We start from the raw sequence: 105,233 nt of genomic DNA on the forward strand, positions 1-105,233 counted from the left end.
GCTTTGCTCCCAACCTCGGAAGCAACGAAGAAGCGCTGCAGGTGATCATGGAAGCCATCGAAGCGGCTGGTTATAAAGCTGGCGAAGAGATCCTCCTCGCGCTGGACGTCGCCGCATCTGAAATCTACAGCGATGGCAAGTACAACTTCGCCAACGAAGAGCAGGCGCTGAAAACCGCCGAAGAGACCGTGGCATTTTATGCAGACCTCGTTGACCGCTATCCGATCATCTCCATTGAAGACGGCTTGGCTGAAAACGACTGGGACGGCTGGAAGATCATGACCGACAAACTGGGCGACAAGATCCAGATCGTCGGCGACGACCTGTTCGTCACCAACAGCAAGATCCTCAAGGAAGGCATTGACAAAGGGATTGCCAACTCTATCCTGATCAAAGTCAACCAGATCGGCACCCTGACCGAGACCCTGGAAGCCATCGAGATGGCCAAGCGCGCCGGTTACACCTGCGTGATTTCTCACCGCAGCGGTGAGACCGAAGACTCCACCATTGCCGACCTGGCTGTGGCCACCAACGCCGGTCAGATCAAAACCGGTTCGCTGTGCCGAACCGACCGCATCTGCAAATATAACCAGTTGCTGCGTATTGAGGATGAGCTGGAAGGTGTGTCCATCTTCAATGGCAAGGACGTGTTCTACAACCTGTAATTCGCGTCATCTGATTTAGATTGGAAAAGCCCTGCTGCATTTTTTGCGGCAGGGCTTTTTTGTTTTGTGGTACTTGATGCGGAGTCTATTGATCTGGCGAACTTCATCCGTTCTCATGGTTGGTGTCCACGTGACGCGGGCTGCCGCGCCCGCACGTCATTGCACCCTTCGGGTTCCCTCTCTCCATTCTCTTACACCGCAATATCGGCAAAACTCGCTGACGTTCATTGCGTTCGGTGCTGCTGAATAACACACGAATGCAGGGCGGGCACCGTCCCGCCCGGTTAATTGGTGCCACGAAAAAAATAGAGAACGGCGTCAAACTGTTGTCAACATTTTACGCCAGAGATGATGCGTTGCACGATTCGCCGACCTAAAGGGCGGCGAGCCGAATCTGTGAAGCACAACGGAAACAGACTCAGTGTCGGTTAATCTGAGGGTCAGGAGGTGTTCAGCCGGTTTTTGCATCTGTAGTGGTCAACTATTTTTGGACACAGATATAAGTTCTTTTTCCGCTACAGCCGGAGCCATTCCTTTATTTCTTTGATGAGGTCTGCTCCAGTTGTAATAGTTCATAAAATAGTGCTCTATGTCGAGCTGTGCTTCTGCAAACGTTTGATAGCCACCTTTTGGCATCCATTCGCTTTTGTAACTGCGAAACAAACGCTCCATTGGTGCATTATCCCAGCAATTTCCTCGCCGACTCATGCTCTGTTTCATCTGATAGCATCGAAGCTGGAGACAGAACAAATCACTGCCATATTGTTGTCCCTGGTCTGTGTGAACCAAAACCCCAGTTGGCTTTTTCCTTGTCCGATAAGCGCTTTTGATAGCGTTAACTGCAAGTTGTGCGTCACAGTTTTCTGATAAGCTCAACCCAACAACACGCCGAGTGTAAAGATCTAATACCGCAGCGACATAAATCCACCGTTTTCCAACTCGAACATAGGTAATATCACTACACCATGTCTGGTTTTTCCTCTTCGCATCAAAATCCCGATTCAACAGGTTCGGAATCTTTGGATGTTCTACTTTGGCAATTCTGTACAAACGTGGTTTAGGTTGTTTACTGAATAAGCTCGCCTCACGCATCAGACGACGTACTCTGAAACGTCCTATGGTGATACCTTCACTGCGTAACATGTTGGTAAGACTGCGGCTTCCAGCTGAATAACGACTTTTATTGAACAACTCCTTGATCCGAATACGTAACTTGATGCGTTCAGTATCTGGATGAGCTCGACGATTCAAATAGGCATAGTAGCTAGAACGCGAAACATCAAAAAGACGGCAAAGGACACAAACGCAGTCATGCTCTCTCAATGTACTGATCAACTCAAACGAAGCTTGTCTTCCGACATTAAGAGAGCGGTAGCCTTTTTTAGGATTTGCTTCTCTTTCTCCAGACGACGAATATGGGCTTCGAGTTCCTGGATACGCTTTTTGTCCTCTGTAAGGGCTGGAGTTTCCGGTGTCGTCCCAGCTCGTTCCTGTTTGAGCTGCTTTACCCAACGACGCATGGCCGTTTCTCCAACATCCATAACTCGGGCAGCATCTGGGACACTGTATCCCTGATCCAAAACAAGGCTGGCACATTCTACCTTGAATTCATTTGTGAATATTTTTCTTCCCATAGTCCTTAGACCCCTTTCTCGTTTAGGTGGATGTTACCACCTTTGTGGGTGTCCAAGTTTAGTAGACCACTACAATCCTTTTGAGCGGCCAGTCAAAAGGATGTCGGCTGCCGGGACGAAACCCGGCGACCTTGACTTTGACATTCAGTGGTTCGTCATCCGAAACTGATCGCTCTGGCGAACTTCATCCGTTCGCAAAGGTGGTACCCACGTGACGCGGGCTGCCGCGCCCGCACGTCGGGGCACTTTTGCGTCGACAAAAGTACCGCAAAATCGACTCCCGTCATTGCGCCCTTACGGGTTCCCTCTCTGCGTTCACTTACACCACGATGTCGGCAAAACTCGCTGACGCTCAGACAGGTTGCCGACGACCATCGCGGTGACCGTTCTCTTCGTTCGGCGCTGCTGAACGGGAGGGCTTGGCTGCTCAATGACAGACGAACAAAGGGCGGGCACCGTCCCGCCCGTTTGATCGGTGCCACACCAGAGATAGAGCGCGACATCATATTGTTATCAACGTTTTACGCCAAAGATGATGAGTTGCACGATTTGCCGAGCTAAAGGGAGGCAAGCCGAATCCGTGAAGCATCACGGAAACAGACACAGTGCCGGTTGATCAAGGTTCAGGAGGTGTTCAAGCCGGCTTTTGCATCCTTTTGAGCGGCCAGTCAAAAGTATGTCGGCTGCCGGGACGAAACCCGGCGACCTTGACTTTGACATTCAGTGGTTCGTCATCCGAAGCTGATCGCTCTGGCGAACTTCATCCGTTCGCGAAGGTGGTACCCACGTGACGCGGGCTGCCGCGCCCGCACGTCGGGGCACTTTTGCGTCGACAAAAGTACCGCAAAATCGACTCCCGTCATTGCGCCCTTACGGGTTCCCTCTCTGCGTTCACTTACACCGCGATGTCGGCAAAACTCGCTGACGCTCAAACAGGTTGCCGACGACCATCGCGATGACCGTTCTCTTCGTTCGGCGCTGCTGAACGGGAGGGCTCAGGTGCTAAATTACACACGACCGTAGGGCGGGCTCCGTCCCGCCCGTTTGATCGGTGCCACACTGGAGATAGAGTAAGACGAAAGAGCGTTATCAAGGTTTTACACCAAAGATGATGAATTGCACAATTTGCCGAGCTAAAGGGAGGCAAGCCGAATCCGTGAAGCATCACGGAAACAGACACAGTGCCGGTTGATCAAGGTTCAGGAGGTGTTCAAGCCGGCTTTTGCATCCTTTTGAGCGGCCAGTCAAAAGTATGTCGGCTGCCGGGACGAAACCCGGCGACCTTGACTTTGATCTTAAATTTCTGTGGTTCGTACAAGGAAGGAACGCAACCTTGCACGAACCACAGCCATTTCTATTTCCGTGCCGGTGGCGCCATAAACTCCGGCCCAACCGGGTCGGTAATCGTCGCATTAACAATCGCGGCGATCTCATCGCGATCCGCCTCCGACAACGACCAACCAAATACCTGCTGCACCCGATCCAACTGCTGCGGATGCCGCGCCCCCCACAGGGCAATGGCACCCTGATCAATCACCCAGCGCACCGCCAGTTCCAACACGCCGCGCTGAAAACGCTCCTGGGCAAACGCATCCAGCTTGGCCACCGCATCAAGATAAGCCGTATAGCGCGGCGCTTTAAACTTCGGATCGTATTGGCGAATATCATCGCCCTCAAACGTTGGCTCAGCCGTCATCTTGCCGGACAACAAACCGCGGCAAATAGCACCATAGGCAAGGATCGCCAAACCATGTTGCTGGGCATAAGGCCGCACATCCGCATCAATCTGCCGCTCAAACAGATTGTAGGGCGGTTGCACACTGTGCAATGGCGCCACCGAGCGGAAGCGGTCCATCTGCTCCGGGTTGTAGTTACTCACGCCAATGGCCCGAATCTTACCGCTGGCGAGCAGCCCGGCCATCACCTCGGCGGTCTCCTCAATGGGTACCAGCGGATCAGGCCAGTGAATCTGGTAAAGATCGATATAATCGGTCTGCAAGCGCTGCAACGAATCATCAATCTCCTGCAACAACCGCTCGCGGGTACAATTGCGTGTTACCTTGCCATCATCACTCCATTGCAATCCGGCCTTGGTGGCCAGCACCACTTTATCCCGCGCCACATGCCCTTTCCATGCCTGCCCAACCAGAGATTCAGAATGGCCAAAACCATACACCGCAGCCGTATCGATAAAAGTAATCCCCTGATCCAGAGCCGCTCGAATGGTGGCAATGCACTGGCTGTCGTCACTGCCACCCCACAGCCAGCCACCAATGGCCCAGGTCCCCAGGCACACCTGGCTGACATCAATATCCGTGGCCCCAAGTTTCGTGGTTTCAATCCTCAAAGAAGACATCTCAAACACACCTTTCTGCACATCATGAAGTAACATGCGATGGGAGTTTCACGTTATATTCAATTCAGCGTGACCGATCGGTCACTCATCAATAAATTTTGCGCCGCGAAAACGTTGAACCAATCACGTTAAAGGTATTTTCAACGATAAACAAACTGTGCGGATCAATGGTAAACGCAACCTGTTCAAGTCGTTTAAGCTGAATATTGTTGGTCACCACCATCAAAACGCGGCGGGTTTCATTTTTGTAGGCGCCAACTCCTTCAAGAAAGGTCGCCCCGATCTTCATGCTATGCATCACCTTCTGGGCGATCTCTTCGTTGTGTTTGGAAATAATCAGACACAGCTTGCGCTGACTGAACATGGACAGGCTGTAATCCATGCACACCGAGGCGACAAACGCCGCGATCAGTGAAGCAATGACCAAATCGTTATCCAAACTGAGAAAACTGACCGAATACAGGGCCAGATTGAACATAAAGTACGTTTTACCAATACCGACGTTGAAACGCTGATTGGCAATCACCGCCACCACATCGAGTCCACCGTTGGATCCTAATGTGCGCAACACCAGACCGGCGCCACCACCGCTGATCACGCCAAAACACACGGCGGCGTAAAGTTGGTTCTGTATATGAACAACCAGATCAAGGCTGCTGTAAGCCAGAGAAACCGTGACCATGGAGACAAAACTGTACGCCAGAAAACGGCGACTGATAAACAGATAGCCGAGGACAAACATCGGCACGTTGAGCATCAGATACCAGACACCGGCATCAAGAATCGATGTTTTATACTCTATCAGTGTTGCCAGGCCGAATAATCCGCTGGGAACAAAGCCATGGACCGTGGCAATGCCCTTGAAACCAACCGCCTGAATCACCGACCCTAAGACAATCAACATCAGATTCCAGGGAACGGAATAACTGTAATCCCGCATTTGAGACAAAGGCTCCTCCTTTCGCAATCAGGTGTACAAAAACAATTTTTGGGCAGCCTAACATCACCATTGTCAAGAGACAATGGGCTCGTCATTTAATCCAATCGGTAAAAATACGCGCAAAGCCGAGGCAGCACCAGTGAAACCAGCAACACAACGAAAAAAAAATCCCCTTTCCAGAACGCCAGCACCTGAATCAAATCATCCCACGACCGGCCGAGACCCCAATGACCAAAGCCAACCTCAAACGCAAAGGTCAGCAACATCCATCCCCAACCAACCGCCCAGTAGCGCCCGGGTTGACGTTGCGACACCCAGGGGAAAAGGATAAAACATAACAGCGCAATCCAACAACACAACAGCAGCCCGCTAACCGGTAACACCACAGACACCGGCAACCATATTTCCAACCACTGCTGACGCAGCAGACCATTGCCAAAGGCAACAACCACAAACAGCAACCAGATTAACGTACTGCGTAAAATAAGCATGAAATCACCCCATTCAAGAACGATTAAAACAGCACCATAATTTGCCAGTCGCCAGTTCATACGTCATGCTTAAACAAAACCCCTTCCCCCCCACCACAAAACGCGATAAGTTATTTTATACCAAGGGAGGTTTATCATGGATGTTTCCACCTGCATGCGTAAAACCGTAGTTCTGGCCGAGCCGGACTGTGATTTTGTCTGCCTGCTGCATAAGATTGCCGCACCAACGCCTCGCCTGGCCTACATTGTTGATGAAAACCGCACCCTGATTGGCGTGGTTTCGGCCCGCGACCTGCTCAAAGAGGTGATGCCGTCTTACATGAATGCCCACCTCGCCCGCTCGATCAGTGATGGTGCCGACTACCTCAAACGGCAGGCTGAGAAAGCCCGCCATCGTTGCGCCCGCGACATCATGGTGAAAAAGGTGATCTCCCTGCACCCTCATCATCAACTGCTACAGGCGGATGCGATTTTTGCCGAGCGCGGGTTCAATACTCTGCCCGTTGTCGATGAACACAACAAAATTGTTGGTGAGATCACCCGGGTCGATATTCTGGTTCATCTCATCGGCGACCCGTTTACCTATGATTTCGACGGTGTTGTCGAGCTGACTGAATAACCTGATCACGGCCCCATTTCCGGGGCCATTTTTCGGAGTTTTTTTATGTATTGGTTTGCCACCGGCATTTTTATTCTTGCTTACGCCCTGATCATCTCTGAAAAAATCCATAAAACCAAGGTGGCCCTGTTCGGTGCCGCCATCACCCTGATTGGCAAAATTCTCGACCAGAACGAAGCGTTTCACAATTTGGAACTCGGCGTTGACTGGAATGTTGTCTTCCTGCTGATCTCCATGATGGTGATGATCAACATCATGACCAAGACCGGTGTCTTTCAATATGTCGCCATTAAATGCGCCAAAATTGCCAAAGGTGAGCCGTTTCGTATCATGACCCTGTTTGCCGTCATTACAGCCATGGGCTCCGCCTTTCTCGACAATGTCACCACAGTACTGCTGCTAGCTCCGGTGACACTGTTGATTGCTGAACAATTGGAGATCAACCCGATCCCCTACCTGATCACCGAAGCGTTGGCCTCCAACATCGGCGGCACCGCCACCCTGATCGGTGATCCGCCCAATATCATGATCGCCTCAAAGGCTGGACTCAACTTCATGGACTTCATCGTCCACCTGACTCCGGCGATCATCATCATTTTTCTGTTCTGGATGCTTGCGTGGAAAATCGTCTTCGGTAAAAGCCTGACGGTTAAGGAAGAGCTGAAGCGGCGCATTATGACCATGAATGAACGCGAACAGATTCGAGATCCGGCGCTACTGAAAAAATCCTTGCTCATCCTCGGCCTGACCATCCTCGGCTTTATGCTGCACGGTTTTTTCCATTATGAACCAGCCACCGTCGCCCTGATGGGTGCTGCGACTCTGTTTATGCTCTCTGACGAAGAACCGACGGAGATCCTCGCCGAAGTGGAGTGGCCAACCATCTTCTTTTTTATTGGTTTGTTTATCATTATCGGCGGCATCGTCAAAGTGGGACTGGTGGAAGATCTATCCCGCGCCATGATTGCCGTCACTCATCCCAAACCGGATGATATGGCCGTTTTGGCCATGGTGATGTTGTGGTTTTCGGCGGTCAGCTCAGCCATTGTCGACAACATTCCGTTCGTCGCTACCATGAACCCAATTCTCATCGACCTGTCCAATCAAGTGTTCGGCTCCGCACCAACCACCGTTGCACACGCAAGAACCATTGATCCGGTGTGGTGGGCTCTGGCTCTCGGCGCCTGTCTCGGCGGCAACGGGTCACCCATCGGCGCTTCGGCCAATGTCATTGTCATCGGTCTGAGCGAAAAAGCCGGCTACAGAATCAGCTTTGGTCAATTTCTTAAATACGGTATCCCAACCACCTTTTTAACCATCTTTCTGGCGATGATATATCTCTATCTGCGCTACTACGTCCTACAGTGGTTTTAACCCGGCCGTTATTCCACATCGGGCAAGCGACGCGCCATGAACATGCCGGCACCGCCCATCAGTGACAGCAGCAGGATCAGGCTACTCAAACCGACAAAAGAGGTCAGTGCACCACTGAAGCCAAGCAGTAGCAGAACAACACCAATTAACGTATTGCTGACCGCCACATAATCGGTGCGTTGATTGCCTTTGCCCAGATTCACGACATAGGTTTTGCGACCGATGCGCACTCCCTGGTGAGCAATGCTGAGCAGAAAATAGCAGCCGGGCAAGAGCCACAAACTTGCCAGCCACTGCGGAGCAACCCGATCAACGAAAAACACCACCATTCCCAGCACCAGGGTCATGCCCGCACCCGCCATCATCACCCGCCGGCTGGAATGATCTGAAAAACGTCCCCAGATCGGCGAGGACACCAAGCTGGCTGACCCGCTGGCCAGGATGAATAGCCCAAGCAGTTGCGGTTGGGTGCCATACGCCTTCTGGGCGAGAATCACATAATAAGGCGCGGTCAGGGCCGAACACAGCAACAACGCCCGGGTGATGACAAAATGGCGAAACGGGCGATCACGTCCCAAGAGGGCTAAACGCTGCCACGACTCTTTGATCGGGTGGATTTCAGCGGTTTCTGCCTCACCGGGAAACTCATGCAGCCGCGAAAAGGCCAGTGCGGCCAACGACCATAAAATAACGGCTGCACCAAGCAAGATGGCGACAGAAGCCGCCGTCAACTCCTCTCCTCCGACAGCCACAAAGCCGCCTCCCAACACCAGAGTGACCAGACCGGCGCTGCTCGCCGACCAGCCATTGGTTTGGCCTCGTGCGCTTTTGGCAATGGTTTTTCCGGTGACATCTTTGGAAGCCACCGAGCAAAACCCCCGCGCCAAGCTAAAAACAACCAGCAACAGCAGGATGCTCCATCCGGCCACCGCGCCCTGCCCCAGCCAAGCCACCAGAGCGACGCCTGTCATGGCAAGCACTTCCACCAGCTTTCCTACAACCCACACCCATTTACGGATGGTCAATCGACGCACATAACCGGCAATCACCACCTGGGGAATCAATGATCCCGACTCGCGAATCGGCACCAGAAAACCCAACAGATACAACGGTGCATGGACCGTTTCCATCACCCACGGCAGGACAATCTTGGGATTGGACAAGGCATCGGCCAATTTGGAAAAAAAACGGCTGACCAGCATAAGAACAAAATTATCTGCCACATAGCGGCGGGCATTTTCTGACAGCTCGGGACACTGCTGACTGGATGTCACAATGAGACGACGATAGAGACGTTGTACCCATGAGAGTGTCGGCATATGATCTCCCCATGATGAGAGCAATTTTTGACAAGAATTACTGGCATAAGGGTAGCAAACTGACACCCGGTTGGCCAGCACGCGGCCAGAAGATACATCGTTGAACAAAAAAAGCCGAACGGTCAAAGACAGTCCGGCTTTCAGGAGGTTACCCGTGGATAAATCGCGGATAACTACATCTTTTCAGCATCTATCTGTTGGCTCAAATGCTCTTGCCAGCGTTCGCGAAACGGCTGAATAAAAGCATCGAACTCCTGTTGTTGCGCCGGGCTCAGGTCGGTCCGAATCTCCTCAACGGTCTGCCGTATCAAAACTTGAACTTCAGGGCGAATTTGACGGCGAAGCTGTGCCAGTTGTTGCTGGGTACTGTTGAGAATTTCCGTCACCTGCTGCTCCTGATCAGACGATAAGTCCAAACGCCCACTAAGTCGTTGTACGAGAAGTTGAGAGATGGCCGGTGCCCCTTGCTCTACCACAGTCGTCACCTTATGGCGCAGGAACAACCCTGTCCCACCGACACCGACACAGATCCCGGCCACAAAGACCACGACCATGACGATCCACAATTTCCATCTTGTCATCATGACTCACACCCTTCCCACAGTTATAAAGTCAGCAACGCCAGCGTTTCAAACACCGGATCTTCGACAATCATGGCGAACATGTCGTAATCCATGCCGGCAGAGGAATAAAACGCCACAGCACCCACAACAACCGCACACAGTGTGCACACGGTCGCGAATCCCCACACCTGCTGCGGTGACACATCGAACAGGTTGCCGGCTCCGCTGAACAGAGCCGGCAGCGAAAAAGGTTCCGGCTTCTCTATCGTCTCTACGGCAATTTTTTTCATCACCTGCTGCTGCCAGCCGTCACCAGGATGAACCGGTGAATCGGACTGAAGGTAGGCACGCCGCAAACCGTCCTCAAGTTTTTCCAGATTTTTATCCGTCATTTCTTCCCTCCCCACGAACTAAAGGGGCCAGTTTCTGCCGCATTTTTTCTCTTGAACGATGAGTGCGCACCCGCACATTGATTGCACTCCAACCAAGAACTTTTGCAGCCTCCTTCACCGTCAGCCCCTCCAGATGAACCAGAGTCAAGGCAATCCGATCCTTTTCCGATAATTCGGCCAGAGCATACTTAAGTAATTCACGGGCTTCATCTCTGGCCTCACCACGGTTAAACTGTTCCGTGGCATGATGTGAAATCACCCCGTCGATCCAGTCCTGGTGGTCCGGTGTCAAAGAACTCAGCGGGACCTCTTTTGAACGATAATAGCGTCGCCAATAATCATAGCTGCGATGGACGGCAATCCCGGCCAACCATTTTTTAAACGGCATCTGGTCATTGTATTTGGCCAGCGAGCGAAATACTTCGATAAACACATCCTGAGCCGTCTCCTCCACCACGTCGTTGGGCAGAATCCCCGAGACAATTTTGAAGACATAGTTTTGATAGCGGGTCATCAACGATTCAAACATGTCAGTCTGGCCATTAAGGACCTGACGGATAATCTGTCGATCATCCTCTTGTTCCCGACAGGCCTGTACACTGTTTGATTTCATGTTCATGTCCCTTGCAACCGGCGCTGATTCATACAACACAGCATCCATGGTGGTTGTCCGGCTCAACGAGCCCCTCCGGATTGACGCATCGCCCGGAAGCGCTGTTTTGCCGTCTCACGACTGGCGGCCATCTCTTCCAGTGACACCTGACTGTCGTTATTGGTATCAATCTCTTCAAAGCGCTTCTGCATCACCGTATGCCATTCAGTTTCACTGATCAAGCCGTTACCGTCACTGTCTGCAGCGTTGTAGAGCATGTCCATGGGACGCTGCCTTGAAGAGAGCGCATGCGCCTTGGTGAACAGGATACACGACAGAAGTAGCGCTAGCAGAACAATCACCAGGTAACTGCGTTCGATAGGGCAAAAGCGCCGTAGCGTGTTAAGAGAATCATTCATCATCAATTCCCTCCACCGCTGACTGTTTTTGTCCAGGTGTTGGTTTCAGGATCCCAGGACCCTTCAACGGTTTTCGTCGCACTGTTGCCCTCTGGGCCGGTAACGGTTTTCGAACGGCTGTAACCGCTGTCCGTCCGGGTCAGAGATTGTGAAGCTGTGGCACTTTGACCGTTGGCATTGGTCGCGGTTGTTTGCCGACTCCATGTGCCGCTGTCGGCATCCCATTGCCCTTGTGTTGATTTTGAGGTGCTGTACCCCTGCGGCCCCTGGCGCACAATATCCCGCTGATAGCCCTGATCGGTTCGATTCACGGTATTGGTACGTGTGGCCGAGTTGCCACTGGCACCACTACGAGTCACCTGACGTTGAAAAGCCGTCGCCTGATCGACCCAACCAACCATCACCAGCAGTACAACGGCCAGCAGCCCCAAAGAAGCACGGCGGGAACCATCTCCGAATTGACCTTGTTGATAGCGTTGCATAAGTCACTCCTGTCTGTTACATCCTTGTCCAGGAAAAAGCGTTCAAGGCACACCGTATGCCTCAAGCCCCGTCCCTATGTGTCATAGCTCAAGGTTCGCAGGGAGATCATCAGGAGTTACACAACGGATAAATTTTTTCTGGTGGGTACCAGCAAAGCCGGCAATCTTGATCTTTTTAGCGTTAGCCATAGCATTCTGTCTACTTTTGGCCTAAACTTTATTCTTTTGTGGTCCTCTGCCTGGAACTGATTGCTCCGACAAACACCATCTGTTCTCACAGTTGGTGCCCACATAACGCGGGCTGCCGCGGCGGAACGGGAGAGCATGGTGCGCGGCTAGGCTATTGCGCGCTATTCAATCTTAATGTCCTGAGGCTCAAGCAAGAACAACAGACAACGCTCCGACATCTACATCCGGCAAAGTGGCCACCTGGGCCAGCGCCTCACAAAACGCCTGATGATCAGGATGTTCCGACAGATGAACCGCCCGGCGTTGATATTCGGCCCGGCTCCAGGTACCCCAATTGATCAGAGGGCTGAAATAGCTGCGTGCACCGAATCGACGGGCCAAATGAACAAAATCGCTCATCTGGTGGTAATTGTTGAGTTGCACGACGCAGCTCAGCAACAGGTCGATGGACAAGGACTGGATAAAGGCCAGATTCTCCAAGAGCAGATTGAAATCCCCGCCGCGGTTCTCAGCATAAACCGTCACATCAGCAGCATCGATGGAGATCTCGGCGGAGGTCAAATAGGAATGAAGGTGGGCCAGTTCAACCCAGCGTTGCGGCGTCCATAACAGGCCGTTGGAATGGAGATGCAACCGCTGCAAACGGGGAAATGTCGTTGCACTGACCTGATTGAGAATCTGCCGGTAACCGGCGGCAGCAAACGGATCGCCGTGGCCACTCAGACGCAACTCCTCGACGTCCGGTGCCAGCTCGTCACCCACCAGCCGCACCAGACAATCAATCCTCGCCAGAGCCGAATCATCCAGAACAGGGGGCTGATGACGACAACTGGGGCAGGTCAAATTGCAGCGCGGATCAAAACTCAGATTCAACGTGTTCGGACCATGTTTCAGGCAGGTATTTTTCTGACGAATGTCCTCCAGCAGGTGCGCATCATCACACTGATCAGCAACAGCCACGGGAGACGTGATCGCAGCGAGAAACGGACACCGTCGGGCGCTGCAGTTATGTAAGGTGCCATTGATAACGGTTTTGCGTAATTCAACAGCCACGGCACCGTTCCACACCTGACGCCACGGGGTGGTCAGCAAATTACCAACAGGACGCCGTAACCAGGCCGGACAGCAGACAAAGGCTGAGCCGTCATCGTGAATCTCCAGCCAGTCAAACGGCCGACTGCACACGTACGCAATCTTCATAAACGCCCGTGGGAGGAGTCCTCCACGCCATCATCCAACAGTTGCACGGCATAGTGCCGTCCATGGCGATCACAATATCCGCCCCCTTCTTGACGAAACAACTCCAGGTCCGGCGTGGTTTTCGTCCGCTCGCGACGTGCACTGATTTTGGCCATAATCGGAATCAACAGAGTTTCCAGAGCAGCAAGAATCGACAGAACGGCAATTAGCTTGAAGACCGCATCGTCATCATAACCGGTGACAATCATGGTGGTAAACACCAGGGCATTGGCACTAATGGTCACAACGGTAGAGACACGCAACCACTGAAAATGGGGCTCCAACCGCACCATTAACAGGGCCAGCGCATGAGCAAAGCCAATCGCCCACACCGTAAAGATGCCGACGCTACGCCAGTAGGTGTCGACATCAACATCTCCCCAGGCACCATAAATACCAAGAACGGCAGCGATCATAGCCAGGACAATCCCGCTGACAGCGGGCCAGCGCCTTTGCGTGGCAACCAGATAGGCACTGCAGCACAACGAACAGATGCTGGCTCCGGCAATCACCGTGGTTGTCACCAGCACGCGAATTTCAAACGCGCCAAAGGACCCGCTGATCACGGTAATAATGGCAAACAGGGCACTGATCGCCAGAAACAGGCCGACAGAATAGAGGGAGATACGACGTAAACGGTCATTGTCCATCATGTTTTATATCGTCTCTTTCATCCGGTGTGTTACAGGTTCAGCTCAATGTCGTACACCGACGCCAGATAACGTAAATATCCGGCATCTTCGCACATGCTCTTGCCCGGTTCATCGGAGATTTTTGCCACCGGCTTGCCGTTAGCCGCCACCATTTTGATCACCATGTTCAGAGCCGGTTGACCGATATCGTTGGTCAGCATGGTACCAATCCCGAACGAGACCTGCACGCGGCCATTGAAATACTGGTAAATTTCCAGCATCCGTTCAAAGGTCAGGCTGTCACTAAACACCAGGGTCTTCGACAGCGGGTCGATCCCCATAGCCTGATACATGGCAATGGCTTTTTCACCCCATTCGATGGGTGGGCCACTGTCATGGCGCAGACCATCATACAATTTGCCAAAATAGGGATCGGAAAAATCGCGCATGAACGCATCCATGTTGTAACAATCGGTCAGAGCAATGCCGAGACGCCCGCGGTATTCCCGCACCCAGCTTTCCAGCGCCGCCTTCTGGGCATCGGCCAAACGGGTCACAGCCTGCCAGGCCTGAAACCATTCGTGGGCCATGGTGCCGATCGGCATCAGGTTATAACGGCGCGCCAGATCCAGGTTACTGGTACCGGTAAAATAGTCGGGTAATGCTTCATGCAGGCGGCAAACCACTTCCTCCTGCCAGGCGCGGCTGGCACGACGCCGGGTGCCGAAATCGGCAAAGTGAAATCCCGGCATCGGTCCGGGTGCCTTGAGCTGGTCGATCTTCTCTTCGAGGCGCCGGCGGGCCACATCCAGATCAACGCCGCCGTAATGCGCCAGCGTATGCAGTTCACTGATAATTGCCAAGGTGCAAATCTCGAACAGGGTCACATGCAGCAGCGGGCCACGGAAACGGATATCCAACTGCCCCTCAACAACGGCCAGAGACACAAAGCGCATATCGAGATGGAAAATGCGCAGAAATTCGATGAAATCGTGGGTAAAAAAAGGGAATTGATCGAGATAATCCAGTTCCTCGTCAGTAAACTGAAGCGAACACACCTGTTGTAACTGCCACTGCACATCCTCGCGCAACGTGGTCAGATCAAAGCCGTGATCATTACGGCAGGCGAACTTCCACTCCACGGATACGGTGCGAAATTCCGGGGCATGAAAAAACGCCTGCAACATGCTTATTTTATACAGGTCGGTATCGAGAAGACTGTGAATCAGAGGCTGGTCAGTGATGCGTGGACTCATGCCGCCTCCAGTTCACGGCTGGCGGCAATCAGCACGACTCCGGCCTGGCGCATCTCTTCCAACGCAGCGGCGGAACTCTCTTCAGCCACACCACGGCAGGCTGCCAGGTTGACCACCACAGTGAAGCCATTGCGTGCCAATTGCAGTGCTGTGGTTTTGACGCAGAAATCAGTTGCCAGACCGCCGACCACCACACAGTGGATGCCGTGGTCACGCAGCCACTCAATGACTCCGGTGCTGGTCTGTTCGCTCAAGTCATGATAGCAGGCCCCGTAAGGATGCTTGACAGGGTCCATCCCTTTCTCCACCACCAGATCATAATCCTGTTCCGCAGGCAGACCGGGGATCAACTGGTTACCCCGCGTACCAACCACACAATGGGCCGGCCATTTAACATCAAGATCAGGATAATCTACGCCAACGGGTTGAAGAATCTCTTGCGGTGTTGTCGCAATCCATGGGGCTTGGGCAGGATGACAGTCTTTACTGACCAGCCGCAGCCGGGCATAGCCGGCCTGGGCATTCAGCTCGTTAACAATGGCATCGCCGTCAGCAACGGGCAATTCATCGGGACACAGCGGCGTAAAGCCACATTGCGGATCGACATCGAAACTGGCGGTGTCTTGTGAATAAATCACCATAAACGTGGTTCCTTTGAAGTGTGTTGTTCTCAACCATGTCGAATCCCAGAGTAGAAAATCAAATAATTATATGTGTCTGTCATACCATAAAAAAAAGGCCGGGTTCAAAAAAACCCGGCCTGAATCAGATCTGCATATGGAGTGAAACTATTCGAGTACAACCAGCAGGTCGTCCTGCTGCACCTGATCGCCCTCTTTATAAAGCACCTCTTTGACTAAACCGTCAATCTTGGCCTTGATGTTAGTTTCCATCTTCATCGCTTCAGTGACGATCAGGGTGTCGCCCTCTTTCACTTCATCGCCAACGCCAACATTGAGCTTGAAAATTTTGCCCGGCATCGGGGCACCGACCTCACGATCATTGCCTTTTTCCGCCTTGACGTGCTCGCTCTCGTCGGTCTCGGCAGACAGGTCTTTGACCTTGATCTGGCGCGGCTCACCGTTGAGTTCAAAGTAGATATTACGAGTACCGTCTTCATGCACTTTGCTAATGGCCGTCAGGGTGACAATCAGCGTTTTACCCGGTTGGATTTCGATGCTCACTTCATCACCAACATCGAGACCGTAGAAGTACACCGGGGTCGGCAATACCGAGGTATCGCTGTAATCCTGGCGATGACGGTCAAACTCCTCGAACACACCGGGGTACAACACAGCGGAAGACACATCGCGGTCGAGCACCGGATGACCGACCTTCTTCTCCAGTTCCTCTTTCTTGGCGGCAAAATCCACCGGCTCGAGGAACTCACCAGGACGGTGGGTAAACGGCTGCTCGTCCTTGAGGATAATCTTCTGCAGCTCCTCAGGGAAACCGCCGTACGGCTGGCCGAGCATCCCTTTGAAGAAGTCGACCACACCCTGCGGGAAGGTCAGCTCATGGCCGCGCTCCATAACATCCTGCGGTGTCAGATTATTCTGCACCATGAACATGGCCATGTCGCCAACGATCTTAGAGGACGGGGTTACTTTGACCAGGTCGCCGAACATATCGTTGACCTCACGGTACATGCGCTTACACTCTTCCCAGCGATGGCCGAGACCAAGGCCCTCAACCTGCGGCTTGTAGTTGGAATACTGACCACCGGGAATCTCGTGGTAGTACACCTGGGCGGTACTGGAACGCAACTCCGATTCAAACGGCTCGTAGTAGGTGCGTACTGTCTCCCAATAGTTGGCCAGAGTCTGCATGCCTTCGTTATCGACCGCCGGGTCCCAGATGGTGCCTTCGAGGGTCGACAGCAAACCGTTCATACTCGGCTGTGACGTCAACCCGGAGATGGAAGACAATGCCGTATCGACAATATCCACACCAGCTTGAGCCGCCTGCAACAACATGGTGCCGCCGTTACCGGAGGTGTCGTGGGTATGCAGATGCACCGGAATACCAATCTCGTTTTTCAACGCCTTGATCAGTTTCTCAGCAGCAAACGGCTTAAGCAGGCCGGCCATATCCTTGATACCAAGGATATGAGCGCCCATCTTCTCCAGCTCTTTGGCCATCTTAACGTAGTATTCGAGCGGATACTTGTCGCGCTTGGGATCGGTAATATCACCGGTGTAGCACATGGCGGCTTCACAGATGGCGTTGTTCTTCTGCACCGCCTCCATGGCAACACGCATCCCTTTGGTCCAGTTCAGCGAATCGAAAATACGGAACACATCAATACCGCCAGCAGCGGCTTTTTCAACAAAGTCTTCAACCACATTGTCGGGATAGTTCGTGTAACCCACCGCATTGGAGCCACGCAGCAACATCTGAAACAACAGGTTGGGAATCTTGGTGCGCAGACGATCAAGACGCTCCCAGGGATCCTCGGTCAAAAAGCGCATCGACACGTCAAAGGTCGCTCCACCCCACATCTCCAAGGAGAACAGACCACCGGCCAGATGGCTGGTCGCCTCGGCAATTTTATCGATGTCATAGGTCCGCACGCGGGTCGCCAACAGCGACTGATGGGCATCGCGCATGGTGGTGTCAGTCAGGAGCAGACGCTTCTCATTCAGCGCCCAATCCGCCAGACCTTGTGGCCCCTTGGCCATCAGGATGTCACGGGTGCCGCGCGGGCGAATCGCTTCCGGCTGAATGTGCGGCAGCTCCGCCTCATGCAGATCCCTGAAATGCAAACGCTTCTTGATATTGGGATAACCGTTCACCGACACATGGCCGATATAATGAAGCAGCTTGTTAGCGCGGTCTTTTTTCTCCTGAATATCGAACAGTTCCGGATGGTTATCCAAGTAGGAGGTGTTGCACTCCCCTTTGAGGAACGGCTCGTGGGTGACGACGTTCTCCAAAAAGCCGATATTGGTCTTCACACCACGCACGCGAAATTCCTGCAACGCACGGTTCATGGTGCGGCAGGCATCGACAAACGACAGTCCCCAGGTGGAGACCTTAACCAACAGCGAATCGTAATGCGGGGTGATGCGTGAGCCGGAGTAGCCGTTGGCCGCGTCAAGACGCACACCAAAACCAACGGCGGTACGATAAGCCTTGATGGTGCCAAAATCCGGCGCAAAGTTATTGGCCGGATCCTCGGTGGTGACACGGCACTGAATAGCATAGCCGCGCAGCTCAATATCTTCCTGCTTTTCGACACCGATTTCAGGATCAGACAGTTTGTAGCCTTCAGCGACGCGAATTTGGGTCTGCACCAGGTTGCGCATGGTTACCAACTCGGTGACGGTATGCTCAACCTGAATACGCGGGTTGGTTTCGATAAAGTAAAACTTGCCCTCGTTGTCCATGAGAAACTCAACGGTTCCGGCATTGAGATAACCGACTTCGTTGGCAATCTTCATGGCATGGGAGCACACTTCTTCGCGTTTTTCCTGTGACAGAGAGGGGGATGGTGCCAGCTCAATCACCTTTTGGTGGCGACGTTGAATCGAGCAATCCCGCTCAAAATAATGAACGATGTTGCCGTGGCTATCGCCCATGATCTGCACTTCAATGTGCTTGGGATTTTCAATAAATTTTTCGAGGAAAACGGTACCGTCACCAAAGGCTGCTTGTGCCTCTGAAGCCGCCGACTTCAGCCCTTCAAGCAGCTCATCTTTGTTGCGTGCCACCCGCATGCCGCGCCCACCACCACCGGAAGCGGCCTTGACCATAATCGGATAACCGCACCCCTTGGCAAACAGCAGAGCTTCCTCTTCGGTTTTTACCGGATCTTCAGTGCCGGGCACCACCGGCACACCGGCTTCAAGGGCCACATGACGCGCAGCCACCTTGTTCCCAAGCCGACGTTGAATCTCCGCCGTGGGACCGATAAAGGTAATACCGGCGCGCTCACACGCCTCGGCAAATTCAGGATTTTCGGACAAAAAGCCATAACCGGGGTGAATAGCATCGACCCCTTTCTGGCGCGCCAACTCGACAATTTCTTCAATGCCGAGATAAGCGTCAATCGGCCCTTTCCCTTTACCAATCTGATACGCTTCATCAGCTTTGTAGCGATGCAGCGACAGTTTGTCCTCTTCGGAATAGATGGCGACGGTGCTGATACCCAGCTCGGTACACGCGCGAAAAATCCGGATCGCAATCTCGCCGCGGTTGGCGGCCATAATTTTCTTGAACTGTTTTACTGCCATACTCTCCTCCTGATAGAATTCGGAGTTCCATCCCATTTTTATTCACGAAGAAAAATTCGTGATATTTTTTAGTCTTACTTAAAAAGTGCTGTTATTTCGAATACTTACAAGGTCCGATCAGCGCACATCTAAACAGAACCCCTGGTGTTTTGTCAAGGCATAATATTGTTCTATTTTTAACACACATGGTGAAATGGTACCTGAAAACACCGAAGATACCAGATATCACAACAGTTATTCGAACCGAGCAAAAAATCATTTTTAGAAAAAATCAACGTTTGTCTGAAAACGTTTTTTTCTTCTGAGCAACCACAGTTTTTAAGTGTACTAAAGTTTGCCGATCATGCATCTGCCCACAAAAAACGTCGCACAAATAAACAACGACAGTGACTTGCCTGTTTTTTTCAAATCGTGGTATTCTGCCAGTCAAAAAAATGACGCTTCGTCATGAACCAACCGGAAACAAAGGGTGACCAAGCAGCATCGGACTGTTATGGTGGAGGAACTATGGATAAGAGATGTTCAATCCTGTTGATTGACGATGACGAACAAAGTTGTGCAACACTCGGCTTATTGCTGAAAAAATCCGGCTACTCCGTCGAAACCGCTCTTTCCGGAGAACAGGGGTTAGAGCTTCTGCCCAAAACTCCATTTGAAATTGTCATCACAGATCTGCGCCTGCCAGGCATGGATGGACTGGAAATTCTCAAACGGGTCAAGGAGCACAATGCCGAGATCAATGTCATCCTCGTCACGGGCAACTCATCAGCTGAGTCGGCGGTCACAGCCATGAAATACGGTGCATTCGACTACATCACCAAGCCACTCAATTTCGATAAACTCAAAGTCATTCTCGACAAAGCTCAGGAAAAGCTGCAACTGGTCGCCGAGAACCGCTTTCTGCGTCAACAGTTGCGTGGCCGTTATACCTTTGACAACATCATTGGCACCAGCATGACCATGCAGCAGGTTTTCTCGCGCATGCAGAAAGTGTTGCACACGGATTCCTCATTGCTGATTCTCGGGGAATCCGGGACCGGCAAGGAGCTGGTGGCCAAGGCGATCCACTTTAACGGGCCACGTAAAGATCAACCGTTTGTCCCCATCAACTGTGGTGCCATCCCCGCCGACCTGCTCGAAAGTGAACTGTTCGGCCATCTCCGTGGCTCTTTCACCGGTGCAATCGCCAACAAATGCGGTAAATTCGAGCAAGCCAATGGCGGCACTATTTTTCTTGATGAGATCGGCACCATGCCGGTTCACCTGCAGTTAAAGCTATTACGTGTTCTTCAGGAACAGGAAGTCCAACCGGTGGGCAGCAACCGTAACATCAAGCTGGACGTACGGGTGATCTCGGCAACAAACGCGGACCTGGAACAGATGGTTCGTGACGGCCATTTCCGGGAAGATTTATTTTACCGACTCAATGTCATTCCCATTACACTGCCCCCCTTGCGCCAGCGCAGTGAGGATATTGCGTTACTGGTCCGTCACTTTCTGCAGAAAAGCTGCCGCTATATGAATCGGTCGTTGATGCCCATGGAAAGTGCGGCTCTTCAGGTTCTGGAAAACTACGACTGGCCGGGCAATGTCCGTGAGCTGGAGAATGTCATTGAACGCACTGTGGCTTTGAGCGATGGCCCGCAGATCACCTTGCAGGACCTGCCCCCCCATATCACCGGCAAACATACGCCGACCATGTCCGAGCAGAACCTCTACACGCTACCGGCGGATGGCGTCGATATGCCGAAACAGATTCAGGAGATTGAACGACACTGGATCAGTCAGGCCTTAGAGATGAGTCAGGGCATCAAAGCGCGTGCAGCCGCCATGCTCGGCATCAACCGCACCACGCTGGTAGAGAAGATCAAACGACTCGGGCTGCCGCAATAAATACGACAGCCCGAAAGAGAAGTACCCCGCTGTTGAGCACAGCCCTTGACGGGATCAGCGACTCAACAATGTTCTTTAAGGTGATTGTAAAACGCTGTGGCCAGCGGACTGAGCTGACGGTTACGCCGCTGAACCAGGTAAAAGGAGCGTGGCATGCTGACGCCCTCAATCGGAACCGTCACCAGACTGCCCCGTTCGACATCTTCAGCCACCGACAACGATGACAGGATCGCTACGCCAATACGTGAGCGAACGCCCTGGCGCACCGCCTCATTGCTGCCCACCTCGGCAACAACCTGAAAATGAGGCACTTCAACGCCGGCTTTTTTCAGCCCTTGCGTCATCTCAATACGGGTGCCCGATCCGGGCTCACGGAGAATAAACGGCATCTCAAGCAATTCACCGGGATACACCGACGACTTTTTTGCCCAGGGATGATCAGGATAAACGGTCAGGACCAATTCATCGGAAAACATCTCTTCACACTCAACGCGCTGATCTTTCCACAAAGTACCGATCAATCCCAGTTCAAGCGTCCCCTTGAGAATATCTTCAACCACCGCCGTCGTGCCGGAGATCTTCAGCATCAGCTCGATACTGGAATACGATGATTTAAAGCTGTCAATCATCGTCGGCAGCAGATAGGCGCCGGGAATGGTACTGGCACCAACAGCCAGTTTTCCGGACAGGTTGCCCTGAAACTGCTTGATCGCCTGATCCGCTTCATCTTTAAGCTGAATAATCCGACGGGCATATTGATAGAGAATTTTTCCGGCATGGGTTGGCTGGGCACGACGTCCGAGGCGATCAATCAATTTCTCGTTGTAGTGCTCTTCCAACGTCCGGATATGCTCACTGACCGACGGCTGCGACAGCAGTGCCGCTTCGGCAGCCCGGGTAAAGCTTCCAAGATCAACAACTTTGCAAAAAACTTCGAGTCGGCGAATATCCACACGCATCTCCTGACAGCAATGTTTTAATAGGAATTGCCGATATTATCAGAAGTGGCAAGGGGACGCAATCCTGGAAATCAAAGAACATTCATTCTTTTATTATTTATGAATAAAATCGATATTAATCAGTTTTTCCCGATATCTAGCGTTTCGCCCCCGAAAAGAACCCTGGAGAATTCCCGTGAAAAAACAGGGCAAAAATGGATAGGTCACATTAATAATGAAGAGCTTTTTGCCCACGCTATTCCCATGCAGCCGTTTTTGGTCAGGGCGTACCATCAAGAATATCACGTACCTTTTCGTCACTCAGAGTGAGGCCAAAAAACAATTGGTAGAAATGGCGTGTTGTTTCAACCATATCCAAGTGGACCGCCTGCGGGTAAAGGCTCTGAGCCAACCATTGCAGGCCGAGAAATCGCATCATGGAGGGAGGCCGATCAAACCAGTTCAGTGGATGGTCGGGAATAATCAACACCTGATCACTCTGAATGGCTTGAACCTGTTGCCACGTTGGCATGTCAACAGCGTGCTCATAAAAATCTCGCTGCGCTGTAATAACCACCTCGGGGTTATACATCAGCACCTGTTCCTGGGTGATTTTGTCTCGACCACGTCGCTGTTTCAGGACGCCTTTATGGACATTGCAACCACCGGCGAGCCCAATCAACTCAGCATGAAAGGAGTACTCAGGTTCTGTCTCCAACCCGTCATTGCCCTGGGCATAATACACTCGACGTCGCTGGGATACCGGGATGGTCGCCACAGTCGTGGCGACCTGTTCCAGAACACAACGCCCATAGCGTGCCAGTTTAAGTCCACGCTGCGGCTCCCCCAACAAGTGGCCCAAAAATTCCAATGTGGCCGGATAGTCTTGAAGACGATCCATGGCGACAAAAACCACCGGAATGTGCCATTGGTCGAGCTGACGCAACCAACGCTGAACGACCGGTGACCGACCATCTCCCCAGAAAATCACGACATCGGGATCAATGGCCAGCAAGGTCTCACGATTGACGCCCTGACCACCGAGAAAACTGCCAATCACCGGGCGCTGTTTAAGCCGCGGATCAAGAATCTGCCAGTCCGTATCTGAAGGACGTGAGGTAAAGGCAGCCAGCTTCATCGGGGCAACCGCGTAGATCATCCAATTGACTGGGGCCACACAGCCGACCACGCGATCGATATGGTCGGGAACCGTGACGCTGCGCCCCGCCATATCAACGACGTCACGCGCCGAAGCCGGCACAACCATCACCAGAACGATCAACAGGCCCAACAGCAACCGCGCTGGCACGACTAAAACACCCACTTCACCCCCAGGTAATAACCCCGCGGCGATAAAGTGAAATCATCGTGCTCTTCATCAAATAGATTATCAATCCCACCATACAAAGTCAGGCTTGCGGTCAGATCTTTTTCGACATGAAGATGGGTAAGCTGATACGCATCCTGTTCATTGCTCTCGCCATCTTCAGACGTCCCGAAATAGAGCCAGCGCACTTGAGTCATCACGCCCCAATAAGGGTCTAACCAGGCAAGCGTCACCCCGCTTTTCCAACGCGGCTCATCGGCAAGTTCGTCATGGGTCTGGCGGTCTTCGGTATCAACATAACTGAACTGTCCGGACAGTTGCACATCACCGGGCAATGCTACGGAGCTTTCAAACTCCACCCCTTCGGCGCGTACTTCATCGATATTGACCATGGTGAACGTTTTGTATTTACCACTTGCAGACTGCAACTGTGCGGCAATCAAATCATCCAGATCCGTGCGGAACACCACCAACTGGCTGCGGAAACGCCCCCAGTGGAAACTGGTTCCGGCTTCATAACTCTGAGAGGTCTCTTCATCAAGATCTTCATTATTTTGATAGGTTTCAAAACCTTTTTTCAGGATAGAGGTCACATACAGTTCATTGAGATTCGGTGCCCGAAATCCTTCACCATAACCGATCCACACCCGACCGTGATCATAATGCCAGGTCAGTGTCGCCCGTGGTGTCAGGTGACCACCAAAATCTTCGTGGTGGTCAAAGCGCACGCCAGCGACCAGGTTAAGCTGTTGCGTGATCCGCCAATCCGCCTGGGTAAACAAGGCACTGTTGAGCACCTTCTCTTCATTGTGATCCATGCCGCCGACTTTGAGACTGTCTTCGCGAACTTCCCCGCCACTGGTGAGAATAAACCGATTAGAAGTCGAGTAAGTCACCCGGCCCTCCCCCTGAATCAACCGCCGCCGTTCCTCACTTTTTGACGTAGGCGGATCAAAAGACGAGGTGGCTTTATATTGACTGGCGTAACCTCGCACCATGGCAGAGAGCGGCTCCCCCTGATTCAGGTGATATTCGGCAAATCCTCCCCAGCGGCGGTCATCGGCATCATAACGTCTATTGATATTCTGGTAATAACGACCGCCATCGCGTTCAAAATGGCCATATTCCCCACCGAACAACAACTGCTGCTTCGGGCCGATGTTTACGTTGGCACGTCCCAGCACGCTGTTCAATGAGGTTTCATCGACATCGTCCGGCAACGCACTGTCACCATCCCAATCATCCTTAACACTGCGCGCCACGCCTAAATTGGCCTGGATGTTTTCGCTACCGCCACCGACATAGATTTGACCAAGGTGTTCTGCGGAGGGACCGAAGCCACCACGCACATCGAGACCGGCTTCAGTCTGGGCTGTCGGCTGTCGGGTGATGATGTTGATCACACCGCCAATGGCATCGCTGCCGTACAAAGCCGAGGCCGGACCACGTACCACTTCGATGCGTTCAACCATGGTCACCGGTAACTGTGCCACATCCATTTGCGCTTTAAAGCTTCCCGCCAAGCGGCGGCCATCAAGCATCACCAGGGTGTGATTTCGGCCAATGCCGCGGATGGAGGTGCCGACATTGCGCCCTTCCGCAGTTATCAGCATCACCCCGGTCGCGTACAACAGCGCTTCGGAGACGGTTTCCGCACCGGTTTCAACCAGTTGCTGTTGATCGAGCACTTCCACAGCCCCCGGCACCTGATCTACCGCTTTCTCCGCCAGCGTTGCGGTAACAACCAGTGGCCCCAGTTCGGTTGCAGAGCCCTGACCAACTGCTGACATCGGCCAGAACATACATCCAATAACACCAAGTACTTGTGTCCAGCGTTTCAATACATTCATACGAGCTACTCCTACTCCTCCATAACAATGGACAGCGCCAGCAAAGCAAACGACACGATTCTGTCATCCACCCCAGCAGACGTGACCCAATTTGATGTGGTTCTATTCAGCCACTTTGGACAAATGCGATCTGAGACAACGTAGATAGTCGGATAGTTACGGTCGAGGCTGCCATAGCCTCGGCAGGGATACACAGGCACCATTGGCGAGAAAACCCAGTACGTGACACGATCATGTCACCAAGCCAGCATGATGTCAATACGATTTTTTCGTGCTCTTACCAAAGAGATCACAACAGCAGACAAGGAGAATCAATCAGCGCAAAGCAATTCGGGGCTGTCCTCCCAGAAGAAGAACAGCCCCGAATCATAAACAATCACAGCAGAGGGATGTGGGCATCGTCAATCATCACGTACCGGAGCAAGCTCACCGGTACGACGACTTTCATAGCCGGGCAGCTCCGAAAGAATTTTGCGGTATTGCGGTGAACGGATCACCTCAACCAGAGCCGTAATGCGTGGGTCAGACATGGCCGCGTCGAGAATACAGAATTCATACGCTTCCTGGCGCACGGAAATAAAATCAAGATTCTGTTGGTCACACACCAGACGCAATGAGACACCCGCCTGAGCAAAACCGCTACGGATCGCCAGAGCAACGGCACTGTGGTCATTAACCGTATGGGTGGGAACAAAATTATTTTCGTGCAATTCATCGAGAACCTGCCGGGCACCCGAGCCCTCCTCACGGGCAATCCAGCGCATATCGGCTTTCAGGATCGCGCCAGCACCATTCTGCGCCAACCCCGGAGACAGAGCCAGGCCCTCTTCCCAATCGGCAATTCGCACCAGATGAAAATCAGAGTGAAGGATTTGGGCGGCAGCCTGACGATTGCCCTGCTCCTCATCCGATTTACACAAATGAATACCGGCAACATGGATCAGGCCCTGTTCCAGTAACTCCAGAGCGGTACGACTGGAACGTTGCAACACCACCATACGGAACGGCGTCTGGCGGGCATACTCGGCGGCTAACAGACCCACCGCCGGATCACAACAGGCAATCACCAGCGTCCTGACCGGTTCAGCAAACGGGTGATCGACGCATTTGCCGTCACGACACACACCATCATGAGGCACCATCCCCATCGGACTGTGTTCGACAGGATACAACAGATGGCGCGACCCCACCATGGCGCGCCAGTAGCGCACCGGGTCCTGCGTGGGCGGCCAGGCCCATTGGGCGGTATCCTTACCGGCCAAGACGAAAAGATCTTCGACACGACAGTGAAAGGCTGAAGCCAATGCGAGAGCGGCAGCGGTGGAAGGGATCAGCCGCCCTGCTTCAATGGCACTGATACCGGTTCGCGACAACCCAGCCCGATCGGCCAGATCCTGCTGCGACCATCCCAGGCCCTCCCGTTTTGCGCGAATGGTATTTTGAAGGACAAAGTTTTCTTTTGACATATTTATATCACCATGACATGATTATATCTCACAGACGGAGGGCTCGTTCAAGAGTCTCCCATTCAAGGATCAGCCGATCCACGCTGGCTATATCAGCCATGCCCATGAGTTAAGACAGACTCAACGATAGCATTCCCCTGTTTTTTTTAGAAAGGATAAAGTTGTCATGCGAAGTTTCCTGATTGCCATTATTCTGTCTCTGGTGCTTTCCTCCACATCCATGGCTGGAACGATCAACATCTCGGTTGCCGCCAGCATGACGGATGCCGTCAAAGAGCTCATCACTTTGTTTCAACAACAACACCCCGAAACAACGGTGCTGCCAAACTTCGCTTCATCAGGGGCTCTGGCCAAGCAGATTGCCCAGGGTGCACCAGCGCAGCTTTATATCTCCGCCAACCCCAAATGGATGACTTATCTGGTCGACAACGATCTGATCGATAAAGAACGTGTACACACCCTTGCCTACAACACGTTAGTCTTTACAGGAAGGCCTGACGTCGCGTTGCAAGAGATGAATGACCTTCTGGCGTTGGAGACCCTGGCCATTGGCAGTCCGAAGAGTGTTCCAGCCGGTCAATATGCCGAGCAAGCTCTGCAAGCCGCGGGTCTCTATGAACAACTGCAAACGCGGCTGGTACTTGCCAAGGATGTTCGCCAGGCGTTGCTTTATGCAGACCGCGGGGAAGTTGACGGCGCGTTTGTCTATAAAACCGATGCCCTTCTGGCACAACATGCCAAGATACTTCTTGACGTTCCCCAACACCTTTATAATGAAGTCACCTACCCGTTTGCTCTGACACACAGCGGTGAAAAAAGCGCCGAAGCCTACGCATTTGCAGCGTTTCTCTCAACTGAAAAAGCCTCCGACATTCTGGAACACTACGGCTTTGTAATTCGTTGAGCACCACCACTTGCATCCCCCAGAAAAGTGCTATACTACACATTGAGGTCGTTACAAAAGACTGAGCCAGTAACACATTGAGCTTTACCCCCCTCACGCGATGGAGAAGACCATGAAACTGAGCGCACGCAACACCATGAAAGGCACGATCAAAGACATTATTCTCGGCCAAGTCAACGCGGAAGTGATTCTGGAACTGCCCGGCGGAGAGGTGATCACCTCAATTATTTCAAAAGATGCCGCCGAAGCTCTGGGTCTCACCAAAGGCAAAACAGCGTATGCCATCATTAAAGCGTCTGCCGTTGTTTTAGGCACAGACGATTAAGACAAAGAATATAATTTAAACAACAAAAGGGGGGTGGCACGCCACTCCCCTTTTGTTGTTTCAGTTGTCCTCTGCCAATATCAGCGCAAGCCCAGTCGGGAAAAAATCTCACACGTCGCGGTGGCACTGTTCAATGTATAGAAGTGAATACCACTGACCTGATGGGCAACCAGGTCTTTGACCTGTTCTATGGCCCAGTCGATACCGATTTGTTCAACATCTTCTTCACTGTCTGCTTCAGTGACCCGCCTGAGTAAAGGAGCCGGAAAACGTGCTCCGGCTGCCAGTTCGGCCATGCGCATCATCCCTTTGCGGGTACGTAACGGCATGATACCGGCAATAATTGGCACCTCAATTCCGGCCAGACAGCAGCGATCACAAAAATCGTAAAAATCACGATTATCAAAAAACAGTTGGGTGACAATGTAGTCGGCTCCGGCATCCACTTTTTGTTTAAGATAATCAATTTCCAGCAAACGGTTTGGCATTTCGGGATGTCCTTCCGGGAAACCGGCGACTCCGATACTGAAACCTGGAAAACGCTCACGGATGAATTTCACCAGATCAATAGCATGCGCAAAACCGTTAACGGGCGGGGTCCAATCCGGATCATCCAACGGCGGGTCGCCGCGCAAAGCCAATACATTTTCGATACCGTTTTGCTCATATTCAGCGAGAATCATCGCGACGTCATCACGCGTTGCAGCCACACATGTCTGGTGTGGCACCACGGTAACTCCCGTTTCGTTATGAATCCGTAACACGAGATCATGAGTTTGACTACGGGTGGACCCACCAGCTCCGTAGGTCACACTCACCGATGAAGGGGCCAATGGAGCTAACTCGGCAATATTGTCAAACAACCGTTCCCCACCAACAACTGTTTTTGGTGGGAAAAATTCGAAACTCAATGAGATTCGTCCCTGGTCGAGAATCTCTTTCATCAACATATCACATCACATCCTTTACTGAGGTGCCGCCGGACAACGCCATTGGCAATGATAGCCGGCTTCCTGTAACAAGGCGATCACAGTCGCAAGGTGCGCTCCGACGGAATCAACACCATGAGAATCATCTCCAGGGAGAAGATCGATCCCCAGTTGCAGCGCATGGTGCAACACCGGCACACTGACATAAGGCTCTTGAGCCCCTTTAAACAAAGCCCGTGCATTGTAGTCAAGAATCAACCCTAATTCCGAAATCCGATGCAAGTTTCGTCGTATGCGTTGTTCAACAGCGGGGCACTGCAAACGGGTCGGATAATCGTGATCATGCAGGCGAATCAAGTCAAAATGGCCCACGACTTCGGGTTGCAGCTCGTTGATCATCGCCAACTGGGCATCGAAATAGGCACAATACAGCGGCTCATAGCCACCATGTTGATCAAACGCGTCCTGGTAATCCGCCAGACTGAAATCGAAACAACGACCATCGACATGGTGTACGGAACCAACCAGATAATCGAGGCCAAACTCTGTTCTGAGTTGTTTGGCAAAATCGAGAGAGCCGGGATAATATTCCGTCTCCATACCGACAAACAATGTCAGACGATCACGATACTCCTGCTGAAGTTGACGGGCGGTATCAACATAGCGGGAAAACTGATCCTGCAAATACCGAGCTGTCAAGCCAGCTTCACGTTCATCCGGATAAAGAAAGGCATCTTCGGTGGGAGGCATATGCTCGGTCAGCCCAACCCAGGAGAATCCCTGCCGCGCATACTCTTCAACCATCTCAGCCAGGGTATCTCGGGCATGCAGGCAGAATTGGCCACTGTGCCCACCATGAGCGGATACGAACCGGGGTTGTTGCTGTGACATCGCTTTCACCTCCTGTTCCGATGTTAAACGTCCAGACAAGACACTTTACAAGGATACCTAGCTCAAGGTATATCAGATTCACAGATGTCAACAACACCCCTGCCTTCGTTCACAGGAGTCCTGATGAAAAAGATTATCGCCACCGAAGCGGCCCCGGCAGCCATCGGCCCTTATTCGCAAGCCGTCCAGATCGACCATATGACTTATTTTTCCGGCCAGATCCCTTTGGATCCACACTCGGGCGAATTGATCACTGAGTCCATTCACGCGGAAACCGAGCAGGTGATGAAAAACATGCAGGCCGCATTAGCCGGAGCAGACCTGGAGTTCCGTCATGTGGTTAAAACCACCATTTATCTGACGGATATGTCTGACTTCGCTGTGGTCAACGATATTTACGGCCGTTTTTTCCCGGAAAAACCTCCGGCACGGGCCTGTGTGGCGGTTGCAGCCCTTCCCAAAGGATGCCACATTGAGATCGAATGGATCGCCAGCAGCCAGGCTTAATCCTGCGGCAAAGCCAGGTTACTCCGCCTGGTTTTTGCGGATGTAATACTCGAGGCCGGACTTTTTTATGGTCTTTCCGGCTAATTCCGCCTCGGCATAATCATCAAACTGACCGACAATCACCTCGTAACGCCGGTGCTCAGCGCTACCGCGTGTCTGCAAATAGCTTTTCATACCCAGCTTAAGCAGACGCGCCACCCTTTGGTCTGCGTAGTCGTGATTGCGAAACACGCCACTGAGCAGCACATAGCGTTTGGGTTGTTGTTGGTCCTGGGTGGCATGGCGGTCCATCTGGGCACGCCGTTGCGACTTTTGCTTTTCAGCGTTTTTTTGCCACCCATCGCCATTAAACGGTGCAATGCGCTGAACGATGTGGTAGCCGTCACTAGACTCCAGCAAAATCGCCGGTGAATAACAGGGGCGGCCGGCCAGTTCCCGGGAAAAATTTTCCGGCATACTGGTCAGAGAAATTCCACCGACATAACCACCGGACTGGGCTTCGCTGCCCGTTGAAAACTCTCGCGCCAGCTCTTCGAATAATTCACCATCCTCCAAGCGCTGCATCACTTGACGCGCCTGGGTCAATGTTGGCAGCGTAATGCGCCGCAAATGATAAATATGCGGTTCACAATGCCACGGTTTTTCCGGCAATACCCAGCCGAGATCCGTCAATTTGCGCTCAAGATCAAATCCCGGCAAACCGAGTTTTTCGGCAATCACCAGCGCCATACTCGAAAGGTTATACTCCCCCAGGCGGAACAACACTTCGCCAAGATAATAATACCCATAGGAAAAACCGGGATTGAGTTCAAGCACGCGGGTGAATTCCTGGTGTGCCAAAGGTAAGCGTCCGGCTGCCAGATAGAAAACCCCCATCTCCATGTGGAGAAAATCCTCCTCTGGAGCTTTGTCGATCGCCAGTTGCAACTCTTCAATAGCTTGGTCGACAAAGCCCAAATCATAGAGAACCTGGGACAGATTACGGTGAATATTCGGATCATCGGAACCGGATTCCAAAGCCAGGCGGTAAGAGCGCACCGCCCAGAAGGGGTGACCGGCCTCAAGGTGGCGCTCAGCCAGTTGGCGATGAACATCACTGACCCGAATCGGTTCCTCGGCAAACGCCGACGTCAGGCAGGTTAAAACAAAACAGCAACAGAGGCACTGTTTGAATAAATTCACGGGGAATCCTCCTGTGCCAGGCGTGACATCACGGCCTTCATATCTTCCCAGACATCCCGCTTGCCTGCGGGATTGCGCAGCAGATAGGCCGGATGGTAGGTCGGCATCAACGCAATGCCCTGATACGCGGCCCAGTTGCCGCGCAACCGACTGATCGGCGTCTGTTGTTGAAGCAGGGTCTGGGCGGCAAATTTACCTAAGGCAACAATGACCCGCGGTTTCAGGCTGGCCAGCTGTTGTTTGAGAAACGGCTCACACGCAGCAATTTCATCCGGTTGCGGATTGCGATTTTGCGGTGGACGGCATTTTACCACATTGCAGATATAGACCTGTTCGCGGTCAAGCCCCATGGCAAACAGGATGCGTTCGAGCAGTCGCCCCGCCTCACCGACAAACGGCACGCCCTGCTCATCCTCGTCACGTCCCGGCCCCTCACCGACAAACACCAGTTCGGCATGGGGGTTGCCACTGCCAAAGACAATCGACTTGCGGCCCTGTGCCAGGCCGCAGCGCTGACAGTCACCCAACTCCTGGCGAATCTCTTCCAACGAGGGCGGGCGGCAATCACATCGGCCCGTCTGGCATTGCGGTTGTTCATGGCACAACGGCAACACATCACCATGGTCTTCCAGATACAATTCGTTAACGCCAAGACTGTGCAGTTCCGTCAACACAGCCCGTGTCTGGCTCAACATCTCATGCATGGTTTGCTCGAAGCTCTGTGGCATACAGCTTTACATCCTTTAACGGTGGCATTACTCTTAACCTATGAGGACTTCTCGTTACGTACCCATTCCCGGAGGGGCGACCATGACTGCGTTCCTCACCATCACCACCGGTCTTTTCATCCTTTTGCTGCCCGATAGTGCCTGGGCATGGGGCTTTGGTGTTCATCTGCAGCTGGGCAACCGTCTGCTGGAGAACCTGTCGCTGCTGTCGCCAGCACTGCAACACCTGCTAACCTACTATTCAGCGGACTTTCTTTACGGCAGTATCAGCGCCGATATCACCCTGGGGAAAAAATACACTCACTACCTCAAGCACTGCCACAGTTGGAACATGGGCTTCAAGGTTCTCGACGCTGCCGAAAATGATGCCCAGCGGGCTTGTGCCTACGGCTACCTTGCGCATCTGGCCGCCGATACGGTTGCCCATTCCTATATGGTGCCGTTCAAGATGATTCGCAGTTACAATACGGTGCTGCTCAATCACGCTTATTGGGAGCTGCGATTTGAATCGCAGATCCCCGCCCAAATCTGGCAGGAAGCACGCCTTCTCGCCTGGCTCGATTTCAAACAACACGACCAACTGTTACGCCGGGTTCTGGTGAATACGTTGTTTTCGTTCGGCACCAACAAGCGGTTGTTCAACTCCATGCTACTCATCAGTCGCATTCAGCGCTGGCAAAAATTGTTGCAAACCGTTGATCGACACTCCAGCTGGGTCGTCGGTGAAGAGGAACGCAAGGAATATCTGGAGCTGGCCTTTCAAGCTGTTGTCAGTATCCTCAGCGACGAAGACAGTCCCTATCTGCAGGCCGACCCTACCGGTGAGCGCGCCATCAACAGTGCCAAGCAGATTCGCACCAACCTCAATGCTCTGTGGCTTGACGGTAAACTGCCCCGTTCGCACAGTGATCAGCTAATCCAGGAGCTCAAGCTGGAATTCTGCCAGGCGATCACCGATCCCAAACGCCTGCTCAAGCTGCTGGCGAATCAAACCTGATCGGTCTTAGCCTCTCTTTGTTTGAGCAGTTCAACCACCCGGTCGAGCAACTGGTGGGCCACTTCATCCTTGCTCAACTGCGGCAGCGCCTCAACGTGACCATCGGCATGCAACAGTTTAACAATATTGGTATCCACATCAAATCCGGCTCCCGCTTGCGTCACGTCGTTGGCAACAATCAGATCGAGGTTCTTACGTTTCAATTTGTCGGCAGCATGCTTGAGAAGATCCTGGGTCTCTGCAGCAAACCCCACCAGGACCCGTCCCTCTTTACCGGCCCCAACCTCGGCAAGGATATCGGGATTTTTTTCCAGCACCAGGGTCATATCTTCGTCAGACTTTTTGAGTTTCTGCGTTGACAGACTGGCAGGTCGGTAATCAGCAACGGCCGCTGACTTGACCACGGCAGTGGCCTTCGGCAATGCGTCAAGCACGGTTTTGCGCATCTGTTCAGCACTGACCACCGGAATCAGGGTCACGCCTTGCGGCGGCGTCAAAAAAGTCGGACCACTGACCAGCACCACGTCGGCACCACGCATCCGCGCCGCCCGCGCAATGGCATAGCCCATTTTCCCCGACGAATAGTTGCTCAGATAACGCACCGGATCAAGCTCTTCGCGGGTCGGTCCGGCGGTGACCAGCAGGTGTTGCCCGGCGAGATCCTGAGGCGCCAGAACCGCCTGGGCGGCGGAAAAGATCGCTTCGGGTTCTGGGAGCTTGCCCTGCCCTTCATACCCACAGGCCAACGCTCCGACGGCAGGATTGATAAAATGATAACCCAGCTCACGCAGACAGGCCTCATTGCGCTGATAGATGGGATTTTCATACATATGGACATTCATGGCTGGAGCAAACAACACCGGTGCGCGCGTGGCCATCAACGCGGTGGTTAACAGATCATCGGCAATGCCGGCAGCCACCTTGCCGATCACATTGGCAGTGGCTGGAGCCACCAGGAACAGATCAGCCCGGTCCGCCAGCGAGATATGACCGATCTCTTTTTCTTGATAAAGGTTGAAAAGTTCTGTATGAACAGGATTTCCCGACAACGTCTGAAATGTCAGGGGGGTAACAAATTCCTGAGCACTGCGCGTCATGATCACCGAAACATCGGCTCCGGCTTTAACCAACAGACGCAACAACTCAACGGCCTTATACACGGCAATGCCACCACAGACTCCTAAAACCACTTTTTTGTTTTTAAACATGGCGTCCCCGGCACGCGCAAACGCACCAGCTCCTTCTACAGAATAAAGTCTTGTGCAAAAAGGCTCACGGAGCCCATGGATGGGCGGTCAATAGTCGCCGTTAAGAAACGGATTGACGGTCTTTTCACGACCAATGGTGGATTCGGGGCCATGACCGGGATGCACGACAGTGGCATCGGGCAGTACCATCAATTGCGAGCGGATGTGGCTGAGCAGTTGATTCATATCACCACCGGGCAGATCCGTACGCCCAATGGAGCTGGCGAACAGGGTATCGCCGGAGAACAGATGCCCTTCACCATAAAGGCAGATTCCACCGGGAGAGTGGCCCGGGGTGTGGATCACTTCAAAACTCAAATCACCCACTTCAACCAGGTCACCGTTTTCCAGAAAACGCTTCGGATCCGGCGACTGCACTGCAGGCAGACCGTAGCCTTCAGCCTGTTTGGCGGCAACTTTGAGCAACGGCAGATCATCACGATGCATGCACAGTTCCACGCCTGTCACCGCCAGAATTTGATGGTTGGCACCAACATGATCAAAATGGCCATGGGTATTCACCACCATCTTGACTTTCAGGCCCAGTTTATCAATCACCTCGAGAATACGATCCCCTTCATCACCGGGATCGATCACCAGAGCCTGTTTCGTGCGTGGACACGCCACCAGATAACAATTGACCTGCAGTGGCCCAACGGCCAGAGTTTCGACGAGCATAAAACTATTCCTCTCTGGATCCAAACAGATCCATATTCAATCCGCCCAGTTGCTCTCCCAAGCTGGCACTGAGCGTTTTTTCTTCACGCCGCTTACGTGGTGCGTTTTTCTCCGTGGCAATAGGCTTCGTCACCGGTGGTGCAGCAACCGGTGCAGGTACGTCGACTTCATCGCCACACAACGCTTGTTCAGCAACGGGTAGCTTCTCCCCTTTAAAGAAATAGCGATCGTATAAACGGTGATAACCTGTCCAGCGACTGTCGTTATGAGCTTCCTTGTCGATATGTGCCTGAACACCATTGATCTTTGAATCCATATCGTCAACGAAATTCAGGATCACGGCTTCGAGTGTTTTCGGCCGCTTGGGTGAACCATAATCGTACTGCCCATGATGAGACAACAGCAGATGTTTCAGCAGGGTCGCCTTTATACGTGGAAACGCGCCTAGAGTGCGAATCCTCTCTTCGACCATTTCTACGCCAATGACAATATGACCGAGCAGCTTTCCTTCATCACTGTAATCGAAACTGCGGTCAAAAAGCAATTCCGCGACTTTGCCGACATCGTGCAACAAGGCGCCGCTGATCAGTAGATCGCGATCAACACTCGGATAGCGTCGGCACACATCATCGGCCAGATGGGCCACGGCCAATGAATGTTCGAGCAGTCCGCCAAGATAGACATGATGCATGGCTTTAGCGGCCGGGGCCTTCTGGTATTGGGCGACAAACGCGGCATCGTTAAAAAATGACTCCATGAGCCCACGGTAGTCAACATCCGTCATCGAAGCGATCAGCGCGCGGACCTGAGCCATCATAGTGGCCGGATCATGATTGGAAACAGGGAGGAAATCTCCTAGGGAAATTTCGGATTCGTCAACCCGTACCAGATCCTGAATCACCAACTGCATTTTACCCATATAGACACTGGCTTTGGCACGCACCCGGATAAAATCGTCCTTGTTGAACAGACGGGAGAAATGATCTACCTGATCCCAGATCCGGCCTTCCACTTCACCGCTGCGATCCATCAGTTTCAGGGTCATGTACGGTTTGCCGTTTTTGGCCATGGCCATAATTTTATCCCGCACCAAAAACGGGCTGTCAATTTGGTCGCGTTCTTTGAGATCCGCGATAAAAACTTTACTCAAAACAAGTGTCTCCTGTTGATGAATGATCGTCACAATGATGGATCGCCAGTGCCTGCTGGATGCCGTCCAACGCTGCACTCATAATCCCACCCGCATAACCGGCGCCTTCACCACACGGATACAATCCGGCCCAAGTGGCTGACTGACCATCCTGGCGGCGTACAATCCGCACCGGTGCTGAGGTTCGGGTTTCAATACCGACCAGAGTCGCTTCTGACGTGATGAAACCACGCATTTTTCGATTAAAATGGGGCAAAGCCCGCTGTAAACCTTGGCTGACAAAATCGGGTAATGTCTGTTCCAGGGGTGCGTCAACCACACCGGGACGACAACTGGAAACCACGGAACCACCCTTTTGACCAAGAAAGTTCAGCAGATTCTGTGCTGGAGCACGATAGTCGCGGCCAGCCAATTCAAAAGCACGCCGCTCCCAGTGTTGCTGAAACCGCACTCCAGCCAGCGGTGAGTCATCGGCAAAATCCTCCCGGCGCACGGAAACAACCAGAGCACTGTTGGACAACGTTCCAGCACGGCGATAATGGCTCATGCCGTTGACAACTACGCTGTCCGGCTCACTGGAGCTCTGCACCACCTCCCCGCCGGGGCACATACAAAAGGAATAGACCCCGCGTCCGGTCTCCCGGTCATTGTAAGTCAATGCATAATCGGCTGTCGGCAAGTTGCGATGACGCTCAATGCCATACTGAATCCGATTGATCAGAGTAGCCGGATGTTCAACGCGCACGCCAACTGCAAACGGTTTTGGTTCCATGGCCACACCGCGGCGCTCAAGCCAGGCATAGGTATCACGAGCACTGTGGCCTACTGCCAGCACCACAGCATCACACGGAAGCTCCTCCTGGTGGTTGAAGATCACCCCCTGAACATGCTGCGCAGTTCCAAGCAGATCGGTGACACAGCACGTGTAGCGCAGTTCAACACCAAGCCGCTCAAGTTCTTTGCGAAAATTAAGCAACACGCAGCGTAAACGGTCGGTACCGACATGAGGTTTGGCCTCGCTGAGAATCTGCTCAGGCGCGCCAAACGTCACCAGAGTCTCAAGGATTGTCCGGGTCAGCGGATGCTTCAGACGTGTCGTTAGTTTGCCGTCAGAAAACGTTCCAGCGCCACCCTCACCAAATTGCACATTGCTGTGCGGGTTCAGCGGGCCCCCTGCCCAGAAATTCTCGACATCGGCAACCCGTTGCTCAACCGGACGCCCCCGCTCCACCAGACACACCTGATGACCACAACGGGCCAGAGTCAGGGCAGCGAACAGACCGGCCGGCCCCATACCGACGACAACAACCTTTTTGGCTCTCGCGGTTGGCGTGAACACATCAATCGTTGCTGTAGGTTCAACCTCCACGAGACGCTTGTTGAGTTGACCATGCGTGATTTCAAGTGCCGCGTCAACGGTGAATTGCACGGTATAAACCCGCAAGATACGCCCCTTACGGCGCGCATCAATGCCTCGGCGAACGATGTGCCACTGACAAATCTGAGTTCTCTTTATACCCAGAGTTTCAGCAACTCGAGCGCCCAGCCCATTTTCCTCCTCCTCCAGCGATAAGGTGACCTCCCGCAGCTGATAACAGACCGTCGCCATCAGCCAGCCGCCTTTTCAGTGATATCACTATTGTGAACAGGAAATTCCAGATAAAAAGAGGTGCCCTTGCCCAGGATGCTGCTGACACGAATGCTGCCATGATAATTTTTGACAATGCGCAGCACCACAGAGAGGCCAAATCCGGTTCCCTTGCTCTTGGTGGTAAAAAAGGGATCAAACACTTTTGACAGGTTTTCCTGGGCGATACCACTGCCGTTATCGCTAACCTCAACATAGATCCTGTCACCCTGCTGCTCCATCTCAACACTAAGTAAACCGCCATCAGCCATGGCCTGCAAAGCATTGACAAACAGATTGGTGAAGATCTGGACAAATTCGTCCTGATCCCCGACCAGTTTCGGCACTTGTTGCAAGTAAAGATCAAGGTCAACACCCTGCTGGCTGAACTGAGGGCGAAACAGGTCAGCCACATCGTGGATCACCTCGTCAAGTGAGACCGGTTGCGTATCCACTTTATGCTGTTTCGAGGCCGCCAGTAACTTAAGCAAAATGGCATCAATCCGGTCAATCTCCTTGAGGATCTTCTCCGGGTATTCGGCCAACTCATCACCAGGATCAATACCGGTTGCCAAAAGCTGTGCAAACAGACCGATGGAATTAAGGGGATTACGGATTTCGTGCGCCATCCCTGCGGACAGATGGCCAACGGTTGCCAGTTTCTCGGCCTGAACAATTTCGTTGTGCGCCTGCTCCAGTTCACGGGTTTTTTCGGCAACCCGCATCTCCAACTCGCGGTTCCAGGCCTGAATCTCCTGCTGCAGTTGCGCGCGTTCCTGTTCCAGACTGCGATTGATCAGCTCTATGCGCCGGAATTTGAGGACTGAATCAATGCGGTCAAGCAGATCGTGATTGTTGAACGGCTTAAGAACATAGTCGGAAGCTCCGGCTTTCATTACTTCAACGGCAACGGTTTCACTGCCTTTGCCGGTAAACATGATGACATAAACATCGGGGTAGTCCTGGCGAATCTGCTTGAGAACGCTCATACCGTCCATCACCGGCATCATATAGTCCAACAGCACCAGAGAAGGCGGCTGTTCAGCAATCAGGCGCAACCCCTCCATACCGGATGCCGCCGTTCGCACCTCATAACCGCGACTGCTCAGAATCATGCGACAGAGATCGAGAATCGCTTTTTCATCATCAATGACTAGAATATGTTCCGTCGTCATACCTTACCGTTCCATCCAGAATGTGCCCTGCGAATTGAGGACAGCTAAGCTGCGCAGAGCATACCCTGACTGCCACGCCATTGACAAGCCTGCAACAGGGTTTTTCAAACGACAAAAGGCGACTTTACCGTCGCCTTTTGTCAAATCTCTTCTCCATAACTGGTGTGTTAACGATTACTTACCGTCATCACCGGGATTGGTGACTTGCGCACAACCTTTTCAGCTGTGCTGCCGAACAGCATATGATCAAGACCTGAACGCCCCTGAGTTCCCAGAATGATCAAATCGGCGTTCAGATCTTCAGCCTGGGCGATAATCTCGGTATAAGCCACACCTGGAACAACACGGGTCTCATAAGTATCCGCATCGGTCATATGCTCACGGCAAAACTCATCCATCATCCGATTCGCCCCATCTTCAATCTCTTTTTCGAGAACATCAAATGAGATATGCGGCACGTAGAAACCACGCAGATCCACCGGCTCACAAATGACATGCACCAGAACCAGCTTGGAACCAACCGCGCGACTGATTGACTGGGCATACTCGAACGCTTCGCTGGAGCAATCGGAAAAATCCGTTGCAAAGACAATGGTTTTCAGTTCTTTCATGATCCCCTCCCTCCTGCAGTCAGGATAACTGCAACGCATGTGTTATCGACAGTTTTTCCAGTACCAGTTTCAACTCGTTGAAACGAACCGGCTTGTGGACAAAATCACACGCGCCGAGATTTACCGCTTCAAGATAGGTTTCCACTTCGCCATGCGCCGTCACCATGACAACGCGGGTTTCCGGATAGTGCTCGTGAATTTCGTTAAGCAGGGACAACCCATCCATATCCGGCATACGAATATCACTCAAAACAATATTGACCGGATGATGTTCGAGATAGTCGAGCGCTTCATGTCCACCGGAAACACAGGTGGCATCATAGCCTGCCTGCGTCAACAGCTTGCCAAGACAAACGCGGCTGTTTTCTTCATCATCCACCACAAGAATTTTATATTTTGCAAATCCCACTTGTGACTCTCCTTCATCTTTCACCTAAGAAAAGGTTAGCATGGAGAACCTTGCTGTCAAGCTGAAGACGGTCCGATTTATTCCTGTTGTTACAGTAAGTTACCTTTTAGAAACAGACAATTTTTGCCACTGGGAAAAACAGAGGGTTTTAACAAATACAAGCTCTGGGAAACTCATGAGGAATTATCACATAACGTTAATCGATACCAGGGTCCAAATAGGTTGGAACCTTTACACAAAATAACGGGTTATCGGGATAAAACCCGGGAATTTTGATCTAGGTTTGGGGCGTCATAGGCGAGCGGAAACATGCAGCAAGGTATTTGAGGGGCGAGACTAGTGGGCAGCGGTCCAGTACGACAACAATTGGTCTAGCAATAAAGAGGAATGAGCCTGAGCATCCTGTCCGCACTGCAGCACTTCCTGGTGCTGGAGGGGGTCAGTACTGAGCCCTGCCGCAGGATTGGTGACCAGCGAGAGCCCCACCACCTCAAGACCGAGATAACGAGCCATGATCGCTTCGGGCACCATGGACATAGATACCACGTCGGCACCCAACCGTTCCAAGGCACGGATTTCAGCCGGGGTTTCATAACTGGGGCCGACAACCGCGGCGAGCACTCCCCGATGCAGCGCGATCCCCTGCTGGTCGGCCCAAATTTTCAAATCCGGATAAAAATCGGTGCAATAGAGATTGCACAGATCAATAAATGGACTGGGCGAGAGACCTCGTAACGGGTTATCACCCTGGAAATTGAGATGATCTTTAATAATAACAAAACTACCAGCCATCAATTCCGGAGCAATACCGCCAACGGCATTGGTTAAAACCAGACGTTGGGTCCCCATGGCATGGGCCAACTGCGCCGTTTGCGAAACCTGAGCTGCCGTAAGCCCCTGATAAAGATGAAACCGGCCCTGAAACACCAGCAGGCGACACTCACCCCAGGTAGCAACATGCAGCTTACCGGCATGACCGGGCACGTTGGCAATAGAATTCTCCTGAGTTCGAAAAACCTCTGAATAGTCCAGAGAGCATTCAATCACCAGGTTTTCAGCCCAACTACTCCAGCCTGAACCGAGAATAATCGCCGTCTCACAGGGAGCGACCCCGGCCAGGCGCGGATGCCATGCGGCGGGTTTTGCCGACGGTCCAACCATCAGGACGGATCCTGTAACAGCTTCAGATATTCACGCGCTTTGTCACCGCGTTCAGTGCCGTCTTCACGGTTGGCCACCTCACGGAATTGTTCAGCAGCCGCCTCATTATCCTCCAGGTAGAGATAACACTCACCGAGCATCAGACGCGCTGCAGAGAACTCCGGGGCCAACTTCAAGACTTTTTTCAACTGCGTGCGGGCCAAGTCATATTTCGCCATCCGCATATAGGTCTGGGCCTGCAACGCCATGATGCCGGTACTGCCTGGCGCGCTTTCAAGGGCTTCGTTAAACGCCAGAATCGCTTTGATATAATTGCCGCCACGTTGATAGGCCAAGCCTAGGCCTGTCAGAGAGCGCACCCGGAAGGGGAACAGCAGGTTGTCCGACACCTTGCGAAACAGGTGGGCGGCATCATCCCAACGCTGCATATCCAGGTACAGGGCGGCCAGGTTATTCTCAACATTGGGGTTATCGGGATCCAACAAAAGAGATTCTTTGAAATGTTGTTCCGACAGCTCGTAGGCGCGTTTACCATAATACGCTTCTGCCAAGTTAGCCTGAATAGCGGCATCATCCGGTGCCAGTTTTTCTGCCGTCAGCAATTCGTTCAGGGCTTTGCTGTATTCTTTCCTCGCCAGATAGGATTGCCCCATCTTGTGGTGAGCACGCACTTCATCTTTCGGTTTTGTCGTCGGGCCACAACCGCCGACAACAAGGGCAACCATCAGCACACTCCAGACAATCAGACGCATCATTAAGACTCCCGTTCTGGTAGGTCACTATACAAATTTTTCTTGACACAAGAGTAACCCATATCACATGAGAATAAGCCACCCTTATGAAGAAACCAACCACGGTCACAACCCATGCCACCATTGAGTGACATATTCTGTTGTACCGGGTTATTCATCAATTCCGGAAAAACGGGTCAACAACTGGAATTTACGGTAACGGTCCTCAATCTCCGCATATTCCAAACTCTTCATCCGTTCCAGACTGAACATCTCAACATTGAACGATGCCATAACACTACCGAAAATGATTGCCTGACGCATGGCGGCATCAGACATATCCTGCACGCCTGCCAGATAGCCCATAAAACCACCGGCAAAAGTATCACCGGCTCCGGTGGGATCAAAAACATTCTCCAGAGGATACGCCGGAGCCGAGAACACGCCATGCTCGGTAAACATCAGGGCACCATACTCGCCCCGTTTTACCACCAGAGTTTTCGGTCCCATGTCCAGAACCTTCTGTGCTGCTTTCACCACATTGGCCTCAGCGGCCAGTTGGCGTACTTCACCTTCGTTGATCAGCAGCACATCAACATATTTGAGAGTATTTATCAGGGCATCACGCTTGCCCTCAATCCAGAAGTTCATGGTGTCACAGGCCACCAGTTTAGGCCGCACCACCTGCTTGAGAACATCCAGTTGCAGCTCGGGATCAATGTTGGCGAGAAAAACGTAATCCGCATCAAGATAAGCTTCCGGCAACTGCGGGCTGAAACTGGCAAACACATTGAGCTGGGTATCAAGGGTGGTAGCTTCATTGAGGTCATAACCGTAGCTGCCGGCCCAGCGGAAAGTTTTTCCTGGTGCCGTGGTCAGTCCGGTCAGGTCAATATTTCGCGAACGCAGGAAATCAACATGTTCGGAAGGAAAATCCTCACCAACCACAGCCACCAGATTCACATCGGTAAAAAAACTCGCCGACGTCGAAAAATAGGTGCCCGAGCCGCCCAAAACATCATCCGCTTTACCAAACGGGGTCTCAACACTGTCAAAGGCAACGGACCCAACGACCAGAATACTCATGACTTTTCCTCCAGATAATGCCCGAGCAACAGATCAAGACGTTGACGGGTTGCCGCCGGAATTTGACCGGGATCGGTCATCACCGCATATTTCAGTGCCTCGCCACAACCGCAGGCTTTTTTCTCTCCAATCAACGTGGCCGCTTCCGCAACAATTTTTTTTGCCATGGCCACATTTTGATGGATCACTTCGATAACAGCCTCAACAGACACGTCGTCGTGATCCTGATGCCAGCAATCATAATCGGTGGCCAGCGCCACCGTGGCATAGCAGATTTCCGCTTCGCGGGCCAACCGTGCTTCGGGAAGGTTGGTCATACCGATAACGTCAACACCCCAACTGCGAAATACCAGCGATTCGGCGCGGGTCGAAAAGTTCGGCCCTTCGATACAGATGTAGGTTCCCCCGTTATGCACAGTCGCTCCGGCCTTGTGCGCAGCATCGTGAATAATCTCGGACAACGACGGACACACCGGGTCAGCAAACTGAATATGACCGACAACGCCGTCACCAAAAAAGGTCGATGCCCGTTTGGTGGTACGATCGAAAAACTGGTCGGGGATAACAATATGACCGGGAACAATCTCTTCTTTCATACTGCCAACCGCAGACACCGAGATAATCTGTTCCACCCCGAGCATCTTCATCCCATAAATATTAGCCCGATACGGCACTTCCGAGGGCAACAGGCGATGGCCACGCCCATGGCGCGGTAAAAACACCAACTTTACATCACCGAGCATACCGGTAATATAGGCATCCGAAGGTTCTCCAAAAGGGGTCTGCAGGCGAACTTCCTCCACCTGTTGCAGGTTTTCCATTTCATACAGGCCGCTGCCGCCGATCACTCCTATCACCGCTTGCGCCATGTCATTCTCCTTGGTTGGTCGCATATTATTTTTGTTATGACTGTTTTTCCAATTTCCCTTTGAGCTGTCCACACGCCGCCGAAATATCCTGCCCTTTACTGGCTCGCCGGATTGCCACGATATCCCGGTTGAGCAGGTAGGTCTGAAACGCCTCAATGGTTGCTTGGTCCGGGCAACGGTAAGGGCTACCCTCATGCTCGTTAAACGGAATCAGATTAATCTTGCCACGAATGCCGTGCATCAATTTGACCAGCCGTTTAGCATCGGCCAATGAATCATTGAGATCCCGGATAAGGATATATTCGAAGGTGATCCGCCGATGAGACGCCATGGGAAAGCGGCGGCAGGCATCCATCAACTCTTCGAGAGGATAACGGCGATTAATCGGCATCAGCTTGTCACGTACCTCATTGGTGGTTGCATTGAGTGATACCGCCAGGTTGACGACAATCCGTTCGCCCAATTCCTTCATCTGCGGCACCAGACCACAGGTGGATAACGTCACTTTGCGCGAGCTGTAATCAAACCCGGCTGCCGCGTAAAAGATCTTCAGAGCCCGCACCACATTGTCAAGGTTATGCAGCGGTTCCCCCATACCCATCAGAACGATATTATTGATCGAGCCCTCTTTGGCCACAGCACACACCTGATTGACAATCTCAGCAGCGGTGAGGTTGCGGATGAAACCAAAAGAACCGGTCACGCAAAAATCGCAATCCATGGCGCAACCAACCTGGGAGGAAATGCACAGGGTCGATCGGTCATTGTCCATGGGGATGCGCACCGTCTCGATACTTTGACCGTCGTCAAGACGAAACAGATATTTACGCGTGCCGTCGGCGCTGGTTTCCACCACTTCAGGTTGCCAATCGGAGATGTATGATTTTTCTTTAAGCTCCGCGCGCAGCGTTTTGGACAGATCGGTCATTTCGTCGAGATCTGTGACGCCACGCTTATAAATCCAGCGCAGCAACTGCTCACAGCGAAAACGCTCTTTGCCCATACCGGATAAAAACTCAAGAAGTTCGTCAGGGCTGAAATTTTTCAGATCAAGCTTTTCCACATTACCACTTTCAAAAACAGTCCGTTATCCATCATATGACAGGTTCACCGACGAATCCCATCAGAATTAAAAAAGCCCTCCGGATTGTATCCGAAGGGCTTCGATTACTCAAGGCTTACCGGGAGCTCTTCTTACAGCAGCTCCAAGCCGTTGAAGAAGTAAGACAGCTCAAAAGCAGCTGTTTCCGGAGCATCGGAACCGTGGGTAGCATTCTCGCCAATGCTGCTACCGAATTCGCGGCGCAGCGTACCTTCAGCAGCTTCGGCCGGATTGGTGGCACCCATAAGATCACGCCATTTGGCAATGGCATTGTCCGCTTCAAGAGCCATAACAACGCAGGGACCACTGCTCATAAAATCAGTCAACTCGCCAAAGAAGGGGCGCTCTTTATGCACATAGTAGAAACCTTCAGCTTCAACTTTGCTCATATAGAGTTTTTTCAGACCAACAATCTTAAAACCTTCTTCGTAAATGCGGGCAATGATTTTACCGGCAGATCCAGCGGCGAATGCATCAGGCTTGATGATAGCAAAAGTTCTTTCCATGGTGGGCGATCCTCCAAATCATGAACGTTATCGTTAAATATCCAATCAGAAAGCAGGCTTTTAGCATCACCGCTGCTAAAAGTCAAGCCCGGATCAACCCCAGAAGGTCACTTGATTGCGCCCCATCTCCTTGGAACGTTCCAGCGCTTTTTCCACTCGGTCCATCAATTGATCCATGGTCTCATTTTCTTCAATCGTTACAGCACCGATGCTGACCGTCATGGCAATAGGCAGATCAAGACACGGCTCACGACGAATAATATCCAGCACCATGTTGGCGACTTTCATCGTCGACTTGCGATTCGAGTAGGACAACAGAATCATGAACTTGTCCCCTTCGATCCGCCCCAGAATATCCGCACGACGCAATGAGGACCGCAACCGCTTCACCAACCACTGCAACACTTTGTCACCGGTTGAACGGCCATAGGCATCATTGAATTGCTTGAAATAGTCGACATCAAGAGCCAGAACAGAGAACGGTGTCTTGTAGCGCTTGAACCGGAACCATTCACGATCCATGGCGTCCATAAACGCCTGACGGTTGGGAATGCCTGTCAAGGCATCCAGGTGGGTCTGACGCCGCAACTCGCTGTTGAGTTCGCGCATCTCAAGCATTTCCGTAGCATCGGAAAAAGTCTCAACTGCGCCAACCACTTTACCATTAGCGTCAAACACGGCACTGGTTTTAACAAAGATCGGCAAGCGACGCCCATCCTTGTGTGCGACAAATACCAGTTTTTCCTGAGGCAGACCGGTATCAATGCAGGTCTTCAGCGGACAATAGTTTTCACACAAGGGCACATTCTTGACATCCACATGATGCAAGGGACCATCCTTGCACAGAGAGCCAATCACTTCTTCCGCCGCATATCCGGTCAGCTGTTCCGCTGCGTTATTCCAATATAAAATCCGTCTGTCCGTATCGGCAAAATAAACCGGCTCAGACAGGTTATCCAAAATCTGCTTATAGCTGGACGAATCAATAGTCATTGGCATTCCCTCTGTCAGACACGCTTTCACATGAAATTCTATCGTTAATTAAGACTGTCAATTCATTGACAAATTTTCTTATACCACACCTGGAGGCCGGGCACCAGTACGATATTACAGTGATTTCAGTGCGGCAACAACTTTTTGCAACGCCTGTCCACGGTGACTGATCCGATTCTTCTCATCCAGCGGCAACTCTGCCATGGTACAACCGTGGGATTCGACAAAGAACAACGGGTCATAGCCAAACCCGCCCTGGCCTTGAGCCTGGTCAAGAATCCGGCCTTCAATACGCCCCTCAAACAACTGACAGTCGTCATCAGGGGTACACAGAGCCATCACGCACCAAAACGCCGCCTGTCGTCGCGGTTCAGGCACACCAGCCAATTCCTCGATTAACAACGCATTATTCTGGGCATCCGTGGAACCCTCGCCGGCATAACGGGCTGAATAAACCCCAGGGCGACCATCCAGAGCAGCAACCGTCAGTCCGGAATCATCGGCCAAACACAGCATGCCGGTCTGCCGGGCAATGGCAAGGGCTTTCTTGTGGGCGTTATCAGCAAAGGTCTCGCCATCCTCCTGCGCTGGGACCAAGTCGGCAAAGGAGTCCATGCCGACCACCTCAATGCCACAATCCGCCAGAACACGGCGGATCTCTTTCAACTTCCCCTGATTCTGTGTCGCCACAACCAACTGCATGGTTACCCCTCCAGAGCTGCCCGCTGCATTCCGGCCAATTCAGCACACCCCTTCATGGCCAGTGCACGCATGGCATCAAGCTGCTGGGCAGTAAAGGGTTCGGCTTCCGCTGTCCCCTGAACTTCAACAAAGGCACCGGAACCGGTCATGACGATATTCATATCAACATCGGCCTTGGAGTCTTCGCCATAATTCAGATCGAGCAACGGCTGGCCATCGACAATACCGACACTGATGGCGGCCAACGAATCTTTAAGCGGAGAAACCGTCAACACACCGTCGCGCAGCAGACCATTCACGGCCTCAGCCAACGCCACATAAGCTCCGGTAATGGAAGCGGTACGCGTACCGCCATCGGCCTGAAGCACATCACAATCCAGCCGGATGGTCCGTTCGCCAAGAGCATCAAAATCGATCACGGCGCGTAACGCACGACCGATAAGCCGTTGAATTTCATGGGTGCGCCCCCCGACTTTGCCACGCGCAGCTTCTCGAGAATTACGGCTGTGGGTTGCTCTGGGCAGCATGGCATATTCCGCCGTGACCCAGCCGCGCCCTTCACCACGCATAAATGGAGGCACACTCTCCTCAACCGTGGCATTACACAACACAACAGTATCGCCAAAGGAGACCAACACAGAGCCTTCTGCATAGCGGGTATAACCACGTTGAAAAGTTACCGGACGTAATTGATCGGGTTGACGTTGATCGGCACGTATCATCATTATCGAACTCCCGGCGTCCTGCGACGCCATGATTTATTTAGGATTAAGGTTGTTTCTTTTTGTGAACACGCTCTTGAAAAAGCACGACTTTAAATAGTGATCCCAACCAAGGGTTCAAGGCTGAGAAGCAAATTTCTGCAAACCGGCAAACAATGCGGCGGCAAGTCGGGCCTGACCATCTTCACGGGTTAACAGATCGTAATCTCCCTGATGGGACAGATAACCCAATTCGATCAAAACCGTCGGCAGGTCACCAGGCACCAGAGGCAACAACGGCGCCTGCGTCACTTCCTGCACCTGAAATCCAGCGTCGCGCAACGCCTCGCTCAAACGCAGCGCCAGCATCATGCTGCTCGGTTTGTCTTGAGCCGATGGCATTGACGCACTGAAACTGTCCTCACCGGGACGCACATAGAGGTGAATGCCATGCGGCTGCGGACTTAACGAGGCCTGGGCATGCAACAACAAAAAGGCATCGACGTTATCGTGGCGCGCGCTCTGTAAATGCTGATCAAAACTGAGAGAATAATCGTCGTTGCGGCTGAGATAAACCGGAATGCCCAGCTTCATTTTCACCTGTTTTTCCAGATGTTGGGCAACATCGAGAACAATATTTTTCTCTTTGACACCGTTGAGGCCGATGGCACCGGTTTCTTCGCCACCATGTCCGGGATCAATGGCCACAGCACGCAGAGCCGGTTCGGTGCTCGCTTTCTTCTTCTGCAGCAAAAAAGCAAATAATTTATCCAGGGCACCTTCAGATGATTCCGGAACCGCGAGTTCAGGATCCAGATTGCGATAATAAAGGGCATAGGGCAAAAGAGTGCCCAGCTGTTCAAGGACAAAATTTTCACTGACCCGTAAACGGCCGTCAATAAAACGTGCCGGGTGGGTGATCGGCAAAAAGCGTTCTCCCAATTTCAGATACTGTCCACCGGGGAAAAAAGTGGCTTTACCGGACGGTGTCGAAATCACATACTGATGCGCCACGGAATTCCAATACCCACGCAAACCCAAGGCCGGAAGCACATCGTCAATGGCCAGATACGGCATCCCCTGATGATGATAAACTTCGGATAATAGTTGCGGGGGCTTGCCTTCACGGGACAGCTCAACCGCGGCAAAACACGCCTGGGATGTCCACAGCAGTACAATCAGCACCAGTAAAAAACGACGCATGGTTCAACCATCAACGAAATAGTTTGATTCATGAAACCAGGAGTGGAAACCAAGAGGAAAGAACAACACTGTTATCCGGGTCCTGATTGCGAAAGAGGTCATCTTATACACCGCTCTACGCGCTGTCAATTGTTGCAGTCACCAGCCAGCAGGCGTCGCCCTTTGACCGGTTCATAGTCCAACTCTTTGAGCAGGCGCTTGATCAAGGTGTTCTCAAGTTCTTTCTGAACAGCACGATTCCCCGTCATCGGCCGAATTTGTCCACCGGCAATCATGCCGTGACCGCCCGCAGAACCAAGCCCCTCAACAACGGTGCGGATAATTTTCCCGGCAAACAGCTCTTCGCGATCCAGACGGAGCGACAACACCTCCTCCTGATCACAGCAGCCCATGCCGAGCACAACGCCAACCCCCTCCATGCGCAACAAAAAGTCGGCCATCTCGGCTACCATATCGGGATGATCCACCTCGAACAGATTAAACACCAACACATCATGGAAAATGCGTGCCGATTCCAGTGCTCGGTTAAAATTGAGAAAATAGTTACGTGGCACTTTGGCATGAGCGATATCGAAGAGAATACGGTTATTACTCAGGCTGAGCAGCTCCTGATAGGCTTTACGATCCGGGGGAAACCATTCACGTCCCAGGTCTTGTGTTTCGGAACGGATGGCGTAAAACATGGCCGTGGCCAAGCGGGTTCCCAGGTAAACATCGTGGGCAAGAAGGTATTCGTAAAGAATCGTGGCGCAAGCACCGTAATCGTTACGGATATCAACAAGCATATTGTCCGCCACCTCGACCCGTTGCGGATGGTGATCGACAATAATATCAACCCGGCAATCATCCGGCAGTGTACTGTTACCGGTTCCCGGCTGACTGTCCACCATGCACACCACATCATACTGACACCGGTCAATTTTGTTCATCGGTACCACATTGATTTCAAGCTTTTCAACCATGGTACGATTTTCCCGCCGACCAACAATTCCGCCACTGGCAATCACCGCATTTTGCCCGGCTTTCACCAGAAACAGGTGACTCAAAGCATAGGCGGCGGCCAACGCATCCGGGTCCGGATTGTCGTGGGCAACAATCAAGACATTGCGCTTACCACGAACCTTTTCGATCATCCGTTCACTGATTTCCAGTGAGCGCTGCAAATCCATTTCAGTTCCCCTCATCTCCCGCCGATCCACTGGCGGATTGAAGATATCCTTGTGCAATGAGCGTCTCCAGAGCCAGCGCAGCAGCCTGATCGGCATCATGCGCACAACATACTCCGGGAATATCCTGCCATCCTTCCAACGTCACCACCACCCGTCCGGTTTTAAGAGCAATGGCCAATTCGGACAACGTACCATACTCACCGGCAATGGCAATAACAACCGGTGCCGACTGCGCCACCAGCATGTTGCGGGCATGGCCGAGTCCGGTCGGCAATGGATAACTCACCCACGGATTTGCGTCATCGGCATCATTACCCGGCAATAACCCAATGACGTGACCACCGCCCTCGCGACACCCGCGAGAGACCGCCTCCATCACCCCGCCAAGACCGCCACACACCACATCCACCCCAGCCTGGGCCAATGTGTAACCAACCTGACGTGCCAGTTGGTACTGTTCCGCCGTGACTGTGCCACCACCAATAACAGCGACCAGCGGGGATGTTGTCTGCTGTGGCGAAAAGGTCATGACTCCACTCCGATCTTGAGAATATTCTGATTGTAGGCATGAATTAGGGTGGTTTTCTTGAGCACGCCCACCACATGTTGCCCATCACGCGTGCTCACCACCGGCAACGTTGAAATCGGTTTTTTCTCGAACAGTTCAAAAGCCGCTTCAAGATTCTGCTGCGCCGTGATGGTGATCACCTTATGCGTCATGATCTCGGACGCCACCACCAGTTCGCACAACTCACCCATTTCGCTCAGACAGGCTTTCAAGTCGCGCATGGACACCATACCGACCATACGGCCCTCATCATTCACCACAACAAAATGGGGATAACTGCTCTCCTGAGCCAGTGCCACCAGTTGTCCCAGCGGCATCCGCTCATCAATCTGCTCAAAGTCCTGCTCCATGTAATCCGCCACCAGCAAAGAACGCAGCAGGTTGATGTCACGACCACGGACGATTTTAACCCCACGCCGCACCAGACGTGTTTCATAGATCGACAAGCCGTAAAACGACTGGACAATCACCAGACTGGCAATGCAACTGGTCATCAGCGGCAGGATAATTTCAAAATTATAGGTCAGTTCGAAAATGGTAAAAATCGCCGTAATCGGCGCCAGAGTCGTGCCACTGACCATGGCGGCCATCCCCACCAGAGCGTAAACCGGAAATTCGGCGACCAGATGGGGCGCAAACGCCTGCGCCAGACAGCCGAACAGACCACCGAGCAGACCGCCCAACACCAGCGACGGCGCAAAAATGCCCCCGGAAAAACCGACCCCAACTGAAATCGCCGTGGCCGCCAGCTTGGCAAGCAGTATCGCCACCATCACTGCCGGCACCAGATCGGCGGTTAACACCTCATTGATCGCCTGATAACCAACACCCAGCACATAGGGAGACAGCAAGGCCAGACCACCGACCAAAACGCCTCCCAGCGCCGGACGAGACCACAGCGGCAGCTTCATCAGATTGCAGCTATCCTCAACCCGATTGATCAGCTGAATAAACACAATCGCCAGAAACCCGGCCAGAACACCGAGGATAAGATAGAGGGGGATCTCCCAATAACTGAGCAGTTGGAAAGCAGGAACATCAAAGGTGGGAAACGAACCGAGGAAGCGGTGGGAAACCACTGTCGCCGTAACCGCGGAGACAGCGATCTGACTCAAATAGTTGATCTGAAAATCAACCAGGATAATCTCTGCGGCAAACAGCATCCCGGCCATGGGTGCATTAAAGGTTGCGGCAATACCGGCAGCCGCCCCACACGCCAAAAACACCCGTTTCCACTCCGGAGACAACTTCATCAGCTGAGCCAGTGAAGAACCGACCGATGAGCCGATATGCACCACCGGTCCTTCACGTCCGACCGAAGCACCGCAGCCCAGCGACAAGGTGGTACAGAACATTTTAAACAGGGTGGTACGATGGCGGATATTGCCCTCACGTGTCACCACGGATTCGATCACTTCCGGCACTCCGGCTCCACGCGCCTCCGGTGCAAAACGTTCCAGAATCGGGCCGAGGATCAATCCCCCGGCCACCGGAATCGCCACCACCAGATACCAGGGCATGGCGGCGGTCGCCGCGACCAGATCGTAGGATTCCCCCCAGAAGAGCGCCGTCGTTTCCAGCAATAGATAGCGAAACGCCACAGCCAGGGTACCGGTGACCACGCCAATGGTCGCGGCAATCAGCAGTAAAAACACAATCCGCCAGCCATGACCGCGCATCCGTTCACGGGGAGAAAACACACGACTGCGGGTAGTCACCATCAGTTACGCTCTCCACGTTTGTTCTGGCGCTGCGCTCGGCGCTGTTCACTTTCGGCCAGAGAGTAACAACAACCACAGTAATTCTGTCGGTAAAACCCCCACTCGCGAGACAACTCCAGACTGCGCTGAAAGCCCCCCTTTTTCTTAAAATCGGCCTGATAAAATACCGAGCCGAACCGCTGTGCCACATCACACCCGAGACGATTGATACGCGGAGCATCTTTATGCGGCGAGATGGACAACACCGTACAGAACAGATCAAAGCCTCCAGCCACCGCTTGCTCAGCGGTGCGTTCGAGACGCATCTGATAGCACAGAGTACAGCGCTCGCCACGCTCCGGTTCCTGTTCATAGCCGGCAATACGCTCATGCCACTGTTGCGGCTCGTAGGCACTGACAATCAGCGGCAAGTTCAAATTGTCACACCAGCGCACCAGTTCGTCGCGACGAATACAATATTCTTTTTCGGGATGAATATTGGGGTTGTAGTAAAAGATCGTCAGGTCGTAATCATCCTGCAGACGTTCCACCACCGAACTACTGCACGGCGCACAGCAGGCGTGCAGCAACATCTTCGGCTTCAACGTGACCACCGAAGAGCTCAGTGTCGCTTGACTGGGGCAGGTCTGGGTCATAAAGGTTCTCTCAATTCAGTTGCCGCCCCTGCGGGCGACTGCTATAGTACGCGCCATGAAAGATCTGTTTATCGCCGATGCCCATCTGATCCGGCCCGACGACGCGGCATACCGCCACCTGCTCAGCTTTCTTCAGCAACAGCGGGGACAGGTGCGCACGCTGATTCTGCTCGGCGACATTTTCGAATTCTGGGTGGGCTACCGCCACTGCGTGTTCAGCGCCTACTTGCCCCTGCTCCACGAATTACAGCAACTCCAGGCCAGCGGTACACGCATTGTCATGGTCGAAGGCAACCACGATTTCCATGTCGGTCCATTTTTTACCGAAACTCTGCAAGCGACGGTATTTACCGATGACGGCACCGTGCAGCTCGATGACACCACCATCGCACTAAGCCATGGCGACACCTTGGCACCGACCCGTAGTTACCTGTGGTTGCGCGGTTTCTTCCGTAGCGCTGCAGCCCGTTTCCTCATCCGCATCTTTCCCGGTGATCTCACTTGGAAAATCGGCGATATTCTCGGCGTGCTCAGTAAGAAAAAAAGCCGTCGCCAGCCACGAACCCAATATGTCCTCCCGGAACAGGCGATCCGTCATCAGGCTCAACAACGCCTAGACGCGGGTGCCGACCTGTTTGTCTGCGGCCATTTCCATCAGGCCCACCTGTGGCAACAAGATAAAAAAAGCATGGCCATTGTCGGCAACTGGGGCGACACCTGCCATTACGGCCAGTTCGAAAACGGCCGTTTCACTCTGGAAGAGTACCACCCCGCTGCCAACCCTGCGACCTGATTCCCGATCAGATCATTATAACAAATCTTCGACGCGCCGTTCCGTGACCGGCACATTCCAGCTTTTCACCGTGTCGCGCAACACCTCAATATCGCCGATCAGCACCGTCACCTGTTGTTCAGGATGCAGATAGCGCCGGGCAACGCGCTGAACATCGTCAATGGTCACCGCAGCAATCCGCTGGCGGTAACGGTCCAGATAATCTTCCGGATAGCCAAATAATTCCTGATCGAGAATACGCGTGGCCAGAGCATGACGGTTGTCAAAGGCGAACACAAAGGAGTTGATCAGACTCTGCTTGGCCTGCTCCAGTTCCGCGACACTGATCGCCTCTCGCCCGATCCGTTCCATCTCCTTGTGCATCAGACCAACCACTTCGCCCACCGAGGCGTTCTTGGTTTCCGCCGCACTGATAAAGACGCCGGGAAGCCGCCGTCCCACGGAAAAATAAGAATACACCGAATAGGCCAGTCCTCGATTAGAGCGGATCTCCCGCATCAGCCGCGAACTGAATCCGCCGCCGCCGAGGATATAATTCATCACCTGAACGGCATAGAGGTCGGGGTTGTTTTTCTCAATCGCCAGCTCACCAAGCAGTATCGTGGTCTGTGGCACCGGACGATCCACCAGCACCACACCGGCTTGCACCTGTGGTTGCAACGGCGGCACATCAGGCGTCACACTGTCATGGTGCCAATCACCAAAGGCCTCCTCCAGCAAGGCCTTGGCCGTATCCTTGCCCACATCGCCGGTAAAAACAATGCGCGTATTGGACGGCCCAAAATAACGCTGATGGTTGGCCTGTAAATCCTCGCGGCTGATCGCAGCGACGCTGTGTAAGGTTGGCGACTCCGCCAATGGATGACCGGCATAGAGGCGCGACATCAGAATCTGCCGGGCCAGAGCCGCACCATGGTCCGCCTTGCGGCGAATGCCTTCAAGCATCTGATTGCGGCTGATCTCAAAGCGCTCGGCATCAAAGTGCGGCTGGCGCAGCATGGCGGCCAGCAACGCCAACCCCGGTCGTACATCTTCTTTGAGCAACGACAGCGAGCTGCGCGTGGTGTAGGTTCCGGCAGTCACTTTAAGTGAGGCCGCCAACGCGTCCAGTGCCGTATCAAAGGCGGCGGCATCCCACGTGCCGGCTCCACCTTTTTTCAGATTATCCGCTACCAACTCGGCCAGCCCGGCCTTTTGCGGCGGTGCGGTAATTTTACCCGATTCCACCACCATAGTCACATCCACCAAGGGCAACTCCGCGTCCTGACGATAATAGACCTGAATGCCGTTGGAAAGCTGAAACGTTTCGGGATACTCGATGGCAAATTTCAACTCTGGAAGTTCCAGATCATCAGGGCGGCCAGCTGCGCCTAAGGCCGCGAGTGGCCAGGCCGTCACCAGCAAAAGAATCCAAATCAAAAATCTACAGTGCTTCATCGTCAGCCTCCTGCACCAGGGTGATCACACTGCGATTCTCTTTCGTCAGCCAACGTTGGGCCACCTGCTGCAAATCGTCACCGTGAATGCGGGCAATGTTTTCATCGTAATCAACCAGGTAACGCCAATCACCGGCAACCACCTGAAAACGGGTCAGCATATTGGCCAGCCCATTGTTGCTCTTCAGGTAACGCAGGCGATCGGCACGCAACTGTTTGCGAATCGGCGTCAACTCCTGTTCGCTAACCGGCTGTTGTTTCAACAGCTCAAGTTCGCGGTAGAGGGCCTGTTCCAGCTCCGCCGTGGTATGGGGAGAGCGCGGCGTCAGACTGACAACAAACAGATTGTTATAACGCGCTCCCGGAGCCGAATAACTGGTGACTTTGGTCGCCAGTTGCTGCTCCAGCACCAGCGAACGGTACAGACGTGACCGCGGTCCTTCAGTCAGTAGATGGCTGAGCAGATCAAAGGTATAGTCGTCACGTGACGGCAGTGTCGGCTTGTGAAACGCCACCAGCAATTGGGGTTCGGCATCAAAACGCACTTCGGTGCGTCGCTCCCCCTGCTGTGGCGGCTCAACTGCAGTCACCGGTGGGATTTTCTCACCCGGCGACATCCCCCCGAAGTAACGCTCCACCAACTGATGAGTTTGTTCGGCATTAACATCGCCGACAATGGCAATCACCGCGTTCACCGGTGCGTAGTAACGGTGCAGAAAGTCGGAGGTCTCGGCCAGGGTCAGATTTTCAATATCAGACGTCCAACCGATCACCGGATGGCGATAGGGATGCACTCGAAACGCCGTCGCCAGAAGGGCCTCATACATCATACCGCCAGGGCGACTCTCATAAGAGCGGCGCCGCTCTTCGAGCACAACCTCGCGCTCAGTATAGAACTCACGCAACACCGCATTCTGCATACGATCTGCCTCAAGAGACATCCACAGCTCCAGCTTGTTGGTCGGCAATGAGATCAGGTAGCTGGTCAAATCCTTGCCGGTAAAGGCGTTAAACCCCACCCCGCCATGACGGGAATAGATCTGTGAAAATTCGTCTTTGACCACTAAACTGCGATGCTGCTGCTGCAAGGCGTGCAGTTGATCAACCATAACCTGTTTGCGGGAAGCATCGGCGTGCGGCTGCTGTTCAAGACGCTCCAAAGCCACTGCGGTCTGCTCGATTTTATCCAGCAACGGTTTCTCAGCGGCAAAATCGCGGGTACCGATCTGCCGAGTGCCTTTGAAACGCATATGCTCAAGCAGATGGGCAACACCGCGATTGTCCCCAACCTCGTTCACCGAGCCGACACCAATGGTCATATACGCTGTAAAGGTGGGCGAATCGTGGCGTTCGGCCACAAGCAGGGTCAGACCGTTTTCAAGGGTAAACTGCTGCACCTTGTCGCCAAGAGAATCGTCTGCCCACAGCGAAGACGTAACCAGGCAGCACAACAGCACGATAAAAACAGTTCGGACGGAAAAACAACTTAGTGAACGCGGCCTTCTCATAGGTAAGACAACTCCATGAAGGGTTCATTATCATTGGGTGTGTCGGGCAGTCTACCACAGCAAAGATAAGCATGAGAACCGTGATAAACACAGTTATGAAAGGGGGCTGGATTCAGAAAAAAGGCAGTACCGGAAGGCAAGCAGACAAAAAAATGCCCTGTTCCGGAGGAGGGATGGAACAGGGCGGTGACCCCAAGGGGAAGGGGTCGGCTTGTTGCTGACAGTTTCCTGTCATGGCTTAGCAACACTGAAAGCGCCTCTCCTTACCGTCATCACGGCTACTGGAAAGACGACGTTACTATAGCCATAAACAAAAAATTCAGCAAGCCTAAATTTTTTTATTTTCACTTAATAGCTGGAATCTCAGATAAAAAACTTGTGCGCTCTGTTCAGAGCCCAAAAAAATCACCTGCGACCCCAGCAGCAGAGAGATTTTTTATCAGGAGGACTCATCAAGCAGATGATACTTTTCCAGCTTGTAACGTAACGTTCCGCGCGCAAGATTCAGTAACCGGGCGGTCTTAGCCACATTGCCCGCTGTCATATCCAGTGCCTGACGAATCAACTTAGTCTCCAGCTCCTCAACCATCGACTCAAGACACATGCCCTGCGGAGGCAACACCCAATCCAGCGTAACATTCTGCTGCGGAGCCGGACCGCGCACTTCAACCGGCAGCATGTCCGGAGTAATCACCTCATTACGGTGCATGATGCAGATCCGTTCGACCATATTGCGCAACTCACGCACATTGCCAGGCCAGTGGTAACGACTTAACAACCCGAGAGCCTCGGCAGAGATTTCGCGCACCGGCCGATTGAACTCGCGGCTGTAGCGTTTGAGAAAATGGTCGAGCAACAACGGAATATCATCACGTCGTTCACGCAGCGGCGGCATGGTAATCGGGAAGACATTGAGCCGGTAGAACAGATCTTCACGAAACGTTTTTTCCTGAATTGCCTCACTGAGATCGCAATTGGTGGCGGCGATCACCCGTACGTCGATATCGATATTGCGGTTTCCGCCCAGGCGACGAATCTTGCGGTCTTCGAGCACCCGCAACAATTTAACCTGCAACGCCATATCCATCTCGCCGATTTCGTCGAGAAACAGGGTGCCGCCGTTGGCCTCTTCAAACAGGCCGATTTTACGGGCATGGGCGTCAGTAAACGCCCCTTTTTCGTGACCAAAAAGTTCTGTCTCCAGCAAGTTAAATGGCAACGAACCACAATTGACTTCGATAAACGGTTGGCGCTGGCGCGATGACAGATTGTGAATTGCCCGCGCAACCAACTCCTTCCCGGTACCGCTTTCGCCACAGATCAACACAGTTGCCGTGTCGTGCTGTGCCACATCCTCGACCTGATGCACCACTTCCAGCAACTGTGGGCTGGAACCAACCATGTTGGCCTGCTCCAGAAGATCGGCTTCTGAGCGGCGACGTAAGCGGCGAATCTCGCGCTGCAGGCTGCGTTTTTCCAGAGCCAATTTGACAATGAGGCGGATGGCATCAGACTTAAACGGCTTTTTGATGTAATCATAGGCCCCCATTTTCAGAGCCTGAACCGCACTTTCCACTGTGCCGTAGCCGGTGATGATAATCACCAGAATATCCGGATCCACGGCCTGCAACTGCTGCAAAACATCCAATCCGCTCGCCGCACCAAGGTTGAGATCCAACAGCACCAGATCGATCTCCTCCTGCTCAGCGATCTGCAATGCCGATTTCGGCCCGTCGCAGCCAAACAGCTGGTAACCGTCTTCACCGAGAATCCGCTCAAGGTTCTCGCGAATAAACGCCTCGTCATCGACAATAAGAATTTTATCCATACCTTATTCGTCCTTCGCTGCATCAAAATGCGGCGGCAAATGGGGAAAGCACAGCTCAAAGCAACTGCCCTGCCCTGGCGCACTGGTCACTTCAATACGGCCATCGTGCTCAGCAACAATATTGTGGACAATGGCCAGGCCCAGGCCGTTACCCTCTTTTTTGCAGGTATAAAACGGTTCAAAAATCAACCGCCGCTGTTCGTCGTCCATCCCGACGCCGGTATCACAGACGCGCACACATACCTGTTCGGGATTCGCAAGCAACGACACTGTCAGGGTCCCGCCCTCAGCCATGGCTTCCTGCGCGTTGCGCAACAGGTTAAGCAGAGCTTGCTGCATCCGTTGTTCATCAAGGGCAATTTGCGGCAGGGTTTCGGCATAATCACGCACCAGAGAGATCCCGCTACGCTCACAACTCTGTTCAAACAATCCCAGCGTACGTTCAACCACAGCACGCACATCACCGGGATGGCATTCACTGGCGGACACCCGGGAAAACTTGAGCAGGTCGCCCACCAACCCCTCAAGCCGTTCCATCTCTTCCAGCGCCCGCCGAATCAGTTCTTGATCCTTCGGGGTATGTAACAAACGATCATGCAGATCGTCCAGTAATAAACTGATCCCGGTCAGCGGATTGCGGATTTCGTGGGCCAGACCGGCAGCCAGTCTTCCCAGAGAGGCAAGACGATCCATGCGTGCCAAGCGGGTGCGCATCTGGGCACGTTCGGTCAAATCTTCAACCGTGAGGATCAGCCCGTTATCCGCCGATGGTGCCAGTGGAAACAGGGCCAGTCGAAACGTCAGGGTGCGCCCCTGACGCTGACATTCATAATAGCGGCTCCAACCCTGTTGGGCATCAGCGGCCAAAACACTCGGACATAACGTCTCTGCAATTTCCGGATAGCCATCAAACACCTGGGCCAGAGAACGATTCAAAGTGCGACCCTCCAGGCCAAGAACCTTCTGTACCGCCTGATTCATGGAGGTCACCCGCCCCAGATCATCAACGGTCATGATGCCGGTATCGATATTTTCCATCACCGTGTGAGTAAAATTACGTTCCAGACGAATTTCACTGCGCGATCGCCGCAGGGCCTGCAGACTGCGCGCCAAACGCTCACGACGCATATGCAGTTCTTCGACCATCTGATTAAACGCTTCGGTCAAGGTGGCGACCTCATCGCTGCCATGCACTTCAAGCGGCGCGGCAAAACGCCCTTGAGCCACGCCGCGGGCACTGAAAATCAGCCGGTTCAACGGCCCGGAGATTCCCCGGGAAAGCAGATGGGCGGCAACAAACAACACCAGCACGGTTGCGGCAATCAGGGCCCAACCCTGCCGCCAGAATCGGTTAAAACGGATACGAATATCCGCCGAGGTGGCCAAAGCGGCACGATGGAAGTTAGCCACCTCAGCGCCAATGGTCACCCCACCCCACACCGGCTGTCCGGTTTCGCCACGCGGTTGATAGAAAATCGGCGCAAACGCCATCATCTTTTCGGCACCGCCGACATTAGTGACATCGGCAATCCCGGATTGACCGGACAGCACCTGTTGCGCGACCAGCGGATAGTTTGGATGTATCGCACCGGCCTCAAACAGGTTGTACGCCCGTCGGCCATTATCCTTGTGCACCGCTTCCCCCTGAAACGCCTCAACCCACTGGCCGGATGCATTCAGGCCCCGGATATCCCACAATTTGGGATGGGCAATCATCCAGCCCTGCCGGTCAAACATGAACGCGTAATTTCCTTCGTCATAACGAGCATCAAAAACAAACGGTTGCGGGCCAGAACTGATATGGCGGGTAAACTCCATCAAATGACGATGATCCAGGGCGAGCATCACCACCCCGAGCAAATCCCCCTGAAGAGAATAGACCTTACGGTAAAAACGGATCAGCCCCTGATACGTGTGCCCGGCCAACTGTTGTTCACGAGTCACATGGCGACCAATTAACGGAGAAACATACACCGCATCACCCTGCAACTGCCGGGCACGACGATAAAAAGCATGCAGAGACTCCCCGCTACCATCTTGCAGACGGTGATCACGTAAGGGCGCAGGTTGCCCCTGTAACACATGCAAACGTTCCCCCCCATCCACGCCGATAAAGACCAGTTCACGATAAAGCGGAACGGGTGTATAAATGCGCTGCCCATCGGCAGTAACCTCTTGCCACAAACGACGTTGATGGTGGCGATAAAACGCCTGATAAGACTTGTCATCAACCGGCAGCAGGGCCAGAGTATCGACATCCGCTTCCACCCGGCTTAAAAAATCGGCAACCTGCAGAGCTACATGTTGTGCCCGCAGCGACAACGCCTGCGCCGCCTGATGGTCCAGAGCCTGGGTTGCCTCTTCTCGAACAAGCGTTTCAACACTGTCGAGACTGCGTGACGCACTGATAATCAGCAAAACCAGCGGCACCAAGGCCAGTACCAGGAAAGCCAACAGAATTTTACGATGGAGGGTAAGCGTTATCATGGCGCCAGTATAACAGTCCGGCACCGCGAACACCATATTGACTCGCCGGTGACAGTTGGTACCACAAGGTGTCTCATCTTCGACCACTTCATGCTAAAATGAAACAGTTGCAAAATACCCCCTGATCGCCGCAACAACGCACAACACCCTGAAAGTCCTTTAGACACATCAGCGCACAAACCATAACCCACTGATTTCATAGAATAATAAAAACAACTCAACGACTCGGCAAAGATTGGCAGCTCCCTTGCAATCCTCTCCGACAGGCTGTTGAAAAGTCCTATCCAGGGACCTTTCAAAAAAAACCTGCGAGAGACATCAACAGGGGGACCCTCCATCTATGTGCAAAAAGATTTTCATTGCCGCGACCGGTCAGCACTGCGGAAAAACAACCATCAGTCTGTCATTGATGCATCTAGCGCGCAAACAGTACCGCCGGGTCGGGTTTATCAAGCCTTTGGGGCCCAAACCGATCATGTATCAGGGCCGCATGATGGATAAAGACGCAGCACTGACAGCGGAAATCTATGATCTGCACGACGATCTTGATTGCATGTCACCGGTGGTGGTGCAACAAGGGACAACCAAGCAGGTGCTGCAGGGTAAACTGTGCGCCGAAGCCATGCGCGACCAGATTCTTCAGGCGGCGCAGACGTTGGAAGAACGTTGCGATTTTGTCATTATCGAAGGAGCGGGACACGGTGGCGTCGGTTCGGTTGTCGGCCTGAACAATGCTCAGGTGGCACGCATGCTCGATGCACCGGTGGTGATGGTTTCCGGAGGGGGCATTGGCAACGTCATTGACCATGTCACCCTGAACCTGGCCCTGTTCGAACGGGAAGGTGCCGATGTCCGTCTGCTGTTAGCCAACAAGCTGATCACAGAAAAGCGGGAGGAGAACCTTGCGTACCTGCGCAACGCCTTTGCTGATCAGCCTTTGCATGTTGCCGGCGGCTTTAATTATTCACCAATCCTGGCCAACCCGACACTCGGCCGGATTTCGCAACTATTGAAAACACCGCTGCACGGAGATCAGGAGCAATACAACCGCATCATTAACACGGTTCAGCTTGGCGCCGCCTCATCACAAAGGGTCGCCGACCTGCTTGAGGAATCAACACTGTTGATTGTTACCAGCAGTCGCGATGAACTTCTGGTCATGCTGTCGTCGCTTTATCATCTGCCGGAATACCGAAAGAAACTGGCCGGACTGGTGATCCCCGGCAGCACGGAGATGTCCCGAATCACCAAACAGATCCTTGACGACAGTGGCATCCCCTATGTCCGCATCCCCGGAACCACGGCGGAAACCTTTGCCACCGTCAAAGACGATGTCTCAAAAATCACCGCGCAGGACGACGAGAAAATCCGTCTGATCCGCACTCTGTCGGAAACAGAGTTGGACTTTGCCACCATCGACCGCTGCCTGCACCCGGCTAAAGGTCGTCGCAAAGCCGTCGCCCTGGCGTAACCGAACAACCATCTCATGTTGTCCTTGGCCCCCGACTCGGCTCCTCCGGTCGGGGGCATTTTTTATCTAAAATCTCACATTTCCCGAACACATTCCGTTTATTACGGTGACAAACATCACCGATCTGGTATAGTACTGCACCAAGTAGAGCAATGGACAGTGGTTTCACGGAGACGCCCTCTGGGCCGTGCCACAATGCTCCAAGACGTTTACCCCGGTTCTTTACGCCACACAACTGGACGATCAGTTGGCGAGGACCATGCACTGCGTTATATATCCGACCACAATGCGGTTGAGATCCCTGTAGCCTTCACGTTGGACAGTGACAGTTCATGGCGCCTGAAACGCACGACGATCCCCACGGTGTAACGCCGGAAAAAGTGTAACGCGTTCCTTAATTGGGAACGCCTGCCGTACCAACACGGCTATCGTATTCCACACCGACAAGACACGCTGCGGCCCAATGGGCGCACATACGTGCAGAGCCGGTAGGTTTTCCGTGATTTTCCGGAAAACCGCTATCAGTTAATGCGGGACGACTCCAGCCAATGACGTCCCCCACATTGTTCGCCACGAACAATGCATTTAAAAGGTCATGCATGAGTAAAAAAATGTTGATCAACGCAACCCTTCCTGAAGAGGATCGGGTCGCGATTGTTGAAGACGGTATCCTCACCGAACTGGATATCGAAAGCGCTGGTCACCAGCAAACCAAAGGGAACATCTACAAAGGGGAAGTGATCCGAGTCGAACAAGGTCTGCAGGCCGCGTTTATCGATTACGGCGCACAACGCCCCGGCTTTCTGCAAATCGGCGAAATCCACCCCTCTCTTTACCCCAAACGCGATGACGAAGGTCAAAGCAACCGTCGACCGCCCATTACCGAAATCCTCAAACGCGGCCAGCAGATTCTGGTTCAAGTTGTTAAGGAAGAGCGAGGAACCAAGGGCGCAGCTCTGACCACGGAAGTCTCCCTGCCCGGACGTTACATGGTCCTGATTCCGCAAAGCTCATCGCGGGGGATTTCGCGCAAGATCGACAACGATCATGTGCGTAAAGAGATCAAGAACACGTTGTCAAGCCTCGAACTGCCCGACAACATGGGGTACATCATCCGCACCGCCGCCATTGACCAACCTCCTGAAGAACTCAAACGCGATTTCGATTATCTGCTCAATACCTACAACAGTATTGTCAGTCACAGTGAAAAAGCCAAAGCTCCGGCGTTGATCTATCAGGAGTCCAACCTGGTCCTGCGATCGATTCGCGATTATTTCTCGCCTGAAATCGACGAAGTACTTATTGATGACCGTGAGGTGTTCCAAGAGGCTCGCGATTTTTTCAAGGCGGTGATGCCCGAATACATGCCGTTAGTCAAACTGCACCAGGAGCGGCGACCAATTTTTGCCCGTTATCAGATCGAGGAACAGATCTCCCATCTGTCGAGCAATACGGTGAACCTGCCCTCCGGCGGCTCCATTGTCCTCGACCAGACCGAAGCTCTGGTTGCCATTGATGTCAACTCCGGAAAAATGGGCGGCGAACAGGATGTTGAAGCCACAGCTCATCGCGTTAACCTTGAGGCCGCTATTGAAGTTGCCCGTCAACTGCGCCTGCGCGACATGGGCGGCCTGATTGTCATTGACTTTATCGACATGCGCCAGCGTCGCAATGCCCGCGAAGTGGAAAAAGCCCTGAAAAACGCGCTAAAAATTGACAAAGCCCGCGTCACCGTTGGCCGCATCAGTCACCAGTTTGGCCTGTTGGAAATGAGCCGTCAGCGGATCAAAGCCAACCTTGGAGAGGGCAGCTACAATATGTGCCCCCACTGTCAGGGCAGTGGCCGCATCCGCAGCGATGAAAGCCGCTCCATCGCCCTGCTTCGCCGCATCCAGGCCGGTACAGCCAAAGGCCATATCGAAGCGGTTGTGTGCACGGCGGCTCTGGACACAGCCAACTATCTGCTTAACAACAAGCGCCGCGAGCTATACGACCTCGAACAACGCTACAAATTGATCATCGAAATCAAGGGCGATCCGGGGTATCTTCCGGAGCAGGTTGACATCGAATTCGTTAAGCAATCACGCGAACAACGCCAGGAAAATCGTAACGATCAGGGACCGCTGGTTGACACGGACCTGTCAGAACGTGCCAACATCGAAGTTGTGCTGCCCGACGCATCCAGCGCCGAGCAGGGAGATCAGGAAAACGCTCAGAAGGAAGAAAAAGACGAAGAGGCACCGCGCAAGTCGTCACGCCGTCGTCGCCGTTCCAACCGCCGTCGCAACGACCGCAACAGACGAAGCGAAGAAACCAACGACGAAACTGCGGCAGACGTATCCCAATCAGATGCGGACCAGGATCAGGATAAAGCGGCACAAACGCAAGCTCCCCAACAGTCCGAGGCACCCTCTCAACCTGAGCAGCCGCCTATTGCCGAAAAATCTTCTGAGCCTGAACCGCAAGAAAACACACCCAAAAGTGGCGAAAATTCAGAGGAGACGGACAAGGCCAAGGCACCACGTAAGCCTGCGCGCAGGCGGCCTGCCCGTAAAAAAGCTCCGGCCAAACAAGACGAGCAAACAGAACAACCCTCATCTGAGGAGAATGCGGCTGCCGGGAGTTCTCAACCCACGGTATCAACGGCCAGTGAACCTGCAGAGTCAGACGCGAAAGACGAGGAAAAACCAAAACGCAGGGCTCCCCGTCGCAAACCAGCAGCAACAAGCGCCGCCACTGAAGCGAAGACGGAAAACGCCACGACTGAAGTGACTGAAGAGACAAAGCCAGCGCCTCGACGCCGTCGGGCCACCCGCAAAACAACCACGGCAGACACCACAACAACGGCTGAAGCAGCGACGGAGACGGACAAGAAAAGTACGGAAGCCAGTGAAAAGAAGGCTGCTCCAGCGAAGCGAACCACCCGGCGCAAAACCACGACAAAGGCAGCGCCCTCCTCGCAAACCACAGAGCCCGAATCAACACAGACGGATGACACTGCTGACAAGCCGGAGAAGAAACCTGTTCGCCGTCGCCGGACCACAGCAAAAAAAGCCACGGAAAAAGCTGCAGAGACAACAACCGAGCAACCGGCTGAAACCACTGCTGAAGGCGCAGAGGAAACTCCAAAGAAAAAAACAACGCGCCGTCGTACAACAACGACTAAAAAAGCTGTGAACGACACAGAAAAAACCGCTGAGACGGGCGAGACGGCGGAGAAAAAGCCAACACGACGCCGTACGACAAGAAAAACCACCACAGAAAAAGCGGCAGAGGAAGAAACACCTAAGAAAACGGCTCGGAGCAAAAAGAGCACGGAAAAAGCTGCGGAAGAGGGTGAAGAGAAACCCAAACGCCGCGCTCCGCGCAAAAAAAAGGTCGAACCGGCACCTGAAACCGACGTCTGACCATTTTTAAGAGGTCGTGAACATAAAAAAACACCGTGGCAGGAGAACCTGCCACGGTGTTTTTTTTCATTGTGAATGGCCGTCCGACAATCGTTATTATTTGTCTTTCTCAGGCCTCATCTGCCGGGAAATAATCGCCAACGGCAACAGACGACGATGTTTCTCCAACAAAGACTGAATATCTCCACCATCATTGATGATCATATCTTCCGGACTGAACTCAGTCATGGCGGTAAAACCATCCGCTCGCCGGTAAATACAAATGGTATAGCTGCGATCTGAAAAATCGAAAGAGCTTTTATGAACAAGTTCTTCAACAGGCATAGACTGAATACTCTCCGCTGAAAGGTGACAAGTATAATCTTGTCTATGCAGATAGCATTCCAACTCTGAGACCGGCCAAAAACAGCAATGCCTCTGTTAGTGAAAACAAAAACAGAGGCATTTAACGATTAAAAAACAGCGATTTTACGGAAATTTTTATTTGCTGCGGCTGACCACATAATCGGCAAGAATTTCGAGGGCCTGTTTCGCTTCACCGTCCTCAAAAGCCGCTAATCGTTGTTTCGCGGATTCAACTAATTGTTTTGCGCGTTTACGCGTATAATCGATCCCATCATATTGGTGGATCAACGCGATGACTTTTTCAAGATCTTCATCACTGAGCTGATCTTTCTCCACGATCTGCTCAACCCGGTCGCGCTCATCCCGACTGCAATGGCGCAGAGTCTCGATCAGCGGCAAAGTCATTTTCCCCTCTTCAAGGTCATGACCACAGGCTTTGCCAAACTCGGCCTGATCCGCAACATAATCAAGGGCGTCATCCATAAACTGGAAGGCAATGCCCAGTTCCATTCCGAACTCCTGCAGCGCCTGCTCCTGCTCAGCGGAAACCCCGCCGAGGATTCCACCACACCGGCACGCCGCAGCTATCAGTACGGCGGTCTTATCACGCACCACCTGCATATAACGTTCTTCACTCAAGTCAAGATCGCAGGTACTGATCAGTTGCAGCACCTCGCCTTCGGCCATATTGGTCGTCGCATCGGATAATGCTTGAAGAATCGGCAGGCTTCCGGTACGCACCATAATGGAGAAGGATTTTGAAAAGAGAAAATCACCGACAAGAACAGATGCCTCATTGCCCCAGACATTGTTGGCGGAGGCTGCGCCTCGACGCAAATCGGCACTGTCGACCACATCATCATGCAGCAATGTTGCGGTATGGATAAATTCGACAACGCTGGCAACGCCAATATGGGACTCACCCTGATAGGCGGCAAGCCGGGCGCAGAGAAGCACCAGCATAGGGCGCATCCGTTTACCACCACTGGCCAGAACATATTCCCCGACCTTGCGAATCAGGGTAACTTCAGAGTCGAGGTCCTGCCTGAACTGCTGTTCAACCAGTGCCATCTCCTCCTCGAGCATTTGCAGCACACGTTCCATGAATAACTACCTACTTACTTGATGGGACCGCTGGCTCTCTTCCTTCCCCTGTTGGAAACACCTTGCGGTTTCATAACCATTTCAACGTCCGGCAGTATAAACAATCTGACAGGATTGGCATCTATAAAACAGCTCTGCCTTTGGGATATCAGGGGGCTGATGTTTTCTGAGCCGGCAAAACCGCTTGAGAGCCGGGCTGAAAGCGCTGCATCTGCGTATCCCAATAGTAGTGATCTTCAATCCACATCGCTTCAACAGCATCAAGATCGAGAGCCATCCCCGGCATATTTTCGCTGAGATAGGAGGCATCAAGCATCTCATCATCGTCGATCATCAGATCCGCATTAAGGTCTGCCCAATGGATATGCTGAATCACAAGTTGATCGGCTCCAATCAACTCAAACCGGCTGCGCTGGCTTGCGGTGTGCGCCACAAGTTCACCGTTAAAACGCATCATGGTTGTTAACTTAGCCTGCGGATCGACCTGTACCAGATAATAGATGGTCAGTGGCTGATCCTCCAATTGCACGATCCAACGGACCAACCCCGTTTCCTCATCTACGCTGTCCGGTAACGGCACCGAGGAGACAAACCGCCAACCTTGCGGCAATTGTTCACGCACCACGCCACGAATCGTTCCACTGCTAAAACGCAGTTGCACAGGGAAAACCGCACCGGGTGCGGCATAACTGGGTAAAACCCGTTCGGCGACAATCGGTGGTTGCGGCCACAGCCACACAGTCAGCCCGACGACCAGCAGACACAGAGACAAAACCACGATGAGCCAACGACGAGATAGGCCCCAGGAACGTGTTTGCGGCTGAGGCACCTCTTCTTCCTGCCACAGAATCTGATCCAGAGGCACTTCCAAGGCCTCCGCCAGCTTCTCAGCATTGGGACGCTTGATGGTCGGATAGCGATTATTCTCCCACCGGGAGATGGTATCCGTAGTCACGCCAACCATCTTTGCCACATAAAGCTGCGTCAGAGACTGGTCTTCACGTGCTTGACGGATTGCCGCACCATCAATCTGAATCATGCCATCGTTTTTCTGATTTTTTTCTGCCATCATAGTGCTGTGAGGGTAGCAGATAGCAAAAAAAAGGGCAACGAAACAACACCAGACCACCTGAAAGCAATCGCCATAACCTACCGAAATCAGGACAATCCATATCGACATCGTACGGTATACCGATCGACATCTAATGCACTTCGCGCAAAAGGTCGCTAAAACGGTAGTCACAGTTTCACACCACATTCCCATTTGACAAGGAGGTACCACAATGAAAACGAAACTGCTGTTGTCCGTTCTGTTCATGGCCCTGCTCGCAACATCCGCCCTGGCCGCAGACACCTACGAGTACACGGGGAAAGGAACCGTCACCTTTAACCATAAGATGCATGGTGAAAAGATGGAGTGCAGTTCCTGCCATACCACTCAGCCACCGCAGAAGATTGCCATCACCGGCAAAAAAGAGGGGCACGCCCTATGTCTGGACTGTCACAAAAAAGAGCAGAAAAAAGGCAATAAGGCCGCGCCGAAATCCTGCAGTCAGTGTCATAAAAAATAATCCAGCCTTTCTTTAAATGCCCGACAAAGGAGATGATCATGAAAAAAACTCTGTATCTTGTTCTTGCGTTAAGCCTTGTTGCCGCCCTGGCCACCACAGCCCTGGCCCAACAGATTACCGGAACCGTCACCAAAGTTCGTGGCGACAAAATCACCATCGAAGTCAGCCGTTCGGAAGCGAAAAAGGTATCCGCCGGTGACAGTGCCACCTTGGAGATCACCAAAAAAGCCGTTGAGGCTCCAGCAGCCGGCAACGATATGCTCACCGGCTGTTAAATCATCAAATCGCCGGGCACTTTTGCGCTGCCCGGCGATTCCCATCCCATTTGAACCGTGTGTAAATAGCTCGTATATCACAACCATTTTTTGATTTACCCCGGCACCAAATTACGCTACCAGTAAAGAATGGAGATTTGGTTGGAACACCTGTTAACCAGTGTGACAGCAACCCCCTGGTATTATCTGCTGATCACCGTGATTGCAACGGCTGAAGGGATCGCCCTGGTTGGGTTGGCCGTGCCCGGCAGCGTGCTGTGTGTCTCCATCGGTGCGATTGCCGCAGCCGGTCACGCGAATTTCATGGCGAGTTGCCTCTGCGCGGCGGCAGGCGCTTTTGTCGGTGATCTGATCAGTTATCTGCTCGGCGGCCGACTCGGCCCGCGCCTGGTCCACTCCTTTTTTCCACAACGCAGCAGGCCGCTGCTGAAGCGGGCACAGATTTTTTTCGCAGCCCATGGTGGCAAGAGTCTGTTTCTGGCCCGTTTTTTCGGCCCTCTGCGCGGGCTGGTCCCCTTTGTCGCCGGTTCTGTCCGGTTTCCGATCCGCAATCTTATCGGTTACAGCGTTGTTGCAGCACTGCTGTGGGGTCTCAGTTATCCGGGGCTCGGCTATCTGGGGATAAAATCCTGGCAACAACTTCCAGAACGGCTCTCTGTTGAGGTCTTACTCTGCCTCGGGGCCGTGGTTGTCGTTGCCCTTCTGGTATGGCGCCATCAGCGCAATAAAAACCGCTGACAAAGCATCGCCAAACACCCTATCGCGCTTTTTTTCACCATAAAATCATGGCATAATTTCCCCCATCACAAAGGGAGAAATCGCCATGAGCACAACTGCACCCCGCCTGCCGGCGGAATGGGAAGCACAGGACGGTGTCTTGCTGTCCTGGCCGACACCACACAGCGACTGGGCGGACCATTTGGAACAGATCGTTCCGGTCTTCATTGAACTGGTTCGACACATCAGCCGTTTTGAACAGGTCATTATCGTCACACCGCAGCCATCGGAAACCATTACCACGTTGCAGCAGGCCGACATCGCCCTGCAGCGCGTCCAGTGTTATGCCGTTGCAACCAATGATACCTGGAGTCGGGACTTTGGACCCATCACCGTTTTCAAACAGCAACAGCCGTGGCTTTACGATTTTGGTTTTAACGGCTGGGGTCTGAAATTCCCGGCGGATCACGACAATCAGATCACCCGGAAGCTCGTGGAGCTGGCTGCATTCACCGCGCCAACCCACCTCCAGCCATTGATTCTTGAGGGGGGCAGTATCGAATCTGACGGCAACGGCGTTCTGCTGACCACCAGCACCTGTCTGCTCAGTGCTAACCGCAACCCCCATCTGAAAAAACACGACATCGAACAGTTTTTTCATCAGCAGTTCGGCATCCAAAAAACCTTGTGGCTCGATCATGGTTATCTGGCCGGGGATGATACCGATTCCCACATCGATACATTGGCCCGTTTGTGTCCGGAACACACCATCGTTTACGTTCAGTGTGATGACCCGGACGATGAACATTACCCGGCATTGAAAAAAATGGAGCAGCAGTTGCAGTCCTTTACCACGCTGGACGGAGCTCCATTTCGCTTGCTGCCACTGCCGTGGCCCCAAGCGGTTTACGATGCCTCGGGAGAACGACTGCCGGCAACCTATGCCAACTTTCTGGTGATCAACAAAGCGCTACTGGTCCCGGTTTACAACGATCCGGCTGACCAAAAAGCACTTGAAGTGCTGAGGCTGGCGTTTCCGGGCCATGAACTGATCGCCATCGATTGCTCGGCCGTGATCCTGCAGCACGGCTCACTGCACTGTTTGACCATGCAACTGCCGAAAGGAACCTTGTCATGAGTACCCGTCGCATCGCCCTGATTCAGCAAGCCTGCCAACCGAGCGCCGAACAAACCCGCGACCACCTCACCACGGCCATCCGCCAGGCAGCCAGTCAGGGCGCGGAATTGATCGTTCTGCAGGAACTTCACAACGGACCGTACTTTTGCCAGCATCAGACTTGTGATTACTTTGAACTGGCCGAGCCGATTCCCGGCCCCGGCAGTGACTATTTCAAAGAACTGGCCAAAGAGCTGGAAGTCGTCTTGGTGTGCAGCTTATTTGAACGGCGCGCTGCCGGCCTCTATCACAACACGGCGGTAGTTTTTGAAAGCAACGGACAACTTGCCGGAATCTATCGAAAAATGCATATCCCTGATGATCCCGGCTACAATGAGAAATTTTATTTCACTCCAGGAGATCTGGGGTTCACACCGATTCCCACCAGTGTCGGAACTTTGGGAGTGCTGGTGTGTTGGGACCAGTGGTATCCGGAAGCAGCCCGTCTGATGGCTCTTGCCGGCTGTGACATGCTGATCTATCCGACGGCAATCGGTTGGGATCCACAGGATACGCCAGAGGAGCAGCAGCGGCAACGCGAGGCCTGGTTGACAGTGCAACGAGGGCACGCCGTGGCCAATGGTCTGCCGGTTATCAGTGTCAACCGAGTTGGTTTTGAAGCCGACCCGACAGGGAACAGCGCCGGAGCACAGTTCTGGGGGAGCAGTTTTATTGCCGGCCCCCAGGGAGAAATTCTTGTTCAGGCGCACAGTGACCGGGAAGCCGTGCTGATTCACGACCTGGATCTGCAACGCAGCGAGCAGGTCCGGCGCATCTGGCCGTTTTTACGGGATCGCCGTATCGATGCTTACGGTGACCTGACCAAACGGTTTCGCGATTAATCCTCGCCTCTAAAAACCAATGAAGGAATTCTTTTTTCTATTGATCTCAGTAGATTGCGAAAGGGGACTTTGTCGGCTACGCTGTTAGAAAGGTTAATCCAGCTCCAGCAACGAGGTCACTATGAGCCGCCCCCCTACCCTTGGCGAACCCTACGCGATCAAAGGACGATGGATCCCCTATGCCTTTGCCGTGGTGTTGTGTCTGGCGGTCTTTTCCTTATGGCAGGCGTTGGAAAAGCGGGAAGCCCGGGCACGACAACAGGCCATTGCCGCTGAAGCGGAAACGGTTCTGAACCTGATTGATGTCGACCTGAACAATCGCATCCGCTCATTGCAACGGTTCGTTTACCGCTGGCAGCAACGGGGTGGGATGACACGTCAGGAATTTTTTCTTGATGCCGACAGTTATCTTAGCGATCACCCCGGTTATCAGGCTCTGGAATGGGTTGATCCCAATTTTATCGTCCGCTGGGTGGTTCCGCAACAGGGCAATGAACAGGCCATCAACCTTAACCTGGCCCTGGAAGAGGTCCGCCGCACAGCACTGAAAAAAGCACAACATCAACAGGCGCCAACCCTTTCGATGCCGGTGGAGCTGGTCCAGGGAGGCATCGGTTTTCTGGTTTACCTCCCCATCACCGTCGACAACCGTTTTGATGGATTTCTACTGGCGGTCTTTCGAACCAGCTCGTGGGTAGAATCCCTTCTCACAACACGTACCACGCCGCGCTACTTTAAATCCTGCATCCTGATGGACAGCAAACAGATTTATAAAGCGCCCGATTGGCAGCAGCGGCCAGATGAACTGCAATACGCCAAAGAGTTAACCGTTCGCAACCATCTGTTTGTGGTACAAAGCCGCCCGACTACGCTCTATCTCACCGCCAGCCACACTCTGCTCCCCGAACTGGTTTTTCTCTTCGGCTTGACCCTGATCTGCGGCCTGGTCCTCATCATTTACCTGCTGCAAAAGACCTCTTCGGCAGTACATACCGGCAACCGCAATCAAAACATGCTTGAACTGGAAATTGAGCAACGCCAACAGATTGAAGCAGAGCGGGAGATGTTGCTTAACGATATTGGAGAACGAGTTAAAGCGCTTCATTGTCTGTACAGTCTGTCACGACTGTCGGAATCAACCGGAAAAAACGTTGAACAATTTCTCTTTCAAGCCATCGAGTGTCTGCCTCCAGCATGGCAACACCCCGAATACACAACAGCACGTGTCGCTTTTGACGAAATGACCTTTACCACCAGTGACTTTCACGAGAGCAGCTGGAAACTGGAATCCACCATTCAGACCAACGGAAGAACGCGGGGCAAGGTCGAGGTTTTCTACTCCAAACAATTTGCCGAATTTGACGAAGGCCCGTTCACGCAGGAGGAACGCTACCTTATCAACGAAATCGCTGACCGGATCGGCAGTGTCGTTCAACAGAAAAAAGCTGTCGAAGCTCTGGCGAAAGAGCGCCAGCGATTGGCCTTCATTCTCGAAGGCACCCATGTCGGCACCTGGGAGTGGAATGTTCAGACCGGTGAAACCGTCTTCAACAGCCGCTGGGCGGAAAACCTGGGTTATCAACTGGATGAGCTGACTCCGGCGTCAATCAAAACCTGGGAGAGATTCTGCCACCCGGAGGATTTAAAAAAAGCGTACCGCGCCTTGAAACGCCATTTTTCCGGGCGTGACCCCTATTACCAGTGTGAAATCCGTCTGAAACACAAAAACGGACACTGGGTGTGGATTCTTGATCGCGGCAAGGTCTCGGTGTGGACCAATGATGGCGCCCCCTTGCGAATGTTCGGCACTCACACCGATATTTCCGAACAAAAACAGGCGGAAGCACGCATCCGCCACTTGGCCAATCACGATGCCTTAACCGGCCTGCCCAGCCTGCGCCTGGTGCGTGATCGGATCAATGTTGCCCTGGAAAGCGCCCACCGTAAGCATGAACAGTTCGCGGTGATGTTTTTTGACCTTGATGGGTTCAAGGCCATCAATGACCAACACGGCCATGATGCCGGCGATTTTGTTTTGCAAACCGTTGCCAACCACCTGCTCAATTGCGTCCGCAAATCCGACACCGTTGCCCGAATCGGCGGCGATGAGTTCCTGCTGCTACTGACTGAAATCAAGTCTGTTGACGATGTCGAAAACATCGCCTGCAAAGTCATTGAAACCGTCAACCAACCCATGGAATTTGAGGGATACCTTCTGCAGGTTCAGGCCAGTGTCGGCATCGCGCTCTACCCGACGCATGGATACACCTCGAAAGCACTGATAAAACAAGCAGATAGCGCTATGTATACGGTCAAAAGCAGTGGTAAAAATGGCTACCGTTTCGCCATGCCATCTCAGGACAAGCTCCCCCCCCCTACCGTTTAAACCGCTTACAGCATAGAAAAGGCACTCTTGAAGAATGCACGGAACTCGTCGGGTTCTTGGACAACCCGGCGATTTTGCGAGGTTTTGAAAAAACTGAGTTTCACAACCACAGGTGAAAAAACCACGGACAGCTTTTCACACCAAAGTTTATCAAAGAAAAATTTGAACAGTTTTCACCACTTAAATGTCCAGCGATGATCGACAGTGCGTTGAATGTATCCTATACTTAACACTATCGAGCCATCGCAACGGGGGGAAGACATGTCCAAACATTCGACAACGCATCAACGTCAGGTATGGCTGATCTTCTTTTGCCTTGGCATCATTATGCTCAATTTCCCCTTTATGCAGGTTTTCAACCGCCTTGACACTCTGTTCGGCATTCCGCTGCTGATCTTCTACCTGATGGTCGGCTGGCCTCTGTCCATTGGTGTCATCTACCTGTTCAGCGCCTCACTCGAAGAACGTACTCTGCCGAAACGAGACACCACACCAGACCGGGAGCTTGAATGATGTCTGTCCAGTTTCTCGGAGCCATCACCCTGGCCTACTTTCTGTTGCTGTTTATTGTCGCTTTCATGGCCGACAACCTGCGCAGGCGAGGGAAAAGTTTCGTCACCAATGCAAGCGTCTATTCACTGTCACTTGCTGTGTACTGCACCTCATGGACCTATTATGGCAGCGTCGGTCGTGCAGCCACCAGTGGTCTGGATTTTCTCACCATCTATCTCGGCCCGACACTGATCTGTTTTACTTGGTGGTTTCTGCTGCGCAAAATTATTCTGATCACCAAAGAGCAGAACATTGTCAGTATTGCCGATTTCATTGCCAGCCGTTACGGAAAATCAACCTATCTCGGCGGCATTGTCACCATCTTCGCCGTCCTCGGCATCGTGCCTTATATCGCCCTGCAACTCAAAGCGATTTCGCAGACGTTTAACATGCTGTGCGGTTCCGACAGCAATCTGACCACGGCATTTGAGCTCCAATATCCCAATCTGCATCTGGATACCGCCTTTCTAGCTGCTCTGTTTCTAGCGGCATTCTGTATTCTGTTTGGAGCCATGCGCCTCAACAGTACAGAGCGCCATGAAGGGCTGATGGCGGCGGTTGCCCTGGAATCGATCATCAAGCTATCGGCGTTTCTCGCGGTCGGTCTGTTTGTCACCTACGGACTGTTTGACGGCTTCGGCGACCTTTTCAGTCGCTTTTTGACCACTTTTCCCGAGAAATCAGACCTACTGCTGATCTCCGGAGAACACAACAGCAGTGGCCGCTGGTTTTCCATGACCGTGATGTCCATGATGGCGGTGATGTTTCTGCCCCGCCAGTTTCATGCCATGGTCATTGAAAACTCGGATCATGAACATATTCGTAAAGCCATGTGGGCGTTCCCGGCCTATATGTTTCTTCTCAATCTGTTTGTGCTGCCCATTGCCATTGCCGGGATTATTACCTTCAGCGGCGACACCACCATGGCCGACTATTATGTGCTAAGCTTGCCGCTGCTTGAGCACCAGCAACTGCTGGCTATCTTTGTTTTTATCGGCGGTTTCTCTGCCGCCGGTGGCATGGTCATGCTGGAGTCAGTGGCTTCGGCAACCATGATTCTCAACAATTTGGTCATGCCAATCATCCTGCGTTTCAACCTGAAAACCGCTGACATCTCCGGACTGCTGCTCACCATCAAACGGATCGCCATCGTTTCAGTCATCTTTCTCGGTTACTTTTACTATCGTACCCTTGGCGAAACCGAAGCTCTGGTCAATATCGGCCTGATATCATTCATGGCTGCCACCCAGTTTGCCCCGGCCCTGCTGGGGGGCATTTACTGGGAACGCGCCACACAGCGCGGCGCAGCAGCCGGCCTGCTCAGCGGCTTCATTGTCTGGTTTTATACACTGCTGGTGCCAACCTTTGTCGATGCGGGCTGGTTGTCACACGATATTCTGCTTCATGGTCCATTGGGGCTGGAATGGTTACGCCCGACAGCGCTATTTTATCTCGATACACTTGATGTCTGGTCACACGCGCTGTTCTGGACGCTGTTTTTTAATGTCGGTCTGTTTCTCGGTGTTTCGATTTTGACGATCCCATCTTCGGTAGAAGCCACTCAGGCACTGCGCTTTGTCCGAGTGTCCACCTGGCGCGATATTCCGCAAAAGCGCACCCGGATCAGCAAGGCGCCGACAATTATGGAATTTGTCGACCTGATGACCAAGTTCATCGGTGAAAAACACGCCAACATGGCCATTGCCAACTACCTCGGCGACCGCGAGATTGATGAAAAGGGCAGTCTGTCTGAATATGAGATCCCCAACCTAAAACGGTTTACCGAAAAAACTCTCGCCGGGTCTGTCGGTACGGCTGCCGCACGCATCATCATTGAGAACTACTTGTCGGCACGCGGCAGCAAGATGGAAGATGTATTCAACATCTTCGGAACCGTCAGCCTCAGCCGTGATGCCAGCCGTGAACAACTGACCGTTTTGTATGAAGCGGCAAACATGATCGCCAGCGGGGCGGACCTCGACACCATCTTCGACAACATTCTTGAACTGCTCTACCATCAGTTCCGCTTCGATTTATGCGCAATCCGCCTGTACGACGAGGAAAGCAACTTGCTCAAAATCCGGTGTTTCAAAGGAATTGATACGGAATTTCTTTCTCACGCCGACCGTGAGATCAACGAAGAAACCTGCATCGGCGCGACCTACATTAATAATCGGGTTGTTCTGGCCAACGATTCCGACTGTACCGATAAACCGACCTCCATGGAGATCATCCGCCGTGAAGGGATCAAATCGTTCGCCCATGCCCCGATTACCATTGAAGGGCAACCCATCGGGGTCCTGTCATCCTATTCACGATATGCCAAGGGCATTTACACCGATGAATTCATCGAGCTATACAAAAATCTCGCCGCCCAGATTGGTATCGCCTGGCGCAATGCCCGGCAGACCAGCCAACTGATCGAAGTCAGTGAGCAGGAAAAAGAATTAAAAATCGCCGAGGCCATTCAGCTCAGCTTACTACCTGATACCATGCCGGAGCATCCCGGTATGGATATCGCAGGGATCTGCGTTCCGGCTAAACAGATTGGTGGCGACTACTTTGACTTCATCAAAAAAGAACAGCTCCTGGATGTCATCATTGCTGATGTTTCTGGACACAACATTGGTGCAGCCTTGCTTATGGCCGAGGTGCGCACCTTCATCCAGGCCCAAGCTAGGCAATTAAGTACACCACCGGATGTACTGCACGTTCTCAACCGCTTCATGTATGAAGACTTGACCAACGCCGAACTTTTCATCACCATGTTCTATCTTCAGTATGACCCGGTTCGTGGCCGAATCGCTTTTGCCAACGCCGGCCACAACCCACCGTTATTACTTCACCACACAACTGGCACCTTTGAGGAACTCGATGCAGAAGGTATGATTCTGGGCATCACAACCAATATGGAGTTTGAAGAAAAGCACGCATATTTCCAGAAGGGGGATATCCTTGTGCTCTATACGGATGGTATTATTGAAGCAGAAAACAACTCCCAAAAGATGTATGGGATGGAGCGGCTTAAATCCTCCATTCAAGACAACAAGGCTTTGAGCGCGCAAGAAATTATTGACAACACCATGAATGAGGCCCGCATGTTTCAGGGACGACGCCACTTCAATGATGATGTCACGATGATTGTTTTGAAAATTAATTCTTAGGACAACAGGAGAAAACCAGATGAATGTTGCTATTGAAGAGCATGATCACATCGTCACACTCACCCTTAAGGAAGAGCGTCTCGATGCGCATAACAGCAGCGAATTAAAGACCCAGTTGCTCAACCTGTTTGAAGATGGAAAAGTCAATATTGTCATTGACCTCTCCCCGGTTCGTTTTATCGATTCATCCGGCCTGGGCGCTCTTGTTTCCGGATTTAAAAACGCCAGTTCCCGTGAGGGGGGACTGAAATTGTGTGGTTTGCAGTCGCAAGTCAAATCGATGTTTGAACTAACGAGACTGCATCGTGTCTTTGAAATTTTTCCGGGAACCGAAGAAGCTCTGGCCAGCTTTTAACAGGCTGTAACAATGCAGCCTGCCTGCCCTCGATGTGGGGCGACACATCGCAACAACGGATTTCCACCGGGTTGCATTTGTGAGCAAGACGGAAAGGATTTTTTCGACTTGTGACGTTGAAAAGAACCAGAACGGTTCTTTTCAACACCCAGAGAGAACGCCGCCCGTGCTGCACAACCTGTGGTGCAGCACGGGCGGCGTGAGGAGAACACATTATGGAAAATCAACTTGAAGTGGACATCAAAGTCCCCAACCAAACAAAATACCTCAGCCTGATCGGCAAAATCGGCGAAGATGTTGCTTACACGTTGAAAAAGTTCAACGATAATCGCGAAGATCTCGCCTACCACATCAATCTGGTGCTGACGGAAGCCATGGCCAATGCCATCAAACATGCTAACCAGAATGACCCGAACAAGGATGTACATATCAGTATTTCCCTGTCAGAGAACAACCTGTGCATCAAGGTCTATGATCAAGGGCAGGGGTTTGATATCAGTGAAATTCGACAGATTGAAGCCGAACCGGAAGACGAGCATGGCCGGGGAATCTTCCTGATCCATGCACTAATGGATACCGTCACCTACAACCAGTGCTGCAACGGCCATGTTCTGGAGATGAATAAATCGCTCAATGGCCAATCAGCTGCGGCAACTGCAGATGATGATCCATGCGCTGACCACCCTCCCACTGATAAGCAATAAAATGACATCCGGCACGTTGAGCAGCGGCCAGGTCCAACTCTGAATCACCGATAAATGTCATGTGCCGGACCGCTACATTCAACCGCCGCGCCACCTCCAGCAACATATCTGGAAAAGGCTTTGGCCGCGCGACATCCTGATGCGTCACCACCTCCGAAAAATAACCACTCAAATCAAAATGCTCAAGAATCCGTGGCATACTGCTACCCCGGTTAGTCGCGATTGCCAGCGGAAATTTCTCGGACAGAACCGCTAACACCTCACGCAAACCCGGCTCAACTTTCAGTTGCGGAATAAATTGGTCGTAATCCACCTGCGACGCCACACTCAGGGCCTCTTGCAGACGCTCTTCACCAAGCAGCCCGGCAAAAACCTGGGGACTTGATCCAGTATGGCACAAATGTGCGCGTTCCTTCTGCCCCGTGTCCACCTCAGGCTCGCCAAAGTGGCGCAGGATCACATTGTAGTAGGCCAGATTGGCCTGACGGCTGTCAACCATCACACCATCACAGTCAAACACCACCACACGACACTCAGCGCTCACAAGGCCTCCTCATATTGAGCCAGACAATCCCAGCGAGCCCAATCAGCATCATCGGCAGCGACAGTAATTGTCCCATACTCATTCCGGCAAACACCGCACCGAGGTGCGCATCCGGTTGACGAAAAAATTCCACCACAAAACGGAATCCGGCATAACCGCTGACAAAGGCAAAAAACACACTTCCGGCCGCCTTGTTCGCCCGGTAAACAACCAGCAGGATCAACAACAAGACAGGGCCCTCGAGAACCGCCTCGTAAAGCTGACTGGGGTGACGCGTCAGAGGACCGGCCCCAGGAAACACCATGGCCCAGGGAACAGAGCTGACCCGGCCCCACAATTCACCATTGATAAAATTACCAAGACGGCCAAAAAACAAGCCAAAACAGGAAGAGATCACCAGAATATCGGCCACAGAAGCGACCGGAAGTTGACGTTTGCGACAAAACCACAAGGCCGCAACAATCACCCCGAGCAAACCACCGTGAAAACTCATTCCCCCTTCCCATAACGAAAGGATTTTCGTCGGGTGTTCCAGGTAAAAAGATGCGTTGTAAAAGAGTACGTAGCCGAGGCGGCCGCCAAGCACCACACCGAGAACACAGGCAAACAGCAGATCTGCCACCGTATCTGACGACAGACTCAGACGTTTATGCGGCATTGTCAAACGGCGAATCATCGCATAAGCACAAATGAAACCGGCCAAATACATCAGACCATACCAGCGTATGGCCAATGGCCCGATCTCAATAGCAACAGGATCGATATCAGGATACGTCATCATGATTATTTTCCAACCGGGTTAACAGGGAGTCAAAATCGTGTGGTCTTGGCGCTTCAAACTCGACAACTTTATGGTCTACCGGATGATCACATGCCAGGCGGAAAGAATGCAACATCGTGCGTAAAATCTCCTGTCCGCCGAGACAACAGGTTCCACCATAGAGTTTGTCACCCAACAAAGGCGCCCCCGCTTCAGAAAAATGGACCCGAATCTGATGCATCCGCCCGGTGAGCAATTGGATCTCCACCAGAGCGAACCCGGACAAGCGCTTGAGAACACGGTAGCGGGTATGAGCAGACTTCCCTCCTCGCGCCACAGACTTCATCCGGTTGGTGCGTCGATTACGTGCTAACAGGGAGATAAATTCCCCCTCGTCATCAAGGCCTGGGTCCCGGACAAGGGCATGGTAGACTTTTCGAACACGGTGAGATTGCCAAGCCTCAGTTAAGGGTTTATGACAGCGTGAATGAATTGAAAAAATCATCGCCCCGGACGTCTCACGATCCAGACGTTGCACCATGCCCAGCTCCGGCTTGTCCAAAGGACGATAAGGGTCTTTGAGAAACACCAGGAGCGCTTCGTACAACGTTCCTTTATAGCGTGACGGTGTCGGCTGCGACTCCACCCCGGATGGTTTATTCACCACCAGCAGAAAATCGTCGCGAAAGAGGACATCCTCTTCGCTCAGGCGAAACGGCGTCAACGGTTGCTGATCACGATACAACTCAATTTTATCCCCACGCTTCAAAGCCTGACTGCATTTGCGCACCCGACGGCCATTGACATGCACCCCGCCCAGGTCGATGACCTTGCGGATCACGGTGCGAGATAACGAACGATCCGTCGTCGCCAACCACTGGTCCAACCGCTTCTCAACAAGCGGGGAATCAACCACAAAACTCAGCCGTTGTGATTTTTTCTTTATCTTTGCATTCAATATCTAATTCTCGTTGACAAACATCATTTCAATGTTAGATTGATATTAAAACAACACTCTGGGGTGAGCGAGGAAAAGATTTATGTCGCTTGACCAACACCATCAGAATCAGGAAGCAACACGGTAACGGTGAGCCAGCCTGAGAACTCATCAGGACGCCTGATGTTATCGAAACAACTTCCACCCTAAGACACGGTCAAGAACCTGTCTCAGCCGCCACCCCGGAGATGTTTAATACGCAAAAAGCCTCACACGAGTGAGGCTTTTTGCGTATTAAACCGAGACGAAATGTCGTTCACGACAAAACATGCTTTTCCAGTACAAAGCATGTGAATTCACCACTGAAAACAGCTTTATCCGCAACCTTAACCATGCATTCGACCTGATAGCGATTCTTCTCTGACGAAATAACCACAGCCGTTGCCGTCGCCGTCTCACCAGCACTGACAGGAGCAAGAAACCGAGTCTGAGCGGCTCCGAGAACCACTGTTGGTTCATTGACAGCCAACATAGCAGCATAGTCAGCCAATCCAAAAATAAAACCTCCATGAACCAGACCGTGGGGATCGGCGACCATCGATTCGATCGTCACCAACTCAACCACGGCTTTCCCTGGCTCAAGAGCTAGCGGAGCGCCAACCAGGCTTGGTGAAATACATTGATGCGTTGTTGGTAGCAAGGAACCCGTCATGGTTAACCGAGGCTATCGACACGCTCACGAAGTTCTTTGCCTGTTTTGAAAAAAGGCGTCTTCTTCGAAGGGATATTGATCAGGTTACCGCTCTTAGGATTGCGCGCCTGACGAGCTTCACGCTCTCGAATAGAGAAAGATCCAAACCCGCGGATCTCAACGCGATCACCACCGATCAAAGCGGACCCGATGCTGTCAAAAATCGTATTGACGACGAGTTCAGACTCTTTTTTGTTCAAATCGGAAGTGGACTCCATCAATCTTTCAATCAATTGGCTTTTTGTCATTTTATTCTCCCCAATACCAATAGCGTTCAATAGGTCTGCCTTTGCGACCATAACAATTGCAAGCCCTGTGTGTCTGTCTTTAAGATCACCCGTTCAATTTCCGAAGCGGTTCGGCTGATAAAATAATCAATCAGATCCGGCTTAGGCTCTGCAGGATAAAGCACATCCGGTGTTCCTTCAATACCTGCGAGTTCGCCGGCGTAGTGAATCGCCGCCTGCAAACCACCAAGGTCATCAACCAGACCTTGTTGCTGTGCCTGCCGTCCGGTAAAAATCCGTCCATCAGCCAGCTTGAAAACTTGATCCTTTTCCAAATGACGACCTTCACTGACCGCCGTGACGAACTGGTCATGAACATCATCAATTAAACTCTGCAGCAAGGCCTTTTCCTGGTCCGTCATCGCGCGAACAGAAGAACCAATATCTTTGTGATCACCACTTTTGATCACATTGGTTTTAAGGCCCACCTTGTCCATCAACGCGATCACGTTGGTAAACTCCATGATCACGCCGATGCTACCGGTAATGGTCCCCGAATTGGCAAAAATACGATTTGCCGGAGCAGAGATGTAATAACCACCGGACGCAGCGACCGATCCCATGGAAACAACCACCGGCTTCAGAGCCGTCAAGCGAACAACTTCATCGTAGATCTCCTGAGAAGGACCGACGCCTCCCCCAGGGGAATCAACGCGCAGCACGATCGCTTTAACAGCGTGATTCTGCCCAAAATCGATCAATTGATCGACAATGGCCTTTGAGTCAGTAATAGTTCCGAGGACTTCGATGACGCCGACTTTGTCGGACAAGGCAAACTTCTGCCCGCTACCACGCGACGACGACATGATCAGGATGATCCCTGCGAAGAAAACAAATATCACAAAGAACACCACAATGGCTATGGCAAAAGGTCTTTTTTTCATCACAATCCTGACAAAAAAGCCCCTGCTGCAGAAGCAGCAGGGGCCTGGAACCGCAACGAACTAATTAGTTCTCGTCGTTAGCGTTGTTGAAAGCCCCTTGCAGAAGATCTCCAAGGCTGGAGGTTGCCTTCTTCTGGGCGCCCATGAACGCATCCACTTCGGCCTTCTCTTTACGATCGGACAGATGCTTAATCGACAGAGCAATTTTGTGCTCGTTGGTATCAACGTGCAGAACAACCGCTTCAAGCTCATCACCAACCTTAGCGAAGTCCTTGGGTGAATCGACCTTGTCCTTGCTGATTTCAGAAACATGGATCAAACCTTCCACGCCCTCTTCAACTTCAAGGAAAATACCGAATTCAGTCACAGAGGTGACTTTACCACGGATGATGGTGCCCGGAGCGTATTGCTCAGGAATGATCTGCCACGGATCCTGGGTCAATTGCTTGACGCCTAAGGAGAAGCGCTCATTGTCACGATCAATATTCAGGACAACGGCTTTGACCAGATCACCCTTTTTGTACAGCTCAGAAGGATGCTTGATCCGCTTGGTCCAAGACAGATCGGAAATGTGGACCAGACCGTCAATGCCTTCATCAACACCGACAAAAATACCGAAGTCAGTGATATTCTTGACTTGACCTTCGATGATGGTTCCTGCGGGGAACTTCTCACCAATCACTTCCCAAGGATTGGGTTCAACCTGCTTGAGACCCAGAGAGATACGACGGTTTTCCGTATCCATGGCCAGAACGACGGTTTCAACCTCGTCACCAATCGACAGCAGCTTGTTGGGATGCTTAATCCGCTTGGTCCAGCTCATCTCGGACACGTGAATCAGGCCTTCAACGCCTTCTTCAAGTTCAATAAAAGCGCCGTAGTCAGTCAGACTGACAACCTTACCGGTGACACGAGCTTCGGTCGGATATTTTTCAGCAACGCTCAGCCAGGGATCCGGAGTGATCTGCTTGAGACCCAGGGAGACGCGTTCTTTTTCACGATCAAATTTGAGCACCTTGACGTTGATGCTGTCGCCCACTGCCAGAATGTCGGAGGGGTGAGATACACGGCCCCAGGACATGTCGGTGATATGCAGCAGACCGTCGATGCCACCGAGGTCGATGAATGCACCGTAATCGGTGAGGTTCTTAACCACACCTTCAACGATCTGACCCTCTTCGAGAGTTTTGAGCGTATCGGAGCGTTGGCTTTCGCGCTCAGTTTCGAGCAGAACCCGACGGGAAAGAACGATGTTGCCACGGCGCTTGTTGAGCTTGATGATCTTGAACTCAAAAGTTTCACCGATCAGCTTATCAAGGTTACGTACCGGACGCAGATCAACCTGAGAGCCCGGCAAAAAGGCGTTAACACCGATATCAACAGAGAGTCCACCTTTGATGCGGGAGACGATGCGTCCCTCAACAACAGCACCTTCCTCAAGAGCATTCCAGACTTTCTGACGGTCTGCCTTCTCTTTGGAAAGGCCGATCAGGCCACTTTCGTTTTCAGCGCGTTCAAAAAGAACGTCAACCTTGTCACCCACTTCAAGTGTTGCCGGTTGGCCGTCAACAGCAAATTCCGCCAGAGGAATTACCCCTTCAGATTTGTAGCCGACATCAACCACAACGGAATCAGGGTTGACCTGAACAATAGTTCCTTCAACCACATCACCGACGGCAAGATTGCCCTGCAGACTGTTTTCAAACAGATCCTTGAAGCTTTCCTCACCAAACTCTTCGTCAAACTCTTCTTCGAACTCGTCATCCATCATGTCGAGCTCTTCTGTGTTAACTGTTTCGTTGTTTTCAGACATTAACCAATGTACCCCCGTAAAAGATTACGTCCGCACTGGACGTTTTTTCTCGGCATAAGCCGCGAAAAGGAACCCTAGCATACACTTGTGAAAAAAAAAATAATTATTTTGCCACCGCTGTCAATCTGTCAACCACGTCACGAATGATCCATTCCGGCGTCGAAGCCCCTGCTGTAACGCCGACGGCTTCCACGCCGTCCAACCAGTCCGCACAGATCTCATCTGCGGTTTCGATATGATGGGTCCTCGGCTGAATCTCACTACAGATGCGAGCCAGACGCGTGGTATTCGCGCTGTTGTGTCCACCAATCACCACCATCAGTGCAACGCGACCGGCAATTTGTCGCGCTTCCTCCTGGCGTACAGCTGTCGCGTCGCAGATCGTATTGAAAATCCGCAGTTCTTTACTGTTCTCAAGAAGTTCCTGAACAATCTCACTGAAATTATCAAAGGATTGAGTCGTCTGAGCCACCAGCCCCAGCTTTTTGTGAGGTGTAACGGTTCGCGCTTCCTCGGGGTTGGCCACGACCGAGGTTTCACTCCCGGCGACATAGGAGATGATTCCCTGGACTTCAGGGTGTTCCTGTTCGCCGACAATCACAACGCTATAACCTTCCTTACCAAGCAGAGCTGCGTACTGCTGGGCTTTTTTTACAAAAGGGCAGGTGGCATCCACTACCGGCAGGCCCTTGCGCTCTAAAGCCTGTTCCTCATTACGCGTGATCCCATGTGAGCGAATGATGACAGTTTCATCAACGATCTGTTCAACGCTATTTTGAACACGAATCCCCTTACCTTCCAGGCGCTGGACCAGTTGCGGCGAATGAATCAACGGCCCGAGAGAACAGATATGCTCGGAATTCTCCGCCGCCCGATAAGCCATATTCACCGCCCTTTTAACGCCAAAGCAGAATCCGGCACTTTTCGCCAGTATGATCTCCATCTCGCCTCCTATGCGCGTTGCTCCAGACGTTGGCTGACCACGACCATCATTTTTTCCAAAACCTGATCAATGGTCAGTGCGGTTGAATCGATGGCCACAGCATCTTCTGGACGCAACAACGGTGCGTGTTCACGAGCTGAATCGGCAGCATCGCGCGCTTCTACCTCATGAATGGTCTGCTGAAGGTCGACCTCAAGGCCCTTGGCAACAAGCTCGTCGTAGCGCCGCTGACCACGAGCCTGGGCACTGGCTTCCAGGTAAAACTTCACTTCAGCCTGCGGAAACACCACACTGCCGATATCACGCCCTTCGAGGACGACACCGCCAGCTTTCCCCATCTGACGTTGCAACCGAACCATGGCCTGACGAACCTCCGCGCAGGCGGCAATCTTTGAGGTCAACAGGCTCATCTGCGGAGTGCGGATCGCCTCGGAAACATCTTCACCATTCAACCAGACGCTTTCATGGCCATTTTCACGCTGGAAATGGATTTCTATCCGGTGACACAGCGCTTCCAACCCCTGACAATCTTCGCTGTCAATCCCCTCACGACTGGCCGCCAGAGCAACCGCCCGGTACATGGCTCCGGTATCTATATTGATATAATTAAGTTGTTGTGACAGCAAACGGCTCAAGGTACTTTTTCCGGCGCCGGAAGGACCGTCAATGGCAATAATCAACTTTGAATTCATTCGTATTTATTCCATAGAAATAAGGCAAAGCACTGTGCCCCACCTCAATCAGTTCACACAAAAAAGGGAGAGGCCTGTCGACCCCACCCTGATCAACCAAATGGTCATCGTCGAGAACGTCAGACCGTCACGGTACCCAGCAACTGCCAGAAGTTGGGAAACGAGGTGGCGGTACATTGCGTATCTTCAATGACCACATCACCATCAGCGCGCAACGCAGCAATCGCCGAACTCATCGCGATGCGATGATCACCACACGAGTTGACGCGGCCTCCTTGTAAGCGCTCTGCCCCCTGGACGGTCATGCCATCCTCGGCCGTGGTTACCGTAACCCCAAACGTGCTCAAGACATCGGCCATGGCAGCAATCCGGTCGGTTTCCTTGACACGCAGCTCTTTGGCATCGCGGATCACCGTGGTCCCTTCAGCGCAGGCAGCAGCAACACTGATCACCGGAAACTCATCAATGGCACGCGGCACGTCTTCACCACCAATTTCAATGCCTTTAAGGTCACTGCTTTTTACCAGCAAATCAGCTACCGGCTCGCCAGCCATCTCCCGTTCGTTGACCAGCTCAATGGAGCCGTTCATCTTTTTCAGGATATCAATCACGCCGCACCGAGTAGGATTGATACCGACGTTCTTAATCAGCAATTCGGAATCCGGTACGATCAGTCCGGCAACCATGAAAAAAGCCGCCGAAGAGATATCGCCCGGCACCAGCAGGTCACGAGCGGTTAATTCCTGGCCACCGGCCAGCGACACACCGCCATCAAAGGACGTGACCTCGACACCAAAGTGACGCAACATCCGCTCGGAATGATCGCGTGACAGATGTGGTTCGTAAACGGTCGTCACCCCATCCGCATAGAGTCCCGCCAGCAGAACAGCCGACTTGACCTGGGCGCTGGCCACCGGTGATTGATAACTGGTAGCTTTGAGTTGTTGGCCGTCAATGGCCAACGGGGCGTATTGTCCCTGTTGGCGACCGCGAATTGAGGCACCCATGCCGGCCAGCGGCGCGACAATACGGCCCATGGGCCGTTTACGCAGATACTGATCTCCAGTCAGAACCGAGAAGAACGACTGACCGGCCAGCAGACCACTCATCAGGCGGATGGTGGTTCCAGAATTTCCGCAATCAAGGACATCGGCGGGTTCCTGAAGGCTGTGAACGCCTAAACCATGAATCACAAGCTCGCCGTCACCGGGTTGGTCAATGGTCACACCCATGGCGCGAAATGCTTTGACCGTCGACAGGTTGTCTTCGCCCTGCAGAAAACCGCTGACCCGGGTCACCCCTTTGGCCAGACTGCCGAACATAACGGAACGATGTGAAATGGACTTGTCACCGGGAACGGTGATCTCGCCACGCAAACCACGGCTGGCTGAAACAGTTTGACTCTGGACCATGTTGATTATCTCACCTTCGGTTTTAAGAGAGCATCGCGGGTTATTTTTGAACGCCGGAAAAACTCGTAGAGCCGTTCACCGTCCGCTTGCTGAATATCGTTTTTCAGTTCGCCAAGAAATTCTTCGAACTGGTCAATCATCTCAATCAAACTGTCTTTGTTGGTCAGGGCAATATCACGCCACATGATCGGGTCCGACGACGCAATCCGGGTAAAGTCACGAAAACCACCGGCCGAATAATCAAGGATATTCTCATCATAACGATCATAATCACTCACTGAATTGACCAGTGAGTAAGCGATCATGTGCGGCAGATGACTGATAGCAGCGAGAATGCGGTCATGTTTGAGCACATCCATGGTCACCACCTCGCTCCCGGCCGCCTGCCAGGCAAGCGTTACCGTGTCCAATGCCGCCACGTCGCTCTGGGCAGTCGGCGTCAAAATACACCGTTTGCCCTGATACAATTCAGCAAAAGCAGCCGATGCACCGCTGCGTTCCGTGCCGGAAATGGGATGACCGGCCACATAACGCACTCCATGCTGCAAAGCCAGCGGTTCGAGACATTCGACCACACACTGCTTGACACTACCCGAATCTGTGAGGATCGCGCCTGAAGCCATCAACGGAATCACCTCGCGAGCCGCCGACTCCATGGCTCCAACCGGTACAGCCAACATCACCAGCTCAGCACCATCAACGGCTTGCGCCAAGGTGGACGGCAACTGATCGATCACCTGAAGCTCGTGGGCCAAGTGCAGATTATTTCGATCCGCATCCCAACCCGACACCCTCGCAACGACTCCGGCCCGCTTCAAGGCCAGGGCAAAGGAACCACCGATTAAGCCGACGCCGACAATGGCAATTTTATGCAGATAAAAACCGTTCATCTGTACGAGCCTTCCCTGCTGCTTACACGGCACGCGGATACGAACCAAGCACCTTGATGAACTGGCAATAGTCTCCCAGCTCATCAACAGCATCGCGAACCGCCGGTGTTTCAATATGCCCTTCGATATCGAGGAAGAAAATATATTCCCAAGCCCGTTTTTTCAGAGGACGGCTTTCAATCTTCGACAGATTGATCGAGCGCTTGCTGAACGGTTCGAGCATTCTGAGCAGAATTCCGGGCTCATCCTTGATCAAAAACAAAATACTGGTTTTATCATGACCACCGGGAGCCGGGATCTGATTGCTAATCACCAGGAAACGGGTAAAGTTACTCGGATTGTCGGCAATGTTGGCTTTGACCTGACGCAAATCGTATTGAGCTCCGGCTGCAGCACTGGCAATCGCTGCAGCGCTTCTGTCCCCCGCCGCCAACTGAGCCGCTGCTGCAGTGCTGGCCACATCGATCAGAGGCACATCCGGAAGATTCTCCTCCAGCCATTTACGACACTGGGCCAAAGCTTGCGGATGGGAATACACCCGTTCGATATCAGACATGCGTGCCGACAGCGACAGCAAATCATGAGAAATTTCCTGGAGGATTTCGGCATAGATTTTCAGGCCCGACTCCATAAACATATCCAGGGTATGCGTTACTACCCCCTCGTTGGAGTTCTCAACCGGAACAACACCATAGTTTGCTCGACCACGCGCCACTTCGTCGAATACCGCCGAAATACTCTTCTGCGGCACCAACTGGGCGGACAGACCAAACTGCTGCATGGCCGCCACATGGGTAAAGGTCGCCTGAGGACCGAGAAAAGCCACCTTCATCGGCTGTTCCAACGCTAACGACGCCGAGATGATTTCACGAAAAACCCGCTGGATCGCGTCGGAAGGAAAAGGACCGGGATTGTGCTGACGCAGTCGTTCATAAATAGCCTGTTCACGACTCGGTACATAATAGGCCGACTTGCTGCCCTGCTTGGTTTTCCCGACGTCCAGAACCACTTTAGCCCGCTCATTGAGCAGATCAAGAATCTGGTCATCCAGGGTATCGATTTTTTCGCGCAACGCCTTCAGCGCATCATTCATGGGTTCCCCGCTCCTCTATTTCGCTTCAAATGTCCTCAATGACAATCGAACAGTATTTTACAGCGCTGTGAATTTACCTCATGACGTGGAGAAAATCAATGGACCAGCCGCCAACACGGCGAGAGATCATTCGCCAATAATTTTCACCAGCACCCGTTTAGGACGCCGTCCATCAAATTCGCCATAAAAGATCTGTTCCCAAGGCCCGAAATCCAACCGACCTTCGGTGATCGCCACCACCACTTCACGCCCCATAATTGTCCGCTTCAGATGGGCATCGCCGTTGTCTTCTCCAGTCTGATGGTGGGCATAGCCATGGGCATCATACGGTGCCAGTTGCTCCAGCCAGCGGGTAAAATCAGCATGCAACCCCGACTCATTGTCATTGATAAACACCGATGCGGTAATATGCATGGCATTCACCAGACACAACCCCTCACGGATGCCGCTTTGTCTAAGACAATGGCTCACCTCATTGGTAATATTGATAAATCCCATCCGTTGCGGATGCTCAAACCATAGCTCTTCCCGATACGATTTCATTTTATCCCCTGTGATTTCCGATCACTAGAAAATCAAACAATTCTGATGGTTATTCAATACCTTGCAATGTTTAAAAGGCTATGATAATGTTCGTCGCCGTTTAAGGCAAACAGATAAAAAATTATTAACACCACGGATACCGAGTTGGTCATGAGTCAAAAAATACGTTTTTATTCAATAAGTTACATTGTCAGTCTATTGCTGTTATGCAGTTGTGATGTGCATACCGGCAACTCCGCTCAAAACCGGGTTCATCTTGAGCCGACCTCCTATCACCAACTGATTGAAACTTTTTCCCACTGGGGCTACAGCTGGGAAACACTTGACCAGGGGGTTCCGGCATTCACTCTGGAGCGTTTTCCTCGCGACATGGGCCATATTCGCGATGTAAAACTGAAGAAAAAGCTGTTTTTCCTCAGCTTGCTGCCTATGGTCATCATGCAGAATGAAGCAATTCTCCAACAACGTGCCACCCTGAAAAAGCTCCTTGCCAGCTCCGCTCCGCTCACGACCAGGCAACAGCAGTGGCTCACCCTGCTGTGTCACGAATATCGTTGCGAAGGTGATCCTCTCACCGACCCCCAGGTCGCCCGGCAACTGCTGACACGCGTTGACATGCTTCCCACGGCCCTGGTCCTGGCTCAGGCAGCCAACGAATCCGCCTACGGCAGCTCGCGATTTGCTCAACAGGCCAACAATATTTTCGGCCAATGGACGTTTACGCCGGGGACCGGAATTGTCCCTGCTGGCCGACCGGAAGGTGCCACCTACGAAGTGCGAAAATTTTCCAACCTGGCAGCATCCATTCGCTCTTACATGAACAATCTCAATAGTCACCGAGCTTATCAGAGTTTGCGGGAAAAACGTTATGCCCTGCGCCAGGCCGACGCACCGCTGGAAGGAAAAAAACTTGCCGAAGGGTTGTTAAACTACTCAACCCGGCGGGATGCTTATGTCAATGAGATTCAGACCATGATTCGCCACAACCGTCTGGCGCAGCTGGCAGCCCTGAAACTGCGTAATGACGTGCAGTTGGCGCAAATCTCGCTGTTACCTCAGCATCAAATGAGTTCTCGGCGCCCGACAACGTCCCAGGCCAATCTGCTCTTTTAGCGAACCACCAGCGATTCATCGTCTTGATTCAAGGATGAATCCACAACTGACTGAACCAGCCCCAACCACCCTTACGGCCTTGTGCTGTAAGGGTGTATTTGTTTCGTCGCCCCGCCAACGGCTTTTCAGCCACCACTTCAAACACCCCCTGTTCCTTATCCACCAGACGGGGAACAACAGGATCCTGTCCTTGTACGTAACAGCGCAACGATGAGAGCACAATCTGCTCGGTATCCAGTTGAAAACGCAGTGTCGGCGGATCGTTGTCATCGATGACCGGGCTGGTGGGGGCAATAACCGTCACCGGCATGGCACGCATCGCCAGCTTACCTGTAAACCCTTTCAACGTTGCAAAAGGACCGCCCATGGGAAACCGCGGTAGGGCAAACGCCTCTGCCTGCGCCGAAATCACTCCGGACTGCTGGGCAACCGCCGCCTGAAAACCCATCTCCTTGAGCAAGGTCATCATTTGCGGAGAATATTCACCATAGGGATAGGCAAATAACGCCGGCTTCATTCCGAGGTGTTTTTCAAACAGCTGCTGGGCTGTTTCTATATCCTGACGCGCCCATGTCCGCCACGCCTCAAGAGGCATCTTTTGCTGTTGCGTGACAAAATAGGGATGGCTGGCGGAATGGTTACCGATCTCAATGCCCTCCTCGTGGAGCGCTTTAAGCTGCGGCCAGTCGAGATAGCTGTTGCCGCCGACCGAGTCGCTATTAACAAACAGGGTTGCCGGATAGTGATAGCGGCGCAACAGCGGCATGGCACCGGTCAAAAACGATTCATAGCCGTCATCCACAGTCAGAGCCGCACAACGCTCTGGCAACGGAGTCCCGGATTTGCGGGCAGCGACAATCTGCCCCAATGTCATCACCTGATAATCGTGCTGTTTGAGATAAGCCAACTGGGCTTCAAAAACATCAACAGCAATATTGGTGGAGGGATAACGATCATCGCCGAAACGATGATAGACAAAGACAGTGGCCTGATCGGCACACCAGCCCACTGAAGGCAGCAACAAGGTCACCAGTAAGAAGAACCAGAGCGTTTTTTTAATCATTATGTTTATTATCTCGAACGATCGTGCGCAGGTAACGGCGAATGCTGTTACGTGCTCTCGGAGTGACGGCCCAGTCGAGCCATTTGGGTAACACACCGGGAACATCCACGGTTTCAATCTGCACCTGATCACCATCCATCAGCCGAGTTTTCAAAACCCGTGTCTGACCATTAATGCGGGCGCGAAACGCATGGATCCCGAGTTTTTCATGAATTTCAAAAGCAAAGTCAAGGGCACTGCTGCCCTCCGGCAACATGCGCGATTCACCATTGGGTGTATAAACTTGTATGGTTGCCGAGGCCAGCCGTAGGTGATCAATATCAAAAATGGATTCACCATCCAGCAGGCTACGCATCAATCCGGCAAAATTCTCACGACGGAATTCAAAACCCGGTGCCAGGACACCGGATTCATTGAAGCGTTCGAATTTACGCGTGGTGATCTGAATGCGCAACCGATACTCCCCCGCCTGCACAGTGGTCTTGATCGCCTGGTAGCCGTGCTGCGATGGCGCATTGAGATGATCACGTAATTTGCCGGTAATCGGCTGATAAAGGCGGTGCAACAGTCCAAGCGCCACATAGGCATCCATGGTGGAATCCACTAACACATCAAGGCTGTACAGGGCGGAAATACCTCGCCCGACGCGCATGGCGCCTTCGAGAGAAAAGGATCGCCAGTTATCCTTGAGCGCCACGTTGAGATGATGGCGATTAAACTCCGTGGTAATATCATTACGGATCTGTCGGCGCGCGGAGTCACTGCGTTCACCAAGCTCTTTCACCACCCGCCGATAGCGCGATGCCCGACGTGGATAGAGAATGGCCAGGGACAACGCTTCCAGTTCATCCGCAACCTGGCCCATACCGAGATGGCGTGCCAGTGGGATATACACAGTGCGGGTCTCTTCCGCGATCAGTACCTGTTTTTCCGGTTTGAGTGCGCCGATGGTACGCAGATTGTCGAGGCGGTCCCACAGCTTCAAACACAGCACGCGAATATCCTTAATCGCCACCAGAATCTGATTACGATAGGTCTCGGCTTTGAGAATTTCACGACTTAAGGCGGCATCCTCAACCTTGGTCAAGCCCTTGACCAGCAGAGCCACCTCAGCACCGAAATCAGCTTCAACCTCGTCAAGGGTCACCGGAGTGTCCTCAACCACGTCATGCAGCAATGCGGCAATAATTGAAGAGAACTCCATCCAGTGACGCGCCGCGAGTAACGCGACACGCAACGGATGGAACAGATAGGGTTCACCCGATTTGCGTTTCTGCTCGGCATGAGCGTCCTGAGCCAGCTTGAAGGCGCCATTCAGCTGTTTGATGCCATGATCAAGATCACCTTCACTGAGACTGCCACCATGGTGGGTCACCAACAGCTCGGCAATGTCATTCATCAATTTGTGAATTTCGCGTTGATACTGCTTTTTCTTCATTGCTGCCTCTGAGTCAAACTTAAACAACTGAGCCTGCGACACGGAGACTCATCCTACCCATCAATGCGCTTCCAGCCAAGCAACTACCCTGGAGGCCAGCTCAGCTGGCGTCCGCCGAGCAGATGGTAGTGCAAATGGCCAACGGCTTGTCCGCCATGTTCGTTACAGTTATTGACCAGCCGGTAACCGGGCTCGGCAATATCAAACTGGCGGGCCAATTTCACGGCAACAAAATGGATACGGGCAAGAACCTGTTGGTCCTCGTCCTCAATGTCATTCATACCCACAATGTGCTTGCGTGGAATGATCAGCATATGGACCGGTGCCTGGGGGTCGATATCTTTAAAGGCCACGACCAGATCATCTTCATAGACAATCTCGGCCGGAATCTCTCCGGCGACGATTTTACAGAAAAGACAGTTGTCCGGCATCTTCAGCTCCCTCTTTATTTCTGGTGACGTTACGACTACGCCGTTCACTCAACGCAATCACATGCCACCGTCTCCTGGCTGCTATCTTATGCAATCTTTCGTCATGTGAAAACAGGATAATCTGGTGATCAGCACTTAAACGCTCCAAGACGGTAACACTTTCCTGCAAACGCTCCCCATCAAGGTTAATCAGAGCATCATCGAGAAAGAATGGCAGCGTTTTCCCCGGCGTCAAAAAGTGAGACAGTCCAAGACGAATCGCCAGGCAAACGGCGTCCATGGTGCCGCGGCTGAGTTGCTCCAGGGCCACCCATTGGCCGTTGCGACTTTTCAGGCGCGCCGAGAAGTCCTGCTCAATGGCAATCGCCGAGTACTTGTTCTGTGTTGCCTTACGCAAATATTTGGCAATACGCTTTTCAAAGCATTGCAGGCTGCTGGAATGAAACTCCTCCAGTGACTGCTGCAACACATCAATGGCACAGTGAAGAACCTGTTTGCGTTGCTCAAGAACTCCTTGACGCTGTTCGAGCTGTTCACGATGGCGGACATCCTGTTCCCCCTCTGCCAGCCGTCCCAATAACACGGCTTCATGGCGCACCAGGGCAAGAAGATCGGCTTCACGATTGTGAATCGAGTGTTCCAAAGCATCCAGTTTACTCTTGGCCTCAGGTAAATCCTCGGGCGTCAGATGTTCAGAACAAGATGCTTCATCGTGAGCACATGCCCGTTCAGACGCGGTAACCGCTCGACCCGGTTCGCTTTGGTGATCTTCACATGGCATAAGCGCAGCAAGACGCTGTAACGCCTCATGATGCTGTTCAAACGCTTTCTGAATCCGCACCAGCTCAACGGCTGAAGAGGCAATGCCCATGGCTTCAAATTCGTCATCCAGTGCCGTCAGTCGTTGCTGCTCCTGATCGCGACGCTGCTCAAGCGCGGCAATCTTCTCCTGCAGCCCCTGACAGTTTTTTTTGACTTTGGCAAAACGGCAACCAAACCAGCCCCATCCGGCAACGGCCCCGAAACCGGCCAAAATGGCGACACCGAGGGTCCACTGCGGCAGCAAAAAGTACGTCGACTGGCCTGCGACAATCATCAACAGCATAAACAGAAACGGCCGCTTCCAGTCGGGATGACGCACCTTCTGCAGACGATCACGAAACGGAATCATCTCGGATTGCAGGGCAACCATCTGATGGCGCACTTCATCCGCGTCAGCCAGCAAACGTGTCAGGTCCTCCGGTACCGGCACAGGAATCCCGGCATCGCGCAGAGTCTGTTCCAACTGTTGCCGCTCGCTCGCTATGCCATCTTCACCATCTGCGTTTGCAACCTCACCGCGTTCATCGTCATCTGGCTCAGGCACTTCTGCTTCGATTTGCCATTGCTGCTGAATCCAGGCGATGTAATTGAGGCCCTCGTCAAGTTGCTGCCGGTCCTCAGCCAATTCGCCTTTAAGTGAGACGATCTGTTGTCGCACCTGTTCCAGTTCAGCTAACAACTCATCACTCTGCTGCTGGCGCTGCGCCATATCTTGCAACGCATCATGGACCACTTCCAACTCTCGGGGAGAGACCGTCACACCACTCCACGGATTGTCACTGGTCACGGCGTCGTAATCATCTTTGAGCGAGCGCAACACCATTTCGCTGTCCCCTTGGGTAAATCCAGACAAAATAGTGCGCAAAAAACGTTCAAATTCATCGGAGGTTGTCGGGAAATCCCCTTGGCCGACAAATTGCGTGGCTCGAAACAACGGTTCATCGCTGATACCGAGAAGCGCACGCAACAATTGAACATACTGCTGATAGTGTTCCGGGTGATGGCTCAAAGCAATCTGGGCACTGAAATGATCCATCAAATGATACATGCCATCGTACTGAAACAGATTGACTTGATCCGTCACCACATCCCGCTCAAGGCGGATGTTGCGCTGCTGGCTTTCAAACTGTAACACCGCCTGACAACCCTGTTGGCTGCCCCACGGTTGATAGCGCTGTTTGTCGCGCAGACCGAACAGAACTGCCGGAATGGACGCCATCATGGTCGATTTACCGGCTTCATTGGCACCGACCACCAGGTTCATTCCTCGACGAAACTCAAAGGTTTTGTCATTGAAGCGGCCAAAGCTTTTTAATTCCAGACTGCGCAGAATCATACCTCATCCTCCGCAACGGCATGAAAGCGGTGCAACAACTCACGTAACGCCTTTTCATAAACCGAGCGCTGGCTCTCTGAAGCATCCACGGCCAGCTCAATAAAACGACGACACAAAATCCCGCGTACCGTCTCCTCCTCAGCCAACCGGGTCAATGTTTCACTGGCAAGAAACCGGGTCTCATCGTCACACGCCAACAAGGCAAAACGCTCCTGGTGGCGTGCCACCACTTTGACAGGATCAAACAGTTCTTCAATGGCCCCAACCAGGCGGACTCGCAAGGCAACATCGCGCTGGGCCCATTCATCCAGCATCTGATGAAAATGCTCCGCCGGTTCATGCATCATCACCTCAAGCTCGCGCTGTTCAAAACGGATCGACTCGGTTGCCAGCGATTCAAGCTCGACATTATCGCCCCCCAGAGTCACCATGGAGCAGCACCGTTCACCACATTCGTTGAAGCTGAGCCCTTGCGGGGTTCCCGGGCAATCAGCGCACAACGTTGCGCCATGCTTAACCGTGCCACGGCTGCGATTGCCCACCACGACATAATCCAAATCCCATGCCAGGATCGCTTTCTTCCAATGCACCAACGGATCTTGAAACGGATTACGCTGATCGAGTTTAAGGCTGTGAAAGGCACCGAGATGCACTCCGTCACCGGAGCGACGCGCCATATAACTATGGGCATTGCCTGGATCACATTGCCACGGCAGAGTGTACAAAAAAAGATCTCCCGCCGCGAGGTTGAACACCAGCGGCTGCGAATCCACGCCGCGCTCGTCAACCACCCAAGGCTGAAAACGCTCGTCGCGATACACGGAATCGGCACCCAACGGGTGATCGTAACAACCGGGTAATATGACAATGCGAATCGCGGGAGCAAGTGCCGTCAAACGATGGAAAACCGCCTCGCGCAAGGTGGCTTCCGGTGCGTGATGCGCAAACAGATTACCGGTAAAAATGAGCAGATCAACCTCATGGTTGGTCGCCTGAGCAAGAAGACGATCCAAGGTTGCCATCTGGGCAACAGCAAGGCGTTCACCCACGGCAGGGACAAAAGACAGCTTGGCCCCCAAACTCAAATCGCTGCTATGAAGAAGCTTTATCATGATAAAAAAATCAGTTCGTTACGACACGGCGTCTAAGATGAATCAGAAATTCCCGGTTCCCTTTTGGACCAAGAATCGGACTCTCACACAGAGCGCTCACATCACAGTTCAACGTCTCGGCCAGTTGTCTGATTTTGTCAATAACCTGGGCATGTTGTTGTTCATCACGAACCACACCGCCTTTGCCAACATTTCCCTTACCCACTTCAAACTGGGGTTTAATCAGGGCAACAATATCCGCATCCGCCGCAAGCACGGCCAGAGTCGGAGGCAAAACCTTTTCCAGGGAGATGAATGAGGCATCGATTACGGCCAGATCCGGCACATCACCGAGTTGCTCGCGGGTCAGTTCACGAATATTTGTGCGTTCCAGGTTAACCACCCGGTCATCTTCACGCAGTTTCCAGGCCAATTGGCCATAACCGACATCCACGGCATAAACCTTGGCGGCACCGTTCTGCAACAGGCAATCGGTGAAACCACCGGTCGAAGCACCAACATCCACGGCAACTCGTCCGTTCACCTCAAGACCAAACTGCTCAAGTCCTCCCGCCAGCTTGAGGCCACCCCGCGACACATAGGGCAGATCGCCCCCTCGAACCCGGATCGCGGCATCCACAGCAACACGGGTACCGGCTTTGTCAATAACGGTCTCATTGACCAAAACATTGCCGGACATAATAAGGGCTCGCGCTCGCTCACGAGAACGGCACAAGCCCAGTTCAACCACGCGTTTATCCAGGCGCTCTTTCGTTGCAGACATAAGATTTTCGCTAATAAAAGAGGTTGTTGCTAAAAGCTCTAAAATGAGGAAACAGACAGAAGAGATCCACAGGCCTCAACACCACTCCAAACCTACCATAGAGCGTAGTTCCGAGCAACCGTGGACACGTGGGATCAGAGGATCGAGAAATCAAAAGAAAGCTGAATGTCTGGTTACCCCTGACACAGCTCAAGATAGGCGTCACGACCACTGAGAAAGTTGACGATTTTGATCCCCATACCGGCGTGTTTTACCTTGCGCAACAGATCAGGTGGAACTTTACGAGCCCAGTGAACACGACCTTCCAGACGTGCAACGTCACCGTTGGGAAGTTCAAGCTCCATGAGAACCAAGGCCCCTGGTTTGTAAACGATAAAAGACTTGATACACAGTCCGGAACCGGAGATGTCGGATGTAAATCCAACCTTAGATGGAATTTCAGTCCCATAGAGAATACGTAAGCGTTTTTTTACTCGCCCTTTACGGCGCTTATCAACCATATTGGCCCTTCTCCTGATCCCCCGGCACAGAAGATCGTGACAACAACCGGGAAAAGATCACTCTTTTACCGGTCCAAGCAGCTCTTTCAACGCTGAGTTGAGTAAATCGGCAGCAGGTTTGACTAAAGGTTCCGCCGTCTCATCTCCGGTGTGTTTTTGAAGTTTTTCCTGCAGTTTCCGAGTGACGACCTCACTGGCTTTCTGCCCGACAACCGTCATATTATAACTCAGTTGCGGCCGATCGTAACGCCCGGAAATTGTTAAAGGGACACGCCCCCACCCATCCTGACTTACCATATATTTTCTCACGCTGTCGCCAGGGTTCAATTTTTCCACCAGGGCCGGCGCCAGATAGACATCGAGAGTGCTTGCGATCTCTTTCGTCAACTGCACGGTTCCTTGAGATTTCAGGCGAGAGCGACTTCCGGAGAATTGGCTGACATAGTCAAGCTGGCCACCGGTATGCAGCGTAAAGGAACCTGAACCCTGTTGAAAACTGAAGACAGAGAATTCCGGCAGCACTAACAAAGCGGCCAACTGCTTCATCAAAGCGGTGCCCTCCATCCGGCCATCGACAATCGTGAAGTCTCCGGTGCCAGCGAGATTCTGCTGAATGCGCAACGATTGCGTGCCGGCACCTTTAAAGTCCATATCCAGCCCAGCAGAGCCAAACAAAGCCCCCTGTTTCTCGGGCTGGACCTGAGCCACAAAGTCATTGAGATCAATGTCACGCGCCTCGCCATGTCCCTGATAAACAAAGCCCTGTCGATTCAGATCGATCTGGCCATCACAACGAAACGTCCCTGACGCCAACCGGCCCACCAGAGTGTTCACCCTGAGGATATTTTGATCCAGGGCAAACTGGCCACGCAGACCATCCACCCGCATGTTATTCCATTTGAGATGTTCAATCGCCACGTCACCGTTGATCACCATCGGCAACTGGACAGGTCCGGGCTCATGCTGCTTACGGTAGACCGCGGGGGCACCGTCTCCGGAGGCGTCAAGCCCAGAAGAGGCCTCTGCAATCCGCACCGAGGTGCCACTGGATTGGGGGGTAGCATCGAACAGTTCGCTACGCAGCTGCATCGTGAAGCGCGGCATCGTACGCTGCCAATCGTCGCTGTGTAGAGTGACGGATAAACGATTGTCGCCAAGAGCAATGGCCAGGTCCTGACTGTCCAGCACCTGATCGGTCACGTCCAATCGCCCATCAAAACGGGGCCGCCATTTATCAACGGACAACTGAACCGCCGACAACTCAAGTCGTCCCTGCTTTAACAACCCCTTGCCTAAAGAGACCGGCCCCTGTACAACCCATTCACCATCGACGGTACCAGCCGGATCATAACCCGCCATATCGCGACTCAGCGAACGCGGCAACTCCTGAACAAGCCGACGCAGCGACCATTGCGGGGTCGTCACTTTCAAATCGACAACAGGCTGCTGGTCCAAACCGGTGACGGCCCCCTGAGCCTGCAACTCAATTCCATTCACATCAACATTCAATGCGGCCACATCAAGGCGTTGATGAGCCGCATCAAGACCCAGATCAACATCAAAATCAATGCGTCGTCCCTGCAACGGCCAGGACTTCAAATTGTTCAGCACCAGATCCAGATCGCGGGTGACCAATTGTCCCGATACCTGCACCGGTGCGGTCAGACCGCCGCGAACGCGTAATTCCGCATCAAGAACCAGACCGTCAAGACGGCCATTAAGATAATGGCGATAATAGGGTTGCAACGGAATCAGGTCCAGACCATCCGTGACCAGCTCAAGATCAAACGTCTGTGCTCCGAGAGCAAATTTTCCTTCAATATCCACGGGGGAACCGTTGAATTTTCCCCATAGAACAATGCTGGATTCGCGGTCAAAGGACACATTGCCGAGCCGTAGATCAAACTGGGACAATTTATAGATATGGGCCGGAGTGCCGAACGTGTAGTCCTTAAAAATCACCTCACCCTGACTGATATAGAGGTCGGAAACCAACAGGTCAATGCCGGTCTCTCCGGCAGAAGGGATCAGTGATGCTGTCTGCACTTTTGGGGTGGGAGCAGGCTGAGGGAGAAAGGTCAGATTCCACTGCCCCCCGGCACGCCGTTCAACGTTGAGTTTCGGTCGTTCGATGCGAACTTCATCAATCACTACCCGCTGTAAAAGAAGCGGCCACAATTGATAACGCATCACCACCTTGTCGGCAGAGACAAGCAGGGTATCATCGTTAGAATCGACAACAGCCAGGTGGTTCAGGGTCACCCCGGAAAACAGGCTGACCTCCACACCCGCAAGATGCACTTTTCGTTGAAGCTTTTGTTCCAAAACGGGAACAACCGCATCACGAATCCGTTCAGGGGTCACGAGAAAATGGGCAACAATGACCAAGCCCCCCAAAACAAAGATGGATAACAGGGCAAAAACACTGAGATACTTTAAAACTCTGTTGCCCATAACCCTCTCCTCGCCACGTGAGGACATCACACTACAGACAGATTTCTTTACACACTAAGTATAGCAGAAAAGATATTGCCCTCAGGAACGGGAATAACGTCCTTCGAACCGCTCCAATTCAAATGAAAAAACAATTATGCCTTTTCACTCATAAGAAAGCAACATGACATAAATTATCCCGGCCAAAACACATTAGAAGGCTGTTGAAAAACAAACTGCGGAGCCCATGGACGGGCGACAAAAATCAAGGACAGGTTTTCAAGTCCTTGATTTTGTAAGCATGGCGGAAATCGCATTTTCGGCTTCCGTCATTAAAAAGGCCTCGGATGGGACTTTTTCAACATCCTGCTAGAGATCAAGATTGAGTTGTCGGCGTATCTCGTCAGGCAGTTCGCTGGATATTTTTGGCAGGGGGGAGTCAGGCGCAAAACGGCGATAAGGACACCCTTGCGGTAACACGCCCATCGCTATAATTTCCGGTGTCAACGCCGCACAATCGGGTTGTTCAACCGTGCGGTTGGAGTAAACGCGACAACGCTGTGTCGATTCATCCAGGTGGGGGCAAGGCGACGCGGTATAAAAGATTTCGCCGCAATACTCGAGTTTTTCATAACAACAACGGGCACAACGCTGACACAACTCTTCCCATTCCGGGCTGCCGGGCCGAAGATGTGCTCTAGTCACGTAGGGCCTCCAGAACCGCTTTGACCTCAATAATAATGTCCTGCGCAGTCGGGCTCTTCTCCCAGCGCAGAAACGTTTCAAAACAACGTGCTGCATCTTTTTCACGGTCCTGGTCCAGATACAGATACCCTAACGTCAGCCAGGCCGGAGCATAACCCGGATCGAGGCTCACAGCCTGGCGAGCATAGCGCTCAGCCTCCTCCAACTGACCTGTTTCGTAAAATAACTCGGCAAGGTTCCCAGCCGCTTCGACATCTTCATCATCAACGGATAAAGCTTTGAGGTACCACTTTTTTGCCGCGGCCGAATCATTATGTTCCTGGCATAAATCCCCCAGCGAATTCAAAGCGGCAACGCAAGAGGGATCAACCTCTAACGCCTGATCAAAATGGCTCTTTGCTGCAGCGTAATCCTGTTCGGAAAAGCACAACAACCCCAATCGCACCAGAGCCTCCGCCGCATGATCCGCCGAGTCGGCAAGGCGTTCATAAGTCTGACGCGCCTCGGCAACTTGGTCCTGAGCATAATATTCATCGCCCAGGGCCAACACCAGTTCCGCACCTGCGGCAGCTTCACTGCCAAAGCGCTCCAGAAGCTGCAACGCTTTGCGCGGCTGACGGTTTTCAGCATAGGCTTCAGCCAATAAGACAATCACTTCTTCGTTGTCGCTGAATTGGCGATGAGCGCGCGTCAGCAGATCAACGGCCTGTCGTCCTTGCCCCTGTTCCAACTTGTCCGTCGCCTGTTCAATTATCTGCTCGGGAGTTTCCATATGGTCATCCTGTGGTTAAGCCGTCACATCCTGATAATATGCGACAAAATCAGCAATTCCCCACGGTGATGGGGGAATCTTGGCAATTTCAACATGAAGGGTTTCAGCGAGCCCCTCCAGGGTCATATCATCGAGCAGAACATCCTGCCCCTCACGACACATCATATCGGGAATCAGCAGAATGTCAGGAAGTTTCTGCCCCTGCAACTGCTCAACAATATCATGCCCCGTCAACAGTCCGGCCACTGTGACCCCACCGGCAAAAAAAAGATTATCAACAACAAACACCTGCAAACGGCTCCCCGTATGCTGATTGAACCGCTGAGAAAAACGGCTCAACTCACCGGCAGCTGATCGGCCGGTGACAATCCCCATGCGACAGTCGCTATAATCAGCCGGTTCAGCGAGGACCTCCTGCTCTTCGTGACGAAACAGAGCTACCAGGCCGACACCGTTTTCAATCTGGTGTAACTTTTCATAATCCGCCAGATCAGGAAAATCAACCTGGCCCTGCAGGTAAAATTCATCCGCAGCAAAAACGAAACGACTACCACATTGCCGAATAAAGCACTGTTGCTTTGTTTCGATAAGAGTGATGACCTCGCGACACTGTTCGGCTGTAAACCGCTGCAACTTCGGCAAAGCGTGGCGATGCCCGGTCAAACCAACAGGAACCACAGCCAATGTCTGAATCTCCGGATACAAGGCCGCCAACGCATCAATGGTCTGATCCAACACCGCACCATCATTGACACCGGGACACAGAACAATCTGCGTATGCAACTGAATCCCTCCGGCAATCAACCGCTTTAACAACGGTATCGGCGATTCCACAGGACGACCGAGCAAAGAGCTGCGTACGGTTTTGTCCGTGGCATGTACCGAGGCATACAATGGAGAAAGCTGCTGACGGAGGATGCGCGAAACATCCTCTTCACTCAGATTGGTCAGACTGATATAGGCGCCGTAGAGATACGAATAGCGATAGTCATCATCGCGCACATAGAGACTATCACGCATCCCGTCCGGGAGCTGGCGAACAAAACAGAACTGGCAAAGGTTACGGCACTGCCGGGGGCTCGATGCACCAAAATGCAGACCAAGGGGTTCATCTTCGTCTTTTTCAAAGTCGAGTTCCCACAATTGGCCATCTTGCTTCTCAATATCGAGAACCAGCGCTTCACCGCGAAGCAGCAATTCATAATCGATCTGGTCATGAACCTCTTCGCCGTTCACTGCCAGCAAAAAATCACCGCAACACAGCTCAAGCTGATCGGCGATACTACCTTGATCTACTGATTCAATTTCCAACATAGTCGGCCTGAAACAAAGAAGGCCCCCGCTGCACTCCAGTCGGGGGCCTGTCGCTAACGTATGAAGCGGTCCACACTAATCGCGGCCGCCATGTAACTTGAACAAGCCGTCGGCTGAGGTAATGGATGAAATCGCGTGTTTATACAGCAAAAAGTCGCCGCCGCTCTCAATCAGCACACAGAAATTATCAAACGATTTGATATAACCCTGCAACTGTTCACCCGACATCATGACAACGGTAATTTTAACGCGCTCTTTACGCGCTTGGTTCAAATACTGATCCTGAATGTTAAACGGTGTTTTTGCCATGACCTTCACTCCTTCAATAAATGCATTTAAATAAAATTTTCAATCCATGCAAGGATACTATCAAACCTACTAT

Annotated in this window: 98 protein-coding genes (1 of these 98 only partly in view); 22 read left to right on the plus strand and 76 right to left on the minus strand. The window is 52.6% G+C overall.

The annotated features are described in order from the left end of the window. Window positions 1-665, plus strand: partial view of a phosphopyruvate hydratase gene (gene eno, locus DACE_RS06195; protein WP_005999379.1) — the 3' portion only. It extends 619 nt beyond the left edge of the window; the window shows 665 of its 1,284 coding nt (coding positions 620-1,284); the start codon falls outside the window, past its left edge; its stop codon occupies window positions 663-665. A 477-nt stretch (window positions 666-1,142) separates the two neighbouring features. Here the strand turns inward: eno and DACE_RS17825 are convergent. The 4 genes from DACE_RS17825 to DACE_RS17135 form a co-directional block, all read right to left on the minus strand. After that, window positions 1,143-2,299, minus strand: a protein-coding gene (locus DACE_RS17825) for an IS3-like element ISDac1 family transposase (RefSeq protein WP_155809012.1) whose coding sequence is annotated in 2 segments (ribosomal slippage) — window positions 1,143-2,050 and window positions 2,050-2,299 — 1,158 coding nt in all. Because the reading frame shifts where the segments join, the coding sequence is not laid out codon by codon here. Between the two features lie 1,354 nt (window positions 2,300-3,653). Then, a complete protein-coding gene (locus DACE_RS06210) occupies window positions 3,654-4,646 on the minus strand; it encodes an aldo/keto reductase (RefSeq protein WP_040366434.1) in 993 nt (330 codons plus the stop codon). Window positions 4,647-4,743: 97 nt separating this feature from the next. Then, on the minus strand, window positions 4,744-5,595 hold the full coding sequence (locus tag DACE_RS06215) for a YitT family protein (protein WP_005999387.1): 852 nt from the start codon (window positions 5,593-5,595) through the stop codon (window positions 4,744-4,746). 95 nt (window positions 5,596-5,690) lie between these two features. Further along, complete coding sequence (locus tag DACE_RS17135; protein WP_050769973.1) at window positions 5,691-6,146, minus strand: hypothetical protein; 456 nt, start codon at window positions 6,144-6,146, stop codon at window positions 5,691-5,693. A gap of 76 nt (window positions 6,147-6,222) precedes the next feature. On the opposite strand from DACE_RS17135, the gene DACE_RS06225 reads away from it, so the two are divergent. Further along, entirely contained in the window at window positions 6,223-6,705 is a 483-nt protein-coding gene (locus DACE_RS06225) for a CBS domain-containing protein (protein WP_005999390.1), read from the plus strand. Between the two features lie 45 nt (window positions 6,706-6,750). Next, window positions 6,751-8,079, plus strand: coding sequence for an ArsB/NhaD family transporter (locus tag DACE_RS06230; RefSeq protein ID WP_005999392.1), 1,329 nt, complete (start codon window positions 6,751-6,753; stop codon window positions 8,077-8,079). 8 nt (window positions 8,080-8,087) lie between these two features. Here the strand turns inward: DACE_RS06230 and DACE_RS06235 are convergent, their stop codons facing one another. The 11 genes from DACE_RS06235 to DACE_RS06285 all read right to left on the minus strand — a co-directional run bounded on the left by DACE_RS06235 (window position 8,088) and on the right by DACE_RS06285 (window position 19,397). Beyond that, window positions 8,088-9,398, minus strand: a complete 1,311-nt coding sequence (locus DACE_RS06235) for an MFS transporter (RefSeq protein ID WP_005999394.1) — start codon at window positions 9,396-9,398, stop codon at window positions 8,088-8,090. A gap of 173 nt (window positions 9,399-9,571) precedes the next feature. Then, window positions 9,572-9,982, minus strand: coding sequence for a hypothetical protein (locus DACE_RS06240; RefSeq protein ID WP_005999396.1), 411 nt, complete (start codon window positions 9,980-9,982; stop codon window positions 9,572-9,574). Between the two features lie 20 nt (window positions 9,983-10,002). Beyond that, window positions 10,003-10,353 carry a hypothetical protein gene (locus DACE_RS06245; protein WP_005999398.1) on the minus strand — a complete coding sequence of 117 codons (351 nt, stop codon included), beginning with the start codon at window positions 10,351-10,353 and terminating at the stop codon, window positions 10,003-10,005. Continuing rightward, a complete protein-coding gene (locus tag DACE_RS06250) occupies window positions 10,343-10,966 on the minus strand; it encodes an RNA polymerase sigma factor (protein ID WP_005999400.1) in 624 nt (207 codons plus the stop codon). Before DACE_RS06250 ends, DACE_RS06245 begins: the two co-directional genes overlap by 11 nt. Before the next feature lie 62 nt (window positions 10,967-11,028). Next, entirely contained in the window at window positions 11,029-11,367 is a 339-nt protein-coding gene (locus DACE_RS06255; protein WP_005999402.1) for an EF-hand domain-containing protein, read from the minus strand. Beyond that, window positions 11,367-11,846, minus strand: coding sequence for a hypothetical protein (locus DACE_RS06260; protein ID WP_005999404.1), 480 nt, complete (start codon window positions 11,844-11,846; stop codon window positions 11,367-11,369). The genes DACE_RS06255 and DACE_RS06260 overlap by 1 nt, the downstream gene beginning before the upstream one ends. Window positions 11,847-12,221: 375 nt before the next feature. After that, window positions 12,222-13,235, minus strand: a complete 1,014-nt coding sequence (locus DACE_RS06265) for a radical SAM/SPASM domain-containing protein (protein ID WP_005999406.1) — start codon at window positions 13,233-13,235, stop codon at window positions 12,222-12,224. After that, the gene (locus DACE_RS06270) at window positions 13,232-13,927 is read right to left on the minus strand and encodes a hypothetical protein (protein ID WP_005999408.1); all 696 of its coding nucleotides are present in this window, start codon (window positions 13,925-13,927) and stop codon (window positions 13,232-13,234) included. Before DACE_RS06270 ends, DACE_RS06265 begins: the two co-directional genes overlap by 4 nt. Before the next feature lie 29 nt (window positions 13,928-13,956). Further along, window positions 13,957-15,162 carry a nicotinate phosphoribosyltransferase gene (pncB, locus tag DACE_RS06275; protein WP_005999410.1) on the minus strand — a complete coding sequence of 402 codons (1,206 nt, stop codon included), beginning with the start codon at window positions 15,160-15,162 and terminating at the stop codon, window positions 13,957-13,959. Then, window positions 15,159-15,803, minus strand: coding sequence for a nicotinamidase (locus DACE_RS06280; protein ID WP_005999412.1), 645 nt, complete (start codon window positions 15,801-15,803; stop codon window positions 15,159-15,161). Before DACE_RS06280 ends, pncB begins: the two co-directional genes overlap by 4 nt. A 147-nt stretch (window positions 15,804-15,950) precedes the next feature. Further along, on the minus strand, window positions 15,951-19,397 hold the full coding sequence (locus DACE_RS06285; RefSeq protein ID WP_040366396.1) for a pyruvate carboxylase: 3,447 nt from the start codon (window positions 19,395-19,397) through the stop codon (window positions 15,951-15,953). A 507-nt stretch (window positions 19,398-19,904) separates the two neighbouring features. Here DACE_RS06285 and DACE_RS06290 point away from each other — a divergent pair. Further along, window positions 19,905-21,290: a sigma-54-dependent transcriptional regulator gene (locus tag DACE_RS06290; protein ID WP_005999416.1), complete on the plus strand. Its 1,386-nt coding sequence runs from the start codon at window positions 19,905-19,907 to the stop codon at window positions 21,288-21,290. Window positions 21,291-21,352: 62 nt separating this feature from the next. Here DACE_RS06290 and DACE_RS06295 read toward each other — a convergent pair whose 3' ends face one another. From DACE_RS06295 to DACE_RS06310, 4 genes are all read right to left on the minus strand, one after another. Then, window positions 21,353-22,243, minus strand: a complete 891-nt coding sequence (locus tag DACE_RS06295) for a selenium metabolism-associated LysR family transcriptional regulator (protein ID WP_005999417.1) — start codon at window positions 22,241-22,243, stop codon at window positions 21,353-21,355. Between the two features lie 265 nt (window positions 22,244-22,508). Beyond that, window positions 22,509-23,552: an ABC transporter substrate-binding protein gene (locus DACE_RS06300; RefSeq protein WP_238326397.1), complete on the minus strand. Its 1,044-nt coding sequence runs from the start codon at window positions 23,550-23,552 to the stop codon at window positions 22,509-22,511. Further along, the gene (locus DACE_RS06305) at window positions 23,540-25,405 is read right to left on the minus strand and encodes a TonB-dependent receptor plug domain-containing protein (protein ID WP_005999421.1); all 1,866 of its coding nucleotides are present in this window, start codon (window positions 25,403-25,405) and stop codon (window positions 23,540-23,542) included. Before DACE_RS06305 ends, DACE_RS06300 begins: the two co-directional genes overlap by 13 nt. A gap of 401 nt (window positions 25,406-25,806) precedes the next feature. Next, window positions 25,807-26,871 (minus strand): substrate-binding domain-containing protein, encoded by a 1,065-nt coding sequence (locus tag DACE_RS06310; protein WP_005999423.1) that lies wholly within the window; start codon window positions 26,869-26,871, stop codon window positions 25,807-25,809. 166 nt (window positions 26,872-27,037) lie between these two features. Between DACE_RS06310 and modA the strand changes: the two genes are divergently transcribed. Continuing rightward, the gene (gene modA, locus DACE_RS06315) at window positions 27,038-27,775 is read left to right on the plus strand and encodes a molybdate ABC transporter substrate-binding protein (protein WP_005999425.1); all 738 of its coding nucleotides are present in this window, start codon (window positions 27,038-27,040) and stop codon (window positions 27,773-27,775) included. A 112-nt stretch (window positions 27,776-27,887) separates the two neighbouring features. After that, the gene (locus DACE_RS06320; RefSeq protein WP_005999427.1) at window positions 27,888-28,100 is read left to right on the plus strand and encodes a TOBE domain-containing protein; all 213 of its coding nucleotides are present in this window, start codon (window positions 27,888-27,890) and stop codon (window positions 28,098-28,100) included. Window positions 28,101-28,180: 80 nt separating this feature from the next. Here DACE_RS06320 and metF read toward each other — a convergent pair whose 3' ends face one another. Both metF and DACE_RS06330 read right to left on the minus strand, forming a co-directional pair. Beyond that, a complete protein-coding gene (gene metF, locus DACE_RS06325) occupies window positions 28,181-29,050 on the minus strand; it encodes a methylenetetrahydrofolate reductase [NAD(P)H] (protein ID WP_005999429.1) in 870 nt (289 codons plus the stop codon). Between the two features lie 15 nt (window positions 29,051-29,065). Continuing rightward, window positions 29,066-29,920 carry a histidinol-phosphatase gene (locus DACE_RS06330; RefSeq protein ID WP_005999431.1) on the minus strand — a complete coding sequence of 285 codons (855 nt, stop codon included), beginning with the start codon at window positions 29,918-29,920 and terminating at the stop codon, window positions 29,066-29,068. A gap of 123 nt (window positions 29,921-30,043) precedes the next feature. Between DACE_RS06330 and DACE_RS06335 the strand changes: the two genes are divergently transcribed. Further along, window positions 30,044-30,427 (plus strand): RidA family protein, encoded by a 384-nt coding sequence (locus DACE_RS06335; protein WP_005999433.1) that lies wholly within the window; start codon window positions 30,044-30,046, stop codon window positions 30,425-30,427. 18 nt (window positions 30,428-30,445) lie between these two features. Here DACE_RS06335 and DACE_RS06340 read toward each other — a convergent pair whose 3' ends face one another. Next, entirely contained in the window at window positions 30,446-31,609 is a 1,164-nt protein-coding gene (locus tag DACE_RS06340; protein WP_005999435.1) for a tetratricopeptide repeat protein, read from the minus strand. Beyond that, window positions 31,606-32,337, minus strand: a complete 732-nt coding sequence (locus tag DACE_RS06345; protein WP_005999437.1) for a uracil-DNA glycosylase — start codon at window positions 32,335-32,337, stop codon at window positions 31,606-31,608. Before DACE_RS06345 ends, DACE_RS06340 begins: the two co-directional genes overlap by 4 nt. An 82-nt stretch (window positions 32,338-32,419) precedes the next feature. On the opposite strand from DACE_RS06345, the gene DACE_RS06350 reads away from it, so the two are divergent. Next, complete coding sequence (locus DACE_RS06350; protein ID WP_005999439.1) at window positions 32,420-33,334, plus strand: zinc dependent phospholipase C family protein; 915 nt, start codon at window positions 32,420-32,422, stop codon at window positions 33,332-33,334. Here DACE_RS06350 and coaBC read toward each other — a convergent pair. From coaBC to DACE_RS06455, 21 genes are all read right to left on the minus strand, one after another. Continuing rightward, window positions 33,325-34,542: a bifunctional phosphopantothenoylcysteine decarboxylase/phosphopantothenate--cysteine ligase CoaBC gene (coaBC, locus tag DACE_RS06355; protein ID WP_005999441.1), complete on the minus strand. Its 1,218-nt coding sequence runs from the start codon at window positions 34,540-34,542 to the stop codon at window positions 33,325-33,327. The two genes, DACE_RS06350 and coaBC, sit on opposite strands and share 10 nt — an antisense overlap. Window positions 34,543-34,629: 87 nt before the next feature. Beyond that, complete coding sequence (locus tag DACE_RS06360; RefSeq protein WP_005999443.1) at window positions 34,630-35,259, minus strand: MBL fold metallo-hydrolase; 630 nt, start codon at window positions 35,257-35,259, stop codon at window positions 34,630-34,632. Window positions 35,260-35,263: 4 nt separating this feature from the next. Next, window positions 35,264-36,409, minus strand: a complete 1,146-nt coding sequence (locus tag DACE_RS06365; RefSeq protein WP_005999445.1) for a 3'-5' exoribonuclease YhaM family protein — start codon at window positions 36,407-36,409, stop codon at window positions 35,264-35,266. Continuing rightward, window positions 36,402-38,018, minus strand: a complete 1,617-nt coding sequence (locus DACE_RS06370) for an NAD(P)/FAD-dependent oxidoreductase (protein WP_005999446.1) — start codon at window positions 38,016-38,018, stop codon at window positions 36,402-36,404. The genes DACE_RS06365 and DACE_RS06370 overlap by 8 nt, the downstream gene beginning before the upstream one ends. Continuing rightward, window positions 38,018-39,211 (minus strand): response regulator, encoded by a 1,194-nt coding sequence (locus DACE_RS06375; protein ID WP_005999448.1) that lies wholly within the window; start codon window positions 39,209-39,211, stop codon window positions 38,018-38,020. The genes DACE_RS06370 and DACE_RS06375 overlap by 1 nt, the downstream gene beginning before the upstream one ends. A gap of 167 nt (window positions 39,212-39,378) precedes the next feature. Further along, window positions 39,379-39,822 carry a universal stress protein gene (locus DACE_RS06380; protein ID WP_005999450.1) on the minus strand — a complete coding sequence of 148 codons (444 nt, stop codon included), beginning with the start codon at window positions 39,820-39,822 and terminating at the stop codon, window positions 39,379-39,381. A 19-nt stretch (window positions 39,823-39,841) separates the two neighbouring features. After that, window positions 39,842-40,231 (minus strand): response regulator, encoded by a 390-nt coding sequence (locus DACE_RS06385; RefSeq protein ID WP_005999452.1) that lies wholly within the window; start codon window positions 40,229-40,231, stop codon window positions 39,842-39,844. Between the two features lie 336 nt (window positions 40,232-40,567). After that, complete coding sequence (locus DACE_RS06390) at window positions 40,568-41,392, minus strand: purine-nucleoside phosphorylase (RefSeq protein ID WP_005999454.1); 825 nt, start codon at window positions 41,390-41,392, stop codon at window positions 40,568-40,570. After that, window positions 41,392-42,147, minus strand: a complete 756-nt coding sequence (locus DACE_RS17140; RefSeq protein WP_005999456.1) for a tetratricopeptide repeat protein — start codon at window positions 42,145-42,147, stop codon at window positions 41,392-41,394. Before DACE_RS17140 ends, DACE_RS06390 begins: the two co-directional genes overlap by 1 nt. A 147-nt stretch (window positions 42,148-42,294) precedes the next feature. Further along, complete coding sequence (locus DACE_RS06400; protein ID WP_005999458.1) at window positions 42,295-43,209, minus strand: PfkB family carbohydrate kinase; 915 nt, start codon at window positions 43,207-43,209, stop codon at window positions 42,295-42,297. After that, window positions 43,206-44,078 carry an S-methyl-5'-thioadenosine phosphorylase gene (gene mtnP, locus DACE_RS06405; RefSeq protein WP_005999460.1) on the minus strand — a complete coding sequence of 291 codons (873 nt, stop codon included), beginning with the start codon at window positions 44,076-44,078 and terminating at the stop codon, window positions 43,206-43,208. The genes DACE_RS06400 and mtnP overlap by 4 nt, the downstream gene beginning before the upstream one ends. Before the next feature lie 34 nt (window positions 44,079-44,112). Continuing rightward, entirely contained in the window at window positions 44,113-45,141 is a 1,029-nt protein-coding gene (gene rlmN, locus DACE_RS06410) for a dual-specificity RNA methyltransferase RlmN (RefSeq protein ID WP_005999463.1), read from the minus strand. Between the two features lie 131 nt (window positions 45,142-45,272). After that, a complete protein-coding gene (gene ndk / locus DACE_RS06415) occupies window positions 45,273-45,686 on the minus strand; it encodes a nucleoside-diphosphate kinase (protein WP_005999464.1) in 414 nt (137 codons plus the stop codon). Window positions 45,687-45,779: 93 nt separating this feature from the next. Beyond that, window positions 45,780-46,679: a sensor domain-containing diguanylate cyclase gene (locus DACE_RS06420; RefSeq protein WP_005999466.1), complete on the minus strand. Its 900-nt coding sequence runs from the start codon at window positions 46,677-46,679 to the stop codon at window positions 45,780-45,782. A gap of 114 nt (window positions 46,680-46,793) precedes the next feature. Then, entirely contained in the window at window positions 46,794-47,381 is a 588-nt protein-coding gene (locus tag DACE_RS06425; RefSeq protein WP_005999468.1) for an XTP/dITP diphosphatase, read from the minus strand. Window positions 47,382-47,383: 2 nt separating this feature from the next. Then, the gene (rph, locus tag DACE_RS06430) at window positions 47,384-48,100 is read right to left on the minus strand and encodes a ribonuclease PH (protein ID WP_040366444.1); all 717 of its coding nucleotides are present in this window, start codon (window positions 48,098-48,100) and stop codon (window positions 47,384-47,386) included. A gap of 120 nt (window positions 48,101-48,220) precedes the next feature. Continuing rightward, window positions 48,221-49,285 (minus strand): N-acetylmuramoyl-L-alanine amidase, encoded by a 1,065-nt coding sequence (locus tag DACE_RS06435; protein ID WP_005999472.1) that lies wholly within the window; start codon window positions 49,283-49,285, stop codon window positions 48,221-48,223. Window positions 49,286-49,410: 125 nt separating this feature from the next. Further along, window positions 49,411-50,454 carry a DHH family phosphoesterase gene (locus tag DACE_RS06440; RefSeq protein WP_040366399.1) on the minus strand — a complete coding sequence of 348 codons (1,044 nt, stop codon included), beginning with the start codon at window positions 50,452-50,454 and terminating at the stop codon, window positions 49,411-49,413. Between the two features lies 1 nt (window position 50,455). Continuing rightward, entirely contained in the window at window positions 50,456-50,983 is a 528-nt protein-coding gene (locus tag DACE_RS06445) for a TIGR00725 family protein (protein WP_005999475.1), read from the minus strand. Next, on the minus strand, window positions 50,980-52,743 hold the full coding sequence (locus tag DACE_RS06450) for a chloride channel protein (protein ID WP_005999477.1): 1,764 nt from the start codon (window positions 52,741-52,743) through the stop codon (window positions 50,980-50,982). The genes DACE_RS06445 and DACE_RS06450 overlap by 4 nt, the downstream gene beginning before the upstream one ends. Further along, a complete protein-coding gene (locus DACE_RS06455; protein ID WP_005999479.1) occupies window positions 52,743-53,378 on the minus strand; it encodes an epoxyqueuosine reductase QueH in 636 nt (211 codons plus the stop codon). Before DACE_RS06455 ends, DACE_RS06450 begins: the two co-directional genes overlap by 1 nt. A gap of 55 nt (window positions 53,379-53,433) precedes the next feature. On the opposite strand from DACE_RS06455, the gene DACE_RS06460 reads away from it, so the two are divergent. Further along, window positions 53,434-54,171: a UDP-2,3-diacylglucosamine diphosphatase gene (locus DACE_RS06460; protein ID WP_005999481.1), complete on the plus strand. Its 738-nt coding sequence runs from the start codon at window positions 53,434-53,436 to the stop codon at window positions 54,169-54,171. Window positions 54,172-54,186: 15 nt separating this feature from the next. Here DACE_RS06460 and DACE_RS06465 read toward each other — a convergent pair whose 3' ends face one another. From DACE_RS06465 to DACE_RS06480, 4 genes are all read right to left on the minus strand, one after another. After that, window positions 54,187-55,608 carry a M16 family metallopeptidase gene (locus DACE_RS06465; RefSeq protein ID WP_005999483.1) on the minus strand — a complete coding sequence of 474 codons (1,422 nt, stop codon included), beginning with the start codon at window positions 55,606-55,608 and terminating at the stop codon, window positions 54,187-54,189. Continuing rightward, window positions 55,595-57,115, minus strand: a complete 1,521-nt coding sequence (locus tag DACE_RS06470) for a M16 family metallopeptidase (RefSeq protein ID WP_005999486.1) — start codon at window positions 57,113-57,115, stop codon at window positions 55,595-55,597. Before DACE_RS06470 ends, DACE_RS06465 begins: the two co-directional genes overlap by 14 nt. A 439-nt stretch (window positions 57,116-57,554) precedes the next feature. Then, a complete protein-coding gene (locus tag DACE_RS06475; RefSeq protein WP_005999488.1) occupies window positions 57,555-58,943 on the minus strand; it encodes a sigma-54-dependent transcriptional regulator in 1,389 nt (462 codons plus the stop codon). 3 nt (window positions 58,944-58,946) lie between these two features. Next, entirely contained in the window at window positions 58,947-61,466 is a 2,520-nt protein-coding gene (locus DACE_RS06480; protein WP_005999490.1) for an ATP-binding protein, read from the minus strand. A 304-nt stretch (window positions 61,467-61,770) separates the two neighbouring features. Here DACE_RS06480 and DACE_RS06485 point away from each other — a divergent pair, with 304 nt between their 5' ends. Continuing rightward, the gene (locus DACE_RS06485; protein WP_005999492.1) at window positions 61,771-62,901 is read left to right on the plus strand and encodes an AAA family ATPase; all 1,131 of its coding nucleotides are present in this window, start codon (window positions 61,771-61,773) and stop codon (window positions 62,899-62,901) included. A 599-nt stretch (window positions 62,902-63,500) separates the two neighbouring features. Beyond that, window positions 63,501-66,308 carry an Rne/Rng family ribonuclease gene (locus DACE_RS06490; protein WP_040366401.1) on the plus strand — a complete coding sequence of 936 codons (2,808 nt, stop codon included), beginning with the start codon at window positions 63,501-63,503 and terminating at the stop codon, window positions 66,306-66,308. A 96-nt stretch (window positions 66,309-66,404) separates the two neighbouring features. Here the strand turns inward: DACE_RS06490 and DACE_RS06495 are convergent, their stop codons facing one another. From DACE_RS06495 to DACE_RS06505, 3 genes are all read right to left on the minus strand, one after another. Next, window positions 66,405-66,632, minus strand: coding sequence for a hypothetical protein (locus DACE_RS06495; protein ID WP_005999498.1), 228 nt, complete (start codon window positions 66,630-66,632; stop codon window positions 66,405-66,407). A gap of 156 nt (window positions 66,633-66,788) precedes the next feature. Further along, window positions 66,789-67,757 carry a polyprenyl synthetase family protein gene (locus DACE_RS06500; protein ID WP_005999500.1) on the minus strand — a complete coding sequence of 323 codons (969 nt, stop codon included), beginning with the start codon at window positions 67,755-67,757 and terminating at the stop codon, window positions 66,789-66,791. Window positions 67,758-67,905: 148 nt separating this feature from the next. Then, window positions 67,906-68,796: a helix-turn-helix transcriptional regulator gene (locus tag DACE_RS06505; RefSeq protein WP_162013591.1), complete on the minus strand. Its 891-nt coding sequence runs from the start codon at window positions 68,794-68,796 to the stop codon at window positions 67,906-67,908. A 244-nt stretch (window positions 68,797-69,040) separates the two neighbouring features. On the opposite strand from DACE_RS06505, the gene DACE_RS06510 reads away from it, so the two are divergent. From DACE_RS06510 to DACE_RS17830, 10 genes are all read left to right on the plus strand, one after another. Beyond that, window positions 69,041-69,328, plus strand: a complete 288-nt coding sequence (locus DACE_RS06510; protein WP_005999503.1) for a cytochrome c3 family protein — start codon at window positions 69,041-69,043, stop codon at window positions 69,326-69,328. A gap of 38 nt (window positions 69,329-69,366) precedes the next feature. Further along, entirely contained in the window at window positions 69,367-69,603 is a 237-nt protein-coding gene (gene extJ, locus DACE_RS06515) for a selenite/tellurite reduction operon protein ExtJ (RefSeq protein WP_005999505.1), read from the plus strand. Window positions 69,604-69,744: 141 nt separating this feature from the next. Continuing rightward, entirely contained in the window at window positions 69,745-70,341 is a 597-nt protein-coding gene (locus tag DACE_RS06520) for a DedA family protein (protein WP_050769977.1), read from the plus strand. 85 nt (window positions 70,342-70,426) lie between these two features. Continuing rightward, on the plus strand, window positions 70,427-71,458 hold the full coding sequence (locus DACE_RS06525) for an agmatine deiminase family protein (protein WP_005999509.1): 1,032 nt from the start codon (window positions 70,427-70,429) through the stop codon (window positions 71,456-71,458). Further along, the gene (locus DACE_RS06530) at window positions 71,455-72,339 is read left to right on the plus strand and encodes a carbon-nitrogen hydrolase (RefSeq protein ID WP_005999511.1); all 885 of its coding nucleotides are present in this window, start codon (window positions 71,455-71,457) and stop codon (window positions 72,337-72,339) included. Before DACE_RS06525 ends, DACE_RS06530 begins: the two co-directional genes overlap by 4 nt. Before the next feature lie 121 nt (window positions 72,340-72,460). After that, window positions 72,461-74,725: a sensor domain-containing diguanylate cyclase gene (locus tag DACE_RS17145; RefSeq protein WP_005999515.1), complete on the plus strand. Its 2,265-nt coding sequence runs from the start codon at window positions 72,461-72,463 to the stop codon at window positions 74,723-74,725. 261 nt (window positions 74,726-74,986) lie between these two features. Further along, window positions 74,987-75,238, plus strand: coding sequence for a hypothetical protein (locus DACE_RS06540; protein WP_005999517.1), 252 nt, complete (start codon window positions 74,987-74,989; stop codon window positions 75,236-75,238). Beyond that, window positions 75,235-78,441: a SpoIIE family protein phosphatase gene (locus DACE_RS06545; protein WP_005999519.1), complete on the plus strand. Its 3,207-nt coding sequence runs from the start codon at window positions 75,235-75,237 to the stop codon at window positions 78,439-78,441. The genes DACE_RS06540 and DACE_RS06545 overlap by 4 nt, the downstream gene beginning before the upstream one ends. A 19-nt stretch (window positions 78,442-78,460) precedes the next feature. Next, window positions 78,461-78,796: an STAS domain-containing protein gene (locus DACE_RS06550; protein WP_005999521.1), complete on the plus strand. Its 336-nt coding sequence runs from the start codon at window positions 78,461-78,463 to the stop codon at window positions 78,794-78,796. A 215-nt stretch (window positions 78,797-79,011) separates the two neighbouring features. Then, window positions 79,012-79,500 (plus strand): ATP-binding protein, encoded by a 489-nt coding sequence (locus DACE_RS17830; protein ID WP_005999522.1) that lies wholly within the window; start codon window positions 79,012-79,014, stop codon window positions 79,498-79,500. On the opposite strand, the gene DACE_RS06560 is transcribed toward DACE_RS17830, so the two are convergent. From DACE_RS06560 to DACE_RS06620, 13 genes are all read right to left on the minus strand, one after another. Beyond that, window positions 79,427-80,044, minus strand: a complete 618-nt coding sequence (locus DACE_RS06560) for an HAD family hydrolase (protein ID WP_005999524.1) — start codon at window positions 80,042-80,044, stop codon at window positions 79,427-79,429. The two genes, DACE_RS17830 and DACE_RS06560, sit on opposite strands and share 74 nt — an antisense overlap. Continuing rightward, entirely contained in the window at window positions 80,034-80,822 is a 789-nt protein-coding gene (gene lgt, locus DACE_RS06565; protein ID WP_040366458.1) for a prolipoprotein diacylglyceryl transferase, read from the minus strand. The genes DACE_RS06560 and lgt overlap by 11 nt, the downstream gene beginning before the upstream one ends. Continuing rightward, window positions 80,809-81,762 (minus strand): RluA family pseudouridine synthase, encoded by a 954-nt coding sequence (locus DACE_RS06570; protein WP_238326398.1) that lies wholly within the window; start codon window positions 81,760-81,762, stop codon window positions 80,809-80,811. The genes lgt and DACE_RS06570 overlap by 14 nt, the downstream gene beginning before the upstream one ends. Window positions 81,763-82,057: 295 nt before the next feature. Beyond that, on the minus strand, window positions 82,058-82,453 hold the full coding sequence (locus tag DACE_RS06575) for a hotdog domain-containing protein (RefSeq protein WP_005999531.1): 396 nt from the start codon (window positions 82,451-82,453) through the stop codon (window positions 82,058-82,060). Between the two features lie 2 nt (window positions 82,454-82,455). Continuing rightward, window positions 82,456-82,740, minus strand: a complete 285-nt coding sequence (locus DACE_RS06580; RefSeq protein WP_005999533.1) for an integration host factor subunit beta — start codon at window positions 82,738-82,740, stop codon at window positions 82,456-82,458. Window positions 82,741-82,766: 26 nt separating this feature from the next. Next, window positions 82,767-83,663 (minus strand): signal peptide peptidase SppA, encoded by an 897-nt coding sequence (sppA, locus tag DACE_RS06585; RefSeq protein ID WP_005999534.1) that lies wholly within the window; start codon window positions 83,661-83,663, stop codon window positions 82,767-82,769. 64 nt (window positions 83,664-83,727) lie between these two features. Further along, window positions 83,728-85,476 carry a 30S ribosomal protein S1 gene (locus DACE_RS06590; protein WP_005999536.1) on the minus strand — a complete coding sequence of 583 codons (1,749 nt, stop codon included), beginning with the start codon at window positions 85,474-85,476 and terminating at the stop codon, window positions 83,728-83,730. A gap of 103 nt (window positions 85,477-85,579) precedes the next feature. Then, window positions 85,580-86,419 carry a 4-hydroxy-3-methylbut-2-enyl diphosphate reductase gene (gene ispH, locus DACE_RS06595; protein WP_005999538.1) on the minus strand — a complete coding sequence of 280 codons (840 nt, stop codon included), beginning with the start codon at window positions 86,417-86,419 and terminating at the stop codon, window positions 85,580-85,582. 8 nt (window positions 86,420-86,427) lie between these two features. Beyond that, window positions 86,428-87,111 carry a (d)CMP kinase gene (cmk, locus tag DACE_RS06600; RefSeq protein WP_005999541.1) on the minus strand — a complete coding sequence of 228 codons (684 nt, stop codon included), beginning with the start codon at window positions 87,109-87,111 and terminating at the stop codon, window positions 86,428-86,430. Window positions 87,112-87,230: 119 nt separating this feature from the next. Beyond that, window positions 87,231-88,523 (minus strand): 3-phosphoshikimate 1-carboxyvinyltransferase, encoded by a 1,293-nt coding sequence (aroA, locus tag DACE_RS06605; RefSeq protein ID WP_005999544.1) that lies wholly within the window; start codon window positions 88,521-88,523, stop codon window positions 87,231-87,233. A gap of 5 nt (window positions 88,524-88,528) precedes the next feature. Further along, window positions 88,529-89,413, minus strand: a complete 885-nt coding sequence (locus DACE_RS06610; protein ID WP_005999547.1) for a prephenate dehydrogenase — start codon at window positions 89,411-89,413, stop codon at window positions 88,529-88,531. 22 nt (window positions 89,414-89,435) lie between these two features. Beyond that, on the minus strand, window positions 89,436-90,506 hold the full coding sequence (gene pheA, locus DACE_RS06615) for a prephenate dehydratase (RefSeq protein WP_005999548.1): 1,071 nt from the start codon (window positions 90,504-90,506) through the stop codon (window positions 89,436-89,438). Window positions 90,507-90,632: 126 nt separating this feature from the next. After that, entirely contained in the window at window positions 90,633-91,049 is a 417-nt protein-coding gene (locus DACE_RS06620; protein ID WP_005999550.1) for a secondary thiamine-phosphate synthase enzyme YjbQ, read from the minus strand. Window positions 91,050-91,199: 150 nt separating this feature from the next. On the opposite strand from DACE_RS06620, the gene DACE_RS17155 reads away from it, so the two are divergent. Continuing rightward, a complete protein-coding gene (locus tag DACE_RS17155) occupies window positions 91,200-92,162 on the plus strand; it encodes a glucosaminidase domain-containing protein (protein ID WP_005999551.1) in 963 nt (320 codons plus the stop codon). 28 nt (window positions 92,163-92,190) lie between these two features. Here the strand turns inward: DACE_RS17155 and DACE_RS06630 are convergent, their stop codons facing one another. From DACE_RS06630 to hfq, 12 genes are all read right to left on the minus strand, one after another. Next, a complete protein-coding gene (locus DACE_RS06630) occupies window positions 92,191-93,225 on the minus strand; it encodes a polysaccharide deacetylase family protein (protein WP_050769979.1) in 1,035 nt (344 codons plus the stop codon). After that, entirely contained in the window at window positions 93,218-94,663 is a 1,446-nt protein-coding gene (locus DACE_RS06635) for an HD domain-containing protein (protein WP_050769981.1), read from the minus strand. Before DACE_RS06635 ends, DACE_RS06630 begins: the two co-directional genes overlap by 8 nt. Window positions 94,664-94,746: 83 nt before the next feature. After that, window positions 94,747-95,094 carry a histidine triad nucleotide-binding protein gene (locus DACE_RS06640; RefSeq protein WP_005999557.1) on the minus strand — a complete coding sequence of 116 codons (348 nt, stop codon included), beginning with the start codon at window positions 95,092-95,094 and terminating at the stop codon, window positions 94,747-94,749. After that, window positions 95,069-97,252 (minus strand): ATP-binding protein, encoded by a 2,184-nt coding sequence (locus tag DACE_RS06645; RefSeq protein ID WP_005999559.1) that lies wholly within the window; start codon window positions 97,250-97,252, stop codon window positions 95,069-95,071. Before DACE_RS06645 ends, DACE_RS06640 begins: the two co-directional genes overlap by 26 nt. Next, window positions 97,249-98,364 (minus strand): metallophosphoesterase family protein, encoded by a 1,116-nt coding sequence (locus tag DACE_RS06650; RefSeq protein ID WP_005999562.1) that lies wholly within the window; start codon window positions 98,362-98,364, stop codon window positions 97,249-97,251. Before DACE_RS06650 ends, DACE_RS06645 begins: the two co-directional genes overlap by 4 nt. A gap of 10 nt (window positions 98,365-98,374) precedes the next feature. Then, window positions 98,375-99,127, minus strand: coding sequence for a TlyA family RNA methyltransferase (locus DACE_RS06655; protein WP_005999564.1), 753 nt, complete (start codon window positions 99,125-99,127; stop codon window positions 98,375-98,377). A 173-nt stretch (window positions 99,128-99,300) separates the two neighbouring features. Then, window positions 99,301-99,627, minus strand: a complete 327-nt coding sequence (locus tag DACE_RS06660; RefSeq protein WP_005999565.1) for a PilZ domain-containing protein — start codon at window positions 99,625-99,627, stop codon at window positions 99,301-99,303. 57 nt (window positions 99,628-99,684) lie between these two features. Next, window positions 99,685-102,081 (minus strand): AsmA family protein, encoded by a 2,397-nt coding sequence (locus tag DACE_RS06665; protein ID WP_005999567.1) that lies wholly within the window; start codon window positions 102,079-102,081, stop codon window positions 99,685-99,687. A gap of 348 nt (window positions 102,082-102,429) precedes the next feature. Beyond that, complete coding sequence (locus tag DACE_RS17835) at window positions 102,430-102,765, minus strand: CxxCxxCC domain-containing protein (protein WP_176290142.1); 336 nt, start codon at window positions 102,763-102,765, stop codon at window positions 102,430-102,432. Next, on the minus strand, window positions 102,758-103,537 hold the full coding sequence (locus tag DACE_RS17160) for a tetratricopeptide repeat protein (protein ID WP_005999570.1): 780 nt from the start codon (window positions 103,535-103,537) through the stop codon (window positions 102,758-102,760). Before DACE_RS17160 ends, DACE_RS17835 begins: the two co-directional genes overlap by 8 nt. A 15-nt stretch (window positions 103,538-103,552) precedes the next feature. Beyond that, complete coding sequence (locus DACE_RS06675) at window positions 103,553-104,851, minus strand: DUF512 domain-containing protein (RefSeq protein ID WP_005999572.1); 1,299 nt, start codon at window positions 104,849-104,851, stop codon at window positions 103,553-103,555. Window positions 104,852-104,926: 75 nt separating this feature from the next. Continuing rightward, complete coding sequence (gene hfq / locus DACE_RS06680; protein WP_005999575.1) at window positions 104,927-105,160, minus strand: RNA chaperone Hfq; 234 nt, start codon at window positions 105,158-105,160, stop codon at window positions 104,927-104,929. Between the last annotated feature and the right edge of the window lie 73 nt (window positions 105,161-105,233).

Source organism: Desulfuromonas acetoxidans DSM 684, assembly GCF_000167355.1.
GTDB lineage: Bacteria > Desulfobacterota > Desulfuromonadia > Desulfuromonadales > Desulfuromonadaceae > Desulfuromonas > Desulfuromonas acetoxidans.

Coding starts and splice junctions, on each gene's coding strand:
- DACE_RS06215 (WP_005999387.1), bottom strand. CDS start 5,595: ATGCGGGATTACAGTTATTCCGTTCCCTGGAATCTGATGTTGATTGTC.
- DACE_RS17135 (WP_050769973.1), bottom strand. CDS start 6,146: ATGAACTGGCGACTGGCAAATTATGGTGCTGTTTTAATCGTTCTTGAA.
- DACE_RS06225 (WP_005999390.1), top strand. CDS start 6,223: ATGGATGTTTCCACCTGCATGCGTAAAACCGTAGTTCTGGCCGAGCCG.
- DACE_RS06230 (WP_005999392.1), top strand. CDS start 6,751: ATGTATTGGTTTGCCACCGGCATTTTTATTCTTGCTTACGCCCTGATC.
- DACE_RS06235 (WP_005999394.1), bottom strand. CDS start 9,398: ATGCCGACACTCTCATGGGTACAACGTCTCTATCGTCGTCTCATTGTG.
- DACE_RS06240 (WP_005999396.1), bottom strand. CDS start 9,982: ATGATGACAAGATGGAAATTGTGGATCGTCATGGTCGTGGTCTTTGTG.
- DACE_RS06245 (WP_005999398.1), bottom strand. CDS start 10,353: ATGACGGATAAAAATCTGGAAAAACTTGAGGACGGTTTGCGGCGTGCC.
- DACE_RS06250 (WP_005999400.1), bottom strand. CDS start 10,966: ATGAAATCAAACAGTGTACAGGCCTGTCGGGAACAAGAGGATGATCGA.
- DACE_RS06255 (WP_005999402.1), bottom strand. CDS start 11,367: ATGATGAATGATTCTCTTAACACGCTACGGCGCTTTTGCCCTATCGAA.
- DACE_RS06260 (WP_005999404.1), bottom strand. CDS start 11,846: ATGCAACGCTATCAACAAGGTCAATTCGGAGATGGTTCCCGCCGTGCT.
- DACE_RS06265 (WP_005999406.1), bottom strand. CDS start 13,235: ATGAAGATTGCGTACGTGTGCAGTCGGCCGTTTGACTGGCTGGAGATT.
- DACE_RS06270 (WP_005999408.1), bottom strand. CDS start 13,927: ATGATGGACAATGACCGTTTACGTCGTATCTCCCTCTATTCTGTCGGC.
- pncB (WP_005999410.1), bottom strand. CDS start 15,162: ATGAGTCCACGCATCACTGACCAGCCTCTGATTCACAGTCTTCTCGAT.
- DACE_RS06280 (WP_005999412.1), bottom strand. CDS start 15,803: ATGGTGATTTATTCACAAGACACCGCCAGTTTCGATGTCGATCCGCAA.
- DACE_RS06285 (WP_040366396.1), bottom strand. CDS start 19,397: ATGGCAGTAAAACAGTTCAAGAAAATTATGGCCGCCAACCGCGGCGAG.
- DACE_RS06290 (WP_005999416.1), top strand. CDS start 19,905: ATGGATAAGAGATGTTCAATCCTGTTGATTGACGATGACGAACAAAGT.
- DACE_RS06305 (WP_005999421.1), bottom strand. CDS start 25,405: ATGAATGTATTGAAACGCTGGACACAAGTACTTGGTGTTATTGGATGT.
- DACE_RS06310 (WP_005999423.1), bottom strand. CDS start 26,871: ATGTCAAAAGAAAACTTTGTCCTTCAAAATACCATTCGCGCAAAACGG.
- modA (WP_005999425.1), top strand. CDS start 27,038: ATGCGAAGTTTCCTGATTGCCATTATTCTGTCTCTGGTGCTTTCCTCC.
- DACE_RS06320 (WP_005999427.1), top strand. CDS start 27,888: ATGAAACTGAGCGCACGCAACACCATGAAAGGCACGATCAAAGACATT.
- metF (WP_005999429.1), bottom strand. CDS start 29,050: ATGTTGATGAAAGAGATTCTCGACCAGGGACGAATCTCATTGAGTTTC.
- DACE_RS06330 (WP_005999431.1), bottom strand. CDS start 29,920: ATGTCACAGCAACAACCCCGGTTCGTATCCGCTCATGGTGGGCACAGT.
- DACE_RS06335 (WP_005999433.1), top strand. CDS start 30,044: ATGAAAAAGATTATCGCCACCGAAGCGGCCCCGGCAGCCATCGGCCCT.
- DACE_RS06345 (WP_005999437.1), bottom strand. CDS start 32,337: ATGCCACAGAGCTTCGAGCAAACCATGCATGAGATGTTGAGCCAGACA.
- DACE_RS06350 (WP_005999439.1), top strand. CDS start 32,420: ATGACTGCGTTCCTCACCATCACCACCGGTCTTTTCATCCTTTTGCTG.
- coaBC (WP_005999441.1), bottom strand. CDS start 34,542: ATGTTTAAAAACAAAAAAGTGGTTTTAGGAGTCTGTGGTGGCATTGCC.
- DACE_RS06360 (WP_005999443.1), bottom strand. CDS start 35,259: ATGCTCGTCGAAACTCTGGCCGTTGGGCCACTGCAGGTCAATTGTTAT.
- DACE_RS06370 (WP_005999446.1), bottom strand. CDS start 38,018: ATGGCGACGGTCTGTTATCAGCTGCGGGAGGTCACCTTATCGCTGGAG.
- DACE_RS06375 (WP_005999448.1), bottom strand. CDS start 39,211: ATGACGACGGAACATATTCTAGTCATTGATGATGAAAAAGCGATTCTC.
- DACE_RS06380 (WP_005999450.1), bottom strand. CDS start 39,822: ATGAAAGAACTGAAAACCATTGTCTTTGCAACGGATTTTTCCGATTGC.
- DACE_RS06390 (WP_005999454.1), bottom strand. CDS start 41,392: ATGGTTGGACCGTCGGCAAAACCCGCCGCATGGCATCCGCGCCTGGCC.
- DACE_RS17140 (WP_005999456.1), bottom strand. CDS start 42,147: ATGATGCGTCTGATTGTCTGGAGTGTGCTGATGGTTGCCCTTGTTGTC.
- DACE_RS06400 (WP_005999458.1), bottom strand. CDS start 43,209: ATGAGTATTCTGGTCGTTGGGTCCGTTGCCTTTGACAGTGTTGAGACC.
- mtnP (WP_005999460.1), bottom strand. CDS start 44,078: ATGGCGCAAGCGGTGATAGGAGTGATCGGCGGCAGCGGCCTGTATGAA.
- ndk (WP_005999464.1), bottom strand. CDS start 45,686: ATGGAAAGAACTTTTGCTATCATCAAGCCTGATGCATTCGCCGCTGGA.
- DACE_RS06420 (WP_005999466.1), bottom strand. CDS start 46,679: ATGACTATTGATTCGTCCAGCTATAAGCAGATTTTGGATAACCTGTCT.
- DACE_RS06425 (WP_005999468.1), bottom strand. CDS start 47,381: ATGCAGTTGGTTGTGGCGACACAGAATCAGGGGAAGTTGAAAGAGATC.
- DACE_RS06435 (WP_005999472.1), bottom strand. CDS start 49,285: ATGCGTCGTTTTTTACTGGTGCTGATTGTACTGCTGTGGACATCCCAG.
- DACE_RS06440 (WP_040366399.1), bottom strand. CDS start 50,454: ATGGATTTGCAGCGCTCACTGGAAATCAGTGAACGGATGATCGAAAAG.
- DACE_RS06445 (WP_005999475.1), bottom strand. CDS start 50,983: ATGACCTTTTCGCCACAGCAGACAACATCCCCGCTGGTCGCTGTTATT.
- DACE_RS06450 (WP_005999477.1), bottom strand. CDS start 52,743: ATGGTGACTACCCGCAGTCGTGTGTTTTCTCCCCGTGAACGGATGCGC.
- DACE_RS06455 (WP_005999479.1), bottom strand. CDS start 53,378: ATGACCCAGACCTGCCCCAGTCAAGCGACACTGAGCTCTTCGGTGGTC.
- DACE_RS06460 (WP_005999481.1), top strand. CDS start 53,434: ATGAAAGATCTGTTTATCGCCGATGCCCATCTGATCCGGCCCGACGAC.
- DACE_RS06465 (WP_005999483.1), bottom strand. CDS start 55,608: ATGAAGCACTGTAGATTTTTGATTTGGATTCTTTTGCTGGTGACGGCC.
- DACE_RS06470 (WP_005999486.1), bottom strand. CDS start 57,115: ATGAGAAGGCCGCGTTCACTAAGTTGTTTTTCCGTCCGAACTGTTTTT.
- DACE_RS06475 (WP_005999488.1), bottom strand. CDS start 58,943: ATGGATAAAATTCTTATTGTCGATGACGAGGCGTTTATTCGCGAGAAC.
- DACE_RS06480 (WP_005999490.1), bottom strand. CDS start 61,466: ATGGTGTTCGCGGTGCCGGACTGTTATACTGGCGCCATGATAACGCTT.
- DACE_RS06485 (WP_005999492.1), top strand. CDS start 61,771: ATGTGCAAAAAGATTTTCATTGCCGCGACCGGTCAGCACTGCGGAAAA.
- DACE_RS06490 (WP_040366401.1), top strand. CDS start 63,501: ATGAGTAAAAAAATGTTGATCAACGCAACCCTTCCTGAAGAGGATCGG.
- DACE_RS06495 (WP_005999498.1), bottom strand. CDS start 66,632: ATGCCTGTTGAAGAACTTGTTCATAAAAGCTCTTTCGATTTTTCAGAT.
- DACE_RS06500 (WP_005999500.1), bottom strand. CDS start 67,757: ATGGAACGTGTGCTGCAAATGCTCGAGGAGGAGATGGCACTGGTTGAA.
- DACE_RS06505 (WP_162013591.1), bottom strand. CDS start 68,796: ATGATTCAGATTGATGGTGCGGCAATCCGTCAAGCACGTGAAGACCAG.
- DACE_RS06510 (WP_005999503.1), top strand. CDS start 69,041: ATGAAAACGAAACTGCTGTTGTCCGTTCTGTTCATGGCCCTGCTCGCA.
- extJ (WP_005999505.1), top strand. CDS start 69,367: ATGAAAAAAACTCTGTATCTTGTTCTTGCGTTAAGCCTTGTTGCCGCC.
- DACE_RS06525 (WP_005999509.1), top strand. CDS start 70,427: ATGAGCACAACTGCACCCCGCCTGCCGGCGGAATGGGAAGCACAGGAC.
- DACE_RS06530 (WP_005999511.1), top strand. CDS start 71,455: ATGAGTACCCGTCGCATCGCCCTGATTCAGCAAGCCTGCCAACCGAGC.
- DACE_RS17145 (WP_005999515.1), top strand. CDS start 72,461: ATGAGCCGCCCCCCTACCCTTGGCGAACCCTACGCGATCAAAGGACGA.
- DACE_RS06540 (WP_005999517.1), top strand. CDS start 74,987: ATGTCCAAACATTCGACAACGCATCAACGTCAGGTATGGCTGATCTTC.
- DACE_RS06545 (WP_005999519.1), top strand. CDS start 75,235: ATGATGTCTGTCCAGTTTCTCGGAGCCATCACCCTGGCCTACTTTCTG.
- DACE_RS06550 (WP_005999521.1), top strand. CDS start 78,461: ATGAATGTTGCTATTGAAGAGCATGATCACATCGTCACACTCACCCTT.
- DACE_RS17830 (WP_005999522.1), top strand. CDS start 79,012: ATGGAAAATCAACTTGAAGTGGACATCAAAGTCCCCAACCAAACAAAA.
- lgt (WP_040366458.1), bottom strand. CDS start 80,822: ATGACGTATCCTGATATCGATCCTGTTGCTATTGAGATCGGGCCATTG.
- DACE_RS06575 (WP_005999531.1), bottom strand. CDS start 82,453: ATGACGGGTTCCTTGCTACCAACAACGCATCAATGTATTTCACCAAGC.
- DACE_RS06580 (WP_005999533.1), bottom strand. CDS start 82,740: ATGACAAAAAGCCAATTGATTGAAAGATTGATGGAGTCCACTTCCGAT.
- sppA (WP_005999534.1), bottom strand. CDS start 83,663: ATGAAAAAAAGACCTTTTGCCATAGCCATTGTGGTGTTCTTTGTGATA.
- DACE_RS06590 (WP_005999536.1), bottom strand. CDS start 85,476: ATGTCTGAAAACAACGAAACAGTTAACACAGAAGAGCTCGACATGATG.
- ispH (WP_005999538.1), bottom strand. CDS start 86,419: ATGGAGATCATACTGGCGAAAAGTGCCGGATTCTGCTTTGGCGTTAAA.
- cmk (WP_005999541.1), bottom strand. CDS start 87,111: ATGAATTCAAAGTTGATTATTGCCATTGACGGTCCTTCCGGCGCCGGA.
- aroA (WP_005999544.1), bottom strand. CDS start 88,523: ATGGTCCAGAGTCAAACTGTTTCAGCCAGCCGTGGTTTGCGTGGCGAG.
- DACE_RS06610 (WP_005999547.1), bottom strand. CDS start 89,413: ATGAACGGTTTTTATCTGCATAAAATTGCCATTGTCGGCGTCGGCTTA.
- pheA (WP_005999548.1), bottom strand. CDS start 90,506: ATGAATGATGCGCTGAAGGCGTTGCGCGAAAAAATCGATACCCTGGAT.
- DACE_RS06620 (WP_005999550.1), bottom strand. CDS start 91,049: ATGAAATCGTATCGGGAAGAGCTATGGTTTGAGCATCCGCAACGGATG.
- DACE_RS17155 (WP_005999551.1), top strand. CDS start 91,200: ATGAGTCAAAAAATACGTTTTTATTCAATAAGTTACATTGTCAGTCTA.
- DACE_RS06630 (WP_050769979.1), bottom strand. CDS start 93,225: ATGATTAAAAAAACGCTCTGGTTCTTCTTACTGGTGACCTTGTTGCTG.
- DACE_RS06635 (WP_050769981.1), bottom strand. CDS start 94,663: ATGAAGAAAAAGCAGTATCAACGCGAAATTCACAAATTGATGAATGAC.
- DACE_RS06640 (WP_005999557.1), bottom strand. CDS start 95,094: ATGCCGGACAACTGTCTTTTCTGTAAAATCGTCGCCGGAGAGATTCCG.
- DACE_RS06645 (WP_005999559.1), bottom strand. CDS start 97,252: ATGATTCTGCGCAGTCTGGAATTAAAAAGCTTTGGCCGCTTCAATGAC.
- DACE_RS06650 (WP_005999562.1), bottom strand. CDS start 98,364: ATGATAAAGCTTCTTCATAGCAGCGATTTGAGTTTGGGGGCCAAGCTG.
- DACE_RS06655 (WP_005999564.1), bottom strand. CDS start 99,127: ATGTCTGCAACGAAAGAGCGCCTGGATAAACGCGTGGTTGAACTGGGC.
- DACE_RS06660 (WP_005999565.1), bottom strand. CDS start 99,627: ATGGTTGATAAGCGCCGTAAAGGGCGAGTAAAAAAACGCTTACGTATT.
- DACE_RS06665 (WP_005999567.1), bottom strand. CDS start 102,081: ATGGGCAACAGAGTTTTAAAGTATCTCAGTGTTTTTGCCCTGTTATCC.
- DACE_RS17160 (WP_005999570.1), bottom strand. CDS start 103,537: ATGGAAACTCCCGAGCAGATAATTGAACAGGCGACGGACAAGTTGGAA.
- DACE_RS06675 (WP_005999572.1), bottom strand. CDS start 104,851: ATGTTGGAAATTGAATCAGTAGATCAAGGTAGTATCGCCGATCAGCTT.
- hfq (WP_005999575.1), bottom strand. CDS start 105,160: ATGGCAAAAACACCGTTTAACATTCAGGATCAGTATTTGAACCAAGCG.